This is a genomic window from Massilia phyllosphaerae, from assembly GCF_034659755.1.
GTDB classification, from domain to species: Bacteria; Pseudomonadota; Gammaproteobacteria; order Burkholderiales; family Burkholderiaceae_D; genus Telluria; species Telluria phyllosphaerae.
The window spans coordinates 1,425,924-1,535,665 of sequence record NZ_JAXSQX010000001.1; the positions used below are offsets into that span (position 1 = coordinate 1,425,924).

Here is a 109,742-nt window from a genome sequence, read left to right on the forward strand (position 1 = left end):
ACCGGTTTTACGCGCGAGGCCGCTTCCAGGGCGCGCTGGCGCGCCGTATCGACGTCGACCGCCGTCGCCAGCGCCACGCCCATGCGGCGCCGCGCGAAGGATTCCGGCTTGCCGAACAGGCGGATGTCCGATTCCGGCACCTGCAGGGCCTCGGCCACGCCCTCGAAGGCGATGCCGGCTTGTTCCAGCCCGCCGTAGATCACGGCCGATGCTCCCGATGCGCGTAGCAGCGGATTCACCGGCAGGCCGAGGATGGCCTTGGCATGCAGCTCGAATTCGCTCTGCACCTGGGTGGCCATGGTGACCATGCCGGTATCGTGCGGACGCGGGCTGACTTCCGAGAACCACACCATATCGCCTTTCACGAACAGTTCGACCCCGAACACGCCGCGTCCGCCCAGGTTGGCGGTGACCTTGGCGGCGATGTCGCGCGCATTGTCCAGCGCGCGCGGGCTCATCGGCTGCGGCTGCCACGATTCGACGTAGTCGCCCTGCACCTGCTTGTGGCCGATCGGTTCGCAGAACACGGTCTCGATCTCGCCCGCGCTGCCGTTGGCGCGCACGGTCAGCAGCGTGATTTCGTAGTCGAAGTCGATGAAACCCTCGACGATCACGCGGCCGGCATCGACACGGCCGCCGGCGGCCGCGTAATTCCAGGCGTTCTCGACGTCCGCGGCGCTGTCCAGCTTGGACTGGCCCTTGCCCGAAGACGACATCACCGGCTTCACCACGCACGGAAAACCGATCTCGGCGCAGGCCGCCCGCAGCTCGGCGAGGCTGGACGCGAAGCGGTAGGGCGAAGTCGCCAGGCCCAGCTCTTCCGCGGCCAGGCGGCGGATGCCTTCGCGGTTCATGGTCAGCAGCGCCGCGCGCGCGGTCGGGATGCAGGTGATGGTGCCTGCGGCTTCCAGTTCGGCCAGCTTGGCGGTGGCGATCGCCTCGATCTCGGGCACGACCAGGTCGGGCTGCTCCTGCGCGATCAGCGCGGCCAGCGCCTCGCCGTCGGTCATGTCGACCACGTGGGCGCGGTGCGCGACCTGGTGGCCGGGCGCATTCGGATAGCGGTCGACCGCGATGGTCTCCACGCCGAGGCGCTGCAGGGCGATGATGACTTCCTTGCCGAGCTCGCCGGAACCGAGGAGCATGACCTTGGTGGCGGACGGGGAGAGCGGGGTGCCGAGGGTGCGGGGTGTGTTCATGAAAGTGAGGGCTGTGCTGAGAGAGAATGGGCGACTATAGCAAACCGCCGGCTGGCGTGCTGATTGGCGCATTATCAGACCATGAACGACGCAGCGCACACGTTTCCATAAAAAACTATTGCCAGAACGTCTCGGGCGGTTATAATGCGGCCTCAATTCCCTGATAGCTCAGTCGGTAGAGCGACGGACTGTTAATCCGCAGGTCCCTGGTTCGAGTCCAGGTCGGGGAGCCAGAATTCAGTACCAATAAGCAGCAGTAAAACAGCAAAAGCCCGCTTCAGTGAAGCGGGCTTTTTCGTTTCGGGAGCCTAAGAATGCCTGCATACCCAGCCATGCTGTCCGATCGCGACGCCCGCCGCATCGCCCGCTACGCCGCCGACGCCGATACGGCCGGCTGGCTGCACCCGGTCCAGCAGGCGCTGCTGCACCGGCGCGGCTGGCTGCGCATGCTGGCGCCGCGCGCGCTCGGTGGCGCCGAACTGGCGCTGCCGGCGGTGGTGCGGCTGGAGGAAAGCATCGCCGCCATCGACGGCAGCATGGGCTGGACGCTCACCCTGTGCGCCGGCGCCGGCTGGTTCGCCGGCTTCCTGCCGCCCGCCCTGGCGCGCGACGTCCTGGCGACGAAACACGTCTGCCTGGCCGGCAGCGGCGCGCCAACCGGCTACGCCGACGCCGACGGCGAGGGCTACCGCATCGACGGCCATTGGGACTACGCCAGCGGCGCGCCGATGGCCACCCACTTCACCTTCAACGCCATCCTGCGCGAGCACGGCCAGCCGCTGCTCGACGGCGCCGGCCAGCCGCGTATCAAAGCCTTCGTGGTGCCGGCCGCGCTGGTGGAGGTGGTGCCGAACTGGCGCAGCATCGGCCTGCGTGCCACCGCCTCGCACGGGTATCGGGTGCGCGGCCAGTGGATCCATCGCGACCACGGCTTCGACATCGATCCCGACCGGGCCTGGGAACAGGGGCCGCTGTACCGTTTTCCCTTCCTTGCCTTTGCCTTCGTCACCCTGGGCGCCAACGTGGCCGGCATGGCGGGCCATTTCATCGACCTGGCGGAGGCCTGCCTGCGCCATCGCCGCAATCGCTTCGGTGAGGGCGAGTCGCTGATCGAGGTGCCGGCGGTGCAGGCGGTGCTGGTCGAATGTCGTGCCCGCTTCGACGCGGCGCGCAGCCGTTTCTACGCACGGCTCGACGCCAGCTGGGAAGGCGTGCTGGCCGAGGGCAGGGTGGCGCCAGCCGACGCCGCCGAACTGCAGGCCTTGTCGATGGCCTGGGTGGCTGCGTCGCGCCATGCGGTCGACACGCTGTACCCTTATTGCGGGCTGTATGCGGCGCGCGACGACAGCCCGATCAACCGCGTCTGGCGCGACTTCCATACGGCGTCCCAGCACGCCTTGTTGATGCCGCACGCTTGATTTAATGCAAGGCTGGTCAAATCGCAACTCAGCCGTTATAATTCGAGCCTCAATTCCCTGATAGCTCAGTCGGTAGAGCGACGGACTGTTAATCCGCAGGTCCCTGGTTCGAGTCCAGGTCGGGGAGCCAGAATTTAGCAGTAAATAGCAAAAAGCCCGCTTCGCAAGAAGCGGGCTTTTTGTTTTGCCTTTGCTCTTTCTTATTTTCCCTTTGCTCTTTTTTATTTTGCCTTTGCTCTTTTGTGCGGCCGGCCCAGCGCCGCGATTGTTGCGCCTTTGTTTCCACGCCCGCAGAGATAGTCCCGGCTTTTTATAATAGGTCCTTTCGCATCCGGGTCGACCCATGCAGCAACCAGCCAATACCGCCGGCGCCGGGCAGGACGCCACGCAAGCCATCCAGGCGCGCGACGGACTCCCTCCGAACGAACGCATCTGGGCCATCGTCGCCCTGTCCCTGGGCGTCGGCATGTCCTCGCTCGACACCGCCATCGCCAACACCGCGCTGCCGGCCATGGCCGCGCAACTGCACGCCACGCCGGCCGATTCGGTCTGGATCGTGAATGCCTACCAGCTGGCGATGGTGGCGACGCTGCTGCCGATCGCGGCGCTCGGCGAGACCGTCGGCTACCGCCGCGTGTACGTTGCCGGCATGGCGCTGTTCACGCTAGCTTCGCTCGGCTGCGCGCTCGCCTGGTCGCTGCCGGCGCTGATTGTGGCGCGCCTGTTCCAGGGCCTGGGCGCGGCCGCGCTGATGGGCGTGAACACGGCGCTGCTGCGCACCGTCTATCCGGCCAAGCTGCACGGGCGCGGCTTCGGCAACAATGCGCTGGTGGTGGCGATCGGCTTCGCCCTCGGCCCGAGCCTGGCTTCGCTGATCCTGGCGGTGTCCTCGTGGGAGTGGCTGTTCGGGATCAACGTCATTCCCGGCATCGCCGCCTTCTTCATCGCGCGCCGGGCGTTGCCGGAATCGCCGCGCTCGAGCCACCGCGTCGACGGCATTGCCGGCATCTTCAACGTGATCGCCTTCAGCATGGCGGTGCTGGCGCTGGGCGATGCGGCGCACCGCGTCGGCCTGCGCACGCTGCTGCCGGAAACCTTCATTGCGCTGCTGTTCTTCGTGCTGCTGGTGCGGCGCCAGAAGGGGCATCCGGCGCCGCTGCTGCCGGTCGACCTGTTCCGGCGTCCGCTGTTCTCGCTGTCGGTCATGACCTCGATCTGCACCTTCGCGGCGCAGGCGCTGGCCTTCGTCTCGCTGCCGTTCTATTTCGAGAGCGCGCTGGGGCGCTCGCCGATCGAGACCGGCTTCCTGATGACGCCGTGGCCGGTGATGGTGGGCGTGATGGCCCCGGTGGCAGGGCGCCTGAGCGACCGCTATTCGCCGGGCCTGCTCGGCGGCCTGGGGCTACTGATCCTCGGCGTCGGCCTGGTGGCGCTGCTGGGCATGCCGCGCGATCCGTCGGCGCTCGACATCGGCTGGCGCATGGCGCTGTGCGGCGTCGGTTTCGGCTTCTTCCAGGCCCCCAACCTGAAGGCGATCATGGGCAGCGCGCCACCGCAGCGCGCCGGCAGCGCCAGCGGCATGGTCGCCACCGCGCGCCTGATCGGACAATCGACGGGCGCCGCGCTGGTCGCCTTCTGCCTGACGATTTCCATCGGACGCGGCAGCTGGTATGCGCTCGGCCTGGCCGCCGCCTTTGCCTTTGTCGCCAGCGTGGCCAGTTTCTCGCGCCTGGTGGTCGCGGCGCCGGCGCGCTGAGGATCGGCTGGGGCGCCGACCGGGCGGACGGGTCTTTAAATGGTGGCGCGCGCCTCGATATGGGGAACATGGCGCGCCACCTTTACATTCCCGAACTGCACGACGCTCCCGTCGTCGAAGCCCTGTGTCCACTCTGTGGACGCCCGCTGGGCAGCGAGAACATCGACCGCCACCACCTGATTCCGAAATCGCTGAAGGGCAGGGAGCAATTCCCGATCCATAAGATCTGCCACCGCAAGATCCACGCGACGTTTTCGGAGCGCGAACTGCTGCATGCCTATCACACCTGGGATGCGCTGAAGGACAATGCCGACATCGCCGCCTTCATCGAATGGGTGGCGAATAAACCGTCTGGCTTTTATACCCGTACCTTTACCTCCAACAAGAAAAAATATCGTTAGCACGGGTAGCAAATAACCAATATCGGCATTTTTTGATATGGTTTGTCATAAAAATAGCGTGTTTACATGGTTATTTACCAAGATTTTCATCGGTTTTTTGATTTCGAGGCAAAGAATACCGACGCATGGAGGGCAAGCTTGATGTTAAAATCAACCCTTACCATTTTGCAATTTCAGGATATTTAGATATCGATCTTGTCACAGGTGCAATGAATCAACACGAAACCGGGTCCTGCTCGATCCTCCTCATCGACGACGAGTCTTTTGCTGAAGACATCATTTCGCATGGTTTGAAAGGTTGTGTGGCGCATACCCTGCGCTACACCAGCCAGGCGTCGATGGCCGTCGAACTGGCCAAGGAAATCGCTGCCACCGTGGTGCTGGTCGACCTGCGCATGCCGGAAATCGATGGCTTCGAAGTCACGCGCCGCCTGCGTGCCGACAAGGACACCGAAGGCGTCCCGGTCATCATGCTGTCGTCGGAAGAGGACGCCGACATCAAGGCCAAGGCCTTTGCCGCGGGCGCCAACGACTACCTCGTCAAATGGCCTGATCCGCGCGAGCTGGTGGCGCGCGTGCGCTACCACAACGATGCCTATATCGCACGGCGCCAGCGCGACGCGGCCTTCGTGTCGCTGCGGCGCAGCCAGGAACAGCTCGAAGCCAGCCAGTCGGCGCTGCAGCAGGCGCAGAAGATGGAAGCGATCGGCCAGCTCACCGGCGGCGTCGCGCACGACTTCAACAACGTGCTGCAGATCGTCGGCGGCAACCTGCAGCTGTTGAAACTCATCGGCGACCTGAACGATGCCGGGCGCGCCCGCGTCGACATGGCGCTGGCCGGCGTCGAGCGCGGCGCCAAGCTGTCGTCGCACCTGCTGGCCTTCGCACGGCGCCAGCCGCTGCAGGAGGTGGTGGTCAATCCCGGCCACCTGCTGCGCGAGATGGACGAGATGATGCGCCGCGTGCTGGGGCCGCGCGCGCGCGTGGTCACCGAGATCGACCACAGCCTGGGCAGCACGCTGGTCGACCCGCACCAGCTGCACAACGTGCTGCTAAACCTGGCCATCAATGCGCGCGACGCCATGGCCGGCAGCGGTACCCTGACCATCCGCGCTACCAACGTCGAGCCGGACTCGCTGAGCGCCAGCGAGGTGCTGTCCGGCCGCTACGTCCTGATCGAAGTGGCCGACACCGGCGGCGGCATGCCGCCCGAGGTGCTGGCGCGCGCCTTCGAACCCTTCTTCACCACCAAGCCGACCGGGCAGGGCACCGGACTCGGTCTGTCGATGGCCTACGGCTTCGTCAAGCAGTCGGGCGGCGAGATCGTGCTCAAGAGTGCGCCGGGCAAGGGCACCAGCGTGCGCATCTACCTGCCGCGCAGCGACGCCGAAGCGGCGCAGCCGGAAGCGATCGCCGACGGGCCGCTGCTGGGCGGCCTGGAAACCATCCTGGTGGTGGAAGACGAGGAAGACGTGCGCAGCACCACCTGCGCCATCCTGTCCGCGCTCGGCTACCGCGTGCTGGAAGCGCCCGACGCGGCTGCCGCGATGGCGATCGTGGAGAGCGGCCAGGCGATCGACCTGGTGTTCACCGACGTGATCATGCCGGGGCCGGTCAGCAGCCTGCAGCTGGCCGAAGCGGTGCGCGACCGGCTGCCGCTGGCGGAAATCCTGTACACATCGGGGTATGCCGAAGGCGTGCTGGCGCACGAAGGCAAGCTGGAAGCGACGGTCAACCTGTTGCAGAAACCGTATCATCCGGACGCGCTCAGCGCCCGGATCCGCCACCTGTTGCGGCGCCGGCATCAGAAGCCTGCGTTGAGCGGGACTGCCTGATCGGGAGAGCAGTTGGTTTGCCGGCGTTACGCGTGGTCGGCGTTACGGCGCCGTTTTTCACACGCGACGGTACAGCCGCGCCACCCTACTTGCTCGGTTTGACGTAGCGCTGCGAGCCTGGCGGCGGTTCGTTCAGCACGGCCCAGAAGATGCCGAGATCCGAGATCGCGCGCACGAATTCGGTAAAATCGACCGGCTTGACCACATAGGCGTTCACGCCCAGCTCGTAGCTGCGGATCAAGTCCTGTTCTTCCTTCGACGACGTCAGCATCACCACCGGCAGCGGCTTCAGGCCGTCGGTATCGCGGATGTCTTTCAGGACTTCGAGGCCGTCGACCTTGGGCAGCTTGAGGTCGAGCAGCACCACCGCCGGGTTGCCGGCGGCACGTTCGGCGTGGTCGCCGCGGCGGTGCAGGTAGTCGAGCGCTTCGGCACCGTCGCGCACGACGATGACCTGGTTGGCGAGCTGGCTCTTCGACAGTGCGATCAGCGTCAGCTCGAGGTCGTTGGGATTGTCTTCGACCAGAAGGATGGGCTTGAGCATGCGTTCTTTCTAATCCTGGATAATTAGGTATTGGTATTGGTATTGGTATTGGTATTCGTGTTCGGTTTCGGAAGCGCGAACGAGAAGGTCGCGCTTTCCCCGAGCGTGGAGTTGGCCCATACGCGGCCGTTGTGGCGCTCGACGATGCGGCGCACGTTGGCCAGGCCGATGCCGGTGCCCTGGAAGTCTTCCATGCGGTGCAGGCGCTGGAAGACACCGAACAGCTTGTGCACGTAATCCATGTTGAAGCCGGCGCCGTTGTCGGCGACGTGGAATACCGTCTCATGCGGATGGTCTTCGGCGGTTACCCGGATCACGGCCGGATCGCGCTGGCTGGTGAACTTCACGGCATTCGACAGCAGGTTGAACATGGCCAGGTGCAGGAAGGTCGGGTCGGCCTCGACCTTGGGCAGGTCGGCCACGTCCCATTCGATGTTGCGGCCGCGCGTTTCCGTGGACAGCTTGTCGACGCAGGCACCGACCAGATCGTTCATGTCGACCGTGGTCGGGCGCAGCGCCGCGCGGCCCATCTGCGAGAACGACAGCAGGTCGTCGACCAGCTTGCCGGCCAGGCGCGCCGCTTCCTTGATGTTCTTCAGGAAGCGCTGGCGCATCTGGGCGTCTTCGCTGCCGCTCGATTCGATCAGGAGGTCGGCGAAGCCGACGATGTGGCGCAGCGGCGCGCGCAGGTCGTGCGACACCGAATACGAGAACGCTTCCAGTTCCTTGTTGGAACGCGTCAGTTCCCCGGCCAGCGCCGCCATCTGTTCGGCGCGCTCGAGCGCGAGGCCGAGCAGGGCGGTGCGGAATTCCAGCGTCAGCTCGATCTCGCCGGCGTGCCACGGCAGGCTGGTGCCGTGGATGGTTTCGCGCCAGGCGGCGAAGCTGGTGCGCGGCGACAGGTTCAGGGTGACGCCGGCGGCGGCGGCCTGCACGATCTTGTCGTGCGGGTTGCCGGCCCATTCGATGGTGCGCACGTACTCCGGGCGGAACCACAGCAGGTAGTGCTTGTGGATGCGCGAGATCGGCACCGCCAGCAGGCCGCTGGCATTGCGGATGATGCGTCCGCCGAGCGGATACACCGACGACAGGTTATCGCTGTGGAAGACGTCGCCGTGGTCGTGCTGGGTGAGCCAGTCGACCAGGTCCTGGATGTCGTCCTGTTCCGGAGTGTCGCCGAAGGTCAGGATGCGTTCGTCGACCACCACCGCGACCCCAGTGGCGCGCGCGAAGCGCAGCAGCTCGGGGAACACGTTCGACAGGTTCTCGATGAAGTCGCTGCCCTGGGTCAGGCCGGCGAGGGTCGACACCATCGTGCGCCGCACGTCGAGGCGGAACTGGAGGTCGGCGGCGTCCTCGCGCGACTCGATGCACAGCGCCAGGATCTCGCTCAGCTGCTCGCAGGCGGTGCGCTTGTCGAAGCCGACCGCCTTGGCATCCTCGTTGTGGCAGGAGATCAGTCCCCACAGTTCGCCCTTGACCATCAGCGACACCGACATCGACGCCATCGTGTGCATGTTGCGCATGTATTGCAGGTGCACCGGGGACACGCTGCGCAGCGTGGCGAAGGACAGGTCGTTGGGCTTGCCGGTGGCCGGATTCAGCGCCGGCACCAGCGGCGCCGGCTGGTAGTTGGCGTCCTGGATCAGGCGGATGCGCGACTGCTTGTACATCCGGCGCGCCTGGGCCGGGATGTCCGACGCCGGGAAGTGCTGGCCCATGTAGGAGGCATAGTCGTCCTGCTTGGCTTCCGCCATCACGTGGCCATGGCCGTCGCCATCGAACTTGTACACGATCACGCGCCCGAAACCGGTGACCGAGCGGACATGATGGCAGGCCCGTTCGGCCAGCGCCTCGATGCTGACGGCCTCGTTCACCTTCAGCAGGAAGTCGCCGATCAGCGAATACAGCTGGCGGAAGTCGGCCGCGCCGGGACGGTCGACCGGCTCGCACTCGAGGACGGTCACGCCGTCCCACTTGTGGGCCAGCGCGTCGAAGTGGCGGCCATTGCCGGTCGTGATCGTGCCCACGTAATACGGACGCGGACCGAGCGCGGCCGCCAGCTCCGGCGCCAGCACCAGCGCGGCCGCTTCGCCGACGACCTCGGCCAGCGGACGGCCGATCGCCTCGCGCAGGCCGCAGCCGGTCCAGTCGCCCAGGTTGGCGCTGGCCTGGAGCACCTCGAGGTTGTCGGACAGGGTCAGCAGGAAGCCATGCGGCTGGATGCTGCCGGGCATGTGAATCGGCTCCCTGTCACAAGTCGACAGGTCGATGGCAGGGGCGGCGGAAACCGGAGTCATGTGGTCTGTGCAGGGATGCTGGCGGTGGATTGCAAGGTCGCTATTTTACAATGAAACACGCTTTCATCGGCCGGGAAGGCGTCCGCTGGTCGACTTGAGTATGCGGAAATATTGCAACATTTTAAAATAACATTGGCCTGGTTTCGATAATTTTTATTCGAAGAAGGCAGCCATTTCTATTTAAAACGACAAAACTGAGCATGGCAAGCCGAACGGGCCTAGTCTTGTTTTTATGATAATCTGGCTTGTACCAATGAAGTCGCAGCCCTTGCCGCAACTGTTTATGAGCATCTCGACGAGTTCGACAAGCCGCAGCGGACGCCCGGCGCGGTTGGTGCAGGTGTATCATGCGCTCGATTTGTATAAATATTGTCACTGTAACAAGAACCGCAGTACGCCATGAATGACCAGACCCAGCCCAAGAAATCCTTTCCGGAAGAGCGGCGTTACCAATACCTGATCTCCGGAATCAGGGATTACGCCATCTACATGCTCGATCCGAGCGGGCATGTCAGCAGCTGGAATGCCGGCGCCAACCGCTTCAAGGGTTATCTGGCGGAGGAGATCCTCGGCCAGCATTTCTCGCGTTTCTACACCCCTGAAGACCGGGCAACCGACCTGCCCAGGCGCGCCCTCGAGACCGCGCTCGCGCAGGGCAAGTGCGAAGCCGAAGGCTGGCGCGTGCGCAAGGACGGTTCGCGCTTCTGGGCCCACGTCGTGATCGACCCGATCTACAACGAGGAAGGCACGCTGCTGGGCTTCGCCAAGGTGACGCGCGACGTCACCGAGCGCAAGCAGGCGGAAGAGGCATTGCGTGAGAGCGAACAGCGCTTCCGCCTGCTGGTGCAGGGAGTGACCGATTACGCCCTGTACATGCTGTCGCCGGAAGGCGTGGTCACCAACTGGAATTCCGGCGCGGAGCGGATCAAGGGCTATAGCGAGAGCGAGATCGTCGGCAATCATTTCTCGCATTTCTATACCGAGGAAGACCGGATCGCCGGCGTGCCGGTGCGGGCGCTGTCGACGGCGGCCGGGACCGGCCGCTTCGAGGCGGAGGGCTGGCGCGTGCGCAAGGATGGCTCACGCTTCTGGGCTCACGTGATCATCGACGCGATCCACGACGACGGGGGCAGGCTGGTCGGCTTTGCCAAGATCACGCGCGACCTCACCGAAAAGAAAAAGGCGGCCGAGGCGCTGGAAGCCGCCAACGTGGCACTGTTCCAGGCCCAGAAGATGGAATCGATCGGCCAGCTCACCGGCGGCGTGGCGCATGACTTCAACAACCTGCTGTCGGTGCTGTCGAGCGGTCTGGAAGTGCTGTCGATGCAGCGCAAGGACGGCAGGGACGGCAGCCCGAGCGGCGCCGACGTGCGCACCCTGGAAAGCATGCGCCGCGCGATCGACCGCGGAGCCCGCCTGACCCAGCAGTTGCTGGCCTTCGCGCGCCAGCAGCCGCTGCAGGCGGAAACGCGCAACCTGAACCGCATCATCCACGGCTTCGAGACCGTGCTGCGGCGCGCCGTCAATCCGAACATCGAGTTCGTCATCGAGCTCGACCCCAAGGAGCACAGCGCCGTGATCGACAGTGCGCGCTTCGAATCGGCGCTGCTGAACCTGGTCGTGAATGCGCGCGACGCCATGCCCGAGGGCGGACGCCTCGCCATTGCCACCGCCAACGCGAGCGTCGCGGCGGATGGCGCCACGCCGGAAACGGCGGCCCTGGCGCCGGGCGAGTACGTGAAAGTGACGGTGCGCGATACCGGCACCGGCATGCCGCCCGAGGTGGTGGCGCGCGCCTTCGAACCCTTCTTCACGACCAAGGAAGTCGGCAAGGGCACCGGTTTGGGGCTGTCGCAGGTGTACGGTTTCATCAAGCAGTCCGGCGGCGATGTCGTCATCGCCAGCCGCCCGGGCGAAGGCACCGCGATCTCGATCTACCTGCCGGCCGTGGTCGAGACCGCGGCCGAGGGTGAGGACGCCCATACCGAGCGCGTGCTGATCGTCGAGGACGAACCCGACCTGATGGACGTCGCCGCCTCGCTGTTCACCAGCATGGGCTACGACGTGGTGACAGCCGCCAGCGGCCGCGAGGCGATCGACCTGCTCGAGCGCCAGGATGTCGACATCCTGTTCACCGACGTCGTCATGCCGAATGGAATGAACGGCATCGAGCTGGCCAGCTATACGCGCGAGCACTATCCCAAGACCAAGATCATGCTGGCGTCCGGCTACCCGCTGCCGGCGCTGAAGCAGCGGCACGGCAAGGACTTGAGCGAGTTTGCGTTCGTCAACAAGCCGTATCGCTTGTCGGATCTGGCGCGTACCCTACGTTCCGCCATGTAATGTAGGGTGGACGGCTCCGCCGTCCGCGCGTTCATCGTACGCATGCGCCGCCTGAACGCGTGGACGGGAAACCCGTCCACCCTACACAATGTGATCATTCCAGTCCGAAAATGATGTCGCTGATGCGCTCGTAGACCGGGTCCGCCGACGGCCCGCCGTTCGGCCAGTTCAGGATATCGAAATGGTCGAAGCCGCGCTGGTTGCCGAGGAAGTTCCAGCTGCCGCGCACCGCCGTGCCGTCGTAGTCGCGCACCGGCTGTCCGTTCGGCGCGCGCATGCTGATCGTGTTGACCACGCCGTCGTTGGCGAACCATTCGCTGTCGATGCGCACCCGGTCGGTGGCCGACTGGGTGTACGAGCCGATGCCGCGCTGGGCCAGCGAGGGCACGATCCATTCCCCCGCAAAGTATTTGTAGTACTGGAACATGTCGGCGCGCGGGTACTGGAAATTGCTGCTCTGGATCGGCGCCACAGTGCGGTCGGTGCCGTTGCAGCACCAGGCGCCGCGCTCGGTGGCCACCGTACCCACGGAAAAATAATACACGCCGGGCGAGGTCAGGGCCCAGCGGTTGAATTCGCGTGCGCCGTCCGGCGACAGTTCCCAGGAGGTCAGCTTGCTGTCGAGGTAGTCGCGCAGCGGGCTGCGCAGTTGCGGCAGGATGTCGAGCACGGCGTCGCGCAGCGTGGTGCCGTTGTGTGGCGTCGACAGCGTCACCACGCTGCGCACCCAGCCGAGGTTGCCGCCCTTGTACAGCTCGCTGCCGCCTTCGTCGCCGTAGGGGGAGCCGTGCTCGAGCAGCTGGATCAGGGCGCGGATGGTGGTGCCGCCCTGGCTGTGGCCGATGAGGTGGAGCGGGTGCGCGGCATCCCATTGCGGGTAGAGCGCGAGCGGGTAGTCGTTCGGGTTGTTCTTCGGATCGGCGGCCCAGCACTTGTCCGGCGGCTTTTGCGGTTGGCCGGGGTAGCCGTAGCGCGCCACGTGGATGGCGCCGTAGTCGGTGCAGCCGCCCTTGATCTGGGCATACAGCTCGGCCGCGTCATCCCAGTTGGAACCGATGGCGGCGACGCCGGCCGCGTACACCGCGTGCGGGCCGTGGTACAGCTGCATGTGGGCGGCGATGTTGTTGTAGCCGCCCCAATACAGGAAACCGCTGCCGGGATAGCTGTCCGGCCCGAAGCCGAGAAAGCCGTGGACCAGCACCACGGGGTAATTGTTGGCGGCGAGGGCGGGTACGGCCGGCAGCAGGGCGCCGAGCGCCAGCACGCACGAGACCAGCGAAGAGGACAACAAGCGCGGCAATGCACGCAGTACCGGGCGCAGCATGTGAGTCTCCAGCGATGGAAAGGACATCACATTGTCGGTTTGGTATCTGGCACCGGGTTTGTGCTAGCTCTTGAAGCCGGCAGGTGGCGGGCTAAAAAATGTTGCTGCGCACCATTTGCGCCACGCCACTGAAGCGCGCCTCAATTCGTCAGCGCCACCGTTCCGCCCAGCGAGGGGCTGCCACCGCCACCGGTCACTGCCGGCGCCGGCGCCGGCGTGTTCGAGGCGGTCACGGCCGCCTTCTCGGCCAGGTCCGGATTCCACACGACGTGCTGGTCCACCGAATACAGGCGGCACGGCTGGTCGCTCTTGGCCGAGCAGGCCGCCAGCGCACGCGCTTCCGGGTCTTCGCCTTCCTCGGCCCAGCACCAGCCGCCGGTGGGCGAGATGGCGAAGGCGCGCGGCGTCATCTTGGTCAGGTATTCCTGGTAGGCACGCTTGCCGTTTTCGCTCAGGAAAGGAACCGCTTCGACATTCTCGATGGTGGCAAAATTGGTCGGCTGCGGCACCGGCGGTTCCGGCACCTTGTACAGGACCTGGGTCGGCATGCCGACCTTGTCTAGGAAGGCCATGGTGTCCTTCAGCCAGACTTTTTCGCCGTCGCGGCTGGCCAGCATGCCGTGCGAATCGCGCTTGAAGGGCGCGTATTCGACCAGCTGGGCGCGGCCGCCGGCCTGCTCGAAGGCGTCGTGCATGCGCGCCACCAGGTCCGGGCCGAACAGGGAGTCGTTCTGGCCGTACATCCACAGGCTCGGCAGCTTGTTCTGGGAGCCGTACTCGGCAAACGCCGCCACCAGCGACGAGCGCCAGCCGCAGCCGTTGCTGTCGTCGCGCAGGCCGCCGGCAAAATTGATCAGGCCGCGTACGCCCTGCAGGTCCTGGGTACCGAGCGCCATCGTCGCCAGGCCGCCATAGGACTGGCCGGCCACCACCATGCGGTCGGCGTCGATCCACTTCTGGCTGCGGGCAAAGTCGAGGGTGTCCTGGATGTCCTCGGCCTGGGCGTAGCCGTTGGCCGTCATGTCGCAGCCGTGGTCCTGGTAGCGCCCGGTCGAGTTGGCGAAGCCCTGGCGCATCGGCACCATCACGGCGTAGCCGCGCTCCACGAAGGCGTGCGCCATGTGATAGAAGCGGTCGCGCGGCTGCATGTTCGGATGGCCCGGGTCCTTGCCGTGGTTGATGATGATCAGCGGGAAGGGACCCTGTCCATTCGGCTGGAACACCGTCGTTTCCAGGCGTGCCTGATGATTCTTGCCAGCCGGGATCAGCACGATGTGTTCGTTGATCCGATAGTCGAGTTGCAGCTCCTGCTCGATGGCCAGGCCCGGCAGCATCCCCAGGCAGACAATCAATGCGGACGTAAGTTTGCGAACAGAAGGACGTGCTCTAAACATGGAAACTCTGGAACCTCAGTGTCGACAGGCCCCTCTGAAAATATCCCGGAGGGAACTGATTGCTTAGCGGAATAAATTGATTCTAAGCACTGTGATTTTTCAGAGCAATATCCGATTAACCAATTCTCGAATTAAATCTACGCGTGTGGCCACATTTGCCAGAAGAGGCAGATAATCCGTACAGCTAACGATTGGATGACCCATGGTTCCTGTCGACGAACGCTTCACGCAGGCGCTGCAAGGTGGCGCACGCGCCTGGCGCGCCGCCCTCGAGCGCTACCTGAAGTCCTGCGGCATCACGCCGGCAGGATGGAATGCGGTGTCCGCGGTGGCGGGGGCCGCGACCGCGCCATCGCAGCGGCAACTCGCCGAGCAGCTGGGCGTGGACGGCGCGACCCTGGTCGCCACCATCGACCGCCTGGTGGCTGGCGGGCTGGCCGAGCGCATGCCGAGCCCGCACGACCGCCGCGTCAAGCTGGTGGTGCTCACCGGGGAGGGCAGGGCGCTGGCGGCCAAGGTCGGCGAGCAGGCAGCGCTGCTGCGCCAGTCGATCGCGGCGCGCATCGATGCCGCCCGCATGGCAATGGCATCCGAGGTACTGGAAGAGCTGCAACAGGTCCTGGAAGGCGCATGAGCGACAACGTTGACAAATACGCTCCACGCGAGTGGCATCCCGACGAACGCCCGACCATGCCGGGTGGCCCGTCCTTCCCCGCCCATTCGAACCCGCGCCGCCTGGCCTTCTTCCTGGTCGGCACCCTGGTCACCCTGACCGGCGGCCTCGGCAACGCGCTGGTGACGGTCAACCTGGTCAACCTGCAGGGCACGCTGGGCGCATTCTCGACCGAGGTCAACTGGCTGCCGGCCGCCTACGTCATGACCAACGTGTCGATGAACCTGCTGCTGGTGAAATTCCGCCAGCAGTTCGGCCTGCGCGCGTTTACCGAAGCCTTCCTGATGCTGTACGCGCTGGTGACCTTCGCCCACCTGTTCGTCAACGACCTCGGCTCGGCGATCGCGGTGCGCGCCGCCCACGGCATGGTCGGGGCGGCGCTGTCCACGCTCGGCCTGTACTACACGCTGCAAGCCTTTACCAAGGCGTGGCGGCCGCGCGGCATCATCATCTCGACCGGCGTCTCGCAGCTGGCGCAGCCGATCGCCTACCTGTTCTCGAGCCGCCTGCTGGCGCTGGCCGAATGGCGCGGCCTGTACCTGTTCGAGCTGGGCCTGACCCTGGTCACGCTGGGCGCGGTGCTGTGGCTCAAGCTGCCGCCGGGCGACCGCTTCAAGGCCTTCCGCCCGACCGACTTCGTCACCTTCGCGCTGTTCGCGCCGGGCATGGCGCTGCTGTGCGCCGCGCTCACTTTCGGGCGCGTGCTGTGGTGGACCTCGGCACCCTGGGTCGGCGTGGCGCTGGCGGCGGCGATCGTGCTGATCGTGGCCTCGATCGCCGTCGAGCACAACCGCAAGAATCCCCTGCTCAACCTGCGGTGGCTGACCAACGGCATGATCGCGCGCGTGTTCATCGCCATGGTGCTGGTGCGCGTGGTGCTGTCCGAGCAGAGCGTGGGCGCGGTCGGCTTCCTGCGCCTGGTGGGCCTGAACAACGACCAGCTGACGTCCCTGTTCGCGGTGGTGCTGCTGAGTACCATCGCCGGTATCGTGTTCTCGGCGCTGACTTTCAATCCGGCGCGCTTGATGGCGCCGCAGGTGGTGGCGCTCCTGATCATGGCCGGCGGCGCGTGGATCGATTCGCACGCCACCAGCGTGACGCGCCCCGAGGAGATGTACGTCAGCCAGGGCCTGCTCGCCTTTGGCGGCGTGATGTTCCTGGGGCCGCTGCTGCTGACGCTGATGGGCTCGGTGATTACCAACCCCGGCAACCTGATCACCTTTTCGGTGCTGTTCGGCCTGACCCAGAACCTGGGCGGCCTGCTCGGCTCCTCGGTACTCGGCACCTGGCAGATATCGCGCGAAAAATTCCACTCCTCGCAGCTGGCCGACGCGCTGAGCAGCCTCGATCCACTGGTGGCCGCGCGCATCCAGCAGTATGGCGCCGCCTACGGCCGCGTGCTGACCGACCCGGCGTCGCGCACGCGCCAGGGCATCGCGCTGCTGACCCAGACCCAGACGCGCGAAGCCAATATCCTGGCCTACAACGACGTGTTCCTGGCGATCGCGGTGCTGGCGACCCTGCTCGCGGCCTGGATCTTCGGCCGCGCGCTCTGGATCGACTACGTGGCGCCGAAGGCGGTGCCCGCCGCGCCGGCGCCAGCGCCCCAGGTGTCGGCACGCGATGGCGCCACCGATTCGCCGGTGTCCACTGCCGCCGGCAAGCCGCCCGAGCCGGTAGCCGATCCGACGCCGCGCTGAACCCTGCTGATATTGATATTGACTGACAACGATAATGGCCGAGACTCCCGTACAAGAAAAATCCAGCCGCAAGGTGATCGTCAGCGGCGTGCTGTTCGCGCTGGTCGCACTGGTAGGCGTGCTGATCGTGCTGTATGCCTGGAACCTGCCGCCTTTCCGCAGTGCCCTGCAGACCACCGAGAACGCCACCGTGCGCGGCCAGGTCACCATCATCAGTCCCCAGCTGTCCGGCTATGTCGTCGAAGTGGACGTCCAGGATTTCCAGGCGGTACGCCAGGGCCAGCTCCTAATGCGCATCGACGACCGCATCTACAACCAGCGGCTGGAACAGGCGCGCGCCCAGCTGGCGACCCAGCGCGCGGCCCTCAGCAACTTCGCCCAGAGCCAGGGCACGGCGCGCGCCACCATCGCCCAGAACCAGGCCGCCGTGCAGAACGCCGCCGCCCAGGCGGTGCGGGCCAGCGCCGACCTGCGCCGGGTCGAGGAACTGGCGGCCGACGGCTCGCTGTCCGCGCGCGAACGCGACGCCGCCCGCGCCACCAGCGCCCAGACCGTGGCGGCCACCGAGCAGGCGCGCGCCGCGCTCGAGATCGCGCGCCAGAACCTGCGTACCGTCGACGTCAACCGCGCCGCCCTGGAAGCGGCGGTGGCCAACGCCGAAGCGGCCGTGAAGCTGGCCGAGATCGACCTCGCCAATACCCGCATCCTGGCGCCACGCGACGGCCAGCTGGGCCAGGTCAGCGTGCGCCTGGGCGCCTTTGTCAATGCCGGCACCCAGCTGACGGCGCTGGTGCCGCAGACCATGTGGGTGGTGGCCAACATGAAGGAGACGCAGATGGCCGACGTGCGCCTGGGCCAGCCGGTCACCTTCACCGTCGATGCGCTCAACCACGCCAGATTGCGCGGCCATGTCGAGCAAATCGCTCCGGCCACCGGTTCCGAGTTCTCCGTCATCCAGCCCGATAACGCCACCGGCAACTTCGTCAAGATCGCCCAGCGTATTCCGGTGCGCATCGCCATCGAGCCGAACCAGCCGCTGGCGCAGCGCTTGCGGCCGGGGATGTCGGTGGTGCCCAGCATCGATACGCGGGTACAGCCGGCAGCGGCGCAAGGACAGGCCCGATGAAGGGGGCGTTGCGCTATGCGCCGGCGCTGCTGGTGGTGTTGGTGGGGGTGGCGCTGGGCGGCTGCCGGATCGCGGTGCAGCCGCCGCCGGCCTCCACGCTGAACGTGCCGCCGGCCTGGCGCGCGCCTGCCGAGGTCGGCCCCAACGCCGGCGTGGCGGTCGAAGCCAACTGGTGGCGCGCCTTCGGCGACCCGGCGCTCGATGCGCTGGTGGCGCAGGCGCTGGCGAATAACGGCGACATCCGTACCGCGCGTTCACGCCTGCAGGAATACCAGGCGCGCATCCGCGTGGCAGCCTCGAGCCAGGCGCCGAGCCTGACTGCCGGCATCACGCCGGGCCGCGCGCGCGCCATCGGGCCGCTCGGCACGCCGATCGAATCGACCTCGGTGCAGGGCAACGTGCAGGCGGCCTACGAACTCGATCCCTTCGGGCGCCTGGAAAACGCGACCCAGGCGGCGCGCTTCGACTACGCGTCGCAGCAGGCGGCGGCGGACGCGGTGGCGCTGTCGGTGGCGGCCAACACGGCGTCGGGCTACCTGAACCTGCGCGGCCTCGACGCCCAGCTGGCACTGGCGCGCGCCACGCTGCAGTCGCGCGTGCGCTCGCTCGAGCTGGCGCGGCGCCAGTTCGAAGTCGGCTACAGCTCGCGCCTGGAACTGTCGCAGGCCGAAGCCGAATACCGCACCACCGCGGCCGTGGTGCCGCAACTGGAGCGTTCCATCACCCAGCAGGAAAACGCGCTGGCCGTGCTGGCCGGTGCCAGTCCCGGCGCGGTCGTGCGCGGGGGCGATTTCGCGGCCCTGCGCGTGCCGGCGATCCAGCCGGGATTGCCATCCGAACTGCTGCGGCGCCGCCCCGACGTCGCCCAGGCCGAACGCGCGGTCGCGGCGCTAGACGCCAGCCTCGCGGTGGCGCGCGACCAGATGCTGCCGGCGCTGCGCCTGACCGCCTCGGTCGGCGCCTACGCGCACAACCTGCCCGACCTGCTGGGCGCCGGCACCACGCTGTGGAGCGTCGGGGGCAGCATCCTGGCACCGATCTTCGACGCCGGTCGCCTGCGCGCCCAGGCCGACATCTCGGCCTCGCTGCGCGACCGCGCCGTGTTCGCCTACGAATCGGTGGTGCGCAACGCCTTGGCCGAGACCGAGAATGCCCTGACGGCGGTGCAGCGCCTGCGCGAACAGCTGGAGCAGGCAGAGGCGCGCCGCGTCGCCACCGCCGAGGTGCTGCGCATCGCCCACAACCGCTACCGCAACGGGTATTCCTCGTATCTGGAAGAACTGGACGCGCAGCGCAATGCCTTCACCGCCGAGAACAACGTGCTGCAGCTGCGCGCCAGTTACCTGGCGGCGCACGTCGACCTGTACCGGGCGCTCGGCGGCGGCTGGGCAGCGTCGCCGTGAATCGGGCGCCCATTGCTTTATCGGCTTATTAAAATTATCAATCCTGCATACTGGAGACGCATATGATCAAGATAGGAGTCATCGTCGGGAGCACGCGCCCCGGCCGCAAGGCGCTGGACGTGGCCAACTGGGTGCTGGACATCGCCGGCCTGCGCGGCGACGCGCTGTTCGAACTGGTCGACATCCAGGATTTCAACCTGCCGCTGCTGGACGAACCGGTACCGCCCTCGATGGGCCAGTATTCGCAGCCGCACACGCTGGCCTGGGCCGCCCGCATCGCCGAGTTCGACGGCTTCGTATTCGTCACGCCCGAGTACAACCACGCGACTTCGGGCGCGCTGAAGAACGCCATCGATTTCCTGTTCAAGGAGTGGAACAACAAGGCCGCCGGCTTCGTCGGCTACGGCAGCGTCGGCGGCGCGCGCGCGATCGAGAACCTGCGCCTGGTGATGGGCGAGCTGATGGTGGCCGACGTGCGCGCCCAGGCCATGCTGACCCTGCACGACGATTGGGAACAGTACACCAAGTTCAATCCGCGCGAGCATCACGAGCAGGCGGTCGATGCCATGCTCGACCAAGTGGTGCAGTGGAGCGAGGCGCTGAAGGTGTTGCGCACGCCGGTGGCGTCGGCGGCGGATGAGCCGGAAGGGGCGCCGCCGCACGGTCGCCGCGTCGGCAGCATGTAATATTTTGCGGGTGGCGCTAGAATCGCCGCCCATGAACCTGCCCACTCATCCATCTACTTCGCCGCGCCGAGCTGCCTGCCCGGCCTGCCTGCGCGCGCAAAGCGCCTGCATCTGCCGATGGATCGTGCCGCTCGCCAGCCGCGTCGAACTGCTGGTCCTGCAACATCCGCTCGAAGTGCGCAACGCCAAGAACAGCGCGCGCCTGCTGCACCTGTGCCTGGCCGGCAGCCGGCTCGAGGTCGGCGAAACCTTTTCCGCGCAGGCATTGGACACGCTGCTGCATGCGGACGGACGCACGCCGCTGCTGCTGTATCCCGACACGCCCGGCGACGCCTCGCTCGGCATCGCGCCGCCGCCCCCGTTGCCATCCGAATCCTTGCGGTATCCGGAGCGCCTGCGCCTGGTCGTGCTGGACGCCACCTGGCGCAAGAGCCGCAAGATGCTGTACCTGAACCCGGCGCTGCAGCGCCTGCCGCGGCTGGCCTTGCAAGAGGTGCCGCCGAGCGCTTATCGAATTCGCAAGGCGCATGCGCCGCACCAGCTGTCGTCGTTCGAGGCGGCCGTCCATGCACTTGCTCAACTGGAAGAAAACCCCATTTATTACCGGCCTCTACTGGCGGCGTTCGACGGGTTTGTGCAACAACAAGCGGCGTGCATACAACAGGTTACAAGGCACTTGAACCACGAATGACATCGGCGTACTATACTGTATAAACATACAGTATTTATAGGAGCGCCGCGTGAATCGTCAAAAAGCCAGCGTGAGCCGTATGGAAGGGCAAGTGATGTTGCCGCTGTTGCCCGTCAGGCCACCGAAGATGCCGTCCCGGCCGTCGCCGGCCCGGTCCGGAGCAGCAGTGGAAACCCTTGCCCGGCCGATGGTCCAGACTGTCGCTTTCAAGGGGCGCGGCGCCGTCAGCAACATGCAGGGCCGCTACGAAGTCAATGCGCGCGTGCGCTTCGACGACGGCTGGAGCGTACCCGGCGCCGCCCCTGCGTCCGGCAACGATGCGCCGCCCAGGACCATGGTCAGCGAGGAGTTCGCAAAAAGCATCCTCACCCGCAACAACTCGCCCGACATTCCGTTTGGCGTGTCGCTGAACCCTTACCGCGGCTGCGAGCACGGCTGCATCTATTGCTTCGCGCGGCCCTCGCACAGCTACCTCGGCCTGTCGCCGGGCCTGGACTTCGAAAGCCGCATCTTCGCCAAGGTGAACGCGGCCGACCTGTTGCGCCAGGAACTGGCGCGGCCCGGCTACGTGCCCCACAACATCGCGATCGGCGTCAACACCGATGCCTATCAGCCGTGCGAACGGGACCGCCGCATCACGCGTGAAGTGCTGGAAGTGCTGAAGGAATGCCAGCACCCCTACGGCCTGATCACCAAGTCGGCGCTGATCGAGCGCGACATCGACCTGATCGCGCCGATGGCCGAGAAGGGCCTGGCCTGCGCCGCCATCACGCTCACCACGCTGGACGGCGAAATCGCCCGCACGCTCGAGCCGCGCGCGGCCGCGCCGTCCCGCCGCCTGCGCGCGATCCGCACGCTGACCGAGGCCGGCATCCCGGTCAGCGTCAGCGTGGCGCCGATCATCCCCTTCGTCACCGAACCGGAAATCGAGCGCATCCTGGAAGCGGCCAAGGACGCCGGCGCCGTCGGTGCCCATTACACGATCCTGCGCATGCCTTGGGAAGTCAACCCGCTGTTCCAGCAATGGCTGCACGCCCATTTCCCGGACCGCGCCCAGCGCGTGATGAACCGCATCAAGGACATCCGCGGCGGCAAGGAATACGACAGCGATTTCGCCAAGCGCATGCATGGCGAAGGCATCTGGGCCGACCTGATCCGCCAGCGCTTCACCAAGGCCATCAAGCGCCTCGGCATGGATGGCTACACCGGCCGCTTCAGCCAGCTGGACGGTTCGCAGTTCCGGCGTCCGCTGGTGGTGCCGAAGCCGACGGTCAAGCCGACCGCGGCTGCGGCAGCGCAGATGGATCTGTTCTGAGATCGCCCGGCACGAGGGAAAAGACGTGGGCCGCCACCGGCGCGCCGTGCAGCACCAGGCGGTTGCGCGCCAGGCATTCGTGGACGGCACCGGCCTTGCGCGCCACGCCGAGGCTGGCATCGTTGCCTTCGGCGACGACAATTTCCACGCGCGACTGGTGCAGGTCGCGAAAGGCGTAGTGCGCCAGCGCCATCACCGCGGCGGAGGCGGCGCCTTGCCGCTGTGCCGAGGTGCGCACCCAGTAGCCGAGGTTGCACAGGGCGTGCGCCGGATTGAGCTGATTCAGGCCGGCGCCGCCGACGAACATGCCATTGCGGAAGATGCCGAACTCGTGACTGCTGCCGTCCGCGCGGCCGGCGTCGCAGGCGGCGAACCAGGCCAGGGCCTGCGCTTCGTCGAAGCCGGCCTCGGCCCAGGGCATCCACGGACCGAGCGTCGCCATCGATTCCTGCACCGCGGCGGCAAAGGCGGTGGCGTCGTCGGCAAGGTAGGGACGGAGCACGAAGCCGGCGCTGGTCAGTTCGGTCATGGTGGCGGCTTGCCGGCATGACACCGGCAATGGTTGGGGTCACACCAGTCTAGCACTGCGCTGTAGCAGTGCAGTGAAGTATCGCGGCATTATTGCTGAGCTGTAAATGCCGAGTTGTCTGTGCCTGTAGCGTCGGCTAGGATGCGTGTTTTCATCTTCGGACAACACTATGGTGGAGCAGGCACAACAAGCAGAAACAGGGGAAGCGCAGCGCGTGGTCTTCGTCGGCGCCGAGTCGACCGGCAAATCGACCTTGTCGGAACACTTGGCGCACGCCTACGGCACCGTGTCCGTTCCCGAGATCGGCCGCTTCATCTGGGAAGAAAAGCAGGGCAAGCTGGATGCCGACGACTATGTCGAGATCGCCGTCAAGCACCGCCAGGCCGAAGACGCCGCCTTGCCGCATGCGCGCCGCTGGCTGTTCGTCGATACCAATGCACTCACCACCTTATTGCTGGGCATCCAGTTCCGTCAGGTCGGCGATCCGCCGCCGGCCGCGCTGCTGCGCTGCGCCGACGATTGCCGCACCCGCTACGCGCACACCTTCGTCTGCGCCGACGACATCCCTTATGAAGAACAGGACGTGCGCGAGAACGAGGCGTGGCGCGGCCGCATCCAGCGGCTGGTCATCGAGGACCTGCAGGCGCGCGGCATTCCGCATACCGTGGTGCGCGGCAGTGTCGAGCAGCGGGCGGCGCAGGTGCGGCGTGTGCTGGAGGACAGTGCAGCCTGACTGAAAAGGCACCCATGGCGCGACAGGCGCTTGACTTTATCAACCTTCATCTATATCTTAAGATGTATCTTACGATATAAAAGGAAAAGTCATGCCACGTCACGACCATCATCACCCGCATCATCATCACGAACATCATGGCCACGAACATGGTCACGATTACGGCCAGCATGAGTATCACGCGGCCCCGGACGGTCCGCATCGCGGTCCCCGTGGCCACGGCCCCGGTCCGCGCGGCGGCCGCGGCGGCGGTTTCGGCTTCGACGAAGGCGGCCCGCGCGGACGCAAATTGTCGTCGGACGACCTGCAGCTGCTGTTGCTGGCCCTGATCGGCGAGCAGCCCAGCCACGGTTACGAACTGATCAAGGCGCTCGAACAGCGTTCCAGCGGTTTCTATGTACCGAGCCCGGGCATGATGTATCCGGCACTGAGCTGCATGGAAGACCGCGGCCACGTCAGCATCCAGGCCGAAGGCAACCGCAAGCGCTATGCGCTGTCGGACGACGGCCGGACCCACCTGGAGGCGAATCGCGAGCATGTCGACGGGTTGCTGGCCAAGCTGGACGCCGCCGCCGAAAAGATGCGCGTGATGCGCAGCGCCCTGGCCGAAGGCGGGGAAGATGCCGGCGGCAAGCGCTGGACCGCGGAACTCGCCGACGCGCGCCATGCGCTCAAGCATGCGCTCGAGGCACGCGCCCATTCGCCGGCCGAAGAGCAGCAGCGTATTGCCGCCATCCTGGCACGCGCTAAGGCCGAGATCGAATCGGTGCCGGCCGCGGCGCAGCAGTAAGCGTCCGCGCTGCGCGCTGCGCCAGCAGGCGGTCGCGCAGCCGCAGCGCCGGCCGCTCGACGCTCCAGTACAGCAGGGCGGCGACCGCGAGCGCGGCCAGGTTGTACAGGACAAAAGCCGTCAGCGGCGCCGCGGCCACCATCCCGTCGAGCCGCTCATCCAGCCAGGCATACACCTGCCTGTGCGTCAGGTAGAGGCTGAACGCCAGCAAGGCGGCTTGCCGGCATCCCGGCAAGCGCACGCGGGCGAACGGCAGCCGTGGGCTCTGCACTGCCGCGACCAGGCCGGCGAAGCCGAGCGCCGCCAGCGGAAACTGGACGACGGCGCCGGTCCGGCCCAGCGGATCGATCGCGATCACGGCGGCGATGCATGCCGCGCCAAGCACCAGCACTAGCGGCCCATGGCGCAGCACGTGCTTCCACCATGCCGGGCGGAAGGCGCGCACGCTTGCCAGCAGCACGCCGGCCAGCAAGCCGTCGAGCCGGTGCCAGGTCGGGTCGTAGATCCGTTCGACGTAGCCCTTGATGGCCAGGCCCGGATCGCCGCCCGCGCCGAGATGCGGCGCCACGCTGCGCTGCCAGGTCCAGTCGCGCGACAGCATGCCGCCCACCACCAGCAGTGCTGCAACTGCAAGCATCTTGCGCGGCCCCGGACGGCGCGCAAGCAGCATGGCCGCCGGCGGCAGCAGCAGATAAAAATGTTCTTCGACGCACAGCGACCATGCGTGCGAATAGGCGCGGGCTGCATCCCAGTCCGGAAACAGGTTGACCGTGAACGTCAAGAACTGCCACAGCGGCGGCAAGCGCTCGGTTTCGCGCCATGCCGGCACGGTTAGGTACAGGCCGAGCACCGCAAGGTAGGCCGGCAGCACGCGCAGGGCCCGACTCAGCATGAAGGCCGGCCAGTCGGGGTGTTTGCCGTCCGCGTAGCGGCGCACGACCTGCCAGCCGATCAAGTAGCCGCTGAGCACGAAAAACAGGTCCACGCCCAGCCAGCCATGGTGTCCGAACCCGTCCAATGCAAAGCCGTGGCTGGCCAGATGGTAGAGCATGACCGTGAGGATGGCGCCGGCGCGCAGCAGGTCGAGGCCGGGCGCACGGCCGCCCGCGTTGGTGTGATTCGTCATGGGACGCGAGTCTAGCCGATGCCGGGCAGGGCAAAACGCTGGCATTGTCACGATTGCCGTATGCTGGCGGCTTATCCCACAAACCCCAGCCTGCCATGCCAGCCGATCCTGTCGTCGCCACCAGTAAATTGTTGAGTTACGTCTTGCGCCACCGGCCGGACAGCATCGGGCTGGCACTCGATGCCCATGGCTGGACCGGCGTCGACGCGCTGCTGGAGCGCCTTGCCGCCGCCGGCCACGCGGTCGACCGGGCACTGCTCGAGCGCGTGGTGGCCGACAACGACAAGCAGCGCTTTGCCTTCAATGACGACCGCACGTGCATTCGCGCCAGCCAGGGCCATTCGATCCAGGTCGACCTGGCGCTGGTCCAGGCCGAGCCGCCGCAAGTGCTGTACCACGGCACCGCCAGCCGCTTCCTGAAATCGATCCTGGCCGAAGGGTTGCGCGCCTCGGGGCGGCATCACGTCCACCTGTCGGCCGATATCGACACCGCCAGGCGGGTCGGGGCGCGCCACGGCTTTCCGGCCATCCTGCGCGTCGACACGGGGCGCATGCGCGCGGACGGCCTCGCGTTCTACCGTTCGGACAACGGCGTGTGGCTGACCGAGGCGGTATTGCCGCGATATCTGGAGGTGATGAGCGGGATGTAATGAGCGGCACCCGGCGCCGGCATGGATCAGCGCTCGCCGGTCGCCGCCGCCAGCAATTCCAGGGTATCCGCGGCGCCCATCTTGCGGGCGGCATCGGCCATCGAGTTGCCGTCGGCATCGCGGTGGAAGGGATCGGCGCCGCGCGCCAGCATCAGGCGGGCGATCTCGACGCGATTGAACATGACGGCGAACATCAGCGCCGTCTTGCCGTTGGGGCCGGCATTGTTGACTTGCGCGCCGCGATCCAGCAGCAGGGTGACGACCGGCAGGTCGCCCTTGAAGGCGGCGCCGGCGAGCGGCGTCTGGCCGGCATCGTTCATGACTTCCGGATCGGCGCCATGGTCCAGCAGTACGCGCGCGGCGTCGAGGTGGCCGTGGTAGCAGGCCAGCATCAGCAGGCTGTCGCCGCGTTCGTTGCGCAGGTTGGGCGGCAGGCCGTGGCCCAGGTACATGCCCAGCTCTTCCGCGTCGCCGGCGCGGGCATGGCCGAACACCTTGCGCACGAAGGCGAGGGTATCCTCGTCGAGATCCTTGGGCGTGGCCGGGCGTGCGCTCAGTGGCTGACCCTGTGGCTGGTCCTGTGGCTGCGCCTGGTCGTGTTGCTGGTCCTGCTGCTGCATCGTGCTCTCCTGTGGTGCATATTGGCTGAATGTCATACCAATTAGATCACAAAGCACGGCGCACCGTCCGCGCACACGGCAGGATGCTCGGCCGCCTTGCGCGCATCGGCGCGGCCGGTTCAGCCCCGGAACTCGGCCAGGTGGCGCTCGATCTCAAACACGTGCGGATCGAATTTGCCCAGCTCGCGCAAGGCCTTGGCCAGCTCCAGCAGGTATTCGCTGTTGGGCCCGCTCGGCCCGCGGGCGCCGGCGATCTGGCGTGCGATCTCGCGTTCGCTGGCGGGGCCGAGGTAGGCCGCGTTTTCATGGGTGGCGATGTAGACGATGCCGTGGGCCGCGCTGCCGTCCTCGAAATGGATGTCGGTGGCCAGGCGCAGGTAGCCGTTCTTTTCGCGGTAATCGAGGTGGGCGAATTCCTCGGGCGTGACCAGGTAGGCCATGCCGTGGCAGACGGCGCCGTCCTCGGGCGCCAGGGTGACGACGCGCCCCGGTGCCGTTTCCGTGCCGCGGTGATCGTGCGAACCCTGCCAGAAGCGCCGGGTCCAGCCGCCGATGTGTGCCGGGCGCCGCTCGAGGAAGGGAAAGTCGGCCTTGAAGATCAGGGAGCCGTAGCCGAACAGCCAGACGCTGTCGTGGCCGTCGAACCGGTCCATGCGCTGGTTGATCGCGATGGTGTTGTGAGACATCGTGCCTGCATGCGTTGATGTGAGATAGCCACATTCTAGCGCGGCGGTTGACGATGCAGGATGGGTGGTCATGCTTGCAATGTTCGCAAGCGCACGGTCGGAACTGGCGATCGTCTGGCTCAATAGCGTTTGTGCAACGCGACACAGGCCGAGGCAGCATTTTTGAGGGATTGTTCTAATTCCCGGCGCAGGGTGCGCAGTACAAAAAAACCGTTTGTACGAACGTTCGTTTTCAGTTGTAATGGCGGCAATAATTGCAACTATGAAAGAAAAGCATGAAACTCGCTACCCTGAAGACCGGCGGCCGCGACGGTACGCTGGTCGTGGTCAGTCGTGACCTGGTCACTTGCCAGGCGGTCCCCGACATCGCGCCCACCCTGCAGGCCGCGCTGGATGACTGGGAGCGCGTCGCGCCGCAGCTGCGTGCCGTCTACGAAGTGCTGAATGCCGGCGCCGCGCCCGACGCTGCCTCCTTCATCGAGCAGGAATGCGCGTCGCCATTGCCGCGCGCCTTCCAGTGGGCCGACGGCTCCGCCTACATCAACCACGTTGAGCTGGTGCGCAAGGCGCGCGGCGCCACGGTGCCGCCGTCCTTCTATACCGATCCGCTGATGTACCAGGGCGGCTCCGATTCCTTTACCGGGCCGTGCGATCCGATCGCCGTGCTGTCCGAGGACTGGGGCGTCGACCTCGAGGCCGAAGTGGCGGTCGTCACCGGCGACGTGCGGATGGGTGCCACGCTCGAGCAGGCCGCGGCCGCCGTGCGCCTGGTCATGCTGGTCAACGACGTCTCGCTGCGCAACCTGATTCCGAAGGAGCTGGAAAAGGGCTTCGGCTTCTTCCAGTCGAAACCGGCCAGTGCGTTCTCGCCGGTGGCAGTCACGCCGGACGAGCTCGGCAATGCCTGGCAAGACAGCAAATTGCGCCTGCCGCTGCAGGTCACGCTCAACGGCGAACCCTTCGGCCGCCCCAATGCGGGCGACGACATGACGTTCAGCTTCGCCCAGCTGATTGCGCACGCGGCCAGAACACGCGAGCTGGTGGCCGGCAGCATCATCGGTTCGGGCACGGTATCCAACAAGCAGGGCAGCCTGCATGGCTCGAGCATCGCCAACGGCGGTGTCGGTTATTGCTGCCTGGCCGAGCTGCGCATGTACGAAACCATCGAGCAGGGCGCGCCGCAGACGCCGTACCTGCGTTTCGGCGACACGGTCCGCATCGAGATGACGGGCGCGGACGGCACGAGCATATTCGGGGCGATCGACCAGGAGGTCGCCCACTATCACGGGAGGAAAGAATGAGGCTTTACACGTATTTCCGCAGCTCTGCCGCCTACAGGGTGCGCATCGCCCTGAACCTGAAGGGACTGGCGTACGAAGCGATCCCGGTGCACCTGCTGCGCGACGGCGGCGAGCAGTTGCAGGCGCAGTACCGCGCCATCAACCCGGCCGGGCTGGTGCCGGCCTTCCAGGACGATTACCTGACGCTGACGCAGTCGCTGGCGATCCTCGAATACATCGAGGACGAGCATCCGAAAGTGCCGCTGATGCCGAAGAACGCCGCCGGCCGCGCGCGCGTGCGCGAACTGGCGCAGATCGTCGCCTGCGACATCCACCCGGTCAACAACCTGCGCGTGCTGCGCTACCTGACGGACGAGCTGAAGGTAAGCGAGGAAGTCAAGAAGGAGTGGTACCGTCACTGGCTGGTCAGCGGACTCGAGGTGCTGGAAACCCACCTGGCGCGCGACCCGAGTTCCGGCCCGCTGTGCCACGGCCACACCCCGACCATCGCCGACTGCTGCCTGGTGCCCCAGGTGTACAACGCCCAGCGCCACGGCATCGACGTGTCGATCTACCCGCACATCGCGCGCATCAACACGCTGTGCAGCGAGATGCCGGCGTTCGTCGCGGCGCATCCGTCGAACCAGCCGGACGCCGAGTAAGCCAACGAACTGTCGTTTCCGGCATTGCCGGAAACGACTCCCCGCGGCGCGGGGACGACGGAATCACGCAGCGCGGCAGCTCACATCAGTGCCGTGTCTCGGTCCCCACGGTCGACCGGTCCGGCTCCGCCGGCGTCGAAATCTCCTCCAGCGTATGGTCGATCCCGGCCGAATGCTTGGCCGCCATGTCGCCCAGCGACACGATACCGATCACTTCCTGCGATTGCCGGTCCAGCACCGGCAAGCGCCGGATCTGGACGTCGCCCATCTGGTCCAGCACCTCGTCGACGCTCTGGTCCGGCGCGCAGGTGCGCACGTCGACGCTCATCACGTCGCCCACGCGGGCCTGGTCGGGGGCCTGGCCGGCGGCGGTCGAGCGCACCGTGATGTCGCGGTCGGTGATCATGCCGACCAGCTTGCGGCCATCGAGCACGGGAATCGCGCCGACGTTCAGTTCATCCATCATCTGGGCCGCGCGCTGCACGGTTTCCTGCGGCGCGATGCTTTGCACGTCGCGGGTCATCACATCCTGAATGGTTTGCATCTGGCTCTCCTTGTCAGCAGGTTTCAACCGGCAAAAGCATGCGCCGATTCCCGAAATCCGGACGCCACCTTGACGTGCGGAACAGCCGGCGAAAAAAGCCGTGCGCGCGGCTTGCGAACGGCCGGCTCGGCTATAATCTGGCTCCCTTCAGCCCACGCTTTGTGCCATGCCTGAGTCCACCGTCCCCGCCGTTATCCTCGACGCCCTGCAACTGGCCGACGCCTCCTGGCGCCCGCACCTGGCCGCCGGCCTGGAAGCCATGATGCGCGCCACGCCCGACTACCTGCCGGCGCTGGCGGGCGACGATTACCTGCCGACCGGCGGCCGCCTGTTCGCCGCGTTCTCGCTGCCGCTGGACCGGGTGCGCTACGTGCTGGTGGGGGAGGGGCCGTATCCGCGCCCGGAAAGCGCGACCGGCGTCTGCTTCATGGATGGGGCGGTGGGCGAGCTGTGGTCGGACACCGGCCTGTCGAAGCCGGTCAACCGCGCGACCTCGCTGCGCAACTTCATGAAGATGCTGCTGGTGGCCGACGGCAGCCTGCAGGTCGACGATACCGGCGGCGCCGCGCTGGCGCCGATCGCCAGGGCGGCGCGTGCGGGCGGCGCGATCCAGACCCTGGCCGAACTGCAGGACAAGCTGCTCGGCCAGGGTTTCCTGCTGCTGAATGCCTCGCTGGTGTTCCGCAAGCACGTGGCGCCGGTAATCGATGCGCGCGCCTGGGTGCCGTTCCAGCAGGCGGTGTTCGCGGCCCTGGCCGGGTGCCGCGACAAGCCGACCCTGGTCTTGTGGGGCAAGATCGCCGAGCAACTGAAAAAAGTGCCGGAAAGCGAGGTCTTCCCGAAGACCCAGGCCGAGCACCCGTACAACCTCAGCTTCATCGGCCACGAAGGCATGCACCGGCTGTTCGGTCCGATGCAGCTGCTGCGCAAGGATTGAAGCGCACCCCTGCCGTGCGCGGCCGCCCCGGGTCTGGGCAAGAATCGCCACATTGTTGTGCAAATTACAAGTTGAGACATGCGGTAATAATTCGCAGACAAGTTTGTGAAATCTAGTGCATTTGATTAATTGACACTAAGTACACGTCCTCGCAGCATGGGGAAGCCGGTCGCCGCCACGGGCAGCCTGCGCATCCATCCACCATCCACGAGGAACACATGAAGACAGCATTTGCCGGGCTCGCACTCACTCTCCTGTCCGTCCTGACGACGGCCAACGCAGGCACGACCGTCGACTTTTCGCATGGCTTGCAGGGCTGGGACAACCAGCCGGCCTACGACGGCGAAGCCGGTGCCTGGATCGATTCGTCCTACGGTTCGCCGGCGCTGCACACGATCAATCCGGAGACCTTCGGCATGACCTGGTCGAACACCACGAATCCGGCCTTCGTCGGCAACTACGGCGCTTCGCCTTCGGTCACGCTCGGCATCGACATCCTGGCCAACTCGATCATCTACTGGGGCACCGGACAGGAAGTGACGCGCAACCTGGTGGTCGAGCTGCGCGATTACGACAATCCCTACCAGGGCATGCCTTATACCAGCGTCTGGTACAACCTGGGCACGATCGGCGCCGGCATGGGCTGGCAGCATTTCGAGGTGACCATCGGCGATACCGCGTCGACTGCGCTGCCGGGCGGCTGGGGCGGCTACGGCATCGACGATACCGAAACCGGTGGCGTGCCGGCCCTGCCGCCGGACCGCAGCTTCGCCGACGTCCTGGCCAGCGTCGACGAGATCGCCTTCACGACCTACGTGCCGGGCTATTTCTACGGCTGGACCGGGTATGACGTGGTGGTCGACAATCTCTCGATCGGCGCCGCCGCGGCCGAGGTGCCGGAACCGGGCAGCCTGGGGATGCTGGCCGGCGGCCTCGGCATGCTGGGCCTGGCGCGGCGCCGCCGTACCGCGGGTGCGCGCAGCCGCACTTGAGATTTGCCGTGGTAAACAGATGTAAAGCGTAGGGTATCGCGCCCTGCGCATGCGGCCCGGTCAGCCATGGATCGGGCCGTTTTGCATTTTGGGCGCGCCAAGACAAACACCGCCGAATGCGCTATACTTGACTAAATCAATCAACTAATCAGGTTTTTATCTCGATGTCCACAAGACATTGCAAGCTGAGGGGTTGAAGAGAAGCAAGATTTTAACACTTGTATGGAAACCAAACCGGGGTTGTGATGCGTCTGACCACCAAAGGCCGTTTTGCTGTAACTGCGATGATCGATCTTGCCCTGCGCCAGGGCAACGGTCCGGTCACGCTGTCGGGCATCAGCCAGCGCCAGGCCATTTCGCTGTCCTACCTGGAGCAGCTGTTCGGCAAGCTGCGCCGGCACGAGATCGTCGAGTCGGTGCGCGGTCCCGGTGGCGGCTACAGCCTGGCGCGCAGTGCCGAAAAAGTGACCGTGGCCGACATCATCATCGCCGTCGACGAGCCGCTCGATGCGACCCAGTGCGGCGGCAAGGAAAACTGCCACGGCGCGGATGCCGCCGCCGGCACGCGCTGCATGACCCACGAGCTGTGGGCCACGCTCAACGCCAAGATGGTGGACTATCTCGATTCGGTGACCCTGCATGACCTGGTCGAACAGCAAAAGCTGAAAGAACACAAAGAACAGAACGTCGTGGTGATGCACCGCCACGCCGCCGTCGGACAAAACTGAAGAGCAAACTGGAGTGAACTGATGAACGCGCCTTTGGACAAAAAAATCGAGCAGAGCTTCGTAACTGCGCCTCATTTCCCGATCTACATGGACTATTCGGCCACCACGCCGATCGATCCACGCGTCGCCGACAAGATGATTCCGTTCCTGCGCGAGCAGTTCGGCAATCCGGCATCGCGCAGCCACGCCTACGGCTGGAGTGCCGAGGCGGCGGTCGAGGAAGCGCGCGCCAACGTCGCGGCCCTGGTCGGCGCCGACCCGCGCGAGATCATCTGGACCTCCGGCGCCACCGAATCGAACAACCTGGCGATAAAGGGTGCCGCCCACTTCTACCAGTCGAAGGGCAAGCACCTCATCACCGTCAAGACCGAGCACAAGGCCGTGCTGGACACCGTGCGCGAACTCGAGCGCGAAGGTTTCGAAGCGACCTACCTGGAGCCGCAGGAAAACGGCCTGATCACCCTCGAGCAGCTGGAAGCCGCGATGCGCCCGGACACCATCCTGGTCTCGGTGATGCTGGTGAATAACGAGATCGGCGTGGTCCAGCCGATCAAGGAAATCGGCGAACTGTGCCGCTCGAAAGGCATCATCTTCCATAGCGACGCGGCCCAGGCCACCGGCAAGGTCCACATCAACCTGGCCGAGCTGAAAGTCGACCTGATGAGCTTCAGCGCGCACAAGACCTACGGTCCGAAGGGCATCGGCGCGCTGTACGTGCGCCGCAAGCCGCGCGTGCGCCTGGAAGCGCAGATGCACGGCGGCGGCCACGAGCGCGGCCTGCGTTCGGGCACGCTGGCACCGCACCAGATCGTTGGCATGGGCGAAGCCTTCCGCATCGCCCGCGAAGAGATGGACACCGAACTGGCAAAGACCAAGGCGCTGCGCGACCGCCTGGCCAAGGGCCTGATGGAGATCGAAGAGGTCTACATCAACGGCGACATGGACAACCGCGTGCCGCACAACCTGAACGTCTCGTTCAACTTCGTCGAAGGCGAGTCGCTGATCATGGCGGTCAAGGATCTCGCCGTGTCGTCGGGTTCGGCCTGCACCTCGGCCTCGCTGGAACCGTCGTACGTGCTGCGCGCCCTGGGCCGCAGCGACGAACTGGCGCACAGCTCGATCCGCTTCACCATCGGCCGTTTCACGACCGAGGAAGACATCGACTTCGCGGTCGAGCTGCTGAAGTCGAAAGTCGGCAAGCTGCGCGAGCTGTCGCCGCTGTGGGACATGCACAAGGAAGGGATCGACCTGAATTCGATCCAATGGGCTGCACACTAATCACCGCATACGAATTCAAGGAGAACCACCATGGCATATTCCGATAAAGTCCTCGACCACTACGAAAACCCGCGCAACGTCGGCGCCTTCGACAAGAACGCCGACGACGTCGGCACCGGCATGGTCGGCGCCCCGGCCTGCGGCGACGTGATGAAGCTGCAGATCAAGGTCAACGAAGCCGGCGTCATCGAAGACGCGAAGTTCAAGACCTACGGCTGCGGTTCGGCGATCGCGTCGAGCTCGCTGATCACCGAATGGGTCAAGGGCAAGTCGCTGGACGAGGCGCTGGCCATCAAGAACACCCAGATCGCCGAAGAGCTGGCGCTGCCGCCGGTCAAGATCCACTGCTCGATCCTGGCAGAGGACGCGATCAAGGCGGCCGTGGCCGACTACAAGACCAAGCACGCCACCGAACAGGCGTAATTCGTAGGGTGGGCACCCCGTGCCCACGCGGACGCTAGCACCGCGCCGGCTTTCGCGTGGGCTCTGGGAGCCCACCCTACGATGCAGCAAACCGTAGCCTTGAATTAAGCTGGAGAACAAAAGAATGGCAATCACCCTGACCGAAAAAGCCGCCCGTCATATCACCCGTTACCTCGAACGCCGGGGCAAGGGCGTCGGCTTGCGTTTCGGTGTGCGCACCACGGGCTGCTCCGGCCTGGCCTACAAGCTGGAATACGTCGACGAGCCGGCAGGCGAGGACAACATCTTCGAATCGCACGGCGTGAAGGTGTTCGTCGATCCGAAGAGCCTGCCGTACATCGACGGCACCGAACTCGATTTCGCCCGCGAAGGCCTGAACGAAGGCTTCCGCTTCAACAACCCGAACGTCAAGGACAATTGCGGTTGCGGCGAGAGCTTCCGTATCTGAGCGCAGAGTCGTCATCCCCGATGCAGAATCACTTCGAGCTGTTCCAACTTCCGGCCCGCTTCGACGTCGACATGGACGCGCTGGACGCGGCCTACCGCGAAGTCCAGGGCCGTGTCCACCCGGACCGTTTCGTGAACGCCAGCGATGCAGAAAAGCGCGTCGCGATGCAGTGGGCGACGCGCGCCAACGAGGCGTACCAAACGCTGCGCAATCCGCAAAAGCGCGCACAATACCTGTGCGAATTGCACGGCGTCGACCTGCAGACCGAGTCCAACACGGCGATGCCGATGGATTTCCTGATGCAGCAGATGGAGCTGCGCGAGGCTTTGGCCGACGCGCGCGCATCGAAGGACGCCGGCGCGCTCGACGAACTCGACGCCCAGGTGCGCGCGGAGCGCAAGGCACGCCTGGCCCAGGTCGGCAAGCTGCTGGACGCCGGGGACTACCAGAACGCGGCCCAGGGCGTGCGCGCGCTGATGTTCCTCGACAAATTCGGCGACGAATTGCATTACGCGTTCGAGGCCTTGGAGTCATAGCAGACGTTTGCAGCACGGGTAGGGTGGACGGGTTTCCCGTCCACGCGGTGATCGTTAGCGTCAACCGGCCCATGCACGAAAACGGGGCCAATAACAATCAACGCGTGGACGGCAGAGCCGTCCACCCTACAAAAATACCCAGGTAACACGATCATGGCACTTTTGCAGATTTCCGAACCCGGCATGTCGACCGCACCGCACCAGCACCGCCTGGCGGTGGGCATCGACCTCGGTACCACCAATTCCCTCGTCGCCACCGTCCGCAACAGCATCCCGGAAGTGCTCAGCGACGAGGAGGGACGCTCGCTGCTGCCGTCGATCGTGCGCTACCTGCCGAACGGGAATGCCAACATCGGCTTCAAGGCCCAGGCCGCCCGGACCACCGATCCTAAAAATACGATTGTCTCGGTCAAACGCTTCATGGGACGCGGCCTGAAGGACATCGCGCACGCCGAGAACATGCCCTACGACTTCGTCGACGGCCCCGGCATGGTGCAGCTGAAAACCGTCGCCGGCGTGAAAAGCCCGGTCGAGACCTCGGCCCAGATCCTGGCCACGCTGCGCCAGCGCGCCGAAGATGCGCTGGGCGACGAACTGGTCGGCGCCGTGATCACCGTGCCGGCGTATTTCGACGACGCCCAGCGCCAGGCGACCAAGGACGCGGCCCAGCTGGCCGGCCTGAACGTGCTGCGCCTGCTGTCCGAGCCGACCGCGGCCGCCATCGCCTATGGCCTCGACCATGGCAAGGAAGGCGTGTTCGCCGTGTACGACCTGGGCGGCGGCACCTTCGACATCTCGATCCTGAAATTGTCGAAAGGCGTGTTCGAAGTGCTGTCGACCGGCGGCGACTCGGCCCTGGGCGGCGACGATTTCGACCAGCGCCTGTTCTGCCACATCACCCAGCAGGCCGCTTTGTCCCCGCTGTCCGACGTCGATACCGCGACCCTGATGGTCAAGGCGCGCCAGGCCAAGGAACTGCTGTCGACGAATGCCGAGACCACGGTCGAGGCGATCCTGAAGTCGGGCGAACTGGTGCAGGTGACCATCACCGCCGAGACCTTCGCCGAGATCACCCAGCCGCTGGTGGCGAAAACCATGAACGCGATCCGCAAGGCGATGCGCGATGCCGACGTGACGGTGGAAGACGTCGACGGCGTGGTGCTGGTCGGCGGCGCCACGCGCATGCCGCACATCCGCCGCGCGGTGGGCGACTACTTCAAGACCATCCCGCACGCCAACATCGACCCGGACAAGGTGGTGGCGCTGGGCGCCGCCGTGCAGGCCAACCTGCTGGCCGGTAACCGCGCCGCCGGCGACGACTGGCTGCTGCTGGACGTGACCCCGCTGTCGCTCGGCATCGAGACGATGGGCGGCCTGGTCGAGAAGATCATCCCGCGCAACTCGACCATCCCGTGCGCCCGCGCCCAGGAATTCACCACCTTCAAGGATGGTCAAACTGCCTTGGCGGTTCACGTGGTGCAGGGGGAGCGCGAGCTGGTGACGGACTGCCGTTCGCTGGCGCGCTTCGAGCTGCGCGGCATCCCGCCGATGGCGGCCGGCGCGGCGCGCATCCGCGTGACCTACCAGGTCGATGCGGACGGGCTGCTGTCGGTGTCGGCGCGCGAAACGCGCTCGGGCGTGGAAGCCTCGATCACGGTCAAGCCGTCCTACGGCCTGGGCGACGACGAGGTCGCGCGCATGCTGCAGGACTCGTACACCGCCGCCTCGAGCGACATGGCGGCGCGCGCCCTGCGCGAAGAACAGGTCGAGGCCGAGCGCATCCTGCTGGCGACCCAGTCGGCGCTGGAACTCGATGCCGACCTGCTGAGCGAGGAAGAGCGCGCGGCGATCGCGGCGCTGGAAGAGGGCGTGCGCGCGGCGCAAGCCCGCTCGGGCGACGAGACCGTCGGCCACGACGAGCGCCAGAACAAGCTGCACGATGCGGTGCAGGCACTGGCGCACGGCACCGAGGAATTCGCGGCGCGGCGCATGGACAAGAACGTGCGCAAGGTGCTGGCGGGGAAATCGCTGGATCAGGTGTAATCGAAGCCCGATTCAACCGGCGAACTAAAATCCGTCGCCCCTGCGGAGGCAGGGGCCCAAGTTTGTTAGCATTACGTTAGCGCGTAGAACTTGGACCCCTGCCTTCGCAGGGGCGACGTGCAAGGGGCGCGGGCCACCATTCACCAACCGCGAGTGCCCCCTGAAGCAAACAAACACAAGAGGTCAAGAAGTGCCACAAATCGTCATCCTTCCCCATCCCGTGTTCTGCCCCGAAGGCGCCGTCCTCGACGGCCAGCAGGGCAAGTCGATCTGCGACACCCTGCTCGAGAACGACATCGACATCGAACACGCCTGCGACCGCGTGTGCGCCTGCACCACCTGCCACGTGATCGTGCGCGAGGGTTTCGATTCGCTGAACGAGCAGGAAGAAAAAGAAGAAGACATGCTCGACAAGGCCTGGGGCCTGGAGCCGAATTCGCGCCTGTCGTGCCAGGCCATCATCGCGGAGGAAGACCTGGTGGTCGAGATTCCGAAATACACGATCAACCACGCAGCCGAAAAGAACCACTGATCGCCATCACAAGGGGGAGGCCCCATGAAATGGACCGATGTGAGCGCCATCGCCGAGGCGCTGTTCGAGAAGTACCCCGACGCCGATCCGGCGTCGGTGCGCTTCGTCGATCTGCATAACTGGGTCGTCGGGCTGGAAGGCTTCGACGACGACCGCACGCGCGGCGGCGAACGCGTACTGGAAGCGATACAGGCAGCCTGGATAGATGAAGCAAGTTAAGAGTACCAACGCGACGAAGAAACCAGCACCAACGGTGTACGAGCTGCTCCCCGAGATCAAGCCCGGCCAGTCGATCGAGCTGCTCAAGGAGCTGCACATCCTCACGCGCGAGGGCAAGCTGAACCAGGACAGCCGGCGCAAGCTGAAGCAGGTCTACCACCTGGTCCAGTTCATCGAGCCGCTGGTGAAGGACGTGCAGCAGGACCACCCGAACGTCACCCTGGTCGACCACGGCGCCGGCAAGTCCTACCTCGGCTTCATCCTGTACGACCTGCTGTTCAAGGGCAAGGGCGACGATGCGCACATCTACGGCATCGAGACCCGCGAAGAGCTGGTGCAGAAGTCGACCGAGCTGGCGCAACGCCTCGAGTTTCCGGGCATGTCCTTCCTCAACCTGTCGGTCGCCGATTCCACCGTTTCCAGGCAGCTGCCGCCGACCATCGACGTGGTCACCGCGCTGCACGCCTGTAACACCGCCACCGATGACGCCATCGACTTCGCGCTGAAGAAGCATGCGAAGCACATCGTGCTGGTGCCGTGCTGCCAGGCCGAGATCGCGTCGGTGCTGCGCAAGAACAAGGGCAAGGACCTGGGCCGCAGCGTGCTCACCGAGATCTGGCGCCACCCGATCCACACGCGCGAGTTCGGCAGCCAGATCACCAACGTGCTGCGCTGCCTGCAGCTGGAGGCGCACGGCTACCAGGTCACGGTGACGGAACTGGTCGGCTGGGAACACTCGATGAAGAACGAGCTGATCGTCGCGACCTACAAGAACCTGCCGCGCAAGCGGCCCGCCGAGCGCCTGCAGCAGGTGCTGGCCGAGTTGGGGCTGGAAGAAATGGCCCCGCGCTTCTATACCGAATCCGCAGCACTCACCGACTGATCGACGAGAGACCATGAGCGAACAACACTGGATCGACCTGCGCAGCGACACCGTCACCCAACCCTCCGCCGCCATGCGCGCCGCCATGGCTGCGGCCCCGGTGGGCGACGACGTGTACGGCGACGATCCCACCGTCAACCGCCTGCAGGATTTCGCGGCCGACCTGTTCGGCTTCGAAGCCGGCATGTTCGCCCCCTCGGGCACGCAGACCAACCTGATCGCGCTGATGACCCACTGCGGCCGCGGCGACGAGTACCTGGTCGGCCAGGAAGCGCACACTTATAAATATGAAGGCGGCGGCGCCGCGGTGCTGGGCAGCATCCAGCCGCAGCCGATCGCCAACCAGGCGGACGGGTCGATCGCCGTCAGCGACATCGCCGCCTACATCAAGCCGGACGACATGCACTTCGCGCGTTCGCGCTTGCTGGCGCTGGAAAACACCATCGGCGGCCGCGTGCTGCCGCAGGATTACGTCAAGGCCGCGACCGACTTCGCGCATGCGAAAGGCCTGGCGACCCACCTCGACGGCGCCCGCGTCTGCAACGCCGCCGTCAAGAACGGCACCAGTCTGCGCGCCGCCGTCGCCGGCTTCGACACCGTGTCGGTGTGCCTGTCGAAAGGCCTGGGCGCGCCGGTCGGTTCGGTGCTGCTGGGACCGAAAGCCTTTATCGAGCAGGGCAAGCGCTGGCGCAAGATGCTGGGCGGCGGCATGCGCCAGGCCGGCGTGATCGCGGCCGCGGCGCACTACGCGCTGGAACACAACGTCGAGCGCCTGGCCGAGGATCATCAGAACGCACTCGACCTGTCGCAGGGCCTGGGCCGCATCGAAGGCCTCAGCGTGAGCACGCCGCAGACCAACATCTTCTACGTCGAGATCCCGGAAGCCGCCTGTGCCCAGCTGCGCGAAGCGCTGGCCGCGCAGGGCATCCGCGCCTCGATCGGACCGCACACGCGCCTGGTGACGCACCTGGACGTGTCGCAGGCCGACGTGCGCAAGGTCGTCGCGGCATTCGAAGCCTTTTTCAAGGAGTGGCGCGCCTGATGACCGAACTTGAAAACGTTGACGGCGACGGCGTCCGCCTGGCCAAGCGCGTCGCCGCGCAACTGGGCTGCTCGCGCGCCGAGGCCGAGCGCTACATCGCCGGCGGCTGGGTCAGCGTCGACGGCACGGCCGAGGAAGATCCGGCCACGCGCGTGACGCCGGAACAGCAGGTCGCGCTGCTGCCGGGTGCCACGGCCGAGGAACCGCTGCCGGTGACGATCCTGCTGCACAAGCCGGCCGGCGTCGGCACCACGGCGGCCCTGGCGGCGCTGGGTACGGAGTCGCAGTCCGGCAATGGCCGCTTCCTCAAGCGCCACCTGCACAAGCTGGCCCTGGCGACGCCGCTGGAAACCGCGGCCAGCGGGCTGGTCGTGTTCACCCAGGACTGGCGCGTGCAGCGCAAGCTGGTCGAGGATGGCGCGCGTATGGAGCACGAGTACGTGCTCGAAGTGGTGGACGAATACATCAGCGAAAACGCGCTCGCCGCCATGAACGCGGCCGGCACGCCGGCTGCGCCGATCAAGGTCAGCCGCCAGAGCGAAACGCGCCTGCGCATCGCGGGCAAGGGCATCCGCGCCGGGCGCATCGAAGTCATGTGCAAACAGGCCGGTCTCGCGTTCAAGTCGCTGCGGCGCCTGCGCGTCGGCCGCGTGGCGCTGTCCAGCCTGCCGGCCGGGCAGTGGCGCTACATGCAGGAATTCGAGCGCTTTTAAGAGGCTTCGGCCGTAGGCGGCGTCGGGCCCGGCGCCAGGGCGGATGCCGGCTTCGGCATCGACACCAGCCGCGTGCCCGCCAGCCGGTCATGCAGGAAGCGCCGTTCCTTGTCGAACAGCGCCGTCATGGCCCATGCCGCCACGCCGATCGCGAGCACGGCAGCCATCATCCTCTTGTCATGCAAGCCGAACGCGGCGCAGACCAGCAGCGCCGGCGCGAACCAGCCCCAGGCCAGCAGGTAGCGCAGCACGGCGGTGCGCAGCGGCACGCGCGCACCGTTGTCGGCCACCAGGCGCAGGCGCCAGGTCTTCATCGCCAGCGTGTGGCTGCTGCCGGTCCAGGCGTGGATGAAGTAGGCGCCGGTGACGAGGAACAGCCAGACCTTCAGGCCGTGGTCGAACAGCGGTCCGTGGCGGTTCTGCGTCGCCAGCATCCACACCACCACCGCCAGCGCTTCCACCGACAGCACCAGGAAAATCTCGTAGACCATGGCGATCATGCGGCGTCTGATGCTGGGTGGCGTATCCATGCGGCCTCTCAGGCGTTGTTCGGTGTGATGCCCCAGTTGGCGGGGGCCGGGTTGTCCTGCTGGGCCGGCGGTGCCGGTACCGGCGGGGTAGCGGTGGGCGGTGCCGACGGCGCGGCGGCGGGCGTGCCCGGCGCCGGCGCGCTGACGCAGGGCGGTGTCGCCGATACGCTGTTACGCACGGTGCCGGCCGGGCAGGCGCTGGCGCCCTGGCCGAGCGGCGCGACGACCTTGGGATTGGCTTGCGAAGGCACCACGACCGGGGCCTTGCGCGTGGCGGCCGAGGCGGCCAGCTTGCGCTTTTGCTCGTCGGGCAGCTGCAGGTAGCTTTCCCAGCTCGCGGCTTTCTGGTCGGGGGCGATCTTGCGCGTGCGCGAGTAGGTCTCGCGCGCCAGTTCGCGCTGCGCCGGGGTCAGCTTGACCCAGGCGCGCATGCGCTCGTGCACGCGCTGCCGTTCTTCCGGTTTCATGGCGCCGAAGCGGCTGGCCAGCTGCAGCCAAGCCTGTCGGCGCACGCCGTCCATCGCATCCCACTCGCCCTGTAGCGGCTGCAGCGCCTGCTGCTGGGCCGGGGTGAGGGTGCGCCAGGCCGGCTTGTCGCCGGTAGTGCGGCCCTGCGCGCCGGCCTTGCCGGCAAGTACCGGCGAGCCGGATGCGGCCGCGCCGGCGCCGGTGCCGTCCGACGCGCCATCGTGGCGATCGCGCTGGCAGCCGACGGCGAGCACCAACACAAGGGCTGCGCCTGCTGCGCCGAAGGCAGCGGCTTTACGCTTGTTTGCCGTCATCCTTTACTGGGCTCGCTGCGGTTGTTGCAGGTTCTGTTGCTGTTGTACCAGGTAGGCGTTGAAACCGTGGTCGGTATAGGCGGTCAGCGGCAGTTCGTCGGACAACACGGCGGCATCCAGCTCGGCCAGTTCGGCGCCACGCTGTTCCTGCTGGTACTGGTAGACGCCGACCAGGCCGGCCACCATGGCGACCAGCGGCGCGACCGTAGCGACGCGTGCCACCCAGGGCGTCGTGAACATCGTGGCCAGCCTGGAAACATCGAACAGCGGGCGGCGCTGCGCCTGCTGCTGTCGCTGCTGCGACGGCGCGTCCGCCTTCTTACGTGCCAGCGCGCGCGCGCGTGCGGCGGCCAGGCGGTCGGTGGTCGAGGCCGGCAGCTCGTCGAGGGTGTCGTTCAGGGCATGGCGGATCTTGTACGCCAGGTTGATGTCGTCGATGTTCATAATTTTATTCCCTTGGCCTCGAGAGCTTTCGCAAGGGTATGCGTAGCGCGAGAGCAGTGCGTTTTCACGCTGCCCTCGGAGCATCCCATCGCTTGGGCCGTTTCGGCCACGTCCATGTCCTGCCAGTAACGCATAAGGAAGGCTTCCCGTTGACGCGCCGGCAGCTTTTGTATCTCTTCTTCGATCAGGCGCAGGGTTTCGGCGCGTTCCACCTGGTCCGCGCTCGACGCGGCGGCCGCCGTTCCTTCCTCGGCTTCGTACGATTCGAGTATATCAAAGTCCTCGTCCTCGTCTTCCCGCCGACCGAGGCCGCCAAACAGGCTGATCCAGGTATTCCGGACCTTCTCGCGCCGGAAATAATCGAGGATGGTGGTTTGCAGAATGCGCTGGAACAGCATCGGCAATTCCGCCGCCGGCTTGTCGCCGTATTTCTCTGCCAGCTTGATCATGGCGTCCTGAACGATGTCGAGGGCTGCCTCGTCCTTGCGGACTGCGTACGCCGCCTGCTTGAAGGCGCGCCGCTCGACACTCTCGAGGAAGTCGTTGAGTTCTTTGTCAGTGGCCATGCGATGAAAGGTGGTGCACGGCGCGTTGCTGTGCTTTGCCTGTGCTTTACGGAAAACTTTCGAATGCTAGCAAAAATCGGGGCCGGCCGCACCGGAAACCGGCAGCCGCACCGCATGTTTGCGTGCAAAATTATCATGAACAGAGGAAATACGGCGCTAGAATAGTTGCAACGTCAACGGGGCGGAGATAAAAATGCTGCGGCTGCTTGGAAAAGACACGTCGATCAACGTGCGCAAGCTCTTGTGGACTTGCGCCGAACTCGGCATCGAATATCGGCGCGAAGACTGGGGCCTGCCGTTCCGTTCGCCCGCCGAGCCGGCATTCCTGGCACTGAATCCGAATGCCCTGGTGCCGGTCATTGTCGACAGCGACGGCACGGTGCTGTGGGAATCGAACACGATCTGCCGCTACCTCGCAGAGCGCTACGGCGACGGCAGCCTGCTGCCGCGCGAGGCGGTGGCGCGCGCCCGCGTCGAGCAGTGGATGGACTGGCAGGCCGGAGAACTCAACAATTCCTGGCGCTATACCTTCATGGCGCTGGTGCGCAAGAGTCCGGCGCACGCCGACGCCGCCCAGGTCGAGCACGGCATCGCGCAATGGAACCGCCACATGGGCATCCTCGAGCGCCAGCTGGACCAGACCGGGGCGTATGCCGCCGGCGCGGATTTTTCGCTGGCCGACATCGTGCTCGGCCTGTCGGCCAACCGCTGGCTGATGACGCCGATGGCGCGCCCGGAGACGCCGGCGCTGCAGGCCTGGCTCGAACGGCTGCGCCGGCGCCCGGGTTGCCTCGCCTTCGCACTGAACGGGACGCCCTGAAGCAGTGGCCCGGCCTGTTGCACCAAAAAAGGCATTTTCCCACTTTGGGCTTGACCGGAATGGTGCAACGCAGTAAGGTATGGAACGCTTTGCAACCCCGAAGCTTTTTGTCAAGCCAGGCCGGCACACAAGGCCGCTCTCGGCATGACGCGCTTTCACATGTAGGCAGTTTGCTCCAACCCGCGCCACAAGCGCGAGAGATACGCATGCCGCTTCAGTAACTCACGCCAAACGAGTTTGCGCCCAGCGCCGGTTCGCACGCTACCTACGGATAGCGGAAAAGCCGACGTGACCGCAGAAAGAAGGGAAGCATGAGCACTGTTGCGTGACATCCGTCTCTCGTCAGGAACGAGCATCCGATCAATCTCCCTCTGGGTCTTGAAAGGAAAGACGTATATGAGCAACGACGCAACAGCTCCCATCACGGGCGCCGAGATACTCGTGCGCTGCCTGGCCGAAGAAAACGTGAAACACGTGTTCGGCTATCCGGGCGGTGCCGTCCTGTATATCTACGACGCCATCTTCAAGCAGGACAAATTCCAGCATATCCTGGTGCGCCACGAACAGGCGGCCATCCATGCGGCCGATGCCTATTCGCGCAGCTCCAACGAAGTCGGCGTGGCGCTGGTCACCTCCGGCCCGGGCGTCACCAATGCCGTCACCGGCCTGTCGACCGCGTACATGGACTCCATCCCGATGGTCGTGATTTCCGGCCAGGTGCCGACCCACGCGATCGGCCAGGACGCCTTCCAGGAATGCGACACCGTCGGCATCACCCGTCCTGTGGTCAAGCACAACTTCCTGGTCAAGGACGTGCGCGACCTGGCAGCCACGGTCAAGAAAGCTTTCTATATTGCCCGTACCGGCCGTCCGGGCCCGGTGCTGGTCGACATCCCGAAGGATGTCAGCATGCAGAAGGCGATGTACGCGTATCCGAAGGAAATCGAGATGCGCTCGTACAAGCCGGTCGACAAAGGCCATGCCGGCCAGATCCGCAAGGCGGTGCAACTGCTGCTGCAGGCCGAACGCCCGATGATCTATACCGGCGGCGGCGTGATCCTGGCCAATGCATCGAACGAACTGAACCGGCTGGTCGACAAGCTCGGCTTCCCGGTCACGAACACCCTGATGGGCCTCGGCGCCTATCGCGCGTCCAGCGGCCACTTCGTCGGCATGCCGGGCATGCACGGCACCTATGAAGCGAACATGGCGATGCAGCACTGCGACGTCCTGATCGCGATCGGCGCGCGCTTCGACGACCGCGTGATCGGCAACCCGCGCCACTTCGCCACCAATCCGCGCAAGATCATCCACATCGACATCGACCCGTCGTCGATCTCGAAGCGGGTGAAGGTCGACATCCCGATCGTCGGCAACGTCAAGGACGTGCTGGTCGAGCTGCTGTCGCAGCTGGATGCGGCCGAAGCCACGCCGGGCGCTGGCAAGCCGAATGCCCCGGCGCTGCAGAAATGGTGGCAGCAGATCGGCGAATGGCGCGGCCGCGAGTGCCTGAAGTACCCGACTTCGGATGAAGTCATCAAGCCGCAATCGGTGGTCGAGACGCTGTGGCAGGTGACCGGCGGCGACGCCTTCGTCACCTCCGACGTCGGCCAGCATCAGATGTGGGCGGCCCAGTACTACCCGTTCAACAAGCCGCGCCGCTGGATCAATTCGGGCGGCCTGGGCACGATGGGCGTGGGCCTGCCGTACGCGATGGGCGTGCAGATGGCGAACCCGGGCGCGACGGTGGCCTGCGTCACCGGCGAGGGCTCGATCCAGATGAACATCCAGGAACTGGCGACCTGCAAGCAGTACCACCTGACGCCGAAGATCATCCTCCTGAACAACCGCTTCCTGGGCATGGTGCGCCAGTGGCAGGAACTCGACTACAACTCGCGCTACTCCGAGTCGTACATGGATTCGCTGCCCGATTTCGAAAAGCTGGCCGAGGCTTACGGCCACGTCGGCATGCGCATCGAAAAGCCGGGCGACGTCGAAGGCGCGATGCGCGATGCCTTCGCCATGAAGGACCGCCTGGTGTTCATGAACTTCATCACCGACCGCAGCGAGAACGTCTGGCCGATGGTCAAGACGGGCAAGGGCCTGTCGGAGATGCTGCTGAGCGCGGAGGACCTGTAATGCGCCACATTATTTCCGTCCTGCTCGAAAACGAAGCGGGCGCCCTGTCGCGCGTGGTCGGCCTGTTCTCCGCACGCGGCTACAACATCGAAACCCTGACCGTGGCCCCGACCGAAGACGCGACGCTGTCGCGCATGACGATCGTGACCACCGGTTCGGACGACATCATCGAGCAGATCACCAAGCACCTGAACCGCCTGATCGAGGTGGTGAAGGTGGTCGACCTGACCGAAGGCCAGCACATCGAGCGCGAGCTCATGCTGATCAAGGTGAGGGCGGTCGGCAAGGAGCGCGAAGAAATGAAGCGCACCGCCGACATCTTCCGCGGCCGCATCATCGACGTGACCGAGAAGACCTACACGATCGAGCTGACCGGGGCGAAATCCAAGCTGGATGCCTTCATCGATGCCATCGACCGCGCTTCGATCCTCGAGACCGTCCGTACCGGCGGTTCGGGCATCGGCCGCGGCGAACGCATCCTGAAAGTCTGACCAATATATACCGTAGGGTGGACGCGGACAGCTAGTCGGCTCTGCCGTCCACGCGTTTGGCCATCGCCTGAACGCGTGGACAGGAAACCTGTCCACCCTACCCGAAACGTACATACCACCAAAAAATTAATTACAGGATCAAAAATGAAAGTTTTCTACGACAAAGACTGCGACCTCTCCCTCATCAAAGGCAAGAACGTCGCCATCATCGGCTACGGCTCGCAAGGCCACGCCCACGCCCAGAACCTGACTGAGTCCGGCGTCAACGTGACCGTCGGCCTGCGCCGCGGCGGCGCATCCTGGAACAAGGTCGAGCAGGCCGGCATCCAGGTCGCCGAAGTGGACGAGGCGGTTAAGGCTGCCGACGTCGTCATGATCCTGCTGCCGGACGAAAACATCGCCGAGGTCTACAAGCAAAACGTCGAGCCGAACATCAAGCAGGGCGCGGTGCTGGCCTTCGCCCACGGCTTTAACGTCCATTACGGCCAGGTCGTGCCGCGCGCCGACCTCGACGTCATCATGATCGCGCCGAAGGCGCCGGGCCACACCGTGCGCGGTACCTACCGCCAGGGTGGCGGCGTGCCGCACCTGATCGCGGTCTACCAGGACAAGTCGGGCGCCGCGCGCGACATCGCGCTGTCCTACGCCATGGCCAACGGCGGCGGCCGCGCCGGCATCATCGAGACCAACTTCCGTGAAGAGACCGAGACCGACCTGTTCGGCGAACAGGCCGTGCTGTGCGGCGGTACCGTCGAACTGATCAAGGCCGGTTTCGAGACCCTGGTCGAAGCCGGCTACGCGCCGGAGATGGCTTACTTCGAGTGCCTGCACGAGCTGAAGCTGATCGTCGACCTGATCTACGAAGGCGGCATCGCCAACATGAACTACTCGATCTCGAACAACGCGGAATACGGCGAATACGTCACTGGCCCGCGCGTCGTGACCGAAGATACCAAGAACGCGATGCGCCAGTGCCTGAAGGACATCCAGACCGGCGAATACGCCAAGTCCTTCATCCTGGAAAACAAGGCCGGCGCCCCGACCCTGATCTCGCGCCGCCGCCTGACCGCCGAGCACCAGATCGAAGAAGTGGGCAGCAAGCTGCGCGCGATGATGCCGTGGATTGCCAAGAACAAGCTGGTCGATCAGTCGAAGAACTAAGTTCGATCAAGTCAGATCGTTAGCGCTTGATCCGTCGCCCCTGCCTTCGCAGGGGCGACGTGCATGGGCCAGCAATCCACGCATGGGTTAACAATCATCCATTTGTACCCATTTGCAACTTTTCATTACATAAGCTCGTCCATAAGAAGAAAACCGTTATCGTTCTCCTGTCGACATCAACACAGGAGCACAAGCATGGCCCCATCCCGCCTCATCCTCGCCGCCGTCCTCGGCCTCGCCCTCAACGCCCAGGCGCAAACCGGCGCCGCCACCGCACCCGCCTTCAGCACCAGCGGCACCCTGGTGGTCGTCCCCGCCTTCGGCGAAGTCAAGCGCGCCAACGACGAAGCCACCGTCACCTTCAGCGTCGAGGAACAGGACAAGGACCGCGCCGCCGCCACCGCGCGCGTCAACCAGAAAATGAAACAGGGCACCGACATCCTGCGCCGCCAGGACCCGCAGGCCGAGCTGAAGACCGTCAACTACTATAGCTACCCGGTGTACCCGGAAGTACCGGACAATCCGGCGCGTCCGCTCGCCAATCCCGAGGCGCGCCGCATTCCGATCGGCTGGCGCGTGGGGCAGAACCTCGAAATGAAGACGCGCAACCTGGCGCAGCTGCCGAAGGCCGCCGCCGCCGCGCAGAAGCTGCTGGGCATCAACGGCATCGATTACCACCTGAGCCCCGAACTGGAAAAGCAGCTGGACGACGAGCGGATCGCCGCCACCTACCGCAACCTGAACCAGCGCATCGCCTCGATCGCACGCGCCATGGGGCGCAGCGTGAACGACGCCGTGATCGATACCGTCGATTTCGAGGGCAGCGGCAATTACGCGGGTGAACGTGGAGTCCAGGCGCCGGCACCGATGATGATGCGGGCCAAGAGCGCCGACGCCGGCGATGTGCCCGAACCCAGCTTCGAACCCGGCGAAACCACCCTGCAGATGCGCCTGGTAGGTAAAGTAAAGTTCCGCTAACACTGTCAATTAGCTAACTGCGCACCGGCACCACTATAATGGAGCCATCCGCGCCCGGTGCGCAGCTACCAAGAACAATCATGGCTCCTCTCCCACGACGCAGAAAATCCGGCGCCGTCAAGGCATCCTTCGCCCGCTTCAAGGCCCGCCGGGCCGGCGCGCCGATCGACGGTCCGCGCGGCCGGCCGCGCCGCGGCATCTACCTGCTGCCCAACGCCTTCACCACCGCGGCCCTGTTCGGCGGTTTCTACGCCATCGTGATGGCGATGAACCAGCGCTTCGACCACGCCTGCTGGGCCGTGTTCATCGCCATGGTGCTCGACAGCCTGGACGGGCGCGTGGCGCGCCTGACGAATACCCAGTCCGAGTTCGGCGCCCAGTACGATTCGCTGTCCGACATGGTCTCGTTCGGCGCCGCGCCGGCCCTCGTCATCTACGAATGGTCGCTGCGCGGCCTGGGCAAGCTGGGCTGGATCGCCGCCTTCGTCTACTGCGCCGGCGCCGCGCTGCGCCTGGCGCGCTTCAACACGAATATCGAAGTCGTCGACAAGCGCTTCTTCCAGGGCTTGCCCAGCCCGGCGGCGGCAGCGCTGGTGGTCGGTTTCGTGATGATGATGACCGACCCCGACATCAACATCAGCCCGCGCCAGGCCGACTGGATCTCGTGGGCCATCGCGCTGTTCGCCGGCCTGACCATGGTCACCAACGTGCCGTTCTACAGCTTCAAGGACGTCAATTTCCGCAAGTCGGTGCCCTTCATCGTGGTGTTCCTGATCGCGCTGGCGCTGGCGCTGCTGGCGATCGACCCGCCCAAGGTCCTGTGGCCGCTGTTCGTGCTGTATGGCCTGTCGGGCTATGCGGTGTACTTCTGGCGTTTGGCCAAGGGCAAGCCGGTGAGCATCGTGCAGACCGACGAGTACCCGGTCGATCCGAGCGAACGGCGCTGAAGCATGTGCCGGGTGGCGCCTTCACGCGGGCGCCGCCAGCATGGCCTCGACCGCGGCCGATCCGCGGTCGACGATGTCCAGGAAGGCCGCCGCCGCCGCGTTCTCGTCCTGGCCCGCCTGGTAGATCCGGTGTGCCTCCACAAAGGCGACGCTCCACGCCGCCATGATCATTGCCGCGGCCAGTTTCGGCAGCGGATCCGATCCATCCCGATGCAAGGCCTTCGCCAGCCCGCCAGCCAGGGTCTGTGCGAGTTCGTCGCGCATTTCCCGGGCCCTGGCCTGCAGCGCGCTGCTGTCCCGTATGGTTTCCATGAAACGCAGGCTGCCTTCGAAGAAGCGGATATACGGGCGCCCCTCCGCCACCGCCCGGTGCGCGAAGCGGCGCAGCGTTTCGGGCAGCGTCACGGCAGCGTCACGGTGTGCCAGGGCGGCCAGCAAATCCTCGCGTCCCAGCGCGTCGAGGTCGAAGAACATGTCTTCCTTGCGCGCGAAGTGATTGAACACGGTCTTGCGTGCCACGTCTGCGGATGCCGCGATGTCGTCGATGCTCACGCGATCGAAGCCTCTTTCCATGAACAAGCGGGTCGCCACGTCGGAAATGTTCTGCCTGGTTGCAAGGCGCTTGCGCGTTCTCCTGTCGTCCGGTAATGCCATCCTGCTTCCTTGGATTGAATATACACCCAGTATACTTTTATATCAGGTGTATATATAGTGGTGACTCGATCCACACGATAGGGCAGTTGTTATGACAGAGCAAGCAAGCATTTCCCCAGCGTCGTCGCTGGGGCCACGCGTACTGATCGCTGGCGCCAGCTTTGCCGGTCTTGCCAGCGCATTTTGGATGCGCCGGCTCGGCTACACCGTCACCGTGGTGGAAACCGCACCCGGCTTGAAGCGCGGCGGTACGCCGGTGGACATACGCGAGGGCACCGTCGACGTCATGAAACGCATGGGCTTGTTCGAACAAGTCCGCGCCCGGCGCTTGCCGTTACGGCCGCTGTCGTTCAAGGATGCTTCCGGCGCCACCATCGCAGGCATGGCAGCCCAGGTCGAGGACACGCGCGAGCCCGACGCCGATTGCGAGATCGACCGCGACGTCCTGCTCGACATCTTGTTCGAACGAGTGCGGAACGAGGTCGAATTCCGGTTCGGCGACAGCATCGCCGGCCTGCGGCAGACGGAGGAGGCGGTGGAGGTCGGCTTTCGCAGCGGCTTGCGGTGCAGCTATGCCTTCGTGATCGGCTGCGACGGCAACCACTCGGCCTTGAGGCGCCTGTGTTTCGGACCGGAAGCCGACTATGCCTTTTTCATGCAGCATTATTTTGCGCTCGCGGTGGTCGACAAGCTGCTCCTCGACCCGCAAACCACCCACATCATCAACCTGCCGGGCGTGGCGGTGATGCTGAACGCCTATGACGACAAGACGGACGTCGTGCTTGCCTTCTTTGCCGAGCGCGAAATCCCCTACGATTACCGCGACGTCGCGCGGCAGCGACAGATCACCACTGCGCACTTTCCCGATATCGGTCCGGGCACGCCGGCCTTGCTAGAGGCGCTGACCGGCTCGCCCAACTTCTACTTCGACCGGTTTTGCCAGATCAGGATGCCGGCCTGGCATCGGGGCCGGGTCGTGCTGGTGGGCGACGCGGCGTATTGCGCGTCGCCGGCGGCGGGCATGGGCGGATCGTTGGCACTGGTTGGGGCCAGCGCACTGGCCGAGGCGTTCACCATGTATCCCGATGACCTTCAACAGGCCTTCCGCGAGTACGACCGCCGCTTGCGCCCCTTTGTCGAACAGGTGCAGGCCAATGCCATCGACGAGGGCTTGCCGATGTTCGTGCCGCGTACGGAGGATGCGATCCTGGCGCGCAATGCCCATGTCGCCCAGCTTGCGGCACCCGCGTAAGCGCCCGGCTCAATCCCGCAGCGTCCGCCATTGCTGCTTGCTCGCCGGCGTCTCGTGCGCCGGGCAACTGGTGATCATCTGCTTGCCGTGCTTTTCCATCATGTCGATGCTGGTGCTGCCCGGCGGGCGTTCGGTGATGCAGTAGGTGCCGCCGCCGGTGATGATGCGTGTGCGGCGCTCGCCGGTGCCGGTATTCGGCACCAGCTCCTCGATCTTCGGCGCTTCCCACAGCCGCGGCGCGGCCAGGTCGTGCGCCGCCTCCATCTTGTCGCGCATGCGGATCTGCGGGCTGTCCAATGGCGCCGCGATATACGGATTGTTTTCCTTGCGCAGCGCGCGGTCGATCTTGCCGATGTCGCGCTTGGCGCGTTTCAGGATCTCCGCCGTGCTGGGCGTGGCCGTGGCGGGCTCGGATGGCGCGGCCTGGGGTGCGTTGGCCTGGGTGTCGGTGGCTGATGCCGCCGGGGCCGCCGGCACCACGGTAATCGGCGGCACCGCCGGAACAGCCGCCGCCGGCGCGGCCGCGCGCTGCATCACCGGAGCAGTGGCAGGGGCGGGGGCTTGCGCCGGCTTCAGCAACTGCACCGGCTTGGGCGGCGGCGCCACCGGCGCCTTCAGGGACGGCAGCCGGATCCACTGGATACGGGTGCGCTTCGGCTCCGGTCCGCTCTCCACCGGCAGCGTGTGGCGGCTCATCTGCCAGCCCAGCAACAACGCTGCATGGACCAGCACGGTCAAGGCCAGGCCGGCGTAGTGCCGTTCGCGCGGGTGGGGATGATATGCAGTCAACATGCGGACGAGTATAGCGAGCACCTGCAACCCATTTCTCACACATTCTTGCGCCTAAGTTTCGTCTAAGGGCAGGGGCTCGGCTGGCGTGCGCGGCCCGCGCCGGGTGGCCCTCTATACTGGGGCATGATCTTTATCGGCAGCAATCAATGACCCGAAGACTTTTCCTGACCTGCGCCGCCGCCGTCCTGGCAGCCGCCTCCCTGGCCGCCTGCTCGCCGCTGGGCGTGGTGAACGCGATCTCGCCCGACGGCGACAGCAGCGCCAGCACGGCGATCCGCTACGGCAGCGACCCGCGCAACATGCTCGACATCTACCGCCCGCAAGCCGGCAGCGGCGCGGCGCCGGTCATCGTTTTCTTTTACGGCGGCAACTGGGTCAGCGGCAAGCGCAGCGATTACGCCTTTGTCGGGCGGGCGCTGGCGGCGCGCGGCTTCGTGGTGGTGGTGCCGGATTACCGCCTGTATCCGCAGGTGCGCTATCCGGACTTCCTGGTCGATGCCGCCGCGGCCGTCGCCTGGACCGAACGCCATGCCGGCGCCTACGGCGGCGATCCGTCGAAGGTATTCGTGATGGGCCACAGTGCCGGCGCCTACAACGCGGCAATGGTGGCGCTGGACCCACGCTGGCTCGGGCAGCAGGGTATCAAGCCGGACTCGCTGCGCGGTTGGATCGGCCTGGCCGGCCCCTACGACTTCCTGCCGATCCAGAACCGGACCACGCGCCCGGTCTTCGATTACCCGAACACCCGCCCCGAGTCGCAGCCGCTGAGCCACGCCGGACCCAAGGCGCCGCCCACGCTGCTAATCGCCGCCAACAGCGACGACCTGGTCGACCCGGCGCGCAATACCGGCGCACTGGCGGACCGGCTGCGCACGGCCGGGGTGCCGGTGCGCGAGCTGCATTACGGCGGGGTGAACCACTACACGCTGGTGGCCTCGCTGTCGCCCACGCTGCGGCGGCTGGCGCCGACGCTGGATGCGGTGCAGGCCTTCGTCGACGACACGCTCGGTGGCGACCTCAGTGGCAACATGCGTGGCGGCGGCGTCAGCGGAAGCGGAAGCGATCGTCGTACATCGGGTCCGGCCCGTTGATCATCTGCTGGACGATGCCCTGCTGGTCGAAGTGGACGTGCATCATCGAGTTCCACACGCCCGATTCCTTGTAGCGGTAAGACCAGACTTCGTAGTCGTGAAAGGCGACGCGCGAGGTTTCGGCCGGGTGGCCGAAGGTGCGCAGGATGTCGTCCTTGTTCCAGCGTCCGATTTTGACGGTGGCAAATTTCTCGCTCGTCAGCACCTGTTCGTAAGCCACCAGCCGGCCGTCCGCGCCGATGGTGGCCATGTGCTGGAACTGGCCCATCGGCTGGCCGGCGTATTCGAGCACCTGGCCGCCGTCCGCTAGCGGGTAGGCGGCGCGCGGCGTGCCGAGCCTGGCCTGTACCTCCGCCAGCGGCGCACCGGCGGGCGGCGGCTGGCGCAGCAGCTGGGCGCAGCCGCCCAGGGCCAACGGCAGGGCCAGGGACAAGGACAGGGCGGCCAGCACGGGAGCGGTGCGCCGGACGGCGGCGCGCAGCATGGGGTCCAGCAAATAGGTCATCGTTGCCATCCTTTGTGCGCGCCGGCCGGGGCGCTGTTTACATGCCCTTGAAGCGCTCGTCGAGCACCGGGTCCGGCGTGTTTTGCAGCCGCACCACGACGCCGCGCGCATTGAAGTAGACGTTCATCATCGAGTTCCACAGCCCGTCTTCCTTGTAGCGGTAGGACCAGACTTCGCGGTCGTCGAGGCGTACGCGTCCGGTTTCGGCAGGGCGGCCGAAGTGGCGCAGGATGTCCTCGCGGTTCCAGCGGTTGACTTGCACGGTGGCGAAATTCTCGCTGGTGAGCACCTGGGCGTAGGAGATCAGGCGGCCGTCGGCGCCGATGCGCGCCATGTGCTGGAACTGGCCCATCGGCTGGCCGCGGTATTCCAGCCACTGTCCGCCGTCCGGGTCGGGATAGGTGGCGGCCGGCTTGCCGAGGCGGGCAGTGACGTCGGCCGCCGGGATGCCGGCCGGCAGCTTGGTCTGCAGGCTGCCGCAGGCGCCCAGGCCGAGGGAAAGTGCCAGCAGTGCGGCCAGCGTTCTGATCTTCATTGGTGTGCTCATCCTTAAATTCGTCATGCATGCCATCCTGGCATCGCCATCCCATGCATTGTAACGAAAGCCAGGAAAGACTGGCTTCGCCTGCCGTTTTCACCTATACTCTCCGGTCTTGACCTCCGGGTCGGGGTTTCTTAATAATTCACGGTGCGCTGGGTTCCGACTCTTGCACCGCATGTGAAAGGTAATATCATGTCCGTAGAACACATCAACAAAGCAGCGATCATCGCCGACAACGCACGTGGCGACAAAGACACCGGTTCGCCGGAAGTGCAAGTTGCACTGCTGACCGCACGCATCAACGAACTGAACGGTCACTTCAAAGAGCACAAGAAGGACCACCACTCGCGCCGCGGCCTGATCATGATGGTCAACCGTCGTAAGAGCCTGCTGGCTTACCTGAAGAACAAAGATCTGAACCGTTACCGCGACCTGATCGCCAAGCTCGGCCTGCGTAAGTAATTCTTTACGCATTGAGCTTTCAGCCGAACGCTTAAATCGAAAATGCCTGCGTCAGTTCGACTGCCGCGGGCATTTTTTATTTCTGGATAGTCGGGGTCAGAGCCCGGTTTTCACGGGTGGGCTCTGACCCCGACTGACCAGGAAGTTTAATTGGAGTAAGGCCGTTCACGAACGGCCCGTGGTGAGGTGAACGACAGCGCCTGAAAATCTGTCGGCAAAATGAAAGGGCTATCCCATGTTTAACAAAGTTACGAAAACCTTCCAGTACGGCGAGCACACCGTCACCCTGGAAACCGGCGAAATCGCCCGTCAAGCCAGCGGCGCCGTCGTGGTGTCGGTGGAAGACACCGTCGTCCTCGCGACCGTCGTCGCCAAGAAGGATGCCAAGCCGGGCCAGGATTTCTTCCCGCTGACCGTCGATTACATCGAGAAGAGCTACGCCGCCGGCAAGATCCCGGGTGGCTTCTTCAAGCGCGAAGGCCGTCCGTCGGAAAAGGAAACGCTGACCTCGCGCCTGATCGACCGTCCGATCCGCCCGCTGTTCCCGGAAGGCTACCTGAACGAAGTCCAGGTCATCATCCACGTACTGTCGGTCAACCCTGAAATCGATCCGGACATCCCTGCGATGATCGGCGCCTCGGCCGCCCTGTGCGTCGCCGGCATCCCGTTCAGCGGCCCGATTGGCGCCGCCCGCGTCGGTTACGCCAACGGCCAGTACATCCTGAACCCGAGCACCACCCAGCTGAAGACCTCGCAGATGGACCTGGTCGTCGCCGGTACCGAACACGCCGTGCTGATGGTCGAATCCGAAGCCCAGCAGCTGTCCGAAGAAATCATGCTGGGCGCGGTCGTCTACGGCCACGAGCAGATGAAGGCCGTGATCGACGCGATCCACGCGCTGGTCGAAGAAGGCGGCAAGCCGGAAGTCGAATGGAGCCCGGCACCGAAGAACGAAACCCTGATCGCGCAAGTTGCCCAACTGGCCGAAGCCAAGGTGCGCGATGCCTACCAGACCCGCGAAAAGTCGGCGCGCCAGCAAAAGCTGAAGTCGCTGTCGGGCGAAGTCCTGGCCGGCCTGCAAGAGCAGGGCATCGAAGCGGATAGCGCCGAAGTCGGCAACATCCTGTTCGACATGGAAGCCAAGGTCGTGCGTTCGCAGATCCTGGAAGGCGAGCCGCGTATCGACGGCCGCGACACCCGCACCGTGCGTCCGATCTCGATCCGCACCAGCGTCCTGCCGCGCACCCACGGTTCGGCCCTGTTCACCCGCGGCGAAACCCAAGCGCTGGTGATCGCCACCCTGGGCACCGGCCGCGACAGCCAGAAGATCGACGCGCTGATGGGCGAGTACACCGACGACTTCATGATGCACTACAACATGCCTCCGTTCGCCACCGGCGAAACCGGCCGGGTGGGCACCCCGAAGCGCCGCGAAATCGGTCACGGCCGCCTGGCCAAGCGCGCGCTGGTCGCCGCCCTGCCGTCGCCGGAAGAGTTCAGCTACTCGGTGCGCCTGGTGTCGGAAATCACCGAATCGAACGGTTCCTCGTCGATGGCATCGGTCTGCGGCGGCTGCCTGGCACTGATGGACGCCGGCGTCCCGATGAAGGCCCACGTGGCCGGCATCGCCATGGGCCTGATCAAGGAAGGCGGCAAGTTCGCCGTCCTGACCGACATCCTGGGCGATGAAGACCACCTGGGCGACATGGACTTCAAGGTAGCGGGTACCGCCAACGGCATCACCGCGCTGCAGATGGACATCAAGATCCAGGGCATCACCAAGGAAATCATGCAGGTGGCACTGGCGCAAGCCAAGGAAGGCCGCCAGCACATCCTGGCCGAGATGCAGAAGGCCATGCCGACCGTGAATTCGCAGCTGTCGGACTTCGCACCGCGCCTGATCACCATCAAGATCAACCCGGAAAAGATCCGTGACGTCATTGGCAAGGGCGGCGCCGTCATCCGCGCGCTGACCGAAGAGACCGGCACCCAGATCGACATCACCGACGAAGGCATCGTGACCATCGCCTCGGTCGACGCCGCCGCCGGCCAGGAAGCCAAGCGCCGCATCGAAGAGCTGACCGCCTCGGTCGAAGTGGGCAAGACCTACGACGGCACCGTGCTCAAGCTGCTGGACTTCGGCGCCATCGTGCAAGTGATGCCGGGCAAAGATGGCCTGCTGCACATCTCGCAGATCGCCAACGAGCGTGTGAACGCCGTCGCCGACTACCTGAAGGAAGGCCAGCAAGTGCGCGTGAAGGTCCTCGAGACCGACGAGCGCGGCCGCCTGAAGCTGTCGATGAAGGCTGCTGCTGTGGATGATGCCGCTGCCGCTGCGCAGTAATCTTCCCGCGGCTTGTTAGCCGGATAAAAACCGCCAGTGCGTGAGCCTGGCGGTTTTTTTATGCCCGCCATCCGACTCGCTTTGCGGATGACAAAACCGCTACACTAAGCTTGGCTAGTCATTCACCGATTCTTCGACCTGGAGCTTGTATGGCAAATGATTGCGTGCACTTTCACGAGGTAACTCAACGCGAAGGCAACACCGATGGCTGCGAGGAATGCCTGCAGACCGGCGACAGCTGGGTTCATCTGCGCGTCTGCCTGAGCTGTGGCCACGTCGGCTGCTGCGACGATTCCAAGAACAAGCACGCGACGCGCCATTTTCATGCGAGCGGCCATCCAGTGATCCGTTCCGACGAGCCGGGCGAGACCTGGGGCTGGTGTTATCTGGACCGGGTGTTCAAGGACCCCGTATGACGCTGGCCATGCGCGACATGCGTCTGCAAAGCCTCGGATTATGCGTTCTTATATTCCTTTCGCCTCATGCAGCCGGCGCCAAGGATGCGCAGGACATAATCGACGGATGCTGGAATGAAGGCGACCATCCTGCCATGACGGCCTGTGTCGACCGGCATGCGCAAGCGGCCCGGCAACATCTGCAAGCGGCTGAAAAAGCCATTCGGAAAGTCGTGACTGCAGAGACAAGCAAACATCTTGAGGCAAGCATCGCGTCGTTTGATGCGTATCGTCGTGCTGCATGCGCCTTCCGCGAGTCGGTGGCGCACACGAGCAACGCCACCGATGCCATCAAGGCGGCCTGTGAAGCGGAACTAAACGAGCGCAGAGCACTTGCGCTGGAAGCAGACAAGGTGTGGCTGGAGTAATCCCGCAATACATCGCTCCTTGACAGCACCCACCCCAGCGCCTAGCCTTCAATGGCTCGGCCATTCCAGGCGTTACGCAACGAGGAGGCACCATGCTGCAAACCTTGCGTCCCGATCCCACCTTCCACCCATCGCCGCGGCTGGCGATGGAAGCGCCGCCCGAACAGATCGCCTACACGGTGTTGCTCTCGCCGGACCGCTCGCGGCCCGATGCGCTTGCCGTGGTCGACGTCGATCCGCAGTCGCCGACCTATGGCGCGGTCATCCACAAGCTGGTCATGCCGCATACCGGCGACGAATTCCACCACTTCGGCTGGAATGCCTGCAGTTCCGCGCTGTCTCCGCTGTCGGGCCATGCGCATCTTCAGCGCCGCTATCTCGTCATTCCCGGCATCCGCTCGTCGCGCATTTATATCGTGGATACCCAGCCCGATCCGCGCGCACCGACGCTGGTCAAGACCATCGAGCCGGAAGAGATTATGCGCAAGACCGGCTACTCGCGTCCGCACACCGTGCATTGCGGTCCGGAAGGCATCTATATCAGTACCCTGGGCGGCGCCGGCCCGGACGGCACTCAGGGGCCGCCGGGCGTCTTCATCATGGATTGCGAAAGCTTCGAGATCCTCGGGCGCTGGGAAATCGAGCGCGGCGCGCAAAAGCTGCATTACGATTTCTGGTGGAACCTGCCGCGCGACTACATGGTGTCGAGCGAATGGGCCCTGCCGCCGCAATTCGAAAACGGCATCGTCGCCGAAGACTTGCTGGCCAATAAATATGGCCACGCGGTGCATTTCTGGAACCTGCGCGAGCGCAAGCACATCCAGACCATCGACCTCGGCGCCAACCACCAGATGGCGCTCGAGATCCGGCCGGCCCACGATCCGGCGCGCGAATACGGTTTCCTGGGCGTGGTGGTCGACACCAATAACCTGGAAGGATCGATCTGGACCTGGTACCGCGACAACGGCAAGTTCCAGATCCGCAAAACCGCGACGATCCCGCCCGAACCGGCCGACCCCGACCGGCTGCCGGATCTGTTGAAAGGCTTCGGCGCGGTGCCGCCGCTGGTCACCGATATCGACCTGTCGCTCGACGACCGGTTTTTGTATGTCGCGTGCTGGGGCACCGGCGAGCTGCGCCAGTATGACGTCAGCGATCCGATGCAGCCGGTATTGGCGGGCAGCGTGCGCATCGGCGGCATCGCCCAGCGCGCCGTGCACCCGAATGGCCGGGCGGTGGGCGGCGGTCCGCAGATGACCGAGATCAGCCGCGACGGCAAGCGGGTGTATTTCACCAATTCGCTGTACAGCAGCTGGGACCAGCAGTTTTATCCGGCCGGCGTGCCGGGCGTGCAGATGATGTGCCATGTCGGCCCGAATGGCGGCCTCGAACTGGATCCGTCGTTCCATGTCGACTTCGGGCCGGATTATGCGGCGCACCAGATCCGCCTGCAGGGCGGCGACTGCTCGACCGATTCGTTCTGCTATCCGTCGGCTTGAACCAGGTCGGCTTGAACACCGGCGCGCTCTGGCTCACGGTGGTCGCGCTCGGCCTGTATCACGGCCTGAACCCGGCGATGGGCTGGCCGCTGGCGGTCGCCAACGGCATGACGGCGCGGCGGGCGGCGTCGGTGTTTGCCACCATGCTGCCGCTCGGCGGCGGCCATTTCCTGGCGATCGCGGTGGCGCTGGCGCCGTTCGCCTGGCTCGGCTGGTATCTGGAATGGAGCCGTGCCATCCGCATCGGCGCCGGCCTAGCCGTGCTGCTGTTCGGCGTCTATAAACTGATCTACCGGCGCCATCCGCGCATGCTGGCGCGCATCGCGCCGACCCGGCTCGCATGGTGGTCCTTCCTGATGGCCACCGCGCATGGGGCGGGTTTGATGCTGGTGCCGTTCATGCTGGGCCTGTGCGCGGCGCCGGCGCCGGGCCACCACGCCATGATGGCGTCGATGGCGCAGGCGAACATGAGCACGGCGCTGCTGATCGCGATCGTGCACACGCTGACGACCCTGCTTGCCGGCATCGGCATGGCATGGATCGTCTACCGCTATCTCGGCCTTCGTGTGCTGCAGCGTGTCTGGATCAATCTCGATGCGGTGTGGGGCGCGAGCCTGGTACTGGCCGGCGCGGCCGGGATCGGGCTGGCGATGATGTAAAACCGCCAGGTCGATGCGTAGCGGTCTTGTCGCTGCGGAGCAGGGCGCCGGCACCCATGCAAGCCCTCATTTGTCCGGCCGCGCCTTGAAGCGCCCGGTGAACATCGCACCCAGCGCCTGCAGCACCCGCTCGCTGACCACGGCATACACCAGGCAGACATGCATCTGCGCCTGCAGATAGCTGGCCTTGCGGCGCTTGCCCTCGCCCAGGGCCGCGTAGTACTCCAGCAGAAAGTCGGTGTGCATCGGCTCGATCACGAGTTCCCAGGTCTTGCGGCGGCAAAAGAATTTCAGTACCTCGACCAGGCGGAAGCCGGGGGCGCGCTTGATCGGATGCCGGGTGCCGGGGCCGGCGTGCAGCCAGTGCAGGACGTTCAGCGAACGCTTGCGCCAGCCGGCACTGCGCCAGCCGGGACCGGGGCGCCGGCGCGCTGCCTCGGTGCCGTAGAGATCGTCTTCCGCCAAGCCGTCGATCAGGCCGTTCAGGAATTGCATGCTGGCTTTGCTGTGCTGCTCGCTGGGCAGTACAGGAAAATCCAGGGCAGCTTGCAGGTCACGCTTCTGGTTCGCTAACTCTTCACTCATGTTGCACTCCACACAGTCGGCTGTTGAATACATCCTCCGCAGCGATCCAGGCCCGGTACAACTTCGCACCTGCGCCCGTGATCCGGTACAGTCTTCGCGGCACCACCACTGCCGCTTCCAGTTCCCTCCTCGACGTCGCATAGCCTTTTTCCTCGATCCGGCTCAGCGTGATGTAAATCGTTCCCAGCTTGAGTTTCCCCTCGGACTTCCTGACCATCTCGAGTCCATACATTTCCCCCGCACCCATCAGCAGACTCAGTACCGCGACTTCGTTTTTCGACAAATTCATTTCTGGTGTCCTCTGCAATATCGGTTGGTTGTTGTGGTCTCATCCGTGTCATGATCCGCATCCGTAACGATTTGATGGGTCCGGTATGAATTCATTCCCGCAAACGACATCCTGGTTGAGCGAGCTCAACCGTAGTGATGCTGGGAAACTTCGAGGCTGTGGGAAAACCTGGAGGAAAGGCCGCCGGGCGGCGGCCGCAAGTCAGGCCAGCGTGCCGCCGGCCGTGCGGTAATGCGCCGCGAAGGTGTCGAACGCGATGGCAGGTTGCGGCGGATAGCGTCCCGCACGCCCTTTGCCGCGCGGCAGGGCAGCCCAGCGGCGCGAGGCCTTGTCGAGGGCAGCCTCGAGGTCGCCGCGCAGGATGTCGGCGTCGGCTTTGACGTTGCGCAGGATCTCGACCGCGGCCAGGTCCTGGGTCTCGGGCGAAAAATCGCGCAGGCCCATCCGGGCGCCCATCTCGCGCCAAGTCGGCCGGGTGATCTGGTACATGCCGGCGGCGGTGACCTTGCCGCCGCGTCCGGCGCCCGGATGGGTGGAATAATCGCTGAAGCGCCACGGGTCGTTGCGGCGGCCGTGCACGGCGCCGTAGCGGAAGTCGTAACCGCCGCCTTCGGCCAGGGCGATCGCCTTGAGGAAGGCCTGCATGTTCGGATGGCGCAGCAGGGCGCGGTTTTCGAGCAGCCTGCGCGCCTCGGGCGTGGAAGACGATGTGCTGGTGGTCATGGCCATGCTCCCGTCGGACCGGTACCGGGACAAGACCCGGCAGCCTCATGCAGATTATTCACCTGTCATAATCGGCATGCTTGTTTCGCCACAAGCGCGCCGCCATCCCGCCGAGCTTGCTTTAACGTCGTGGCGGTTTTGCGAAAAATCGGCGAATCCGAGGCAGGCTGGATAATCTAATAGTGTTCATGAAACAATTCCGGCAGATATTTGGATGAGCAGGGCGTTTCCAGCTAATCGTGCCGTAGCGCTTAGGCAAGGAATGGTATAGTTGGTTGTTTAACAGAATGCCCCGCGTGCACCCGCGCGCCGCAAGGGGCCCTACTTATTACCAAGACAAGGAACGACAGATGAGCACTCAGGACTACGCGGCCCGTATCAGCCAGATCATCCAGGACCACCAGTCCGAGATCGGCGCGGAATGGGTGGCGCAGCTCGAAGCATTGACGGTGCGCTCGAATGTTGTCTCCAAAGAGCAACTGCGCAACCATTGCCAGCAATTCCTGGCCGCTTTTGCCAATGCCGTCCGTGCCGGCGAACTGCAGAACATCGACCACCGTTCGTGGGACGAGACGCGCGACCTGCTGGCCGAGATTTCCTCGACGCGCGCGCGCAACGGGTCGACTCCGAGCGAGACCGCGACCTTCGTGTTCTCGCTGAAGCAGGCGCTGTTCGCGCACCTGCGTACCGGTTTCGCCGGCGATGCGGAAGGCCTGGCCGACACCTCCTGGACCGTCAATACCCTGCTCGACAAGCTGGGGCTGTTCACCATCGAAACCTTCCAGCGCACCCGTGACCAGATCATTGTGCGCCAGCAGCAGGAACTGCTCGAGCTGTCGACCCCGGTGGTCAAGCTGTGGAACGGCATCCTGGCGCTGCCCCTGATCGGCACCCTGGACTCGGCGCGTACCCAGGTCGTCATGGAAAACATCCTGCAGAAGATCGTCGACACCGGCGCCGCCATCGCCATCATCGACATCACCGGCGTGCCGACCGTCGACACCCTGGTGGCGCAGCACCTGATGAAGACCATCGCCGCCGCCCGCCTGATGGGCGCCGACTGCATCATCAGCGGCATCCGCCCGCAGATCGCCCAGACCATCGTCCACCTGGGCGTGAACCTGGAAGACGTGACCACCAAGGCCAGCCTGGCCGACGCCTTCGTGGTGGCGCTGGAGCGCACCGGCACCTCGATCGTCAAGCACGGCGCGAAGGCATAAGGCATGGACCGCATTCCGATTCTGCGCATGGGCGACCTGCTGCTGGTGACGATCCAGGTCGACATGCACGACCGCCTGGCAATGACCCTACAGGACGACCTGACCCAGCGTATCGTCAGCGATGGCGCCAAGGGCGTGCTGATCGATATCTCGGCGCTGGACCTGGTCGACTCCTTCATCGGCCGCATGATCAGCAACACCGCCGCCATGGCGCGCGTGCTCGATGCCCAGACCGTGGTGGTCGGCATGCAGCCGGCGGTTGCCATCACGCTGGTCGAACTGGGCCTGACCCTGCATGGCGTGAAGACCGCCCTGAACGTCGAAAAGGGCATGGCCCTGTTAGGAAAGAACCACTTTTGATGAGCGCAGCTCATAACACCGCAGTCTCGTTCGAGACCGACCTGCTGGAGCGGCGTCGGCAATGGCGCACCGCGCGCCTCAGCCTGCCGCTGCGGACCGACGAGGACGTCGTTTACCTGCGCAAGCACGTGCGCGAGCACGCGGTCGCGATCGGGTTGTCGCTGGTCGACCAGACCAAGCTGGTTACCGCCGCCAGCGAACTGGCGCGCAACACCATCAAGTACGGCGGCGGCGGCGACGTCCACCTCGACGATCTGCTGGACGGACTCAAAAAGGGTATCGGGCTGCTCTTCGTCGACAACGGTCCCGGCATCCCCGATCTCGACCTGGCGCTGCGCGACGGCTACACCACCGGCGGCGGCCTGGGCCTGGGCCTGAGCGGCTCCAAGCGCCTGTGCGACGAATTCGAGATCGATACCCGTCCGGGAGAGGGCACGGCAGTGTCCGTCGTCAAATGGAAACGCTGATCAGTTCCCTGCAGCCGCAGATCGTCTTCCCGATCCTCCATGCCAGCGACGTCGCCGCGGCGCGCCGCGCCGGCCAGAAACTGGCGGATGCGCTCGGCTTCGCGGAAGTGCAGGCCGGCCGCCTGGCGATCGTGATCACCGAAGCCGGCACCAACATCCTCAAGCATGCGGGCGAGGGCACGCTGTACATCATGCGCGCGCAGTCCGGCGTGGACACGCCCGGCATCGACGTGCTCGCGGTCGACAACGGACCCGGCATCCGCGACCTCCAGACCAGCCTGCGCGACGGCGTTTCCACCGCCGGCACCGCCGGTACCGGCCTCGGTGCGCTGCACCGCCAGGCCGACGAGTTCGACGTCTGGACCGCACGCGACCAGGGCGCCGTGTTCTTCATGCGCATCTGGAGCAGTCCGGCGCCGCCGGAACCGTGCGGCATCGAGGTCGGCGCGCTATACGTGCCGCTGGCCGGCGAGGACGAAAGCGGCGACGGCTGGGCGGTGTCCTGCAGCCCGGACGGCGCGACCTTGCTCGGCGTGGATGGCCTCGGCCACGGGCCGGAAGCGCACAAGGCGGCCGCCGGCGCGATCGCCGCGCTCGAATGGCGCCCAGGCGCCACGCCCGCCGAGACGCTGCACGCGGCGCACGAGGCGCTGCGCACCACGCGCGGCGCGGCGCTGTCGGTGGCGCGTATCGACTATGCGGTGGGCGAACTGCGCTTCGCCGGCATCGGCAACGTCGGCGGCGTCGTCTACGACGGCGAAGCCCGCCGCGCCCTGGTGTCGCACAACGGCATCGTCGGCAACAACATGCGCAAGGTGCAGGAATTCAGCGTCGACTGCCCGCCGGGCGCGCTGGTGATCCTGCATTCGGACGGCATCCAGACCCAGTGGGACCTGAAAGCCTATCCCGGCCTGCTCGCCCGCACGCCGGCGATCGTGGCCGGCATCCTGATGCGCGACTTCATCCGCCGCCGCGACGACGCGATGGTGCTGGTGGGCCGCCGCCGTGGAGGACACGCATGAAAACCCAGCGCCTGCTGCATCTCGCGCTCGACAACGACCAGGACGTGGTGCTGGTGCGCCAGCGCGCGCGCCAGGTATCGCAGCTGCTCGGCTTTTCGCAGCAGGACCAGGTGCGCATCGCCACCGCCGTCTCGGAAGCGGCGCGCGCGGCCTGCCAGCTGCGCTTCGGCGGGCGCGCCGTGTTCCAGTTGCGCGATGGCGGCCGCGGGCAGCAGCTGGAAGTGACGGTCGTCGCCGGCCCCGGTGCCGGCGGCGCGCCGCCGCACGCGCTTCCCCAGGATGCCGTGGTCACCGCGCACCGCCTGATGGACCAGTGCGAGGCCGCGGCGGACGCCGCCTGGATCACGATGTGCAAGGCGCTGCCGCCGCAGGACTACATCGACGGCGCGCGCCTGCTCGACCTGGGCAACCAGCTGGCCAAGGACAGTCCGGTGGCGAATACCTACCTCGAGGTGCACCTGCAGAACCGCGAGCTGGCGGCAACGCTGGCCGAGCTGCGCGAGCGCCAGGAAGACCTGCTGTCGCTGACGCGCGAGCTGGAAGACACCAACCGCGGCATCGTGGCGCTGTACGCCGAGATCGAGGACAAGGCCGAGCGCCTGCGCAAGGCCGACGAGATGAAGTCGCGCTTCCTGTCCAACACCAGCCACGAGCTGCGCACGCCGCTGTCGTCGATTCGCGCGCTGGCCCAGCTGCTGCTGGGACGCATGGACGGCGACCTCACGCTCGAGCAGGAACGCCAGGTCAAGTACATCGAGACGGCCGCCAACGACCTGTCGGAACTGGTCAACGACCTGCTCGACCTGGCCAAGATCGAGGCCGGCAAGGTCGAGGTGTTCCCGGCACCGGTGGTGGTCGAGAACCTGTTCCGCGCCCTCAAGGGCATGCTGCGCCCGCTGGTCGACGACAACCGCGTAGAGCTGGTGTTCGAGTCGGGCGACGACGTCGCTCCCTTCGATTCGGACGAGGGCAAGATCGCCCAGATCCTGCGCAATTTTATTTCGAACGCCCTGAAGTTCACCGAGCAGGGCGCGGTGCGCGTGGTAGCCGCCGAGGATGCCGCCAGCGGCGAGATCCGCTTCCAGGTGGTCGATACCGGGATCGGCATCAGCCCGGACAACCTGCAGCTGATCTTCGAGGAGTTCAGCCAGATCGAACACCCGCTGCAGCGGCGCAGCAAGGGCACCGGCCTCGGCCTGCCGCTATGCCGCAAGCTGGCGGATCTGCTCGGCGGCCGTGTGGAGGTGGAAAGCCGGGTCGGGCAGGGCTCGACCTTCAGCCTGATCCTGCCGCGCCGCTTCACGCCGCCGGCCGAGCCAAGCAATTGACGGACACACGACGATGAATTCCACCACCCTGATCCTGAATGTCGACGACAACGACGGCGCCCGCTACGCCAAGACCCGGATCCTGCAGAGCGCAGGCTTCGGCGTGGTCGAAGCCACCAACGGCACCGACGCGCTGGCGATCGTGCGCCGCGGCGAAGTGGCACTGGTGCTGCTCGACGTCAAGCTTCCCGACATCAACGGCATTGAAGTCTGCCGCCGCATCAAGGCCGACTCCGACAGCGCGGCCGTGCTGGTGCTGCAGACCTCGGCCGCGCTGACCGGGCGCGCCGACAAGATCCGCGGCCTAGAAGGCGGCGCCGACAACTATCTCGCCGCGCCGATCGAAGCCGACGAGCTGGTCGCCAACGTCAACGCGCTGCTGCGCATGCGCCAGACCCAGACCGCGCTGCGCGAGAGTGAGGAGCGATTTCGCCAGCTGACCGACAACATCGAAGACGTGTTCTGGATGTTCTCGCTGCCGGCGCGCACCGTCGAATACGTCAGCCCGGCGTATGCCGCGATGTGGGGGCGCAGCGTCGAGGCGCTGCAGCAGCAGCCGAACAGCTGGCTCGACGCCGTGCACGTCGACGACCGCGGCCACGTCGCCGCGCTGTGGAATGCGCTGGCCGAGGTGCCGCACTACGAGGCCGAGTTCCGGGTCGTGATGGAAGACGGCAGCGTGCGCTGGGTGCGCGACCGCCTGTTCGCGGTGCGCGACCGCCGCGGCGAGGTGTACCGGGTGGCGCGCGTCACCAGCGACATCACGCGGCGCCGCGAAATGGAAAGCCTGCTGCGCGCGGCCGACGCCAACAAGAACGAATTCCTGGCCACGCTGGCGCACGAACTGCGCAATCCGCTGTCGCCGATCCGCAATGCGGCGGCGCTGCTGGGCGCGACCGGGCAGGGGGCGGAAGAGCGCCAGGCGCGCGCGCGCGAAGTCATCACGCGCCAGGTCGACCACCTGGCGCACCTGGTCGACGACCTGCTCGACGTGGCGCGCATCTCGGAAGGCAAGATCGCGCTGCGCAAGGAAGAGGTCGAGCTCGGCAGCGTGATCGCCCAGGCGATCGAGACCGCCGCCCCGCTGATCCAGGCGCGCGAGCACACGCTGGACGTGGCCACGCCGCCGCAGCAGGTGTGGGTCGAAGGCGACCCGGTGCGCCTGGCCCAGTCGATGGGCAACCTGCTGCACAACGCCGCCAAGTTCACGCCCAAGGGCGGCCATATCCGGGTCGAGGTGACGCTGGACGAGGGCGTGGTGCGCATCGCGGTGCAGGACGACGGCATCGGCATCGCCGAGGACAACCTGTCGCGCATCTTCGGCATGTTCGCCCAGGCCGCGGTACCGCCGGACCGCGCGCCGGAAGGACTCGGGATCGGCCTGTCGCTGGTCTCGCGCCTGCTGGAGATGCATGGCGGGCGCCTGTCGGCGACCAGCCCGGGCATCGGCCTGGGCAGCACCTTCACGATGGAGCTGCCGGTGCTGCGTACCACGTCCCGGCAACAGGTGGCGCCGGCGGCGGAGGCGGCATCCTCTCCTGCCAGCGGTGGACGCCGCGTGCTGCTGGTGGACGACAACGTCGACGCGATGGAGATGATGGCCTTCCTGCTGGCCGAGATGGGCTACGACGCCTACACCACCGCCGACGCCGGCCACCTGGAGGCGCTGGCGCTGGAAAAGCAGCCGGATGTGATCGTGCTCGACATCGGCTTGCCGGGCGTCGATGGCTACGAACTGGCGCGCATGCTGAAGGCGCATCCGGTGCTGAAATCGATCCGCCTGGTGGCGCATACCGGCTACGGTTCGCCGGAAGACCGCCGCAAGGCGCAGGCGGCGGGCTTCGATGCGCACCTGGTCAAGCCGGCCGAGCTGGACGATCTGGAAAAAGCGCTCCAGGGCTGATTCTGCGCCGCTTGAACGCGTGGACGGCAGAGCCGTCCACCCTACCTCCATGCATCCGTAGGGTGGACGGGTTTCCCGTCCACGCGTTCAGCCATAACGTGCGTCATCGCACCGTCACGCCCGCTACGCCGCAATAACCTGCCTCCATCGACATCAACGATTGGAGGTCATCATGCCCCGTGGCGCCAGCCCCAAACGCGAAAAAGAGTTCAAGAAGCTCGAAACCGAGTTCAAGAAGGAACACCGCTACCCCGGCCGCGAGGAAGAAGTCGCATCGCGCATCGTCAACAAGCAGCGTGCCGAGCACGGCGAGACCAAGCAGTCCGCCAACGCCGGCTCGAAGCAGTCGGCGAAGAAGTAAGCGCCGCGCCGCAGTCGCAGCCTGGGCGGGTGACAAAGACAAAGCCTTCCCGGCTCCGGCCCGGAAGGCTTTGTCGCATCCGGGGCAAGCGAACCCTTCGCGGGCCAGCCCCCTGATTCTGCAGTTCGTCGCATGCCGCTGGCCTGCCCGATGCCAGAAAGGCTATCCTTTTTCGCATGATGGTCTGGAACAGCGGCCAGCTTGCTGGTAGTGTTTTCAGTACAACAAGAACAGGATGCGGACATGCAGATGACGATGAGAACGGCGCTGGGACTGGCGCAGGCGGGCTTCTGGGCCGCCGTCGGGATGGCCCAGGCGGCCCCTGGCGGCTATGCCGACGACGCGGCCGAGTTTGCGCGCGAAACCCGTCCGATCGATGCGCGCGTGGTGCGCGTGCGCCTGGACGGCGTGATCGGCCTGCAAATCCGCCAGGGCGCGGCGCCGGCACTCACGCTGAGCGGCGAGCGGCGCTGGCTGGCCAAGGCCGTCACCGCCCAGAACGGCGACACCCTGAACATCGGCAGCGAGGTGCGCGGCCGCATGCGCATGGGCGGCCTGCAGGCCGAGCTGACCCTGCCGGCGCTGCGCGAGGTTACCTCCGAGAGCCTCGGCTCGACCGACATCAGCGGCTTCTCGGGCGAGGAACTGACCTTGAGGCTGGACGGCGCCGGTTCGATGCGGGTGGCCGCCCATTACCGGCTGGTGCGCGTCAATCTGGGCGGCATCGGCAGCATGCGCCTGGACGGCCTGGACGGCGACGGGGTCGAGCTCAACCTGCAGGGCGCCGGCGTCGTCACCCTGAACGGCCGCGCACGCTGGCTGAAGGCCGACCTCGGCGGACTCGGCAGCCTGGACGCCCAGCAGTTCAACGCCGACAACGTCGACATCGACCTGTCCGGCCTGGGCAATGCCCGGGTCACGGCGCGCCAGAATGCCAGCCTCAACCTGTCCGGGCTCGGTTCGGTGACCGTGTACGGCAAGCCGCTCAACCGCAAGGTCGCGGTCGACGGACTGGGCAAGGTGAGTTGGAAGTGAAAAAACTCACGCTCGCCATCCTGTTCGCACTGGGACTGCACGGCAGTGCCATGGCCGGCTTCCTCGAGGGGGCCAGCGCCTACAACGCGCGCAACTATGCGCTCGCCCTGAAGGAAGTCACGCCGCCGGCAAAGGCCGGCGATGCCGACGCCCAGCACCTGCTCGGCCTGATGTACTACATGGGCCGCGGCGTGCCGCGCGACTACAAGCAGGCCTTCTCCTGGCATTACAAGGCGGCCCTGCAGGGCAAGGCCGACGCCCAGTACGTGATCGGCGCCATGTACTACACCGGCAACGCGGCGCCCCAGGATCATGTGCTGGCCGTGCAATGGTTCCGCAAGGCGGCCGAGCAGGGCCACCCGGATGCCCAGCACGCGCTCGGCCTGATGTACCGTTACCACGTGGCCGGCATGCCGCAGGACGTGGTGCTGGCCTACATGCTGATGAACCTGGCCGCGGCTGGCGGCCACCGCAACGCCGTCGAACAGCGTGCCGGGATCGCGCGCCAAATGAGCCAGGAGCAGATCGAGGAAGCACAGGCACTGTCGCGCAGCTGGAAGCCGGGCACGCCGCTGCCGGCGCAGTCGCGCACTGGCGGCAGCTGACTATCCGACTGACGGCAGGTGGCGGACGACATGGCGTTGCGATGTCGTCCTACATATCGATGGCATGCCGATGATGGCGAACGCATCCGTGGGCGCCTAAGATGAGTTTATCTCAGCCTGTTTTCCAGCCAGTTCTTCACCCAGCTGTTCCACAGCGCAATCAATGGAGGGCATCGTCATGGCATCGAATCAAGGCGGCAAGGGTAGCAAGGGTAACAAGCAGAGCGGCGACACCAGCAACCGCGGTTTCGCATCGATGGACCCGCAGAAGCAGCGCGAAATCGCTTCCGAAGGCGGCAAGGCGGCACACGCGTCGGGCAACGCCCACGAGTTCACCTCGGAAGAGGCGCGCCGGGCCGGCTCGATGAGCCACAAGAACGACGGCAACCGCCAGAGCCAGGGCGGCAGCAGCCGCCAGGACGGCAACGAGGGTGGCGGCGGCATCCGCGGCGGCTCGCCCGAGCAGCATGCCAGGGCCGGTGCGGAGAGCCACAAGAACGACAAGAACTAAGTTGTATGTAGTTGACATCGCCGTCACCGTCAGCTTAGGCTGGCGGTGGCGGCGACCAGTATTCCACCGCTACTCCCCCAGCATGCCGCCAGCATGCCGGCCTTACACCAGACTTACCTGTAAGATGAAGTCGACTGCAGCGAACCGGCCTGCAGATAGCCCCCACCCAGCGAACGGAACAATTCCAGCGGCACCGCCGTGCCCATCGCCTGGTAGCCGAGGTCGTTCGGGTGCAGGTGATCGCCGCTGTCGTAGGCCGGCAGGAAGCGCGCCGGGTGGCTCGGATCGCGCGTGACGCGGTCGAAATCGATCACGCCGTCGAACTCGTCGCCAGAGCGTATCCAGTTGTTGACGGCCTGGCGCACCACTTCCTTCTCGGGCGAGTAATAGCCGGCGCCCTCGAACGGTGTCAGGGTGGCCCCAAACACGGCGATCCCCTTGGCATGGGCGCGCGCGATCACCTGGCGGTAGCCGGCGATCAGGTCGTTGACCGTCACCGGGTTGGTGGCCGAGCTGTTGCCGATGTCGTTAATCCCGATCATCAGGGTCATGTAGCGCACGCCTGCCGTGGCCAGCACGTCGCGGTCGAAGCGTTCCTGGATGCTGCGTCCGGCCAGCGAGCCTTCCGGCGGGTTCGACAGCAGGCGGTTGCCGCTGATGCCGCGGTTGACCACGCCGAGGGCGGCGTTGACGCCGGCAACCGGGTCGCGCACGATCTGCAGGCGCCGTGCCAGCCAGTCCGGCCAGCGGTTGTTGGTGTCGGGCGTGCTGCGGGTGCCGTCGGTGATCGAGTCGCCCAGCGTCACGATGGCGGCGCCGGCACCTAGCACGTCGACTTCCGTGAGGAAGGGCCAGGACAGGATCGTGCGCTGGGTCGGGAAGGTGGTGGCGCCGGTAAAATCGCCGCCCGGCAGCGACACGTAGTTGGTCTGGCTGGCGGTGCCGTGGATGGTGGTGGCGCCCTGCGTGCCCGGCAGGTACAGGCTGATGGCGAGATCGGATAGCGCCGGCACGTTCAGGTCGACCGGGTCGGACAGCACCGGTGCGCCGGGCGGGATCGTGATGCCGGGGAAGCCGCTGAAGGTCAGCGCACGGTCGGTGCCGGGCTGGATGTCGGCGCCGCCGGCGCGCAGCGCGATGTGGGCGCCGCCGATGCGCAGCGGCGTCGACCCCATCTCGTTCGACAGGCGGATCCGCACCCGCGTGCCGCCGATGCTGGTATGCACGATCAGGCGCACGGTCTGGTCGGTGAATGTCTGGGTGTTGGCCGGCAGCGGCGGTCCGCCCGGACCGGCGCCCCACGTGCCGACCCAGCGGTTGGCATTCCAGCCCTGGGCATAGACCGGCGGCGGCTGCCAGGACAGCACCGCGGCCAGGCCGATACCGGCCAGCAGGAAGCCGCGCCGTGCGGCCTGCGGGGTGGAGGGACGCGGCAGCCATGCCGCGAAGGTTCTGCGCCCGGCGTCCAGCAGGGCAGGCAAACTGAGCTTCATTTTTCGCTCCTTTTGTGATGCGTCCATGGCGCCGCGCGGAAAGCGCGATGCGCTATGCATGGGCTCGCCGAGCCAATCTAAGCGGGCTCGGGCATAACAGCAAGGGCAGGGCGGCCGCACTCCTTGATCTGGCGCCAACCCATGCCGCATAGCCGTGTAAATAAGAATTTGTTAGCGTTATCAAAGGCTTGCGCGGATGTGCTCGCTTGGACGCACCCGAGCGCTGGCGTACAATTGCTCTTTATTTAACTAAGGTGCGATATGCAAGCGATCGAAATCACCCAGCCCGGCGGCCCGGAAGTCCTGCAGCCGTGCGAACGTCCCATCCCTGAACTCAAGCCCGGCGAGATCCTGATCAAGGTCCGCGCCGCCGGCGTCAACCGCCCCGACGTGTTCCAGCGTCTCGGCCAGTATCCGGTGCCGCCCGGCGCCTCCGACCTGCCGGGCCTGGAAGTGGCCGGGGAGATCGTCGACGGCGACCTCGGCGACAGCGGCTTCGAGAAAGGCGACCTGGTGTGCGCGCTGGTGCAGGGCGGTGGCTATGCCGAGTACTGCGCCGCGCCGCTGGCGCAATGCCTGCCGGTGCCGAAGGGCCTGAGCCTGCTGGAAGCGGCCTCGCTGCCCGAGACTTTCTTCACCGTGTGGAGCAACGTGTTCCAGCGCGCCGGCCTGAAGGAAGGCGAGACCCTGCTGGTGCAGGGCGGCAGCTCCGGCATCGGCGTCACCGCCATCCAGGTCGCGAAGGCGCTGGGCCACCGCGTGTTCGCCACCGCCGGCACGCCTGAGAAATGCCGCGCCTGCGAAGAGCTGGGCGCCGAGCGCGCCATCAACTACAAGGAAGAAGACTTCGTGGCCGTGGTCAAGGAACTGACCGGCGGCAAAGGCGTCGACGTGGTGCTGGACATGGTCGGCGGCGACTACGTCGCACGCGAAGTGTCCTGCCTGGCCGACGACGGCCGCATCGTCATCATCGCGCTGCTGGGCGGGGGCAAGGCCAACGTCGACCTCGGCCAGGTGCTGCGCCGGCGCCTGACGATCACCGGTTCGACGCTGCGCCCGCGACCCATCGCGTTCAAGGCGCAGATTGCGCGCGAATTGCGCGAACGCGTATGGCCGCTGCTGGCCGCCGGTACGATCAGGCCCGTGATCTACAAAACCTTCCCCTTGAGCGCGGCTGCCGAGGCGCATGCGCTGATGGAGAGCAGCACGCACGTCGGGAAGATCATGCTGGATTTGGAAACTGCGTAAGGAAATTGAGATGCATGCAACATTCAAGGTCAACCATCGTTTGACCGACTTTTCAACGACCGCTAAAATAGCGGGTTATTTGACCGTGGGGTTTTGATGCGTGCCAAACTCATCGTAGGCAATTGGAAGATGAATGGCAGCCGCGCGGGCAACGCAACGCTGCTGGCGGACATCGCCGCGGGATTGACCGATGCGCCCGCCGCTTGCGCGGTGTGCGTGCCGTCGCCTTATCTGCAGCAATGCGAGGAAGTGCTGTCGGGCACCCCGATCGCCTGGGGTGCGCAAGATGTATCGGTGCATGGCTTCGGCGCCTTCACGGGCGAAGTCTGCGCCAAAATGCTGTCCGAGTTCGACTGCCGCTACGTGATCGTCGGCCACTCCGAGCGCCGTGCCTACCATATGGAAAGCAGCGAGATGGTGGCCAGCAAGGCGCTGGCGGTGCTGCAGGAAGGCATGACGCCGATCGTGTGCGTCGGCGAGACCCTGGAGGAGCGCGAGGCGGGCCAGACCGAAGCCGTGGTCGGCGCCCAGCTCGACGCGGTGCTGGAACAGCTGGACGCGGACGCGGTGGCGAAGATCGTCGTCGCCTACGAGCCTGTATGGGCGATCGGCACCGGCAGGAATGCGACGCCGGAGATGGCGCAGGCGGTGCATGCCCACCTGCGCAGCCGCATCGCGGCACGCAACGGCGAGGCGGCGCAGCGCATCGCCATCCTGTACGGCGGCAGCATGAAGCCGGACAATGCGGCGGCATTGCTGGCGCAGCCGGACATCGACGGCGGGCTGATCGGTGGGGCGGCATTGAAAGCCCAGGATTTTCTGGGCATTATTCGTGCTGCAAAGTAATTCGGTACTGCGTGATTGATGTTGTCGCCCGGGCTCCGGCCCGGGTTTGTAGTTAAACCTTGGAATGGAATAAATAATGAACGTGTTGTTCAATCTGATCGTCGTGGTGCAAGTCGTGTCGGCGCTGGCCATCATCGGCCTGGTACTGGTCCAGCATGGCAAGGGTGCCGACATGGGTGCCGCCTTCGGTTCCGGCGCCTCCGGCAGCCTGTTCGGTGCCAGCGGCTCGTCGAACTTCCTGTCGAAGTCGACCGCGGTCGCCGCCGCCGTGTTCTTTGCATCGACGCTGGCCCTGGCCTACTTCGGCAGCAGCCGTCCGCATGCCAGCGTCCGCGGCGGCGTGATGGAGAACGTCACGATTCCGGCCCAGAAGGCCCCGGCACTGCCGGCCAACCCGGCGGACGCCGTCCCGGGCGCAGTGGCGCCGGCCAACCCGGCCGACGCAGCACCGGCCGCTGCAGCCCCTGCTACCGCAGCGCCTGCCGCCACAGCCCCGGCCACGCCGGCACCGGCAGCCCCAGCCAAGTAATTCCCCATCGATCGCGCCGCGCCTGCGTGCGCGGCGCCATGCCGGCACGCGCAGTGCCGGGCAGGCCGGAGGCCGACAGCAGACCGTTCACGACGGTTCCCTGCTGTCGGCCTTTTTCATTGGGTGCACGCCCTGCGAAAGAGCGAATTTACAGCCCTCAAACCCGCCGCCGACCTTGCCGACGACGGCTCTTCCGTATAAGATGTCTTATATAAGACAGTAGATAGAAGTATTGATCTACAGCGATGCGAAGCACGGCGTTCCGACCGCCGCGCGCACCGGTTTGCGGTGGAGCTAATTGCTCCAAAGCAGGGCGGTAGCAGCATCGGCACTTCGCTGAAGCGGTGAAGTGCGAATCCAGTATTCAAAAAGTCGAGAAAAATAGTATTTCTGCTTGTACTAGGTCAATTTGATCATTGATAAAACCTAGTAAGACAATGTAGAATACTGGTCTCCAGCCGACGTGGTGAAATTGGTAGACACGCTATCTTGAGGGGGTAGTGGCGCAAGCTGTGCGAGTTCGAGTCTCGCCGTCGGCACCAGAATACAGAAAGCCAGTTAGGGCGCATGAGCTACGCTCTTCGCCTTGACTGGCTTTTTTACGAGGATTTGTCGGAGGCTTTGAAGAACCGTCGTGATGCGGTGGTGATTCAGGCCCGAGAAGCCCAGTTCGTACCGTGGGAAGCCGCTCCGGCTTCCAGGGTGCGGCGAGCCTCGACGGTCAGGATTGCAACGCGTAGCAGGTGATTCACAGTCTCCAGTCGCTTGGTCCTGGTGGATGGTATCGAAGCCAGGATCGAGCGATTGTGGTACTGCAGTCTCTGCAGTGTTTATCAACGATCGTTCAGCCAAGGCTTCACTGTGAACCTCGAGAACTATTTCCCCGTCCTACTCTTCCTGCTGATCGGCACCATCGTCGGTCTCGCATCGCAGTTCCTCGGCCGCGTGGTGGGTCCCCACCGTCCCGACGCCGCCAAACTGTCACCGTATGAATGCGGCTTCGAAGCCTTCGAAGATGCGCGCATGAAATTCGACGTCCGGTACTACCTGGTCGCGATCCTGTTTATTTTGTTTGATCTGGAAACGGCATTCTTCTTCCCCTGGGGCGTCTCGATGCGCGAACTGGGCTGGCAGGCGTTCGTGACGATGATGGTCTTCATCGCCGAGTTCGTCGTCGGTTTCTGGTACATCTGGAAGAAAGGTGCCCTTGATTGGGAATAAGCCATGGCTATTGAAGGCGTTTTAAACGAAGGTTTTGTTACCACCACAGCCGACAAGCTGATCAACTGGGCACGCACCGGCTCCATGTGGCCGATGACGTTCGGCCTGGCTTGCTGCGCGGTCGAGATGATGCATGCGGGTGCGGCCCGTTATGACCTCGACCGCTTCGGCGTCGTGTTCCGTCCGTCGCCGCGCCAGTCCGACGTGATGATCGTGGCCGGCACCCTGTGCAACAAGATGGCGCCGGCGCTGCGCAAGGTCTACGACCAGATGGCCGAGCCGCGCTGGGTCATCTCGATGGGTACCTGCGCCAACGGCGGCGGCTACTACCATTACTCCTACTCCGTCGTGCGCGGCTGCGACCGCATCGTGCCGGTCGACGTGTACGTGCCGGGCTGCCCGCCGACCGCGGAAGCGCTGCTGTACGGCATCATCCAGCTGCAGAACAAGATCAAGCGCACCAACACCATCGCGCGTTAATACAAGCCGGTCCCAAACACCATGACGACAAAAATCGAAGCCCTCGAACTCGCCCTGAAGAATGCTCTGGGCGAGGGCGCTGCCATTACCGTGGCGCTGGGCGAAGTAACGGTAGTTGTGAAGGCCTCGGAGTACCTGGCCTCCATGCAGAAACTGCGCGACGATCCGGCTCTGCGTTTCGAAGAGATGATCGACCTGTGCGGCGTCGACTATTCCTCGTACGGCGAAGGCACCTGGGACGGCCTGCGCTTCGCGGTGGTCGTGCACCTGCTGTCGGTCGAGCACAACTGGCGCGTGCGCGTGCGCGTGTTCTGCGCCGACGACGACATGCCGCTGGTGCCGTCGATCACCGGCATCTGGCGTTCCGCCAACTGGTTCGAGCGCGAAGCGTTCGACCTGTTCGGCATCCTGTTCGAAGGCCACGGCGATCTGCGCCGCATCCTGACCGACTATGGCTTCATCGGCCATCCGTTCCGCAAGGACTTCCCGATCTCGGGCTATGTCGAGATGCGCTACGACCCCGAACAGAAGCGCGTGATCTACCAACCGGTGACGATCGAACCGCGCGAAAACATTCCGCGCGTGATCCGCGAAGAAACCTACGGGATGAAATAATGGCTGAGCTTAAGAACTACACCCTGAACTTTGGTCCGCAGCACCCGGCAGCGCACGGCGTGCTGCGCCTCGTGCTCGAGCTGGACGGCGAAGTGATCCAGCGTGCCGACCCGCACATCGGCCTGCTGCACCGCGGCACCGAAAAGCTGGCCGAGACCCGCACCTACCTGCAGTCCGTGCCTTACATGGACCGCCTCGACTACGTCTCGATGATGTGCAACGAGCACGGCTACGTGCTGGCGATCGAGAAGCTGCTGGGCCTGGACGTGCCGATCCGCGCCAAGTACATCCGCACGATGTTCGACGAGATCACGCGCATCCTGAACCACCTGATGTGGCTGGGCGCGCACGCGCTGGACATCGGCGCCATGGGCCCCTTCCTGTACGCTTTCCGCGACCGCGAAGACCTGTTCGACGTCTATGAAGCGGTGTCGGGCGCGCGCATGCACGCGGCCTACTACCGTCCGGGCGGCGTGTACCGCGACCTGCCGGACCAGATGCCGCAGCACAAGCCGTCGCTGGTGCGCAGCCAGAAGGCCGTCGACGAGCTGAACGAAATCCGCCAGGGTTCGGTGCTCGACTTCATCGACGGTTTCACCAAGCGTTTCGACGGCTACGTCGACGAATACGAGACCCTGCTGACCGACAACCGCATCTGGAAACAGCGTACCGTCGGCATCGGCGTGGTGTCGCCGGAAGACGCCAAGGCGATGGGCTTCACCGGCGCCATGCTGCGCGGTTCGGGCGTCGCCTGGGACCTGCGCAAGATGCAGCCGTACGCCGCCTACGACAAGGTCGAATTCGACATCCCGGTCGGCACCAACGGCGACTCCTACGACCGCTACCTGGTGCGCGTGGAAGAGCTGCGCCAAGCCAACCGCATCATCAAGCAGTGCATCGCCTGGCTGAGGGCGAACCCGGGTCCGGTCATGACCAGCAATCACAAGATTGCGCCGCCGTCGCGCGTGGACATGAAGACCAACATGGAATCGCTGATCCACCACTTCAAGCTGTTCACCGAAGGCTTCCACGTGCCGCCGGGCGAGGCGTATGCCGCGATCGAACACCCGAAGGGCGAGTTCGGCGTGTACATCGTATCGGACGGCGCCAACAAGCCGTACCGCCTGAAGCTGCGCACCCCGGACTATGTCCACCTGCAAAGCCTGGATGAAATGGCGCGCGGCCACATGATCGCCGACGCCGTGACCATCATCGGCACCCAGGACATCGTGTTCGGCTCGATCGACCGCTAAGACGAACGACCGCCGACATTCAAGAGGCAGAAGAGATTATGTTATCTGAGCAGTGCTTACAAAAAATCGACCGCGAGCTGGCCAAGTACCCGGCCGACCAGCGTCAATCGGCCGTGATGGCCGCGCTGGCCCATGCGCAGGTCGAACAGGGATGGCTGTCGCCCGAGACGATGCAGGAAATCGCCGACTACATCGGCATGCCTGCGATCGCCGTGCAGGAAGTCGCCACCTTCTACAACATGTACAACCTGAAACCGGTTGGCAAGAACAAGATCACCGTCTGCACCAACCTGCCGTGCGCCCTGTCGGGCGGCGAGCGGGCAGGGCAGCGGCTGAAAGATGCGCTCGGCATCGATTACCGCGGCACCACCGAAGACGGCCAGTTCACGCTGGTCGAAGGCGAGTGCATGGGCGCCTGCGGCGACGCACCCGTCATGCTGGTGAATAACCACCGCATGTGCTCGTTCATGAGCGACGAGAAGATCGATGCCCTGCTGGAGGAACTCAACAAATGACCAGCCTGCACAACCGTCACATCGACCCGCTGATCCTGAAGGACCTGAACGGCGACAACTGGCACCTGGCCGACTACGTCAAGCGTGGCGGCTACTCGGCCCTGCGCAAGATCCTGGAAGAAGGCATCACGCCGGAACAGATCATCGCCGACCTGAAGGCCTCGGGCCTGCGCGGCCGCGGCGGCGCCGGTTTCCCGACCGGCCTGAAGTGGAGCTTCATGCCGCGCCAGTTCCCGGGCCAGAAATACCTCGTCTGCAACACCGACGAAGGCGAGCCGGGTACGTTCAAGGACCGCGACATCATCCGCTACAACCCGCACGCGCTGATCGAAGGCATGGCCATCGGCGCCTACGCGATGGGCATCACCGTGGGCTACAACTACATCCACGGCGAGATCTTCCAGGAATACCTGCGCTTCGAGGAAGCGCTGGAAGAGGCGCGCGCCGCCGGCTTCCTGGGCGATAACATCATGGGCTCGCAGTTCAGCTTCCAGCTGCACGCGCACCATGGCTACGGTGCCTACATCTGCGGTGAAGAAACCGCGCTGCTCGAATCGCTGGAAGGCAAGAAGGGCCAGCCGCGCTTCAAGCCGCCGTTCCCGGCCTCGTTCGGCCTGTACGGCAAGCCGACCACCATCAACAACACCGAGACCTTCGCGGCCGTCCCGTTCATCCTGAACATCGGCCCGGACAAGTACCTCGGCATGGGCAAGCCCAACAATGGCGGCTCGAAGATCTTCTCGATCTCGGGCGACGTCGAGCGTCCGGGCAACTACGAGGTGCCGCTGGGTACCCCGTTCGCCAAGCTGATGGAACTGGCCGGCGGCATGCGCGGCGGCAAGAAGATCAAGGCCGTGATCCCGGGCGGTTCCTCGGCCCCGGTGATCCGCGGCGAAGTCATGATGGACACCGACCTGGACTACGACTCGATCGCGAAAGCCGGTTCGATGCTGGGTTCGGGCGCCGTGATCGTCATGGACGAGACCCGCTGCATGGTCAAGTCGCTGCTGCGCCTGTCCTACTTCTACTACGAGGAATCGTGCGGCCAGTGCACGCCGTGCCGCGAAGGCACCGGCTGGATGTACCGCATGGTGCACCGGATCGAGAATGGCCAGGGCCGCCCGGAAGACATGGATTTGCTGAACAACATCGCCTTCAACATCAAGGGCCGCACCATCTGCGCCCTGGGCGATGCCGCCGCGATGCCGGTGGAAGCCATGATCAAGAACTTCCGCGAAGAATTTGAATATCACATCGAGCACAAGCACTGCTTGGTGCCGACTTACCTCTAAGCAGGTACCGTAAAAATGGTAGAAATCGAATTAGACGGCAAGAAAGTCGAAGTCCCGCCAGGTTCCATGGTGATGGACGCCGCAAACAAACTGGGAACCTACGTTCCGCACTTCTGCTATCACAAGAAACTGTCGATCGCAGCGAACTGCCGCATGTGCCTCGTGGAAGTCGAGAAGGCACCGAAGCCGCTGCCGGCCTGCGCCACCCCGGTGTCGCCGGGCATGATCGTGCGCACCCACAGCGACAAGGCGGTGCAGGCACAGAAGTCGGTGATGGAATTCCTGCTGATTAACCACCCGCTGGATTGCCCGATCTGCGACCAGGGCGGCGAATGCCAGCTGCAGGATCTGGCGGTCGGCTACGGCAAAGGTGAATCGCGCTACGCCGAAGAAAAGCGCGTGGTGGCACCGAAGGAAGCCGGCCCGCTGATCTCGATGGAAGAGATGAGCCGCTGCATCCAGTGCACCCGCTGCGTGCGTTTCGGCCAGGAAGTGGCCGGCGTGATGGAATTCGGCATGGTCGGCCGTGGCGAACACTCGGAAATCACCACCTTCGTGGGCAAGTCGGTCGACTCGGAAGTCTCGGGCAACATGATCGACCTGTGCCCGGTCGGCGCCCTCACGAGCAAGCCGTTCCGCTACTCGGCCCGTCCGTGGGAACTGCAGCGCCGCCGCTCGGTGTCGCCGCACGACTCGCTCGGTTCGAACCTGATCGTCCAGGTCAAGGGCGGCAAGGTCATGCGGGTGCTGCCGCTGGAAAACGAAAGCATCAACGAGTGCTGGCTGTCGGACAAGGACCGCTTCTCGTACGAAGCGCTGGACAATGCCTCGCGCCTGGTCAACCCGATGGTGAAACAGGACGGCAAGTGGATCGACACCGACTGGCAGACCGCCCTCGAGTACGTCGCCCACGGCCTGCGTAACATCCGCCACGAGCACGGCGCCGACTCGATCGCTGCGATCGGCACCGCCCACTCGACCGTGGAAGAACTGTACCTGCTGCAAAAAGCGATGCGTGGCTTCGGCGTCGAGAACGTCGACTTCCGCCTGCGCCAGACCGACTTCGCGCTGGACGGCCAGGTCATCCCGTCGCTGGGCATGCCGATCGCCGAACTGTCGAACCTGCAGCGCGTGCTGGTGGTCGGGTCCTTCCTGCGCAAGGACCACCCGCTGGCCGCGACCCGCCTGCGTACCGCCGTCAAGTCGGGCGCCAAGCTGTCGATCGTCCACGGCTCGAGCGACGACAACCTGATCCCGACCGCCAACCGCCTGATCGCGGCGCCGTCGGACTGGCTGGCAGCACTGTCGGAAATCGTGGTAGCGGTAGCGGCCGCCAAGGGCATCGCTGCACCGGCTGGCTTCGAGACCATCGACGCCGGCGACGTGGCGAAAGCCATCGCCGCGACCCTGGCCGTCGACAACGCCGGTGATCTGCCGGGCGCCGTCCTGCTGGGCAACGCCGCAGCGAACCACCCGCAAGCGTCGAAGCTGCACGCTGCCGCGCAGTGGATCGCCGAGCAGACCGGCATGCAGTTCGGCTACTTCGTCGAAGCCGCCAACACCGTCGGCGGTTACCTGGTGAACGCTGTCTCGAAGAACGCCGCGAACCTGTTCACGCAGCCGAAGAAAGCCTACGTGCTGCTGAACTCCGAGCCGGAACTGGATGCCGCCAACCCGCAGCAAGCCGTCAAGGCCCTGCAGGGCGCCGAGATGGTCGTCGCGATGTCGGCCTTCAAGCACGGCATGGACTACGCCGACGTGCTGCTGCCGATCTCGCCGTTCAGCGAGACCGCCGGCACCTTCGTCAACTGCGAAGGCCGCGCACAGAGCTTCAACGGCACCGTCAAGCCGCTGGGCGAGACCCGTCCGGCCTGGAAAGTGCTGCGCGTGCTGGGCAACCTGCTGGGCCTGCAAGGCTTCGAGTACGACAATTCGGAAGCGATCCGCGACGAGGCGCTGGGCAAGGGCGTGATGGACCACGCCGACAAGCTGAGCAACGTGTCGAAGCTGGGCCTGTCCGGCGCCAAGTTCGGCGACGGCGCCCAACTGGAACGCCTGGCCGACGTGCCGATCTACTTCGCCGACGCCATCGCGCGCCGTTCGGAACCGCTGCTGCGCACGGCCGACGCCAACGCGCCGCTGGCGACGATCTCGGCCAAGCTGGCCGAACAGCTCGGCGTGCAGGCCGGCCAGCTGGTCACCGTGTCCCAAGGCAATGGCAGCGTCAATCTGGTCGCCAACGTCGACAGCCGCCTGCCGGCCAACGTCGTGCGCGTGGCTGCCGCCCATGAACTGACCTCGGTGCTGGGCGACATGTTCGGTGCCATCCAAGTAACCAAATCGGCCGTTGCTGCGGCAGGGGAGGCGGCATAATGTCCATGCCTGACGTACTCAACAGTTTTTATGCAGGCGGCGAAAACCTGCTGGGCCCGACCACCTGGACCTTCGCCTGGACCCTGCTGAAAATCGTGCTGGTCCTGCTGCCGCTGATGGGCCTGGTGGCCTACCTGGTGCTGTGGGAGCGCAAGCTGATCGGCTGGATCCACATCCGCGTGGGTCCGAACCGCGTCGGCCCGCTGGGCCTGCTGCAACCGATCTCCGACGCCCTGAAGCTGCTGCTCAAGGAAATCGTGACACCGGCGAAAGCCACGCCGAGCCTGTTCGTCATCGGCCCCTTGATGACGATCATGCCGGCGCTGGCCGCCTGGTCGGTGATCCCGTTCGGCCCGGAAACCGCGCTGGCCAACGTCAACGCCGGCCTGCTGCTGCTGCTGGCGATCACCTCGATGGAAGTCTACGGCATCATCATCGCCGGCTGGGCTTCGAACTCGAAGTACTCGTTCATGGGCGCGATGCGCGCCTCGGCCCAGATGATCTCCTACGAAATCCCGATGGGCTTCGTGATGGTCGTGGTGCTGATGGTCTCGGGTTCGCTGAACTTCTCGGACATCGTCGGCGCCCAGGCGCGCGGCTGGTTCGTCGAGCACGGCATCAACCTGCTGTCGTGGAACTGGCTGCCGCTGCTGCCGCTGTTCGTGATCTATATCATCTCCGGCCTGGCCGAGTGCAACCGCCACCCGTTCGACGTGGTGGAAGGCGAATCGGAAATCGTGGCCGGCCACATGGTCGAGTACTCGGGCATGGCCTACGCGATGTTCATGCTGGCCGAGTACGCCAACATGATCCTGATCGGCACGATCGCCGCGATCATGTTCCTGGGCGGCTGGGAAGCTCCGTTCTCGTTCCTGGAATTCGGCGGCGGCTTCGGCGGCTTCTTCTGGCTCTTCGTCAAGGTATTCATGATTCAGTCGCTGTTCATCTGGATCCGCGGCACCTTCCCGCGCTACCGCTATGACCAGATCATGCGCCTGGGCTGGAAAGTGTTCATCCCGGTCACCCTGGTGTGGCTGGTTCTGGTGGCGGGCGTGATGCAGACGCCATGGAACATCTGGAAGTAAGGACGTAAAACAAAATGACACGACTAAAAGACTTCGTCGGCAGCCTGATGCTGTCCGAATTGCTCAAGGGACTGGCGCTGACCGGCAAGTATGCGTTCAAGCGCAAGATCACCGTCCAGTACCCTGAAGAAAAGACCCCGATGTCGCCGCGCTTCCGCGGCCTGCACGCGCTGCGCCGCTACCCCAACGGGGAAGAGCGCTGCATCGCCTGCAAGCTGTGCGAAGCGGTGTGCCCGGCCATGGCCATCACGATCGAATCGGCGCAGCGCGAGGACGGCACCCGCCGCACCACGCGCTACGACATCGACCTGACCAAGTGCATCTTCTGCGGTTTCTGCGAAGAGTCCTGCCCGGTCGACTCGATCGTCGAGACGCATGTGCTGGAATACCACGGCGAAAAACGCGGCGACCTGTACTACACCAAGGAAATGCTGCTGGCTGTGGGCGATCGCTACGAGAACGACATCGCTGCCGCGCGCGCTGCCGATGCCAAGTACCGCTAATAACAATAAGGCCCAAGCGTAAAGTCATGGAATTTTCAACTGTTCTGTTCTACGTGTTCTCGGCAGTCATGGTGCTGTCCGGGTTGCGCGTCATTACCTCCAAGAACCCGGTGCACGCCGCGCTGTTCCTGGTGCTCGCGTTCTTCAACGCCGCCGGCATCTGGATGCTGCTGAAGGCCGAGTTCCTCGCGATCGTGCTGGTGCTGGTCTACGTCGGCGCCGTCATGGTGCTGTTCCTGTTCGTCGTGATGATGCTCGACATCAACGTCGACCGCATGCGCGAAGGCTTCTGGGGCTACCTGCCGCTGGCCTCGGGTATCGGCGCGCTGGTGGTGCTGGAAATGGCCGCCGTGCTGTGGCGCGGTTTCCTGGGCGCCGGTGACGCGCCGTCCGACGCCGCCGTCGGCCACATCGGCGGCACCAAGGAACTGGGCCGCCTGATCTACACCCAGTACATCTACGGTTTCGAGATCGCCGGCCTGCTGCTGCTGGTCGCGATCATCGCCGCCGTGGCCCTGACCCTGCGCAAGCGCAAGGACAGCAAAGCCATTGACCCGGCCGATGCCGTCCGCGTCAAGCGTAACGACCGCCTGCGCATCGTCAAGGTGCCGACGGTGAACCAGAAGGCAATTGACGATGCAGCGATTGCTGCCGCTGCTGCCGCTAATGCCAACAAGGAGGCTCCGTGACTCTGTCGCTCGCTCACTATCTGATCCTGGGCGCGATCCTGTTCGCGATTTCCGTGGTCGGCATTTTCCTGAACCGGAAGAACATCATCATCCTGCTGATGGCCATCGAACTGATGCTGCTGGCGGTGAACCTGAACTTCGTCGCCTTCTCGCACTATCTGGGTGATGCTGCAGGCCAGATCTTCGTGTTCTTCATCCTGACTGTCGCGGCCGCCGAATCGGCGATCGGCCTGGCGATCCTGGTGGTCCTGTTCCGTAACCTGGACACGATCAACGTGGAAGACCTCGACAGCCTGAAGGGCTAAGCGGTTTGGCTTGTCAACTCCTCGATATACAGACATAAGGTTCATAAAAAATGGCGGGGCAATTACTCAACCCTAACCTCCTGCTCGCGGTGCCTCTGGCACCACTGGCGGGCTCGGCGATCGCCGGCTTGCTGGGCACGAAGTTCTTCGGCAACGTGGTCGGCCGCACCGTGTCGCACACCGCGACCATCGGCGGCGTCCTGATCGCCATGATCATCTCGATCATGACGCTGATGGACGTCATGAACGGCTCGACCTTCAATGGCGACATCTACACCTGGATGACCATCGGCAGCATGAAGATGGCCGTCGGCTTCCAGATCGACGCGCTGTCGGCGATGATGATGTGCGTGGTGACCTCGGTGTCGCTGATGGTCCACATCTACACGATCGGCTACATGGCCGAGGATGACGGCTACAACCGCTTCTTCTCGTACATCTCGCTGTTCACGTTCTCGATGCTGATGCTGGTCATGTCCAACAACTTCCTGCAGCTGTTCTTCGGCTGGGAAGCGGTGGGCCTGGTCTCCTACCTGCTGATCGGCTTCTGGTACACCCGTCCGACCGCGATCTTCGCCAACATGAAGGCCTTCCTGGTCAACCGCGTCGGCGACTTCGGCTTCATCCTCGGTATCGGCCTGTTGCTGGCCGCGACCGGCACCATGCACTACGGCGAAACCTTCGCCAAGGCCGGCGACCTGGCCAACATGACCGTGCCGGGCACGAGCTGGCCGCTGCTGACCGCCGCCTGCATCTGCCTGTTCATCGGCGCGATGGGCAAGTCGGCGCAGTTCCCGCTGCACGTGTGGCTGCCGGACTCGATGGAAGGCCCGACCCCGATCTCGGCACTGATCCACGCCGCGACCATGGTTACCGCCGGCATCTTCATGGTGACCCGCATGTCGCCGCTGTTCGAGCTGTCCGACACCGCGCTCTCCTTCATCATCGTCATCGGTTCGATCACCGCGCTGTTCATGGGCTTCCTGGGCATCATCCAGAACGACATCAAGCGCGTGGTTGCGTACTCGACGCTGTCGCAGCTGGGCTACATGACCGTGGCGCTGGGCGTCTCGGCCTACAACGTGGCCGTGTTCCACCTGATGACCCACGCCTTCTTCAAGGCGCTGCTGTTCCTCGGCGCGGGTTCGGTCATCATCGGCATGCACCACGACCAGGACATGCGCAACATGGGCGGCCTGCGCAAGTACATGCCGATCACCTGGATCACCTCGCTGCTCGGCTCGCTGGCCCTGATCGGTACCCCGTTCTTCTCGGGCTTCTACTCGAAGGACTCGATCATCGAAGCGACCGCCGCTTCGCACCTGTGGGGTTCGGGCTTCGCCCACTTCGCCGTGCTGGCCGGCGTGTTCATCACGGCGTTCTACTCGTTCCGCATGTACTTCCTGGTGTTCCACGGCAAGGAGCGTTTCGGCCTGGCGCATGCGCACCACGGTCACGACGACCATGCTCACGCCCACGATGCGCACCAGCAGAAGGTCGCCGCGCACGATCACGATGCGCACGCGCTGCACGATGCGGACGCGCACCATGAAGAAGAGGAGGACGATCACGGCCACCATGGCTTGGCCCCGGGCCAGAAGCCACACGAGTCGCCGCTGGTCGTGACCCTGCCGCTGATCCTGCTGGCGATCCCGTCGGTCATCATCGGTTTCCTGGCGATCCGCCCGATGCTGTTCGGCGACTTCTTCAAGAACGTCATCTACGTCAACGCCGAGCGTCACCCGGCGATGGAAGAACTGGCGCACGAGTTCCACAGCGCCGCGGCGATGGGCGTGCACGCCTTCACCACCGCACCGTTCTGGCTGGCCCTGCTGGGCGTGGTGGCTGCGTTCTACTGCTACATGATCAATCCGCGCGTGCCGGCAGCCTTCTACAAGGCGCTGCGCCCGATCCATACGCTGTTGGACAACAAGTACTACATGGACAAGTTCAACGAGGTGGTGTTTGCCGGCGGCGCCCGCGGCCTGGGCAAGGGCCTGTGGCAGATCGGCGACCGCGTCCTGATCGACGGCCTGGTCGTCAACGGTTCCGCCAAGCTGGTGGGCTGGTTCTCGTCGGTCATCCGCACGGGCCAGACCGGTTACATCTACCACTATGCGTTCGTGATGATCCTGGGCGTGCTGGGTACGCTGCTGTACTTCTTCCCGTTCTGGCAGGCTTAAAAGAGAGAAAAACAAGATGCAGTCCACGATTTCAACCTTTCCTCCTTACCTTAGCCTGTCGGTCTGGCTACCGATCCTGTTCGGTATCCTGATCCTTGCCGTCGGCCGCGACAGCAAGGCGGGTTTCACCCGCGTGCTGTCGCTGGTGGGCGCGGTGGTCAGCTTCCTGCCGACCATCGGCTTGATGATGAACTTCAGCAATACCGCCCACGGCCCGCAGTTCGTCGAAAAGGCCGCCTGGATCGAACGCTTCAACATCCAGTACTACCTGGGCATCGACGGCCTGAGCCTGTGGTTCGTGCCGCTGACCGCCTTCATCACGATCATCGTGATCATCTCGGCCTGGGAAGTGATTCAGGAACGCGTGGCCCAGTACATGGGTTCGTTCCTGCTGCTGTCGGGCCTGATGATCGGCGTGTTCGTGGCACTGGACGGCCTGCTGTTCTACTTCTTCTTCGAAGCCACCCTGATCCCGATGTTCATCATCATCGGCGTCTTCGGCGGCCCGAACCGGGTGTATGCGGCATTCAAGTTCTTCCTGTACACGTTCATGGGCTCGCTGCTGACCCTGGTCGCGATCATCTACCTGTACAACAAGTCGAACGGCTCGTTCGACATCCTGGCCTGGCACCAGCTGCCGCTGACCATGAAGGAGCAGGTCCTGATCTTCCTGGCCTTCCTGATGGCCTTCGCCGTCAAGGTCCCGATGTGGCCGGTGCATACCTGGCTGCCGGACGCCCACGTGGAAGCGCCGACCGGCGGTTCCGTGGTGCTGGCCGCGATCATGCTGAAGCTGGGCGGCTACGGCTTCCTGCGGTTCTCGCTGCCGATCGCGCCGGACGCCTCGCACTACCTGGCACCGCTGATCATCGTGCTGTCGCTGGTCGCCGTGATCTACGTCGGCCTGGTGGCGATGGTCCAGAAGGACATGAAGAAACTGGTCGCCTACTCGTCGATCGCCCACATGGGCTTCGTCACGCTCGGCTTCTTCATCTTCAACGCCATTGGCGTGCAGGGCGGTATCGTCCAGATGATCTCGCACGGCTTCGTGTCGGGCGCCATGTTCCTGTGCATCGGCGTGCTGTACGACCGCATGCACTCGCGCGAAATCGCCGACTACGGCGGCGTCGTGAACCGCATGCCGAAATTCGCCGCCTTCTCGGTGCTGTTCGCGATGGCCAACTGCGGCCTGCCGGCCACCTCGGGCTTCGTCGGCGAATTCATGGTGATCCTCGGCGCCGTCGAGTTCAACTTCTGGACCGGCCTGCTGGCCGCGACCGCGCTGATCCTGGGCGCCGCCTACTCGCTGTGGATGGTCAAGCGCGTCGTGTTCGGCAAGATCGCCAACAAGCACGTGGCCGAGCTGACCGACCTGAACGGCCGCGAGTTCTTCATGCTGGGCGTGCTCGCCATCCTGACCATCTACATGGGCCTGTACCCGGCGCCGTTCACCGACTCGCTGCAAGTGTCGGTGGCCGACCTGCTGCAGCACGTTTCAGTTAGCAAGCTGGGCCAATAAACACTATGAATCCGATGATTAACAACACTGTCGCAGCGGCGTCCTACAACATGGCGCCGCTTCACGCGGAAATCTTCCTGGTGGTCGCGGCTTGCGCAATTCTCCTGATCGACATGTTCTCGAAGGATGAAAAGCGCAACCTGACCTACATCCTGTCGCTGCTGACCCTCGCGGGCTGCGCGGTATTCACGTGGATCGACTTCCGCGCCGGCACCACGACCTACACGTTCTACAACATGTTCGTGTCGGATCCGATGGCCAACCTGCTGAAGCTGTTCACCTACCTGGCCGTGGGCGTGACCCTGGTCTACTCGCGCCAGTACTCGGGCGAACGCGGCATGATGTCCGGCCACATGGGCGGCGAGTTCTATGTGCTCGCGCTGTTCACCACCCTGGGCCAGATGATCATGATCTCCGGCAATAACATGCTGCCGATCTACCTGGGCCTGGAACTGATGTCGCTGTCGCTGTACGCGCTGGTGGCGATGCGCCGCGACCACGCGATCTCGACCGAAGCCTCGATGAAGTACTTCATCCTGGGTTCGCTGGCCTCGGGCTTCATGCTGTACGGTATCTCGATGATCTACGGCGCCACCGGTTCGCTGGACCTCACCACGATCGCCCAGAAAGTCGCGGCGACCGACGCCAACCGCACCATCCTGGTGTTCGGCCTGGTGTTCCTGGTGGCCGGCATGGCCTTCAAGCTGGGCGCCGTGCCGTTCCACATGTGGGTGCCGGACGTGTACCAGGGTTCGCCGACCGGCGTGACCCTGCTGCTGGGCGCCGCGCCGAAGCTGGCCTCGTTCGCGATGATGCTGCGCATCCTGGTGGAAGGCCTGGGGCTGCTGTGGTTCGACTGGCAGCAGATGCTGCTGGCCCTGGGCGTGCTGTCGCTCGCCGTCGGTAACCTGACCGCGATCGCCCAGACCAACCTGAAGCGTATGCTGGCCTACTCGACCATCGCACAGCTCGGCTTCGTCATGCTGGCCATGATGTCGGGCGTGGTCGGCGGCGACGCCAGCCACGCGCCGGTCGCCTACAGCGCCGCGATGTACTACACCATCACCTACGTGCTGACCACGCTGGGCAGCTTCGGCCTGATCATGATGCTGGCCCGTGCCGGCTTCGAAGCGGAAGAGCTGTCCGACTTCCGCGGCCTGGCCAAGCGCAGCCCGTGGTTCGCGATCGTCATGACCGCCCTGATGTTCTCGCTGGCCGGCGTGCCTCCGATGATGGGCTTCATGGCCAAGTGGGCCGTGCTGCAGGCAGTGGTCGAGACCGGCCAGCTGTGGCTGGCGATCGTGGCCGTGCTGTTCTCGCTGATCGGCGCCTTCTACTACCTGCGCGTGGTCAAGACCATGTGGTTCGACGACGTGGCCGACGCCTCGCCGATCGTGACCCCGGTCGACATGCGCGTGGTGCTGTCGCTGAACGGCGTGCTGGTCGTGGTCCTCGGCGTGGTGCCGGGCGGCCTGCTGGCTGCCTGCCTGAGCGCCATGAAGGCCACCCTGGGTACCTGATCCCGCGTGGATATATCCTTCGCTGCCTGGTTGGTGATCGCGGTCGCGATCGCGTTCGCCAACCTGCCTTTCCTTAGCGAGAAGGCATTCGGTTTCGTGCCCCTCTCGCCCGGGAGGGGAGGCGCCTCGCCAGAGGCGCACACGAAACACTTCGTGATCCGCCTTCTCGAGTTGTTTGTCTTATACTTCGTCGTCGGCGCACTGGCCTACGCATTGGAATCCCGCATCGGTAACGCGTTCGCGCAGACCTGGGAGTTCTATGCGATCACCGGCTGCATGTTCGTCGTCCTGGCGTTTCCCGGTTTCGTCTATCGGTATCTGCGGAAACGCCGCAGTTAAGTATCCGCGCCGGCGCCTGATGGCGCCGATGTGTTTTTACCGACGTACTACCGGAGCACAGATGGACGATTCCCACCTGAGAGAAACCCGCATCGACGGCAGCGTCGCCTACGATGGCCACTTCCTGAAAGTCTCGAACGACCGCGTGCGCCTGCCGAACGGCGCCGAGACCGGCCGCGAATTCATCCGCCACCCTGGCGCGGTCGTGATCCTGTGCCTGTTCGACGACGGCCGCGTGCTGCTCGAGCGCCAGTACCGCTACCCGAACGACCGCGTGTTCATCGAACTCCCGGCCGGCAAGATCGACGACGGCGAAGACTCGCTGGTCGCCGCCAAGCGCGAACTGGAAGAGGAAACCGGCTACACGGCCAGCGACTGGCAGTTCGTCTGCACCATCCACAACGCCATCGCCTACTCGGACGAGCATCTCGACCTGTTCATCGCGCGCGGCCTCACCGCAGGGGAAGCGAAGCTGGACGAAGGCGAGTTCCTCGACATCTTCACCAGCACCATTCCCGAGATGCTGGAGATGGTCAGGCGCGGCGAGATCACCGACGTCAAGACCATCATCGGCAGCTTCTGGCTCGAGAAGATCGCGGCCGGCAGCTGGACGCCGACCGCCTGGACGCCGAAGGCCGCCTAAGTGGGACATGCGCGGCGGGCTGCCTTTGCAGGACTGGCGCTGATGGCCTTGGCCGGCGCCGTCCAGGCACGCTCGCCGTTCCAGTTGCGCTGCGAAGCGATGGCGGCGACCGCCAGTGCCACCTTCACTTCCCACGATAACGGCTACCGCATCGACAACAGCATTTCCTACCGCGCGCTGACGCAGATGAAGCGTCCCTACGTCGGCAGCGGCTACGTGCTGGGCCTGACCCGCACCGAGTCGCGCGTGTCGATCAAGGTCGACGGCAAGATGCTGGCCGACCCCGCCACCGGCCTCGAATGCGTGGCCCCGCGCATCGAAGTGGCCTTGTACTACCAGCCGGTCGTGATCTACGTCGGGCGCGAGTTCAAACCCGACACCTGCTCATATCGCGAGATACTTGCGCACGAAATGCGTCACCTCAAGTCTTATATGGACTACCTGCCGAAAGTGGAAGAGCGGGCGCGCGAACGGCTCGGCCGCCGCTTCGCCGGCAAGCCGCTGTACGCGGCATCCGGACGCGGACGCGATCTGCTGCAGGGCGAGATCGACCGCGGCTGGATGCCCTACATCAAGGCCGAGATGGCCCATGTGGAAAAGCTGCAGGCCGACATCGATAGCCCACGTGAATATGCGCGTCTCAGCAAAGTTTGCCAAGGTGAGGTACAGTCCCTTATTGGATCGACAAGACGTTCCCCCTCCTGACCCACGATTACATGACTCAAGCACCACGTTATTTCGCATTGATACCCGCTGCCGGCGTCGGCGCCCGCATGGGTGCCGGCAGCCCCAAGCAGTACCTCAAGCTCGGCGGCAAGCCGATGCTGCGCCACACGCTCGACGCCTTCCTGTCGAGCGACCTGGTCGCGCACACCTTCGTGGTGGTGAGCCCGGACGATCCCTACATCGACGCCATCGCGCCGAGCCACGGCGTGACCGTGCTGCGCTGTGGCGGCGCCAGCCGCATGGAGTCGGTGCGCAACGGCCTGGCCGTGCTCGCCAATACGCTGGCCCCGAGCGACTGGGTGCTGGTACACGATGCCGCGCGCCCCGGCCTCACCGCCGAACTGATCGCCAAGCTGATTGCCGGCACCGGCGACCACCCGGCCGGCGGCCTGCTGGCGCTGCCGGTGGTCGACACCGTCAAGCGCTGCATCGAAGGCGAAGCTTGTGGGACCGTTCCGCGCAACAACTTGTGGCTGGCCCAGACCCCGCAAATGTTCCGCTATCAATTGTTGCGCGAAGCGCTGTCGGCGGATGCCGATCCGAATACGATTACCGATGATGCCAGCGCGGTTGAAGCACTGGGATTGACCCCAAAATTGGTGGAAGGCCACCCCCGCAACCTGAAAGTGACGCTGCCCGACGATATCCGCATCGCCGAAATGTACCTGGCACTGTCCCAACCTGAATTCGTATAAAGACTATGGCTCTCGCATCGTACAACCCGACTCCGCCGTTCCGCATCGGGACCGGCTATGACTGCCATGCACTGGTCGAAGGGCGCAAGCTCATCGTCGGCGGCGTGACCATTCCGCACCGCCTCGGCCTGCTCGGCCACTCCGATGCCGACGTGCTGCTGCACGCGATCATCGACGCGCTTCTCGGCGCCGCCGCACTCGGCGACATCGGCAAGCATTTCCCCGACACCGACCCGATGTTCGCCGGCGCCGACTCGCGCACGCTGCTGCGCGAAGTCGCCTCGCGCGTGCTCGCCACCGGCTACACCATCGGCAACATCGACGCCACCGTCATCGCCCAGCAGCCGAAGATGGCGCCGCACATCCCGCAGATGGTCTCGCGCATCGCCGAAGACCTGGGCGTGTCGCCGCAGCAGGTGAACATCAAGGCCAAGACTAACGAGAAGCTCGGTTTCCTCGGACGCGAAGAGGGCATGGCGGCGCAGGCGACGGCTTTGCTGGTGAAGGCGTCGGCTTGAGCTGAGGACGGCGCTGCCTGCGGCGGCGCTTTCCATATTAGTTACCTCATGAACGTCGTCCCCGCGCAGGCGGGGACCCAAGTTCTGCGTGCATTATCGGTACGCGTGCAACTTGGGTCCCCGCCTTCGCGGGGACGACGTATTTGTGGCGTTGAAAAACAACCCCAGCCGTGCAGCTTTCCCGGCAACGTGCCACACTGGCAACCATAACAAAACCGGGGAACCACATGCCGACCACACCAGAGATGAGCCCGCGCACAGCCTGGCTCCTGATCCTGTCCGCCGCCGCCATCCTGATGCTGACCATGGCCGCGCGCCTCACCACCGGCCTGTTCCTCTCGCCGATCAACACCGCCACCGGCCTCGGCGTCGCCTCGATCAGCCTGGCGCTGGCGGTCGGCCAGTTCATGTGGGGCGCTTCGCAGCCGGTGTTCGGGGCCGTCGCCGACAAGTACGGTCCGGGGCGCGTGATCGTGCTGGGCGGCGTGATGCTGGCCGCCGGCCTGGCCGCGACGCCTTTCGTGTCGTCGCAGTGGGGACTGATGCTGACGCTCGGGATACTGTCGGCGGCCGGGGCCGGCGCCGGCAGCTTCTCGATCCTGATCGGCGCCACCGCGCAGCGCCTGCCGCCGGCACGCCGCCCGTTTGCCGCCGGCTTCATCAATGCCGGCGGTTCCTTCGGCCAGTTCGTGTTCGCGCCGCTGGTGCAGTTCACGATTGCCGCCAGCGGCTGGGTGGTGGCGATGGTGGCGCTGGCCGCGACCACGCTGCTGACCCTGCCGCTGGCCTGGCCATTGCGCGGCAAGCCGCCGCAGGCAACGGCCACGGGCGCGCAGGACGACATGGGCCTCGGCCGCCAGGTGCGCGCGGCATTGCGCGACCGCAGCTACCTGTGCCTGCACGCCGGCTTCTTCACCTGCGGCTTCCACATCGCCTTCCTGGCCACCCACCTGCCGGGCGAAGTCGCGCTGTGCGGCCTGCCGGCCGGCGTCGCCGCCACTTCGCTCGGCCTGATCGGTTTATTCAATATCGCCGGTTCACTGACGGCCGGCGCGCTCGGCCAGCGCTATCGCATGAAGTGGCTGCTGGCGCTGATGTACGCCAGCCGCGCCGTCATCATCGGGCTGTACCTGATGGCGCCCAAGAGTGCGCTGACGTTTTATGTGTTCGCCGCCGCGCTCGGCTTCACCTGGCTGGCGACGGTGCCGCCGACCGCAGGCCTGGTCGGCAAGCTGTTCGGCACGCGCTACCTGTCGACCCTGTTCGGCCTGACGCTGCTGTCGCACCAGGTCGGCGGCTTTTTCGGCGCCTGGCTGGGCGGGCTGGCGTTCGTGCGCTTCGGCGATTTTTCGTGGATGTGGTACGCCGACATCCTGCTGGCCCTGGCGGCGGCGCTGGTCAATTTGCCGATCCGCGAAGCGCCCGTGCACCCTGCCGCGGCAATGACAGCAAAGGCTTGAGATGGCACGCGATCCCTGGGCTTACCGCGACGTCGCCGTCGAATCCGTAATCGACCCGCGCAGCGGCCGCTTGACAATCAAGCCGGTGGCGGGGCAGGCCTATTCCACCGCGATGCGGGTGCAGTGCTCGCGCATGCTGGTCGACCCGGAACACTACCCCGCCGGCACCCGCTTCCTGATCCGCGCCAAGCTGACCGACCGCGGCGGCGCACCCTTCCTGTACGCCTGGCATGGCGACCCGGTCAAGGTGCTGGGGAAGCGCGAGGCGGCGTCCTTCCTCGACGAGTACCGGCGGCGCCGCATCTGAGCCTATTTGCGACTCAGGCCAGCTTCTTCTGCAGGTGCTTTTCCAGTTCTTCCAGCGACTTGCCCCTGGTCTCGGGCAGGCAGGCCGCCACGAAGATGTAGGAAGCGACGTTGATGGCGGCGAACACGTAGAAGGTGGCGCTGCCGAACTGTGCCATGGCGAGCGGGAACAACAGGGCCACCAGGCCGTTGAACAGCCATTGGCAAGCCACGGCGCTGCCGGTCAGGACGCCGCGCAGACGCATCGGGAACAGTTCCGACATCAGCAGCCAGTACACCGGCGAGATCAGCATCTGCATGAACAGCAGGAAGCACAGGATGCAGGCCAGCGCGGCATAGCTTTTCAGCGGGCCGTCCGGCATCCACAGCAGCACGGTGCCGAGGGCCGCCTGGGTGGCGATCGTGAAGCCGAGGCCGGTCAGCATCATCGGGCGGCGGCCGTGGCGGCCGATCAGCCAGATGCCGATGAAAGTGGCGATCACGGCGACCACGCCGTTGCCGATGGTGGCGAACAGCGCCGCGTTGGTACCGAGGCCGGTCGACTTCAGGATGATCGGCGTGAAGTACATGAAGGCGTTGACGCCGGTCAGCTGGGCCACGAAGCCGAGGCCGATGCCGATCCACAGCAGCTTGCGGATCCAGGGCGTGCCCATCACCGCGGCCCAGCCGGTCTGTTCGTGTTCGATCTTGTTGAGCTTGACCATGTCGGCCAGTTCGGACTCGACCTGGGCATCGCTGGAGCGGATCTGCTGCAACACGGCACGCGCTTCCTTCATGCGCCCCTTGCTGGCCAGCCAGCGCGGCGAGGCCGGCACCAGCAGCATGCCGATACCGAGCAGCACGGCCGGCACCGCGGCGATGCCGAGCATGTGGCGCCACACGTTCGGCGAGTCCGAAAAGTGGGCCAGCAGCGCATTCAGCACATACGCGATCAACTGGCCGCCGACGATCATCAGTTCGTTCTGGCTGACCAGGCGCGCGCGCCGGCTTGGGCCGGCCATCTCGGCGATGAACACCGGCACCGTCGACGAGGCGCCGCCCACGGCCAGGCCGAGCACGAAGCGCATCGCGGCCATGACCGCCACCGAAGGCGCCAGTGCGGTGCCGAGTACGCCGATCATGAACACCAGCGACAGGCCAAGCAGCGTGGTGCGGCGGCCATAGCGGTCCGACAGCGAGCCGGCCATCAGCGAGCCGAAGGCGGCGCCGAACACCAGCGCCGAGGTGACCACGCCTTCGGTCAGGGGTGTCAGGCCGAGACCGCCCTGGGCGGCCGGTACGGTCATGAAGGGGAGGGCGCCGGAGATCACGCCGGTGTCGTAGCCGAAGGCCAGTGCACCCATGGTGGCGGCGATGGCCACCTTGAAGACGAAGCGGTTTTCCTTGTTGTCGGCGGACGCGGGGGCGGCCGCCATGGGAGGTGCTGAAGACATAGTTACCTTTCTTGGGGGTAATGCCTGAGCCGGGGCGGGCGCGTCCTGCGACCACCTGGCGCATCACCTTTTTAGTTAATTAGCAACTACATTGTAACCAATTATGTCGATTGACGTGCTCGACCGTGTTTTTACCTGCCGTTCACCGCACATTGCCGGCACTTGCGAACACGCCGCCGGCGCCCTCGAGGATGCGGCGCACGGCAGGGTGGTCGATGCGCCGTTCCACCGTCACCGCATGGAATTGTTCGACGATCGAATCGACCGTGCCGACCGGGCGCAAGCCGTACTCGGCGCAGATGGCGCTAGCAAGCACGGTCGGGGCCGCGATGAAACCGGTGCCGGCGCGCGCGAAGGCGTTCAGCAGGGCGCCGTCGTCGAATTCGCCGACCACGATCGGCCGCAGGCCGTGCAGGTCGAACCAGGCTTGCAGCCGGCTGTGCACGGCCGCCTCGACGCCGGGCAGCAGGAAGGGCGCACCCTTCAGGCGCTGGGGGAAGGGGCCTTCCCAGGCCGCGCACAGGTCGGGGTGGCCGAGCACGGTCAGCGTGCTGGAACCGAGCAGGTGGGTATGGCCGCGCAGCGCATTCAGCCGATGCGTACCCGGCGGCAGCCCGCGGTCGGCGATCACCAGGTCGAGCCGGTGCGCGCCGAGTTCCAGCATCAGCGCATCGAAGCCGCCTTCGCGGCAGACCAGGCGCATCGCCAGCCCGGCATCGTGGGCCGGCTGCAGCAGGCGGAAGGCCATGGTCTTCGGGATCATGTCGCACACGCCGACTCGCAGGGTCTCGGGCGCGCGGAACAGGCCGCGCCGCACGTTCTGCTCGAGTTCGTTGCCGAGGTCGAAGATGCGTTCGGCGTACAGCAGCACGGTCTTGCCGGCGTCGGTCAGCTCCAGCACGCGTCCCTTCTTGCGGAACAGCGCTTCGCCGAACTGGTCTTCGAGCAGCTGCAGCTGGGTGCTGATCGCCTGTGCCGACACGTGCAGGCGCAGGGCCGCCGCCGCTACGGTGCCGCTGGTGGCCACCGTATAGAAATATTGCAGGTGCTTGTAGTTGATCAAGCAAACACTCCAAAAATATTGAGGATTACGAAAGATTAATCGATTTTACTTTCGTATGCCCTGGCTTTACGCTGAAGCCTCATGACATTTTTGGAGTAATACCATGCGCACCTATCCCACCGACAGTCCCAAGGCCGTGTGCCGCCTGCTGGCCCTGGCCATGATCGTGGACGGCCACCTGGCGCCGTCGGAACTGCGGGCGCTGCGCCATTCCGGCATCCTGCAGCGGGTCGGCGTCAGCGAGGACCTGTTCGACGACGTGGTACAGGAAGTGTGCGAAGACTTGCTGGCCAGTGCCGACCGCCGCAGCGCCAGCGAGGTCGAGATCGACAGCCGCATGCTCGACGCCCTGCTGCGCGAGATCCGCGACCCGGCGCTGCAGCTGGCGCTGATGAAGGCCATGCTCGATATCGTCCATGCCGACGAGGTGCTGGACGGCCGCGAAAGCCTGCTGATCCAGCGCGGCTTCAAGGCGTGGGGTGGGCCGCCGCCGATGCCGGTGCCGGCTGCGGTGCGATCATCAGCCGGTTCGTATACGGGCTGAAGCGGGCGCGCCCGCGGTAGTGCACCGGGGCGTACTCGTACATCAGGCAGGGCAGCAATGAATACTGGATCACCAGCAGCAGGCGCGGGCGCGTCTGCGGCGGCACGCCCTTGTGGATGCCCTTGTTGTCGATCGCGATCGCGGTACCGGCCGGCCCGGTGATGGCGATGCTGCCGCCGTGGCGGCGCTGCACGTCCGGGTCGGCATAGCGCTGCATGCGCAGCGGCATGCGGTCGAGGTGGCTGCGCGGGACGTAGTGGTGCGGGCCGGACCTGTCGTCGACGTCGGTCAGGTAGACCAGCAGCTTGATGCTGCCCGGCTCGACGTCGCGGTGGAAGTGCTGGACGTCGGCATCGCCGTCGCCGCCGGCCGGAAACGACCAGCGCAGGCCCATCAGCGTGATGACCGGCGTGTAGCCGAGGTAGCCGGCTGCGAGCGCCAGTATGTCCGGGCGGTTTGCCAGGTCCAGCACGTGCGGGCAGTTGACGACGGTCTCGAGCGGATAGTCGCCGATGTTCGCGTCGTGCGGCACGCTGTCCAGCGTGAACGCCGCGCCGTTGCCGCGCGCCGCGATCAGCGGACGCGGACGCAGCCAGGCCAGCATCTCGGCGCATTCGGACGGCGACAGCAGCCGGTCCATCCGCAGGAAACCCTGTGCACGCAGGATCGCGACCCGCGGGCCCGGCTCGCGCGGGCGGCCCTCGCGTCCGTGCAGCGCGCCCAGCCCGGCGACCAGGGCGCGGGTGGTGACGCGCCGCAGGCGCCGGCTGGTGCAGACGCGCTGCGCGTAATAGCCGAGCAGCTTGAGACGGGCGCGCGAACCGCTGCGGACGGACAGGTATTTTTGCATGGGCTTCCCGGTAGAGTCGAAGAACGGGTGCTGCCTGATATAACAGGTAATTGTAGAGCGGAAATATTGCAGCTTATTGACGCTGGCGCGTTAAACCATGTAAATATCGGGCCGCATGCGCGCGCCTGCGTCCGCGGGCGCCAGCGCACCAGCTGCGTGCCTGCCGCCATCGAAAATCGCTACACTGCCAGCTCCGCACCATCATCCATCGAACGCGAAAGGACCGACATGGCAACCCGCAAGATCGCAGTACTGGTAGGCAGCCTGCGCAAGGCTTCGTTTACCCGGAAGCTGGCCAAGAGCCTGATGCTCGCCGCGCCGCCCACGCTCGAACTGGACATCGTCGAGATCGGCGGCCTGCCGATGTACAACGAAGACGACGAGACCGACACCCCGCCCCCTAGCTGGACCGAGTTCCGCGACCGCGTCCGCGAAGCCGACGGCATCCTGTTCTGCACGCCGGAATACAACCGTTCGCTGCCGGGCGCGCTGAAGAACGCCATCGACGTCGGCTCGCGCCCCTACGGCAAGGCCGCCTGGACCGGCAAGCCGTGCGCCGTGGTCAGCCAGTCGCCGGGCGCGCTGGGCGGCTTCGGCGCCAATCACGCGGTGCGCCAGACCCTGGTTTTCCTCAACATGCCTTGCATGCAGATGCCGGAGGCCTACATCGGCGGCATCACCGGCAAGTTCGACGGCGACCAGCTTACCGACGACGGCCTGCGCAGCTTCCTGCAGCAATTCATGGGATGCTTCGCGACCTGGGTGGAGCGCCATGCCGACTGAAGCATGAGCGAGCAGCCCGACTATGTGCCCCAGGCTCCCTCCACCTACGGGCGGCCGCCGCCCGGCCTGCGCCGGCACATGTACGACGTCATCTTCGAGGCCGACACGCCGGCCGGACGCCGCTTCGACATCGCGCTGGTGGGCGCGATCATGCTCAGCATCCTGGTGGTGGTGCTGGACAGCGTGCCCCAGCTGCACTTCGGCTACGGCTGGGTGCTGAACCGGCTGGAATGGGGATTCACGCTGCTGTTCACGGCGGAATACATCGCGCGCCTGGTGTGCGTGCGGCGCCCGTGGCGCTATGCCCTCAGCTTCTATGGCGTGATCGACCTGCTGTCGGTCGTGCCCACCTATTTTTCGCTGCTGGTGCCGGGCACAGAACTATTGATCGACATCCGCATCCTGCGCCTGCTGCGCGTGTTCCGCATCTTCAAGCTGACCCTGTACCTCGAGGAGTACACGCGCCTGGGCGAGGCGCTGGCGGGGAGCCGGCGCAAGATCGCGATCTTCCTGTCGGTGGTGCTGATGGCGATCCTGATCCTCGGCACGCTGATGTACGTGGTCGAAGGCCCGAAGAACGGCTTCACCAGCATCCCGGTGGCGATGTACTGGGCCACCGTCACCATGACCACGGTCGGCTACGGCGACATCACCCCGCACACCCACCTGGGCAAGGCGATCGCCTCGTTCATGATGCTGCTGGGCTGGGGCATCCTGGCGGTGCCGACCGGGATCGTGACCGCCGAGATGTCGGCCCGGCGCGGCGACCGCCGCCACGGGCCGGCACGCGCGCTGGCCAAGGCGGTGGCGCCGCCGCAGCGCCCCATCTGCCAGGCCTGCGGCAGCGGCGGGCATGAGCTCGGTGCCCGCTTCTGCAAGGATTGCGGGGCGCCCCTTAGAACCTGAACCCGGCGCGCAGGTAGTAATACCCGCCGTTGATCCCGAACGGCGAGAAGCTCGGGTACACCGTCACCGCGCCGTTGTCCAGGTTGGCGCGCTGTTCGGCCAGCAGGGCACCGTTCACCTTGTCCGGATACTGGTTGAACAGGTTGTTGGCGCCGGCCGACACCGTCCACGCCTTGCCGATCTGGTAGCTGACCTCGAGGTCGGTGATCGCGGTCGGCTTCACCTCGGTCTCGTAATAGGTGGCGCCGTCCGACGACTGCAGTTCCGAGGCCTTGCCGTAGAAGGCTTCGCGCAGGTTCACGGTCCACGGGCCGCTCTTCCACAACGCGCCCAGGTTCACGCGCATGCGCGGCGAGGCGGTCTCGAGGTCCGAGATCGCGGTGCGGTCGAGCAGGGTCTGCGGCTGCAGCTGGGCCGGGGCCTGGTTGATGCGGATCACCTGCACCTTGTTGTAGTTGGCCGCCATCGACCAGTCGACCCTGCCGGCGCTGCCGTAGTTGCTGTTCAGCGTGGCGACGAATTCCAGCCCGCGCGAGCGCGTGTTGACCGCGTTCGAGAAGATGTTGATGCCGGTCTGGACCACGGTCGGGTCGAGCACGTTGCCGTTGGCCAGGATCGCCGCGGTGACGGCCGGCGAGTTGACCGCGCCGCCCGAGCCGTACAGCGAACCGGAGCCGACGATGCGGTCGCGGATCGTGATCTGGTAGGCGTCCAGCGTGATCGCCAGGTTGGCCTGCGGGTTGAGCACGATGCCGGCGCTGATGTTGGTCGAGGCTTCCGGTTTCAGGCCGTCGATGCCGACCAGGCGCGCGCCCGGCGAGTTCGGCGCCAGCTGCACGAAGGCGCTGCGCGGCGACACGTTGGTGGCCGAATAATAGGACTCGGCAAGGGTCGGGGCGCGGAAGCCGTTCGACCAGGTGGCACGCACCGCGGCGGCCGGCGAGAAGTCATAGCGGCTGGTCAGCTTGCCGACGCGGGCGCTGCCGAAGTCGCTGAAGCGCTCGTAGCGGCCGGCCAGGTCGACGGTCCAGCCCTTGACCGGTTGCCCGGCCAGGTTGACGTAGACCGCCTTGTTGTTGCGGCTGTGCTCACCCGCGTCGGTCAGCGAGAAGCCGGGGAAGGATTGCGACCCTTCCTTGTAGCGCGAGGCGGCGTCGCCGGCGCCGATGGCATAGGTGTCGCGCCGGTGTTCGAGGCCGACGGCGAAGGTCAGCGGCGTGGCCCAGCCGGTGTCGAATTCGTGGCTCAGGTCGAGGTTGTTGGTCCACTGGCTGGCCACGAACTGGCCTGCATGGAAGGTAAGCGGGGTGGCGCCGGTGTCGTTGAACAGCGAGATGTTGGCCGAGTGCGCGACCCCGATGTCGGCCTTGTCCTTGCCGTAGGTGCTGGACAGGTCCCAGCGCCAGGCGCCGGGCAGCTGGCCCTTGATGCCGGCGGTGAAGGCAAAGTCTTCCTCGTCGAAGGTTTCCTGCGGCGAGAAGCCGGTCGGGTAGATCGACGGCAGCCGGTCCGGCGTACGGTAGTTCTCGAACGCGGCCGCCTCTTTCTTGCCGTAGGTGGCGAAGCCGTACAGGCTGAGGTTGGGCGACAGCTCGGCACCGAAGTTGGCGGCGGCGATGTGCTGGCGGTACTGGGCGTCGCCGGAAATGTGGTTGACGTTGGGGTAGCCCGGGTGGTCGCGCAGCTGCGGGTAGCGCAGCAGGTTGGCGGCGTCGATCACGCGCGGGTCGATCCCGCCGCGGTCCGAGAAGCCGTGGTACTTGGTCTCCAGGGTCAGGCTGAGGAAGGCGTCGGTGAAGGGCGTGAGGCCGAGGTTGACGCTGCCGTCGCCGGTGCGGCCGCCGCCGTCGCCATAGCCGCCGCCGTTGACGTTGCCGTTGCCGCCCTGGTAGTTCGATTTCAGGATGATGTTGACCACGCCGGCGATGGCGTCGGTGCCGTACTGCGCGGCGGCGCCGTCCTGCAGCACCTCGACGTGGTCGATCGCCGCCACCGGAATGTAGTTCAGGTCGGCCGCGGCGCCGCCCTGGTAGGGGCCGCCCAGCACGGCCAGGTTGGCGGTGCCGTGGCGCCGCTTGCCGTTGACCAGCACCAGCGTGTTGTTGGGCGACAGCCCGCGCAGGCGCGCCGACAGCGTCATGTTGGCCATGTCGCCGCCGAAGGCCTGGGCGGTCAGCGAGGGCAGGTTCTGCGACAGCGCCTGGATCAGGTCCGGCTGGCCGGTGCGCGCCAGCGAGGTGGCATCCAGCACCTGCACCGGCGAGGCGCTGTTTTCGACTTTCAGGCCGGCGGCGCGGGTGCCGGTGACGATCACGACGCCGCTGTTGGTGGGGCCCGATGCCGGCGCTGCGGCAGCGGCATCCGGTGGCGCGACCGGCTTGTCGTCGTCGGCCGCGTGGGCAAGGCCCAGGCTGCAGGACAGGACACCGGCGGCGACGCCGGAATGGAGAATGGCCTTGTGCATGTTGTACCCCTGATCTTGGAAAAACGTCGTTGTTGGAATGCGTGTCGGGCGATGCGTTTATTTTTTAGCGGCGACGACCTCGATCTCGACCAGCCAGCCGGGGTTCGACAGCGCCGCCACCTGCACAACTGCGCGCGCCGGCAGGTTGGGCTGGGGGCCGCCGAAGAAGCGGGTGTAGCCTTCCATGAAGCCGGCGACGTCGGCCTTGCCGTTCTTGGCGGGGTCGCCGACCAGGAACACCTGCATCTTGACCACGTCGCCCATCGTCAGGCCCATGCCTTTCAGGACGTCCTGGATCTTGGTGAGCACGCCGACCGTCTGGGTGCGGGTGTCGCCGAAGGCGGCCAGCGAATTCGGGTCGGCCGCCTTGTCGACCGCCGGCGGCACCTGGCCGCTGATGAAATGGATCGTGGTACCGGCCGGCAGCGTGACCGCCTGGGCGATCGGGAAATCCGAATTCGGGATCTTGTGGCGGACGATGCCCTGGGCGCCGGCGAGGGCGGGCAGCAGGCCGAATGCGGAAACGAATACGGCAGCGAGTGCGGTGCGGGAGAGTGTCATGGTGGCTTTCGCTAGTGGGAGATCAATGCTTGTTGCCGAAACGGCTGCGCGTCGCGGGTCCGACGCCGAGGGCGAGGCGGCGCGCGCCGACTTGCTGCTCGCCCAGCGGGGCCGCGTTGTTGCCCCAGCTGCTGCGCACGTAGCTCAGCACCTGGGCAATCTCGGCGTCGTCCAGGCTGCCGGAAAAATCGGGCATGCCGCCGCGCCCCTTGAGCAGCACCGTGGCGACGTCGTCCGGGGCGCCCTGGACGAAGGCGTTGCCGGCCAGTGCCGGGAACGCGCCCGGTATGCCCTTGCCGCTGGCCTGGTGGCAGGCGGCGCAGTTCTTGGCGAACAGGGTCTTGCCGTCCGCTGTCGCGGAAGAGGCCGTGGCCGGGGCCTGCGCCTGCGCACCGTGCGCGGCGGCCAATAGCGCGGCCAGGGTCAGGATGTGGTGCTTCATGCGTTGCCTCCCATGGTGGCGCGCTTGTGCAGCTGTTCGATCTGCTGCCAGGCCGATTCGATGGCTCCGGCCTGCCAGCCGGTCAGGTAGCTCAGGTGTTCGCCGGCCAGCAGGACGCGGCCTTCGCCCTCGAGCAGGACCGGGTAGGCGTTCTTGCGTCCGGCTTCGTCCCATTCGGCCCAGCCGCCCAGGTTGTACTGGACGCGGTGCCAGGCCACCGAGAACGCGTTCTCGAAGGCGCTGCGGTAGGGCGGGAAGATCTTGGCGCCGGCGTCCAGCGCGAATTCGGTGCGCTCGGCCGGCGACAGCGCGCTGACCTCGATCGCATCCAGCGCGTAGTGGTAGTAGCCGAGCAGCACGCCCTTCTTTTGCTGCCAGCCGGAGGAGGGCAGCGAGATCGTATTGATGCCCTTGATGTCGGTCAGCACATGGCCGCCGTAGATCTGGTCGTCCTCTTCCCAGAAGCGGCGCTTCATCTGCAGCCCGATCTTGCCGACAGGGGCATAGGACACCGCTTTCAGGGCAGTCTTGAAGCGGTCCGAGAAATCGGTGTCGAGGGTGCGCAGGATCGACAGCGGCATCGCGCACAGGCAATAGTCGGCCTCGACCGTCGAGACCTTGCCGCTGGCCGTGTCCTTGACCGCGACCGTCACCTTGCCGGGTGTCTGGCGCAGGCTCTGCACTTCCTGGCCGTAGCGGATCTTCCTGCCGAGCCGCTTGGAAAAGGCCTGGGCGATGCGGTCCATGCCGCCGACCGGCTGGAACATGGTCGCGTGCATCGGGAATTCCTGCACCGCGCTGTACACCTTGCCGACCCGCGACGACAGCAGCTCGCGGAAGCCGAGCGGATCATGTTGCTGGCCCGGGCGCAGGCCGGCGCCGGGATTGACGGCGTAGCCGGCACCGTTGCGGCCGCGGTAGACCAGGTCCTTCTTGGTGAGGGCGCCTTCGTGGGTAAGGTAGTCGAGCAGCAGCATGCGGTCGTCGGCGGTCAGCTCGGCGTCCAGCTGCCTGGCTTGCACCGACTTGGCGAGCAGCTCGGCCACGTGGCCGCGCATGTCGGCCTTGACCTGTTCCTGGCGCAGGCGCTTGCCCGAGAACGGGCCGGCATCCTCCATGTACATCCAGGCATGGTCGTTGTCGTTGACCATGACTTCGAGCGGCACGTCGAACAGGCGCGTGTAGTACAGCGTCGACTGGTGGTCGAGCGGGATGCGCCAGGGGCCGTGGTTGATGTAGAGGCCGTCGTCGAAGCGGCAGGTCTGCGTCTCGCCGCCCAGTTCCTGCAGGGCGAAACCCTTGCGCGCCGTCTGGCAGCGGCCGCCGGCGAAGGGCCGCGCTTCCAGCACCTCGACCTGGTAGCCGAGCTTGCCGAGCTCGAAGGCGGCGGTCATGCCGGCCAGGCCGGCGCCCAGGATGACGACCTTCTTGCCCTTGCCGCTGCCGGACAGTTCGGGCGGCGCATGGGTCGTGGAGGCGATTCCCATGCCCCAGGCATTCATGGTGTTGAGTAAGAGGGCCGAGCCGCCGACGGCGGCAGCCCGGAACAGAAATTCGCGTCGGGTAAGCGACGGGGTCGTACTGATCATCCGCACCTCATGGGTTGTTACGGGGAATTGCTGCCTTTGTGTTTCAGCAATACCTGTGCCAACGAGATGGAGTAAGCGTGTTTTTATTTAGTGGAAAATAAAGTTTTAGGCTGTTTTATGTAAACAGAATTCGGCATGACCCAGAAATGGCGAATAAAGTTTGAAAATTCGTGTGGGTTTCGCTTTTGTATGGACAGCGTCTGTCGACATGCCGGAATGCCGCAAATACTTTGTTTTTCTGAAACAAACTATGTTCGATGGTCCCGCTGTGCGCTTATGGCTTATGCATATGCCGCACCTGGATCGTCCGTCATCGGTCACACCGCGCTCGTTTTGGTGCGCTGCACCAATGCGGCCCGGCTTGCACCTGATTGGCAAGCGGCGACGTTCAATGCGGCACAACTATCGGCTGAGCTTTTTCAAGAAACAAGCCCTGCGCATTTGATTCATATCAAGGGTGACGAACTCATCCACCGTAGTCTGCTTCGTGTTATGCACCGCATGCGCGCCTTACCATGCGGCGTAGTGATGCAGCGCAATGATTACTGCGGCAGGTCGCTGCGGTATGTCAATAAACCGTTTATTTGATTTTTCATCCACCCATGACAGCGAGGTGAATCATGTATCCATTTCCACATTCCGTGAATCCGGCCATGCGTTCCCATATCGACGCCCAGACCGCCTATCTGAATGACGTGTCGAAGTCGATCTTCCGGTCCTTCCAGCAGATGATGGACCTCAACATCCAGCTGACCCAGACCATGCTGGAAGAGACGGCCATGATCGGCAAGCAGATGGTCAGTGCCGACCGCCAGTCGGAAGTGCTGGGGGCGGCCGCTTCGCGTGCCCAGCCGGCCAGCGACAAACTGCGCGCCTACCAGCAACACATCACGCGCCTGGCAGCCGATACCCAGGTCGAACTGGCCCGCGTGACCGAACAGCATGGGCAGACCACGGCCCGCACCGCGCGCGTGCTGGCCGACGAGGTGGCGCGCGACGCCACCGAGCAGACCGAACGCGGCCTGCGCGCCCAGCAGGAAACCGCGCGCCAGTTCACCGATCCGTTCATCCGCGACGGCAATGCCCAGGCACGCACGGGTACGCCGAACGGGCAATCGGGCATGTCGATGGGGAATAGTGAAAGCAGCATCGCGGGCCAGCCGGTGCCGGGTGCCGACAAGCAGCCGGTGGGGCAGGCGGGACGTGGCGCGTCCGCGCACTAGCGCCGAGCTGGCCTGAAGTAAAAGAGGGTCCTTCGACCCTCATGGTCAACGTTGCAGTTCGGCCGCCCCGTTGCCGTCCTTGTCCAGCCAGTAGCTGAACTGGCCGAAGCTGGGCACGGCACCGGGGTCGCGGTCGCGGTAGAACTCGTCCAGCATCTGGCGGTAGGCGCCGCGCCGCGAAAAGGCGGGATGGGTGACGCGGTAGCGCGTCGCGGCGGTGCGGAAGGTGGCACGCGTGGCGGCGTCGATGTTCAGGCCGGGCGGCTGGCCGGCCTTGCGCGGGCGCCCGCGCTTGACCCCTTCGTTGGCGCCGCGGGTCTTGCCGCGCGCGCCCGAGTTGCCGTAGTCGGGCAGCAGGGCGTCGGGGGTCTGGCCGCGTTCCCAGAAACGGCGCAGGTAGCGCAGCACGCTGGGGCGCGACACGCCGTGCGTCTCGGCGCAGCGTGCCACCAGCGCGGCGCGCTCGCGCGCGTCGTACAGCGCCGGCACGTTGGCCTGCAGGCCGTGCACGATGGCCCAGGCGCGCGCCTGCAGGTCGCGGTGCTTCTGCGGCAGCAGCGGCGCCGGCGGCGGGGCGGCATACGGATCGTGCAGCAGCAGGCGGGCACGCCGCGCCAGTACCTCGCCGGCCACGGCCTGCAGCGTCTCGGCCTGCGGCTGGGCATAGGGCTGGCCGAGCTCGAAGGTATATACCAGTGCGCGCGCACGGTCGATCCACAGCACGCGCACGGTGCGCTGCGGTGCAAAGTACTCGATCACATCATTGGGCAGAAACACGGCACGCTCCTTTGAAATGCAGGAAATTGAACCCATGCAATTATCGGGCCAGCCATAGCAGTTCCTTCCAATGCAAGGCCGGCACCCTTAGCGAATATCAAAGGTGAATAGTCTGTTGCCCTTAGTCTGTGAGCTTCGTCGCAGCCGTATGCGGCGCTGCAGCGAAACCTGCGGCGATCAGGCAGCGCCGCCCAATTCCACCCATTCACTTAGCGAGGCACACCCATGTTTCCGTATCCGCAAGCCGTTAACCCTGCAGTCCGTACCCACGTCGATGCCCAGACCGCGTTCATGAACGACCTGTCGAAATCGATGTTCCGCACCTTCCAGAAAATGATCGACCTGAACATCCAGCTGACCCAGACCATGCTGGAAGAAACCACCCTGGCCGGGAAGCAGGTGCTGAGCGCCGACCGCCAGTCGGAACTGCTGAGCGCCGCTACCTCGCGTGCCCAGCCCGCCAGCGACAAGCTGCGCGCCTACCAGCAGCACATCACCCGCCTGGCTGCCGATGCACAGGTGGAAATGGCCCGCGTGACCGAGCAGCACGTGCAGAACACCAGCCGTACCGCCCGTGCGCTGGCCGACGAAGTGGCGCGCGACGCCACCGAGCAGACCGAACGCGGCCTGCGCGCCCAGCAGGAAACCGTGCGCCAGTACGCGGATCCGTTCTCGCGTGACGGCGACGGCGCCGGCCGCCAGTCACGTGCCGACAGCGGCAGCGAGAACGGCTATACCGGTAGCGACGGCAGCGCGCGCCAATCGATCCAGCCGGGCCAGACCCAGGGTGGCATCCAGGGCCAGCGCGGCGCAACCTCGCACTGATTCGGCGTCGTCGCGATCCACGGCAGGGCGGTGGCGCATGGCCGCCGCTCAAAGGCGGTGCAGCACGCTTTGAAGCACCGTTTCGCGGTATTGGCGGCTGCACGGCACGCTGGCGCCGTTGCGCAGAATGAGTTCGCAGTCGCCTTTGTCGCGCGGCAGTATCCGATCGACCCAATCCAGTTGAACGGCGGCACGCCGGTGACAGCGCACGAAGCCCGGTCCCAGGCGCGGCAGCAGCCCGGCCAGGGTCTGGCGCAGCAGCGGGCTACCGTCCCCGGTGTGCAGGGCCACGTAGTTGTCGGCGGTTTCGATCCAGCCGATGTCGGCCACCCGCACCACCCGCGTGGCGCCGCGATCCGTTACCAGCAGCTGGCGCAGCGGACGGTCCGGCAGCCGGGGCAGGGCCTGGGCCGGCGTTTCCCCGGATTCGCAGGCTTCGCCTGCCGCGCGTGTATCGCGGCCCGCCTCGAGCCGCGTACGCAGGCGCTGCAGCGCCCGTTGCAGGCGCAGTTCGTCGCAGGGCTTGAGCAGGTAGTCGATGGCATCGACCTCGAAGGCTTGCAGCGCATAGCGGTCGTGCGCGGTGAGGAACACCACCAGCGGCGCCGGTTCGGGCAGCGATGCGGCCAGCTCGATGCCGGACAGTTCCGGCATGGCGATGTCGAGGAAGATGGCGTCCGGGCGGCAAGCCTCGACCCGGGCCAGCGCTTCGAAGCCGTCGCCGGCCTCGTCCACCGCGCTGATGCCGGCCTGTATGGCTTGCTGCACCAGCAGGCGGCGCAGGCGCTCGCGCGCCGGGCGTTCGTCGTCGACGATCAGGAGCCGCATGGCAGCCTCAGTTCGGCACGCACGCCGCCGCCGGGGCGGGCCGACAGGTCGAAGGCGGCCTGCCCGTCGTACAGCGCGGCCAGCCGGGCCCGCAGGTTGGCCAGGCCGATGCCGCCCGTGGCCGTAACCGTGGCCGAGCCCGGGTGTGGGCCGTGCGCCGGGGCGGGCGCCGTGTCCGGCGCGGCACCGCCCGCCGGGCCATCCAGGCGGCCGCCATCGTCATCCACGCGCAGCACCAGCCTGTCGGCTTCGCGCCGCGCCGACACCACGATGCGGGTCAGGCCGCGGCGCCGTTCGACCGTGTGCTTGAACACGTTTTCCAGCAGCGGCTGCAGGCTCATCACCGGCACCGGCAGGCCATCGACCGCGGCATCGACGTCCCAGTCGATCTCGACGCGGCCGGCGAAGCGCTCGGCCATCACGCCGGCGTAGCCGCGCGCCAGGCGCAGCTCGTCGCCGAACGGGGCCTGGTCGTGCTGGCCCAGGTCGAGGGTCGCGCGCAGCACGTCGGCCAGGCGCAGCAGCGTGGCGTCGGCCTTGTCGACGTCGCTGTGCATCAGCGACGAGATGGTGTTCAGGGCATTGAACAGGAAATGCGGCTGCATCTGCTGCGCCAGGCGCTGCAGCTGGGCCTGGCGCAGCAGGGCGTTGGCCCGTTCGGCGCGCAGCTTCTGTTCCAGCAGCGCCCGGTAGGATTCGACGCCGAA

At 65.5% G+C, this 109,742-nt stretch carries 116 protein-coding genes and 3 tRNA genes (2 of these 119 cut by a window edge); 87 read left to right on the forward strand and 32 right to left on the reverse strand.

Features of this window, described 5'->3' with window-relative positions; translation table 11 throughout:
• Positions 1-1,199: the 5' portion of a formate-dependent phosphoribosylglycinamide formyltransferase gene (gene purT / locus U1H99_RS06350; RefSeq protein ID WP_323140877.1), read on the reverse strand. It extends 16 nt beyond the left edge of the window; only the first 1,199 of its 1,215 coding nucleotides appear in the window; it begins with the start codon at positions 1,197-1,199; its stop codon lies off the left edge, out of view.
• 157 nt (positions 1,200-1,356) lie between these two features.
• Here purT and U1H99_RS06355 point away from each other — a divergent pair.
• The 6 genes from U1H99_RS06355 (at position 1,357) to U1H99_RS06380 (ending at position 6,609) form a co-directional block, all read left to right on the forward strand.
• Positions 1,357-1,432: transfer RNA gene (locus U1H99_RS06355), tRNA-Asn, on the forward strand.
• 81 nt (positions 1,433-1,513) lie between these two features.
• Positions 1,514-2,617 carry an acyl-CoA dehydrogenase family protein gene (locus U1H99_RS06360; protein ID WP_323140878.1) on the forward strand — a complete coding sequence of 368 codons (1,104 nt, stop codon included), beginning with the start codon at positions 1,514-1,516 and terminating at the stop codon, positions 2,615-2,617.
• 54 nt (positions 2,618-2,671) lie between these two features.
• A tRNA-Asn gene (locus tag U1H99_RS06365) sits at positions 2,672-2,747 on the forward strand.
• 213 nt (positions 2,748-2,960) lie between these two features.
• Entirely contained in the window at positions 2,961-4,373 is a 1,413-nt protein-coding gene (locus U1H99_RS06370) for an MFS transporter (RefSeq protein WP_323140879.1), read from the forward strand.
• A gap of 68 nt (positions 4,374-4,441) precedes the next feature.
• On the forward strand, positions 4,442-4,774 hold the full coding sequence (locus U1H99_RS06375) for an HNH endonuclease (protein WP_323140880.1): 333 nt from the start codon (positions 4,442-4,444) through the stop codon (positions 4,772-4,774).
• 209 nt (positions 4,775-4,983) lie between these two features.
• Complete coding sequence (locus tag U1H99_RS06380) at positions 4,984-6,609, forward strand: response regulator (RefSeq protein ID WP_323140881.1); 1,626 nt, start codon at positions 4,984-4,986, stop codon at positions 6,607-6,609.
• A gap of 85 nt (positions 6,610-6,694) precedes the next feature.
• Here U1H99_RS06380 and U1H99_RS06385 read toward each other — a convergent pair whose 3' ends face one another.
• Positions 6,695-7,153 carry a response regulator gene (locus tag U1H99_RS06385; protein WP_323140882.1) on the reverse strand — a complete coding sequence of 153 codons (459 nt, stop codon included), beginning with the start codon at positions 7,151-7,153 and terminating at the stop codon, positions 6,695-6,697.
• A 23-nt stretch (positions 7,154-7,176) separates the two neighbouring features.
• Complete coding sequence (locus tag U1H99_RS06390) at positions 7,177-9,453, reverse strand: ATP-binding protein (RefSeq protein ID WP_323140883.1); 2,277 nt, start codon at positions 9,451-9,453, stop codon at positions 7,177-7,179.
• Positions 9,454-9,852: 399 nt separating this feature from the next.
• Between U1H99_RS06390 and U1H99_RS06395 the strand changes: the two genes are divergently transcribed.
• On the forward strand, positions 9,853-11,796 hold the full coding sequence (locus U1H99_RS06395) for a hybrid sensor histidine kinase/response regulator (protein WP_323140884.1): 1,944 nt from the start codon (positions 9,853-9,855) through the stop codon (positions 11,794-11,796).
• A gap of 94 nt (positions 11,797-11,890) precedes the next feature.
• Here U1H99_RS06395 and U1H99_RS06400 read toward each other — a convergent pair whose 3' ends face one another.
• Both U1H99_RS06400 and U1H99_RS06405 read right to left on the reverse strand, forming a co-directional pair.
• The gene (locus U1H99_RS06400) at positions 11,891-13,120 is read right to left on the reverse strand and encodes an esterase/lipase family protein (protein ID WP_323140885.1); all 1,230 of its coding nucleotides are present in this window, start codon (positions 13,118-13,120) and stop codon (positions 11,891-11,893) included.
• A 140-nt stretch (positions 13,121-13,260) separates the two neighbouring features.
• Positions 13,261-14,472 (reverse strand): dienelactone hydrolase family protein, encoded by a 1,212-nt coding sequence (locus U1H99_RS06405; protein ID WP_323140886.1) that lies wholly within the window; start codon positions 14,470-14,472, stop codon positions 13,261-13,263.
• 244 nt (positions 14,473-14,716) lie between these two features.
• Here U1H99_RS06405 and U1H99_RS06410 point away from each other — a divergent pair, with 244 nt between their 5' ends.
• From U1H99_RS06410 to U1H99_RS06440, 7 genes are all read left to right on the forward strand, one after another.
• Positions 14,717-15,148, forward strand: coding sequence for a MarR family winged helix-turn-helix transcriptional regulator (locus U1H99_RS06410; RefSeq protein WP_323140887.1), 432 nt, complete (start codon positions 14,717-14,719; stop codon positions 15,146-15,148).
• On the forward strand, positions 15,145-16,887 hold the full coding sequence (locus U1H99_RS06415) for an MFS transporter (protein WP_323140888.1): 1,743 nt from the start codon (positions 15,145-15,147) through the stop codon (positions 16,885-16,887). Before U1H99_RS06410 ends, U1H99_RS06415 begins: the two co-directional genes overlap by 4 nt.
• Before the next feature lie 34 nt (positions 16,888-16,921).
• Complete coding sequence (locus tag U1H99_RS06420) at positions 16,922-18,013, forward strand: HlyD family secretion protein (protein WP_323140889.1); 1,092 nt, start codon at positions 16,922-16,924, stop codon at positions 18,011-18,013.
• A complete protein-coding gene (locus U1H99_RS06425) occupies positions 18,010-19,416 on the forward strand; it encodes an efflux transporter outer membrane subunit (protein WP_323140890.1) in 1,407 nt (468 codons plus the stop codon). The genes U1H99_RS06420 and U1H99_RS06425 overlap by 4 nt, the downstream gene beginning before the upstream one ends.
• 62 nt (positions 19,417-19,478) lie before the next feature.
• Positions 19,479-20,102, forward strand: coding sequence for an NADPH-dependent FMN reductase (locus U1H99_RS06430; RefSeq protein WP_323140891.1), 624 nt, complete (start codon positions 19,479-19,481; stop codon positions 20,100-20,102).
• A 31-nt stretch (positions 20,103-20,133) separates the two neighbouring features.
• Positions 20,134-20,793, forward strand: a complete 660-nt coding sequence (locus U1H99_RS06435) for a tRNA-uridine aminocarboxypropyltransferase (protein WP_323140892.1) — start codon at positions 20,134-20,136, stop codon at positions 20,791-20,793.
• A gap of 187 nt (positions 20,794-20,980) precedes the next feature.
• Entirely contained in the window at positions 20,981-22,108 is a 1,128-nt protein-coding gene (locus tag U1H99_RS06440) for a PA0069 family radical SAM protein (protein ID WP_323141221.1), read from the forward strand.
• On the opposite strand, the gene U1H99_RS06445 is transcribed toward U1H99_RS06440, so the two are convergent.
• Positions 22,065-22,637 carry a GNAT family N-acetyltransferase gene (locus U1H99_RS06445; protein ID WP_323140893.1) on the reverse strand — a complete coding sequence of 191 codons (573 nt, stop codon included), beginning with the start codon at positions 22,635-22,637 and terminating at the stop codon, positions 22,065-22,067. The two genes, U1H99_RS06440 and U1H99_RS06445, sit on opposite strands and share 44 nt — an antisense overlap.
• Positions 22,638-22,806: 169 nt before the next feature.
• Between U1H99_RS06445 and U1H99_RS06450 the strand changes: the two genes are divergently transcribed.
• Positions 22,807-23,370 (forward strand): AAA family ATPase, encoded by a 564-nt coding sequence (locus U1H99_RS06450; protein WP_323140894.1) that lies wholly within the window; start codon positions 22,807-22,809, stop codon positions 23,368-23,370.
• Between the two features lie 91 nt (positions 23,371-23,461).
• Positions 23,462-24,160 (forward strand): PadR family transcriptional regulator, encoded by a 699-nt coding sequence (locus U1H99_RS06455; protein WP_323140895.1) that lies wholly within the window; start codon positions 23,462-23,464, stop codon positions 24,158-24,160.
• On the opposite strand, the gene U1H99_RS06460 is transcribed toward U1H99_RS06455, so the two are convergent.
• Positions 24,117-25,286 carry an acyltransferase family protein gene (locus tag U1H99_RS06460; RefSeq protein WP_323140896.1) on the reverse strand — a complete coding sequence of 390 codons (1,170 nt, stop codon included), beginning with the start codon at positions 25,284-25,286 and terminating at the stop codon, positions 24,117-24,119. The genes U1H99_RS06455 and U1H99_RS06460 overlap by 44 nt on opposite strands.
• A 95-nt stretch (positions 25,287-25,381) precedes the next feature.
• Here U1H99_RS06460 and U1H99_RS06465 point away from each other — a divergent pair, with 95 nt between their 5' ends.
• A complete protein-coding gene (locus tag U1H99_RS06465; RefSeq protein WP_323140897.1) occupies positions 25,382-25,936 on the forward strand; it encodes an RNA 2'-phosphotransferase in 555 nt (184 codons plus the stop codon).
• A 26-nt stretch (positions 25,937-25,962) separates the two neighbouring features.
• On the opposite strand, the gene U1H99_RS06470 is transcribed toward U1H99_RS06465, so the two are convergent.
• Both U1H99_RS06470 and U1H99_RS06475 read right to left on the reverse strand, forming a co-directional pair.
• Positions 25,963-26,556: an ankyrin repeat domain-containing protein gene (locus U1H99_RS06470; protein WP_323140898.1), complete on the reverse strand. Its 594-nt coding sequence runs from the start codon at positions 26,554-26,556 to the stop codon at positions 25,963-25,965.
• A 119-nt stretch (positions 26,557-26,675) separates the two neighbouring features.
• A complete protein-coding gene (locus U1H99_RS06475; protein WP_323140899.1) occupies positions 26,676-27,242 on the reverse strand; it encodes a gamma-glutamylcyclotransferase in 567 nt (188 codons plus the stop codon).
• A gap of 275 nt (positions 27,243-27,517) precedes the next feature.
• Here U1H99_RS06475 and U1H99_RS06480 point away from each other — a divergent pair, with 275 nt between their 5' ends.
• Together U1H99_RS06480 and maiA are read left to right on the forward strand one after the other, a co-directional pair.
• Complete coding sequence (locus U1H99_RS06480; RefSeq protein ID WP_323140900.1) at positions 27,518-28,543, forward strand: fumarylacetoacetate hydrolase family protein; 1,026 nt, start codon at positions 27,518-27,520, stop codon at positions 28,541-28,543.
• Entirely contained in the window at positions 28,540-29,184 is a 645-nt protein-coding gene (gene maiA / locus U1H99_RS06485) for a maleylacetoacetate isomerase (RefSeq protein WP_323140901.1), read from the forward strand. Before U1H99_RS06480 ends, maiA begins: the two co-directional genes overlap by 4 nt.
• An 85-nt stretch (positions 29,185-29,269) precedes the next feature.
• On the opposite strand, the gene U1H99_RS06490 is transcribed toward maiA, so the two are convergent.
• A complete protein-coding gene (locus U1H99_RS06490; protein ID WP_323140902.1) occupies positions 29,270-29,728 on the reverse strand; it encodes a CBS domain-containing protein in 459 nt (152 codons plus the stop codon).
• A 166-nt stretch (positions 29,729-29,894) separates the two neighbouring features.
• Here U1H99_RS06490 and U1H99_RS06495 point away from each other — a divergent pair, with 166 nt between their 5' ends.
• From U1H99_RS06495 to U1H99_RS06555, 13 genes are all read left to right on the forward strand, one after another.
• Positions 29,895-30,665 (forward strand): uracil-DNA glycosylase family protein, encoded by a 771-nt coding sequence (locus U1H99_RS06495; protein ID WP_323140903.1) that lies wholly within the window; start codon positions 29,895-29,897, stop codon positions 30,663-30,665.
• A 218-nt stretch (positions 30,666-30,883) separates the two neighbouring features.
• The gene (locus U1H99_RS06500; protein ID WP_323140904.1) at positions 30,884-31,657 is read left to right on the forward strand and encodes a PEP-CTERM sorting domain-containing protein; all 774 of its coding nucleotides are present in this window, start codon (positions 30,884-30,886) and stop codon (positions 31,655-31,657) included.
• Positions 31,658-31,902: 245 nt separating this feature from the next.
• Positions 31,903-32,385, forward strand: coding sequence for a Fe-S cluster assembly transcriptional regulator IscR (gene iscR, locus U1H99_RS06505; protein WP_323140905.1), 483 nt, complete (start codon positions 31,903-31,905; stop codon positions 32,383-32,385).
• 21 nt (positions 32,386-32,406) lie between these two features.
• Complete coding sequence (locus tag U1H99_RS06510; protein ID WP_323140906.1) at positions 32,407-33,663, forward strand: IscS subfamily cysteine desulfurase; 1,257 nt, start codon at positions 32,407-32,409, stop codon at positions 33,661-33,663.
• Between the two features lie 30 nt (positions 33,664-33,693).
• On the forward strand, positions 33,694-34,086 hold the full coding sequence (iscU, locus tag U1H99_RS06515; RefSeq protein WP_323140907.1) for a Fe-S cluster assembly scaffold IscU: 393 nt from the start codon (positions 33,694-33,696) through the stop codon (positions 34,084-34,086).
• A 124-nt stretch (positions 34,087-34,210) separates the two neighbouring features.
• Entirely contained in the window at positions 34,211-34,534 is a 324-nt protein-coding gene (iscA, locus tag U1H99_RS06520) for an iron-sulfur cluster assembly protein IscA (RefSeq protein ID WP_141833391.1), read from the forward strand.
• 20 nt (positions 34,535-34,554) lie between these two features.
• Positions 34,555-35,070: a Fe-S protein assembly co-chaperone HscB gene (gene hscB / locus U1H99_RS06525; RefSeq protein ID WP_323140908.1), complete on the forward strand. Its 516-nt coding sequence runs from the start codon at positions 34,555-34,557 to the stop codon at positions 35,068-35,070.
• A gap of 153 nt (positions 35,071-35,223) precedes the next feature.
• Positions 35,224-37,113 (forward strand): Fe-S protein assembly chaperone HscA, encoded by a 1,890-nt coding sequence (hscA, locus tag U1H99_RS06530; RefSeq protein ID WP_323140909.1) that lies wholly within the window; start codon positions 35,224-35,226, stop codon positions 37,111-37,113.
• 190 nt (positions 37,114-37,303) lie between these two features.
• Positions 37,304-37,645 carry an ISC system 2Fe-2S type ferredoxin gene (gene fdx, locus U1H99_RS06535; protein ID WP_141833396.1) on the forward strand — a complete coding sequence of 114 codons (342 nt, stop codon included), beginning with the start codon at positions 37,304-37,306 and terminating at the stop codon, positions 37,643-37,645.
• Between the two features lie 24 nt (positions 37,646-37,669).
• A complete protein-coding gene (gene iscX / locus U1H99_RS06540) occupies positions 37,670-37,864 on the forward strand; it encodes a Fe-S cluster assembly protein IscX (RefSeq protein ID WP_323140910.1) in 195 nt (64 codons plus the stop codon).
• Positions 37,851-38,747, forward strand: a complete 897-nt coding sequence (locus U1H99_RS06545) for a class I SAM-dependent methyltransferase (protein WP_323140911.1) — start codon at positions 37,851-37,853, stop codon at positions 38,745-38,747. Before iscX ends, U1H99_RS06545 begins: the two co-directional genes overlap by 14 nt.
• 13 nt (positions 38,748-38,760) lie before the next feature.
• Entirely contained in the window at positions 38,761-39,789 is a 1,029-nt protein-coding gene (gene ltaE / locus U1H99_RS06550; protein ID WP_323140912.1) for a low-specificity L-threonine aldolase, read from the forward strand.
• A complete protein-coding gene (locus U1H99_RS06555; RefSeq protein WP_323140913.1) occupies positions 39,789-40,502 on the forward strand; it encodes an RNA pseudouridine synthase in 714 nt (237 codons plus the stop codon). The genes ltaE and U1H99_RS06555 overlap by 1 nt, the downstream gene beginning before the upstream one ends.
• Here the strand turns inward: U1H99_RS06555 and U1H99_RS06560 are convergent.
• From U1H99_RS06560 to U1H99_RS06575, 4 genes are read right to left on the reverse strand one after another with little or no spacing between them, the layout of a single operon-like run.
• Complete coding sequence (locus tag U1H99_RS06560) at positions 40,499-41,032, reverse strand: RDD family protein (protein WP_323140914.1); 534 nt, start codon at positions 41,030-41,032, stop codon at positions 40,499-40,501. The genes U1H99_RS06555 and U1H99_RS06560 overlap by 4 nt on opposite strands.
• A gap of 8 nt (positions 41,033-41,040) precedes the next feature.
• On the reverse strand, positions 41,041-41,760 hold the full coding sequence (locus tag U1H99_RS06565; RefSeq protein ID WP_323140915.1) for a DUF3106 domain-containing protein: 720 nt from the start codon (positions 41,758-41,760) through the stop codon (positions 41,041-41,043).
• A gap of 57 nt (positions 41,761-41,817) precedes the next feature.
• On the reverse strand, positions 41,818-42,258 hold the full coding sequence (locus tag U1H99_RS06570) for a DUF3619 family protein (RefSeq protein WP_323140916.1): 441 nt from the start codon (positions 42,256-42,258) through the stop codon (positions 41,818-41,820).
• On the reverse strand, positions 42,255-42,824 hold the full coding sequence (locus U1H99_RS06575; protein WP_141833408.1) for an RNA polymerase sigma factor: 570 nt from the start codon (positions 42,822-42,824) through the stop codon (positions 42,255-42,257). Before U1H99_RS06575 ends, U1H99_RS06570 begins: the two co-directional genes overlap by 4 nt.
• A 193-nt stretch (positions 42,825-43,017) precedes the next feature.
• Between U1H99_RS06575 and U1H99_RS06580 the strand changes: the two genes are divergently transcribed.
• From U1H99_RS06580 to pssA, 6 genes are all read left to right on the forward strand, one after another.
• The gene (locus tag U1H99_RS06580) at positions 43,018-43,644 is read left to right on the forward strand and encodes a glutathione S-transferase family protein (RefSeq protein ID WP_323140917.1); all 627 of its coding nucleotides are present in this window, start codon (positions 43,018-43,020) and stop codon (positions 43,642-43,644) included.
• A 396-nt stretch (positions 43,645-44,040) separates the two neighbouring features.
• On the forward strand, positions 44,041-45,783 hold the full coding sequence (locus U1H99_RS06585; RefSeq protein WP_323140918.1) for an acetolactate synthase 3 catalytic subunit: 1,743 nt from the start codon (positions 44,041-44,043) through the stop codon (positions 45,781-45,783).
• Positions 45,783-46,274, forward strand: coding sequence for an acetolactate synthase small subunit (gene ilvN / locus U1H99_RS06590; RefSeq protein ID WP_028104341.1), 492 nt, complete (start codon positions 45,783-45,785; stop codon positions 46,272-46,274). Before U1H99_RS06585 ends, ilvN begins: the two co-directional genes overlap by 1 nt.
• 75 nt (positions 46,275-46,349) lie before the next feature.
• Positions 46,350-47,435 carry a ketol-acid reductoisomerase gene (gene ilvC / locus U1H99_RS06595; RefSeq protein WP_323140919.1) on the forward strand — a complete coding sequence of 362 codons (1,086 nt, stop codon included), beginning with the start codon at positions 46,350-46,352 and terminating at the stop codon, positions 47,433-47,435.
• 195 nt (positions 47,436-47,630) lie between these two features.
• Entirely contained in the window at positions 47,631-48,413 is a 783-nt protein-coding gene (locus U1H99_RS06600; protein ID WP_323140920.1) for an SIMPL domain-containing protein, read from the forward strand.
• An 80-nt stretch (positions 48,414-48,493) separates the two neighbouring features.
• Positions 48,494-49,360 carry a CDP-diacylglycerol--serine O-phosphatidyltransferase gene (pssA, locus tag U1H99_RS06605; RefSeq protein ID WP_141833418.1) on the forward strand — a complete coding sequence of 289 codons (867 nt, stop codon included), beginning with the start codon at positions 48,494-48,496 and terminating at the stop codon, positions 49,358-49,360.
• A gap of 21 nt (positions 49,361-49,381) precedes the next feature.
• Here pssA and U1H99_RS06610 read toward each other — a convergent pair whose 3' ends face one another.
• Positions 49,382-50,014, reverse strand: coding sequence for a TetR/AcrR family transcriptional regulator (locus U1H99_RS06610; protein ID WP_323140921.1), 633 nt, complete (start codon positions 50,012-50,014; stop codon positions 49,382-49,384).
• A gap of 91 nt (positions 50,015-50,105) precedes the next feature.
• On the opposite strand from U1H99_RS06610, the gene U1H99_RS06615 reads away from it, so the two are divergent.
• The gene (locus U1H99_RS06615; protein ID WP_323140922.1) at positions 50,106-51,266 is read left to right on the forward strand and encodes an FAD-dependent monooxygenase; all 1,161 of its coding nucleotides are present in this window, start codon (positions 50,106-50,108) and stop codon (positions 51,264-51,266) included.
• A 9-nt stretch (positions 51,267-51,275) separates the two neighbouring features.
• On the opposite strand, the gene U1H99_RS06620 is transcribed toward U1H99_RS06615, so the two are convergent.
• Positions 51,276-52,058: a hypothetical protein gene (locus U1H99_RS06620; protein ID WP_323140923.1), complete on the reverse strand. Its 783-nt coding sequence runs from the start codon at positions 52,056-52,058 to the stop codon at positions 51,276-51,278.
• 146 nt (positions 52,059-52,204) lie between these two features.
• On the opposite strand from U1H99_RS06620, the gene U1H99_RS06625 reads away from it, so the two are divergent.
• Positions 52,205-53,149, forward strand: coding sequence for an alpha/beta hydrolase (locus U1H99_RS06625; RefSeq protein ID WP_323140924.1), 945 nt, complete (start codon positions 52,205-52,207; stop codon positions 53,147-53,149).
• Here U1H99_RS06625 and U1H99_RS06630 read toward each other — a convergent pair.
• Positions 53,103-53,654, reverse strand: a complete 552-nt coding sequence (locus U1H99_RS06630; RefSeq protein WP_323140925.1) for a hypothetical protein — start codon at positions 53,652-53,654, stop codon at positions 53,103-53,105. The genes U1H99_RS06625 and U1H99_RS06630 overlap by 47 nt on opposite strands.
• A 37-nt stretch (positions 53,655-53,691) precedes the next feature.
• Positions 53,692-54,189, reverse strand: coding sequence for a hypothetical protein (locus U1H99_RS06635; protein ID WP_323140926.1), 498 nt, complete (start codon positions 54,187-54,189; stop codon positions 53,692-53,694).
• 198 nt (positions 54,190-54,387) lie between these two features.
• Between U1H99_RS06635 and rpsO the strand changes: the two genes are divergently transcribed.
• The 6 genes from rpsO to U1H99_RS06665 all read left to right on the forward strand — a co-directional run bounded on the left by rpsO (position 54,388) and on the right by U1H99_RS06665 (position 59,982).
• Complete coding sequence (gene rpsO / locus U1H99_RS06640; RefSeq protein ID WP_047826294.1) at positions 54,388-54,657, forward strand: 30S ribosomal protein S15; 270 nt, start codon at positions 54,388-54,390, stop codon at positions 54,655-54,657.
• 235 nt (positions 54,658-54,892) lie between these two features.
• A complete protein-coding gene (gene pnp / locus U1H99_RS06645) occupies positions 54,893-57,001 on the forward strand; it encodes a polyribonucleotide nucleotidyltransferase (RefSeq protein ID WP_323140927.1) in 2,109 nt (702 codons plus the stop codon).
• A 149-nt stretch (positions 57,002-57,150) separates the two neighbouring features.
• On the forward strand, positions 57,151-57,417 hold the full coding sequence (locus U1H99_RS06650; RefSeq protein ID WP_323140928.1) for a UBP-type zinc finger domain-containing protein: 267 nt from the start codon (positions 57,151-57,153) through the stop codon (positions 57,415-57,417).
• Positions 57,414-57,824, forward strand: a complete 411-nt coding sequence (locus U1H99_RS06655; RefSeq protein ID WP_323140929.1) for a lysozyme inhibitor LprI family protein — start codon at positions 57,414-57,416, stop codon at positions 57,822-57,824. Before U1H99_RS06650 ends, U1H99_RS06655 begins: the two co-directional genes overlap by 4 nt.
• 92 nt (positions 57,825-57,916) lie before the next feature.
• On the forward strand, positions 57,917-59,323 hold the full coding sequence (locus U1H99_RS06660; RefSeq protein ID WP_323140930.1) for a selenium-binding protein SBP56-related protein: 1,407 nt from the start codon (positions 57,917-57,919) through the stop codon (positions 59,321-59,323).
• Positions 59,324-59,334: 11 nt separating this feature from the next.
• Positions 59,335-59,982 carry a hypothetical protein gene (locus U1H99_RS06665; protein WP_323140931.1) on the forward strand — a complete coding sequence of 216 codons (648 nt, stop codon included), beginning with the start codon at positions 59,335-59,337 and terminating at the stop codon, positions 59,980-59,982.
• A gap of 66 nt (positions 59,983-60,048) precedes the next feature.
• Here the strand turns inward: U1H99_RS06665 and U1H99_RS06670 are convergent, their stop codons facing one another.
• From U1H99_RS06670 to U1H99_RS06680, 3 genes are all read right to left on the reverse strand, one after another.
• Positions 60,049-60,567 carry a hypothetical protein gene (locus U1H99_RS06670; protein ID WP_323140932.1) on the reverse strand — a complete coding sequence of 173 codons (519 nt, stop codon included), beginning with the start codon at positions 60,565-60,567 and terminating at the stop codon, positions 60,049-60,051.
• A complete protein-coding gene (locus U1H99_RS06675) occupies positions 60,560-60,856 on the reverse strand; it encodes a PadR family transcriptional regulator (RefSeq protein ID WP_323140933.1) in 297 nt (98 codons plus the stop codon). Before U1H99_RS06675 ends, U1H99_RS06670 begins: the two co-directional genes overlap by 8 nt.
• Positions 60,857-61,057: 201 nt before the next feature.
• Positions 61,058-61,579 (reverse strand): glycoside hydrolase family 24 protein, encoded by a 522-nt coding sequence (locus U1H99_RS06680; protein WP_323140934.1) that lies wholly within the window; start codon positions 61,577-61,579, stop codon positions 61,058-61,060.
• A gap of 350 nt (positions 61,580-61,929) precedes the next feature.
• Between U1H99_RS06680 and U1H99_RS06685 the strand changes: the two genes are divergently transcribed.
• The 10 genes from U1H99_RS06685 to U1H99_RS06730 all read left to right on the forward strand — a co-directional run bounded on the left by U1H99_RS06685 (position 61,930) and on the right by U1H99_RS06730 (position 70,391).
• On the forward strand, positions 61,930-62,799 hold the full coding sequence (locus U1H99_RS06685; protein ID WP_323140935.1) for an STAS domain-containing protein: 870 nt from the start codon (positions 61,930-61,932) through the stop codon (positions 62,797-62,799).
• 3 nt (positions 62,800-62,802) lie between these two features.
• Positions 62,803-63,159, forward strand: coding sequence for an STAS domain-containing protein (locus U1H99_RS06690; RefSeq protein ID WP_323140936.1), 357 nt, complete (start codon positions 62,803-62,805; stop codon positions 63,157-63,159).
• A complete protein-coding gene (locus tag U1H99_RS06695) occupies positions 63,159-63,626 on the forward strand; it encodes an anti-sigma regulatory factor (RefSeq protein ID WP_323140937.1) in 468 nt (155 codons plus the stop codon). The genes U1H99_RS06690 and U1H99_RS06695 overlap by 1 nt, the downstream gene beginning before the upstream one ends.
• Positions 63,614-64,648 (forward strand): ATP-binding protein, encoded by a 1,035-nt coding sequence (locus U1H99_RS06700; RefSeq protein WP_323140938.1) that lies wholly within the window; start codon positions 63,614-63,616, stop codon positions 64,646-64,648. Before U1H99_RS06695 ends, U1H99_RS06700 begins: the two co-directional genes overlap by 13 nt.
• Complete coding sequence (locus tag U1H99_RS06705) at positions 64,645-65,976, forward strand: ATP-binding protein (RefSeq protein WP_323140939.1); 1,332 nt, start codon at positions 64,645-64,647, stop codon at positions 65,974-65,976. Before U1H99_RS06700 ends, U1H99_RS06705 begins: the two co-directional genes overlap by 4 nt.
• A 13-nt stretch (positions 65,977-65,989) precedes the next feature.
• Positions 65,990-67,879, forward strand: coding sequence for a hybrid sensor histidine kinase/response regulator (locus U1H99_RS06710; RefSeq protein WP_323140940.1), 1,890 nt, complete (start codon positions 65,990-65,992; stop codon positions 67,877-67,879).
• Between the two features lie 172 nt (positions 67,880-68,051).
• On the forward strand, positions 68,052-68,240 hold the full coding sequence (locus U1H99_RS06715; protein WP_323140941.1) for a hypothetical protein: 189 nt from the start codon (positions 68,052-68,054) through the stop codon (positions 68,238-68,240).
• Positions 68,241-68,489: 249 nt separating this feature from the next.
• Complete coding sequence (locus U1H99_RS06720; protein WP_323140942.1) at positions 68,490-69,275, forward strand: GIN domain-containing protein; 786 nt, start codon at positions 68,490-68,492, stop codon at positions 69,273-69,275.
• Entirely contained in the window at positions 69,272-69,880 is a 609-nt protein-coding gene (locus tag U1H99_RS06725; protein WP_323140943.1) for a tetratricopeptide repeat protein, read from the forward strand. Before U1H99_RS06720 ends, U1H99_RS06725 begins: the two co-directional genes overlap by 4 nt.
• 178 nt (positions 69,881-70,058) lie before the next feature.
• On the forward strand, positions 70,059-70,391 hold the full coding sequence (locus U1H99_RS06730) for a KGG domain-containing protein (RefSeq protein WP_323140944.1): 333 nt from the start codon (positions 70,059-70,061) through the stop codon (positions 70,389-70,391).
• A 113-nt stretch (positions 70,392-70,504) separates the two neighbouring features.
• On the opposite strand, the gene U1H99_RS06735 is transcribed toward U1H99_RS06730, so the two are convergent.
• Positions 70,505-71,884 (reverse strand): SGNH/GDSL hydrolase family protein, encoded by a 1,380-nt coding sequence (locus U1H99_RS06735; protein ID WP_323140945.1) that lies wholly within the window; start codon positions 71,882-71,884, stop codon positions 70,505-70,507.
• Between the two features lie 261 nt (positions 71,885-72,145).
• Here U1H99_RS06735 and U1H99_RS06740 point away from each other — a divergent pair, with 261 nt between their 5' ends.
• From U1H99_RS06740 to U1H99_RS06860, 25 genes are all read left to right on the forward strand, one after another.
• Entirely contained in the window at positions 72,146-73,132 is a 987-nt protein-coding gene (locus U1H99_RS06740; protein WP_323140946.1) for an NAD(P)H-quinone oxidoreductase, read from the forward strand.
• Between the two features lie 96 nt (positions 73,133-73,228).
• The gene (gene tpiA, locus U1H99_RS06745; protein WP_323140947.1) at positions 73,229-73,978 is read left to right on the forward strand and encodes a triose-phosphate isomerase; all 750 of its coding nucleotides are present in this window, start codon (positions 73,229-73,231) and stop codon (positions 73,976-73,978) included.
• A gap of 76 nt (positions 73,979-74,054) precedes the next feature.
• The gene (gene secG, locus U1H99_RS06750; RefSeq protein WP_323140948.1) at positions 74,055-74,507 is read left to right on the forward strand and encodes a preprotein translocase subunit SecG; all 453 of its coding nucleotides are present in this window, start codon (positions 74,055-74,057) and stop codon (positions 74,505-74,507) included.
• Between the two features lie 457 nt (positions 74,508-74,964).
• Positions 74,965-75,049, forward strand: a tRNA-Leu gene (locus U1H99_RS06755).
• Between the two features lie 319 nt (positions 75,050-75,368).
• Positions 75,369-75,728 carry an NADH-quinone oxidoreductase subunit A gene (locus U1H99_RS06760; RefSeq protein ID WP_323140949.1) on the forward strand — a complete coding sequence of 120 codons (360 nt, stop codon included), beginning with the start codon at positions 75,369-75,371 and terminating at the stop codon, positions 75,726-75,728.
• Between the two features lie 3 nt (positions 75,729-75,731).
• Positions 75,732-76,208, forward strand: coding sequence for a NuoB/complex I 20 kDa subunit family protein (locus U1H99_RS06765; protein ID WP_141833472.1), 477 nt, complete (start codon positions 75,732-75,734; stop codon positions 76,206-76,208).
• Between the two features lie 21 nt (positions 76,209-76,229).
• Entirely contained in the window at positions 76,230-76,823 is a 594-nt protein-coding gene (locus tag U1H99_RS06770; RefSeq protein WP_323140950.1) for an NADH-quinone oxidoreductase subunit C, read from the forward strand.
• The gene (locus U1H99_RS06775; protein ID WP_323140951.1) at positions 76,823-78,076 is read left to right on the forward strand and encodes an NADH-quinone oxidoreductase subunit D; all 1,254 of its coding nucleotides are present in this window, start codon (positions 76,823-76,825) and stop codon (positions 78,074-78,076) included. The genes U1H99_RS06770 and U1H99_RS06775 overlap by 1 nt, the downstream gene beginning before the upstream one ends.
• A 38-nt stretch (positions 78,077-78,114) precedes the next feature.
• Positions 78,115-78,591 carry an NADH-quinone oxidoreductase subunit NuoE gene (gene nuoE / locus U1H99_RS06780; protein ID WP_323140952.1) on the forward strand — a complete coding sequence of 159 codons (477 nt, stop codon included), beginning with the start codon at positions 78,115-78,117 and terminating at the stop codon, positions 78,589-78,591.
• A complete protein-coding gene (nuoF, locus tag U1H99_RS06785) occupies positions 78,588-79,883 on the forward strand; it encodes an NADH-quinone oxidoreductase subunit NuoF (protein ID WP_323140953.1) in 1,296 nt (431 codons plus the stop codon). The genes nuoE and nuoF overlap by 4 nt, the downstream gene beginning before the upstream one ends.
• A gap of 15 nt (positions 79,884-79,898) precedes the next feature.
• On the forward strand, positions 79,899-82,256 hold the full coding sequence (nuoG, locus tag U1H99_RS06790; RefSeq protein WP_323140954.1) for an NADH-quinone oxidoreductase subunit NuoG: 2,358 nt from the start codon (positions 79,899-79,901) through the stop codon (positions 82,254-82,256).
• 5 nt (positions 82,257-82,261) lie between these two features.
• Positions 82,262-83,341 (forward strand): NADH-quinone oxidoreductase subunit NuoH, encoded by a 1,080-nt coding sequence (nuoH, locus tag U1H99_RS06795; protein ID WP_375341584.1) that lies wholly within the window; start codon positions 82,262-82,264, stop codon positions 83,339-83,341.
• Between the two features lie 14 nt (positions 83,342-83,355).
• Positions 83,356-83,844, forward strand: coding sequence for an NADH-quinone oxidoreductase subunit NuoI (gene nuoI / locus U1H99_RS06800; protein ID WP_141833485.1), 489 nt, complete (start codon positions 83,356-83,358; stop codon positions 83,842-83,844).
• 26 nt (positions 83,845-83,870) lie between these two features.
• The gene (locus U1H99_RS06805) at positions 83,871-84,533 is read left to right on the forward strand and encodes an NADH-quinone oxidoreductase subunit J (protein WP_323140956.1); all 663 of its coding nucleotides are present in this window, start codon (positions 83,871-83,873) and stop codon (positions 84,531-84,533) included.
• Positions 84,530-84,838 (forward strand): NADH-quinone oxidoreductase subunit NuoK, encoded by a 309-nt coding sequence (nuoK, locus tag U1H99_RS06810; RefSeq protein ID WP_036168632.1) that lies wholly within the window; start codon positions 84,530-84,532, stop codon positions 84,836-84,838. The genes U1H99_RS06805 and nuoK overlap by 4 nt, the downstream gene beginning before the upstream one ends.
• A 50-nt stretch (positions 84,839-84,888) precedes the next feature.
• Complete coding sequence (gene nuoL / locus U1H99_RS06815) at positions 84,889-87,021, forward strand: NADH-quinone oxidoreductase subunit L (protein ID WP_323140957.1); 2,133 nt, start codon at positions 84,889-84,891, stop codon at positions 87,019-87,021.
• 16 nt (positions 87,022-87,037) lie between these two features.
• Positions 87,038-88,540 (forward strand): NADH-quinone oxidoreductase subunit M, encoded by a 1,503-nt coding sequence (locus U1H99_RS06820; protein WP_323140958.1) that lies wholly within the window; start codon positions 87,038-87,040, stop codon positions 88,538-88,540.
• Between the two features lie 5 nt (positions 88,541-88,545).
• The gene (gene nuoN / locus U1H99_RS06825; protein WP_323140959.1) at positions 88,546-90,060 is read left to right on the forward strand and encodes an NADH-quinone oxidoreductase subunit NuoN; all 1,515 of its coding nucleotides are present in this window, start codon (positions 88,546-88,548) and stop codon (positions 90,058-90,060) included.
• 6 nt (positions 90,061-90,066) lie between these two features.
• A complete protein-coding gene (locus U1H99_RS06830; protein ID WP_323140960.1) occupies positions 90,067-90,399 on the forward strand; it encodes a DUF2818 family protein in 333 nt (110 codons plus the stop codon).
• 61 nt (positions 90,400-90,460) lie between these two features.
• Positions 90,461-91,042: an NUDIX domain-containing protein gene (locus U1H99_RS06835; RefSeq protein WP_323140961.1), complete on the forward strand. Its 582-nt coding sequence runs from the start codon at positions 90,461-90,463 to the stop codon at positions 91,040-91,042.
• Positions 91,043-91,084: 42 nt separating this feature from the next.
• Positions 91,085-91,747, forward strand: a complete 663-nt coding sequence (locus tag U1H99_RS06840; RefSeq protein ID WP_323140962.1) for a hypothetical protein — start codon at positions 91,085-91,087, stop codon at positions 91,745-91,747.
• An 11-nt stretch (positions 91,748-91,758) separates the two neighbouring features.
• Positions 91,759-92,463 (forward strand): 2-C-methyl-D-erythritol 4-phosphate cytidylyltransferase, encoded by a 705-nt coding sequence (gene ispD, locus U1H99_RS06845; protein WP_323140963.1) that lies wholly within the window; start codon positions 91,759-91,761, stop codon positions 92,461-92,463.
• Positions 92,464-92,468: 5 nt separating this feature from the next.
• Positions 92,469-92,981 carry a 2-C-methyl-D-erythritol 2,4-cyclodiphosphate synthase gene (ispF, locus tag U1H99_RS06850; RefSeq protein ID WP_141833506.1) on the forward strand — a complete coding sequence of 171 codons (513 nt, stop codon included), beginning with the start codon at positions 92,469-92,471 and terminating at the stop codon, positions 92,979-92,981.
• A gap of 227 nt (positions 92,982-93,208) precedes the next feature.
• Positions 93,209-94,441 carry an MFS transporter gene (locus U1H99_RS06855; RefSeq protein ID WP_323140964.1) on the forward strand — a complete coding sequence of 411 codons (1,233 nt, stop codon included), beginning with the start codon at positions 93,209-93,211 and terminating at the stop codon, positions 94,439-94,441.
• A 1-nt stretch (position 94,442) separates the two neighbouring features.
• Positions 94,443-94,748 (forward strand): hypothetical protein, encoded by a 306-nt coding sequence (locus U1H99_RS06860; protein ID WP_323140965.1) that lies wholly within the window; start codon positions 94,443-94,445, stop codon positions 94,746-94,748.
• A 13-nt stretch (positions 94,749-94,761) separates the two neighbouring features.
• On the opposite strand, the gene U1H99_RS06865 is transcribed toward U1H99_RS06860, so the two are convergent.
• Both U1H99_RS06865 and U1H99_RS06870 read right to left on the reverse strand, forming a co-directional pair.
• Complete coding sequence (locus tag U1H99_RS06865) at positions 94,762-96,162, reverse strand: sugar porter family MFS transporter (RefSeq protein ID WP_323140966.1); 1,401 nt, start codon at positions 96,160-96,162, stop codon at positions 94,762-94,764.
• 160 nt (positions 96,163-96,322) lie between these two features.
• The gene (locus tag U1H99_RS06870) at positions 96,323-97,243 is read right to left on the reverse strand and encodes a LysR family transcriptional regulator (RefSeq protein WP_323140967.1); all 921 of its coding nucleotides are present in this window, start codon (positions 97,241-97,243) and stop codon (positions 96,323-96,325) included.
• Positions 97,244-97,346: 103 nt separating this feature from the next.
• On the opposite strand from U1H99_RS06870, the gene U1H99_RS06875 reads away from it, so the two are divergent.
• Positions 97,347-97,787, forward strand: a complete 441-nt coding sequence (locus U1H99_RS06875; protein WP_323140968.1) for a tellurite resistance TerB family protein — start codon at positions 97,347-97,349, stop codon at positions 97,785-97,787.
• Here the strand turns inward: U1H99_RS06875 and U1H99_RS06880 are convergent.
• Positions 97,711-98,637, reverse strand: coding sequence for a phytanoyl-CoA dioxygenase family protein (locus tag U1H99_RS06880; RefSeq protein ID WP_323140969.1), 927 nt, complete (start codon positions 98,635-98,637; stop codon positions 97,711-97,713). The two genes, U1H99_RS06875 and U1H99_RS06880, sit on opposite strands and share 77 nt — an antisense overlap.
• A 228-nt stretch (positions 98,638-98,865) precedes the next feature.
• Here U1H99_RS06880 and U1H99_RS06885 point away from each other — a divergent pair, with 228 nt between their 5' ends.
• Both U1H99_RS06885 and U1H99_RS06890 read left to right on the forward strand, forming a co-directional pair.
• The gene (locus U1H99_RS06885; protein ID WP_323140970.1) at positions 98,866-99,420 is read left to right on the forward strand and encodes an NADPH-dependent FMN reductase; all 555 of its coding nucleotides are present in this window, start codon (positions 98,866-98,868) and stop codon (positions 99,418-99,420) included.
• A 3-nt stretch (positions 99,421-99,423) separates the two neighbouring features.
• Entirely contained in the window at positions 99,424-100,326 is a 903-nt protein-coding gene (locus tag U1H99_RS06890) for an ion transporter (RefSeq protein WP_323140971.1), read from the forward strand.
• Here the strand turns inward: U1H99_RS06890 and U1H99_RS06895 are convergent.
• The 4 genes from U1H99_RS06895 to U1H99_RS06910 are packed head-to-tail and all read right to left on the reverse strand — an operon-like array spanning position 100,316 to position 105,382.
• A complete protein-coding gene (locus U1H99_RS06895; RefSeq protein WP_323140972.1) occupies positions 100,316-102,790 on the reverse strand; it encodes a TonB-dependent receptor plug domain-containing protein in 2,475 nt (824 codons plus the stop codon). The two genes, U1H99_RS06890 and U1H99_RS06895, sit on opposite strands and share 11 nt — an antisense overlap.
• 57 nt (positions 102,791-102,847) lie before the next feature.
• Positions 102,848-103,351 carry a RidA family protein gene (locus U1H99_RS06900; RefSeq protein WP_323140973.1) on the reverse strand — a complete coding sequence of 168 codons (504 nt, stop codon included), beginning with the start codon at positions 103,349-103,351 and terminating at the stop codon, positions 102,848-102,850.
• Positions 103,352-103,373: 22 nt separating this feature from the next.
• The gene (locus tag U1H99_RS06905; protein WP_323140974.1) at positions 103,374-103,793 is read right to left on the reverse strand and encodes a c-type cytochrome; all 420 of its coding nucleotides are present in this window, start codon (positions 103,791-103,793) and stop codon (positions 103,374-103,376) included.
• The gene (locus tag U1H99_RS06910) at positions 103,790-105,382 is read right to left on the reverse strand and encodes a flavin monoamine oxidase family protein (RefSeq protein ID WP_323140975.1); all 1,593 of its coding nucleotides are present in this window, start codon (positions 105,380-105,382) and stop codon (positions 103,790-103,792) included. Before U1H99_RS06910 ends, U1H99_RS06905 begins: the two co-directional genes overlap by 4 nt.
• A 135-nt stretch (positions 105,383-105,517) precedes the next feature.
• On the opposite strand from U1H99_RS06910, the gene U1H99_RS06915 reads away from it, so the two are divergent.
• On the forward strand, positions 105,518-105,970 hold the full coding sequence (locus U1H99_RS06915; protein WP_323140976.1) for a hypothetical protein: 453 nt from the start codon (positions 105,518-105,520) through the stop codon (positions 105,968-105,970).
• A gap of 65 nt (positions 105,971-106,035) precedes the next feature.
• A complete protein-coding gene (locus U1H99_RS06920; RefSeq protein ID WP_323140977.1) occupies positions 106,036-106,605 on the forward strand; it encodes a phasin family protein in 570 nt (189 codons plus the stop codon).
• Between the two features lie 45 nt (positions 106,606-106,650).
• On the opposite strand, the gene U1H99_RS06925 is transcribed toward U1H99_RS06920, so the two are convergent.
• Entirely contained in the window at positions 106,651-107,382 is a 732-nt protein-coding gene (locus tag U1H99_RS06925) for a hypothetical protein (RefSeq protein WP_323140978.1), read from the reverse strand.
• 225 nt (positions 107,383-107,607) lie between these two features.
• On the opposite strand from U1H99_RS06925, the gene U1H99_RS06930 reads away from it, so the two are divergent.
• Positions 107,608-108,207 (forward strand): phasin family protein, encoded by a 600-nt coding sequence (locus tag U1H99_RS06930; protein WP_323140979.1) that lies wholly within the window; start codon positions 107,608-107,610, stop codon positions 108,205-108,207.
• Positions 108,208-108,255: 48 nt separating this feature from the next.
• Here U1H99_RS06930 and U1H99_RS06935 read toward each other — a convergent pair whose 3' ends face one another.
• Together U1H99_RS06935 and U1H99_RS06940 are read right to left on the reverse strand one after the other, a co-directional pair.
• Positions 108,256-109,035 (reverse strand): LytR/AlgR family response regulator transcription factor, encoded by a 780-nt coding sequence (locus U1H99_RS06935; protein WP_323140980.1) that lies wholly within the window; start codon positions 109,033-109,035, stop codon positions 108,256-108,258.
• Positions 109,023-109,742, reverse strand: the 3' portion of a protein-coding gene (locus U1H99_RS06940; protein WP_323140981.1) for a sensor histidine kinase. The gene runs 411 nt beyond the window's last position; the window shows 720 of its 1,131 coding nt (coding positions 412-1,131); its start codon lies off the right edge, out of view — the gene reads right to left on this strand; the stop codon is at positions 109,023-109,025. Before U1H99_RS06940 ends, U1H99_RS06935 begins: the two co-directional genes overlap by 13 nt.

What these genes read in the sequence shown, in the direction of transcription:
- U1H99_RS06360 (WP_323140878.1), top strand. Translation starts at nt 1,514, where the DNA reads ATGCCTGCATACCCAGCCATGCTGTCCGATCGCGACGCCCGCCGCATC.
- U1H99_RS06370 (WP_323140879.1), top strand. Translation starts at nt 2,961, where the DNA reads ATGCAGCAACCAGCCAATACCGCCGGCGCCGGGCAGGACGCCACGCAA.
- U1H99_RS06375 (WP_323140880.1), top strand. Translation starts at nt 4,442, where the DNA reads ATGGCGCGCCACCTTTACATTCCCGAACTGCACGACGCTCCCGTCGTC.
- U1H99_RS06380 (WP_323140881.1), top strand. Translation starts at nt 4,984, where the DNA reads ATGAATCAACACGAAACCGGGTCCTGCTCGATCCTCCTCATCGACGAC.
- U1H99_RS06385 (WP_323140882.1), bottom strand. Translation starts at nt 7,153, where the DNA reads ATGCTCAAGCCCATCCTTCTGGTCGAAGACAATCCCAACGACCTCGAG.
- U1H99_RS06390 (WP_323140883.1), bottom strand. Translation starts at nt 9,453, where the DNA reads ATGACTCCGGTTTCCGCCGCCCCTGCCATCGACCTGTCGACTTGTGAC.
- U1H99_RS06395 (WP_323140884.1), top strand. Translation starts at nt 9,853, where the DNA reads ATGAATGACCAGACCCAGCCCAAGAAATCCTTTCCGGAAGAGCGGCGT.
- U1H99_RS06400 (WP_323140885.1), bottom strand. Translation starts at nt 13,120, where the DNA reads ATGCTGCGCCCGGTACTGCGTGCATTGCCGCGCTTGTTGTCCTCTTCG.
- U1H99_RS06410 (WP_323140887.1), top strand. Translation starts at nt 14,717, where the DNA reads ATGGTTCCTGTCGACGAACGCTTCACGCAGGCGCTGCAAGGTGGCGCA.
- U1H99_RS06415 (WP_323140888.1), top strand. Translation starts at nt 15,145, where the DNA reads ATGAGCGACAACGTTGACAAATACGCTCCACGCGAGTGGCATCCCGAC.
- U1H99_RS06420 (WP_323140889.1), top strand. Translation starts at nt 16,922, where the DNA reads ATGGCCGAGACTCCCGTACAAGAAAAATCCAGCCGCAAGGTGATCGTC.
- U1H99_RS06425 (WP_323140890.1), top strand. Translation starts at nt 18,010, where the DNA reads ATGAAGGGGGCGTTGCGCTATGCGCCGGCGCTGCTGGTGGTGTTGGTG.
- U1H99_RS06430 (WP_323140891.1), top strand. Translation starts at nt 19,479, where the DNA reads ATGATCAAGATAGGAGTCATCGTCGGGAGCACGCGCCCCGGCCGCAAG.
- U1H99_RS06435 (WP_323140892.1), top strand. Translation starts at nt 20,134, where the DNA reads ATGAACCTGCCCACTCATCCATCTACTTCGCCGCGCCGAGCTGCCTGC.
- U1H99_RS06440 (WP_323141221.1), top strand. Translation starts at nt 20,981, where the DNA reads ATGGTCCAGACTGTCGCTTTCAAGGGGCGCGGCGCCGTCAGCAACATG.
- U1H99_RS06445 (WP_323140893.1), bottom strand. Translation starts at nt 22,637, where the DNA reads ATGACCGAACTGACCAGCGCCGGCTTCGTGCTCCGTCCCTACCTTGCC.
- U1H99_RS06450 (WP_323140894.1), top strand. Translation starts at nt 22,807, where the DNA reads ATGGTGGAGCAGGCACAACAAGCAGAAACAGGGGAAGCGCAGCGCGTG.
- U1H99_RS06455 (WP_323140895.1), top strand. Translation starts at nt 23,462, where the DNA reads ATGCCACGTCACGACCATCATCACCCGCATCATCATCACGAACATCAT.
- U1H99_RS06460 (WP_323140896.1), bottom strand. Translation starts at nt 25,286, where the DNA reads ATGACGAATCACACCAACGCGGGCGGCCGTGCGCCCGGCCTCGACCTG.
- U1H99_RS06465 (WP_323140897.1), top strand. Translation starts at nt 25,382, where the DNA reads ATGCCAGCCGATCCTGTCGTCGCCACCAGTAAATTGTTGAGTTACGTC.
- U1H99_RS06470 (WP_323140898.1), bottom strand. Translation starts at nt 26,556, where the DNA reads ATGCAGCAGCAGGACCAGCAACACGACCAGGCGCAGCCACAGGACCAG.
- U1H99_RS06475 (WP_323140899.1), bottom strand. Translation starts at nt 27,242, where the DNA reads ATGTCTCACAACACCATCGCGATCAACCAGCGCATGGACCGGTTCGAC.
- U1H99_RS06480 (WP_323140900.1), top strand. Translation starts at nt 27,518, where the DNA reads ATGAAACTCGCTACCCTGAAGACCGGCGGCCGCGACGGTACGCTGGTC.
- maiA (WP_323140901.1), top strand. Translation starts at nt 28,540, where the DNA reads ATGAGGCTTTACACGTATTTCCGCAGCTCTGCCGCCTACAGGGTGCGC.
- U1H99_RS06490 (WP_323140902.1), bottom strand. Translation starts at nt 29,728, where the DNA reads ATGCAAACCATTCAGGATGTGATGACCCGCGACGTGCAAAGCATCGCG.
- U1H99_RS06495 (WP_323140903.1), top strand. Translation starts at nt 29,895, where the DNA reads ATGCCTGAGTCCACCGTCCCCGCCGTTATCCTCGACGCCCTGCAACTG.
- U1H99_RS06500 (WP_323140904.1), top strand. Translation starts at nt 30,884, where the DNA reads ATGAAGACAGCATTTGCCGGGCTCGCACTCACTCTCCTGTCCGTCCTG.
- iscR (WP_323140905.1), top strand. Translation starts at nt 31,903, where the DNA reads ATGCGTCTGACCACCAAAGGCCGTTTTGCTGTAACTGCGATGATCGAT.
- U1H99_RS06510 (WP_323140906.1), top strand. Translation starts at nt 32,407, where the DNA reads ATGAACGCGCCTTTGGACAAAAAAATCGAGCAGAGCTTCGTAACTGCG.
- iscU (WP_323140907.1), top strand. Translation starts at nt 33,694, where the DNA reads ATGGCATATTCCGATAAAGTCCTCGACCACTACGAAAACCCGCGCAAC.
- iscA (WP_141833391.1), top strand. Translation starts at nt 34,211, where the DNA reads ATGGCAATCACCCTGACCGAAAAAGCCGCCCGTCATATCACCCGTTAC.
- hscB (WP_323140908.1), top strand. Translation starts at nt 34,555, where the DNA reads ATGCAGAATCACTTCGAGCTGTTCCAACTTCCGGCCCGCTTCGACGTC.
- hscA (WP_323140909.1), top strand. Translation starts at nt 35,224, where the DNA reads ATGGCACTTTTGCAGATTTCCGAACCCGGCATGTCGACCGCACCGCAC.
- iscX (WP_323140910.1), top strand. Translation starts at nt 37,670, where the DNA reads ATGAAATGGACCGATGTGAGCGCCATCGCCGAGGCGCTGTTCGAGAAG.
- U1H99_RS06545 (WP_323140911.1), top strand. Translation starts at nt 37,851, where the DNA reads ATGAAGCAAGTTAAGAGTACCAACGCGACGAAGAAACCAGCACCAACG.
- ltaE (WP_323140912.1), top strand. Translation starts at nt 38,761, where the DNA reads ATGAGCGAACAACACTGGATCGACCTGCGCAGCGACACCGTCACCCAA.
- U1H99_RS06555 (WP_323140913.1), top strand. Translation starts at nt 39,789, where the DNA reads ATGACCGAACTTGAAAACGTTGACGGCGACGGCGTCCGCCTGGCCAAG.
- U1H99_RS06560 (WP_323140914.1), bottom strand. Translation starts at nt 41,032, where the DNA reads ATGGATACGCCACCCAGCATCAGACGCCGCATGATCGCCATGGTCTAC.
- U1H99_RS06570 (WP_323140916.1), bottom strand. Translation starts at nt 42,258, where the DNA reads ATGAACATCGACGACATCAACCTGGCGTACAAGATCCGCCATGCCCTG.
- U1H99_RS06575 (WP_141833408.1), bottom strand. Translation starts at nt 42,824, where the DNA reads ATGGCCACTGACAAAGAACTCAACGACTTCCTCGAGAGTGTCGAGCGG.
- U1H99_RS06580 (WP_323140917.1), top strand. Translation starts at nt 43,018, where the DNA reads ATGCTGCGGCTGCTTGGAAAAGACACGTCGATCAACGTGCGCAAGCTC.
- U1H99_RS06585 (WP_323140918.1), top strand. Translation starts at nt 44,041, where the DNA reads ATGAGCAACGACGCAACAGCTCCCATCACGGGCGCCGAGATACTCGTG.
- ilvN (WP_028104341.1), top strand. Translation starts at nt 45,783, where the DNA reads ATGCGCCACATTATTTCCGTCCTGCTCGAAAACGAAGCGGGCGCCCTG.
- U1H99_RS06600 (WP_323140920.1), top strand. Translation starts at nt 47,631, where the DNA reads ATGGCCCCATCCCGCCTCATCCTCGCCGCCGTCCTCGGCCTCGCCCTC.
- pssA (WP_141833418.1), top strand. Translation starts at nt 48,494, where the DNA reads ATGGCTCCTCTCCCACGACGCAGAAAATCCGGCGCCGTCAAGGCATCC.
- U1H99_RS06610 (WP_323140921.1), bottom strand. Translation starts at nt 50,014, where the DNA reads ATGGCATTACCGGACGACAGGAGAACGCGCAAGCGCCTTGCAACCAGG.
- U1H99_RS06615 (WP_323140922.1), top strand. Translation starts at nt 50,106, where the DNA reads ATGACAGAGCAAGCAAGCATTTCCCCAGCGTCGTCGCTGGGGCCACGC.
- U1H99_RS06620 (WP_323140923.1), bottom strand. Translation starts at nt 52,058, where the DNA reads ATGTTGACTGCATATCATCCCCACCCGCGCGAACGGCACTACGCCGGC.
- U1H99_RS06625 (WP_323140924.1), top strand. Translation starts at nt 52,205, where the DNA reads ATGACCCGAAGACTTTTCCTGACCTGCGCCGCCGCCGTCCTGGCAGCC.
- U1H99_RS06630 (WP_323140925.1), bottom strand. Translation starts at nt 53,654, where the DNA reads ATGACCTATTTGCTGGACCCCATGCTGCGCGCCGCCGTCCGGCGCACC.
- U1H99_RS06635 (WP_323140926.1), bottom strand. Translation starts at nt 54,189, where the DNA reads ATGAAGATCAGAACGCTGGCCGCACTGCTGGCACTTTCCCTCGGCCTG.
- rpsO (WP_047826294.1), top strand. Translation starts at nt 54,388, where the DNA reads ATGTCCGTAGAACACATCAACAAAGCAGCGATCATCGCCGACAACGCA.
- pnp (WP_323140927.1), top strand. Translation starts at nt 54,893, where the DNA reads ATGTTTAACAAAGTTACGAAAACCTTCCAGTACGGCGAGCACACCGTC.
- U1H99_RS06650 (WP_323140928.1), top strand. Translation starts at nt 57,151, where the DNA reads ATGGCAAATGATTGCGTGCACTTTCACGAGGTAACTCAACGCGAAGGC.
- U1H99_RS06655 (WP_323140929.1), top strand. Translation starts at nt 57,414, where the DNA reads ATGACGCTGGCCATGCGCGACATGCGTCTGCAAAGCCTCGGATTATGC.
- U1H99_RS06660 (WP_323140930.1), top strand. Translation starts at nt 57,917, where the DNA reads ATGCTGCAAACCTTGCGTCCCGATCCCACCTTCCACCCATCGCCGCGG.
- U1H99_RS06670 (WP_323140932.1), bottom strand. Translation starts at nt 60,567, where the DNA reads ATGAGTGAAGAGTTAGCGAACCAGAAGCGTGACCTGCAAGCTGCCCTG.
- U1H99_RS06675 (WP_323140933.1), bottom strand. Translation starts at nt 60,856, where the DNA reads ATGAATTTGTCGAAAAACGAAGTCGCGGTACTGAGTCTGCTGATGGGT.
- U1H99_RS06680 (WP_323140934.1), bottom strand. Translation starts at nt 61,579, where the DNA reads ATGACCACCAGCACATCGTCTTCCACGCCCGAGGCGCGCAGGCTGCTC.
- U1H99_RS06685 (WP_323140935.1), top strand. Translation starts at nt 61,930, where the DNA reads ATGAGCACTCAGGACTACGCGGCCCGTATCAGCCAGATCATCCAGGAC.
- U1H99_RS06690 (WP_323140936.1), top strand. Translation starts at nt 62,803, where the DNA reads ATGGACCGCATTCCGATTCTGCGCATGGGCGACCTGCTGCTGGTGACG.
- U1H99_RS06695 (WP_323140937.1), top strand. Translation starts at nt 63,159, where the DNA reads ATGAGCGCAGCTCATAACACCGCAGTCTCGTTCGAGACCGACCTGCTG.
- U1H99_RS06700 (WP_323140938.1), top strand. Translation starts at nt 63,614, where the DNA reads ATGGAAACGCTGATCAGTTCCCTGCAGCCGCAGATCGTCTTCCCGATC.
- U1H99_RS06705 (WP_323140939.1), top strand. Translation starts at nt 64,645, where the DNA reads ATGAAAACCCAGCGCCTGCTGCATCTCGCGCTCGACAACGACCAGGAC.
- U1H99_RS06710 (WP_323140940.1), top strand. Translation starts at nt 65,990, where the DNA reads ATGAATTCCACCACCCTGATCCTGAATGTCGACGACAACGACGGCGCC.
- U1H99_RS06715 (WP_323140941.1), top strand. Translation starts at nt 68,052, where the DNA reads ATGCCCCGTGGCGCCAGCCCCAAACGCGAAAAAGAGTTCAAGAAGCTC.
- U1H99_RS06720 (WP_323140942.1), top strand. Translation starts at nt 68,490, where the DNA reads ATGACGATGAGAACGGCGCTGGGACTGGCGCAGGCGGGCTTCTGGGCC.
- U1H99_RS06730 (WP_323140944.1), top strand. Translation starts at nt 70,059, where the DNA reads ATGGCATCGAATCAAGGCGGCAAGGGTAGCAAGGGTAACAAGCAGAGC.
- U1H99_RS06735 (WP_323140945.1), bottom strand. Translation starts at nt 71,884, where the DNA reads ATGAAGCTCAGTTTGCCTGCCCTGCTGGACGCCGGGCGCAGAACCTTC.
- U1H99_RS06740 (WP_323140946.1), top strand. Translation starts at nt 72,146, where the DNA reads ATGCAAGCGATCGAAATCACCCAGCCCGGCGGCCCGGAAGTCCTGCAG.
- tpiA (WP_323140947.1), top strand. Translation starts at nt 73,229, where the DNA reads ATGCGTGCCAAACTCATCGTAGGCAATTGGAAGATGAATGGCAGCCGC.
- secG (WP_323140948.1), top strand. Translation starts at nt 74,055, where the DNA reads ATGAACGTGTTGTTCAATCTGATCGTCGTGGTGCAAGTCGTGTCGGCG.
- U1H99_RS06765 (WP_141833472.1), top strand. Translation starts at nt 75,732, where the DNA reads ATGGCTATTGAAGGCGTTTTAAACGAAGGTTTTGTTACCACCACAGCC.
- U1H99_RS06770 (WP_323140950.1), top strand. Translation starts at nt 76,230, where the DNA reads ATGACGACAAAAATCGAAGCCCTCGAACTCGCCCTGAAGAATGCTCTG.
- U1H99_RS06775 (WP_323140951.1), top strand. Translation starts at nt 76,823, where the DNA reads ATGGCTGAGCTTAAGAACTACACCCTGAACTTTGGTCCGCAGCACCCG.
- nuoE (WP_323140952.1), top strand. Translation starts at nt 78,115, where the DNA reads ATGTTATCTGAGCAGTGCTTACAAAAAATCGACCGCGAGCTGGCCAAG.
- nuoF (WP_323140953.1), top strand. Translation starts at nt 78,588, where the DNA reads ATGACCAGCCTGCACAACCGTCACATCGACCCGCTGATCCTGAAGGAC.
- nuoG (WP_323140954.1), top strand. Translation starts at nt 79,899, where the DNA reads ATGGTAGAAATCGAATTAGACGGCAAGAAAGTCGAAGTCCCGCCAGGT.
- nuoH (WP_375341584.1), top strand. Translation starts at nt 82,262, where the DNA reads ATGCCTGACGTACTCAACAGTTTTTATGCAGGCGGCGAAAACCTGCTG.
- nuoI (WP_141833485.1), top strand. Translation starts at nt 83,356, where the DNA reads ATGACACGACTAAAAGACTTCGTCGGCAGCCTGATGCTGTCCGAATTG.
- U1H99_RS06805 (WP_323140956.1), top strand. Translation starts at nt 83,871, where the DNA reads ATGGAATTTTCAACTGTTCTGTTCTACGTGTTCTCGGCAGTCATGGTG.
- nuoL (WP_323140957.1), top strand. Translation starts at nt 84,889, where the DNA reads ATGGCGGGGCAATTACTCAACCCTAACCTCCTGCTCGCGGTGCCTCTG.
- U1H99_RS06820 (WP_323140958.1), top strand. Translation starts at nt 87,038, where the DNA reads ATGCAGTCCACGATTTCAACCTTTCCTCCTTACCTTAGCCTGTCGGTC.
- nuoN (WP_323140959.1), top strand. Translation starts at nt 88,546, where the DNA reads ATGAATCCGATGATTAACAACACTGTCGCAGCGGCGTCCTACAACATG.
- U1H99_RS06835 (WP_323140961.1), top strand. Translation starts at nt 90,461, where the DNA reads ATGGACGATTCCCACCTGAGAGAAACCCGCATCGACGGCAGCGTCGCC.
- U1H99_RS06840 (WP_323140962.1), top strand. Translation starts at nt 91,085, where the DNA reads ATGGCCTTGGCCGGCGCCGTCCAGGCACGCTCGCCGTTCCAGTTGCGC.
- ispD (WP_323140963.1), top strand. Translation starts at nt 91,759, where the DNA reads ATGACTCAAGCACCACGTTATTTCGCATTGATACCCGCTGCCGGCGTC.
- ispF (WP_141833506.1), top strand. Translation starts at nt 92,469, where the DNA reads ATGGCTCTCGCATCGTACAACCCGACTCCGCCGTTCCGCATCGGGACC.
- U1H99_RS06855 (WP_323140964.1), top strand. Translation starts at nt 93,209, where the DNA reads ATGCCGACCACACCAGAGATGAGCCCGCGCACAGCCTGGCTCCTGATC.
- U1H99_RS06860 (WP_323140965.1), top strand. Translation starts at nt 94,443, where the DNA reads ATGGCACGCGATCCCTGGGCTTACCGCGACGTCGCCGTCGAATCCGTA.
- U1H99_RS06865 (WP_323140966.1), bottom strand. Translation starts at nt 96,162, where the DNA reads ATGGCGGCCGCCCCCGCGTCCGCCGACAACAAGGAAAACCGCTTCGTC.
- U1H99_RS06875 (WP_323140968.1), top strand. Translation starts at nt 97,347, where the DNA reads ATGCGCACCTATCCCACCGACAGTCCCAAGGCCGTGTGCCGCCTGCTG.
- U1H99_RS06880 (WP_323140969.1), bottom strand. Translation starts at nt 98,637, where the DNA reads ATGCAAAAATACCTGTCCGTCCGCAGCGGTTCGCGCGCCCGTCTCAAG.
- U1H99_RS06885 (WP_323140970.1), top strand. Translation starts at nt 98,866, where the DNA reads ATGGCAACCCGCAAGATCGCAGTACTGGTAGGCAGCCTGCGCAAGGCT.
- U1H99_RS06890 (WP_323140971.1), top strand. Translation starts at nt 99,424, where the DNA reads ATGAGCGAGCAGCCCGACTATGTGCCCCAGGCTCCCTCCACCTACGGG.
- U1H99_RS06895 (WP_323140972.1), bottom strand. Translation starts at nt 102,790, where the DNA reads ATGCACAAGGCCATTCTCCATTCCGGCGTCGCCGCCGGTGTCCTGTCC.
- U1H99_RS06900 (WP_323140973.1), bottom strand. Translation starts at nt 103,351, where the DNA reads ATGACACTCTCCCGCACCGCACTCGCTGCCGTATTCGTTTCCGCATTC.
- U1H99_RS06905 (WP_323140974.1), bottom strand. Translation starts at nt 103,793, where the DNA reads ATGAAGCACCACATCCTGACCCTGGCCGCGCTATTGGCCGCCGCGCAC.
- U1H99_RS06910 (WP_323140975.1), bottom strand. Translation starts at nt 105,382, where the DNA reads ATGATCAGTACGACCCCGTCGCTTACCCGACGCGAATTTCTGTTCCGG.
- U1H99_RS06915 (WP_323140976.1), top strand. Translation starts at nt 105,518, where the DNA reads ATGACCCAGAAATGGCGAATAAAGTTTGAAAATTCGTGTGGGTTTCGC.
- U1H99_RS06920 (WP_323140977.1), top strand. Translation starts at nt 106,036, where the DNA reads ATGCGTTCCCATATCGACGCCCAGACCGCCTATCTGAATGACGTGTCG.
- U1H99_RS06930 (WP_323140979.1), top strand. Translation starts at nt 107,608, where the DNA reads ATGTTTCCGTATCCGCAAGCCGTTAACCCTGCAGTCCGTACCCACGTC.
- U1H99_RS06935 (WP_323140980.1), bottom strand. Translation starts at nt 109,035, where the DNA reads ATGCGGCTCCTGATCGTCGACGACGAACGCCCGGCGCGCGAGCGCCTG.